This is a genomic window from Deinococcus humi (assembly GCF_014201875.1).
In the GTDB taxonomy this organism is placed as follows: Bacteria; Deinococcota; Deinococci; order Deinococcales; family Deinococcaceae; genus Deinococcus; species Deinococcus humi.
In genome coordinates this window covers 115,343-230,685 of record NZ_JACHFL010000004.1, presented here as the reverse complement: position 1 = coordinate 230,685, position 115,343 = coordinate 115,343, and the positions used below count along the sequence as shown (strand labels likewise).

Annotated in this window: 95 protein-coding genes (2 of these 95 running past the window's edge); 46 read left to right on the top strand and 49 right to left on the bottom strand. The window is 65.8% G+C overall.

Annotated features, from left to right (window positions below; all coding sequences use genetic code 11):
• The 4 genes from HNQ08_RS10060 to HNQ08_RS10045 form a co-directional block, all read right to left on the bottom strand.
• A protein-coding gene (locus tag HNQ08_RS10060; RefSeq protein WP_184130959.1) for a sugar phosphate isomerase/epimerase family protein crosses the window boundary here: on the bottom strand, nucleotides 1-660 show its 5' portion. It extends 348 nt beyond the left edge of the window; the window shows 660 of its 1,008 coding nt (coding positions 1-660); its start codon is at nucleotides 658-660; its stop codon lies beyond the left edge, outside the window.
• A 161-nt stretch (nucleotides 661-821) separates the two neighbouring features.
• Nucleotides 822-1,775, bottom strand: coding sequence for an ABC transporter substrate-binding protein (locus tag HNQ08_RS10055; protein WP_184130956.1), 954 nt, complete (start codon nucleotides 1,773-1,775; stop codon nucleotides 822-824).
• Nucleotides 1,776-1,981: 206 nt separating this feature from the next.
• A complete protein-coding gene (locus HNQ08_RS10050) occupies nucleotides 1,982-2,983 on the bottom strand; it encodes an ABC transporter permease (RefSeq protein ID WP_184130953.1) in 1,002 nt (333 codons plus the stop codon).
• Entirely contained in the window at nucleotides 2,980-4,491 is a 1,512-nt protein-coding gene (locus HNQ08_RS10045; protein ID WP_184131515.1) for an ATP-binding cassette domain-containing protein, read from the bottom strand. The genes HNQ08_RS10050 and HNQ08_RS10045 overlap by 4 nt, the downstream gene beginning before the upstream one ends.
• A gap of 320 nt (nucleotides 4,492-4,811) precedes the next feature.
• Between HNQ08_RS10045 and HNQ08_RS10040 the strand changes: the two genes are divergently transcribed.
• Both HNQ08_RS10040 and HNQ08_RS10035 read left to right on the top strand, forming a co-directional pair.
• On the top strand, nucleotides 4,812-6,938 hold the full coding sequence (locus HNQ08_RS10040; protein WP_184130950.1) for a molybdopterin-dependent oxidoreductase: 2,127 nt from the start codon (nucleotides 4,812-4,814) through the stop codon (nucleotides 6,936-6,938).
• A gap of 40 nt (nucleotides 6,939-6,978) precedes the next feature.
• Nucleotides 6,979-7,602 (top strand): uracil-DNA glycosylase, encoded by a 624-nt coding sequence (locus HNQ08_RS10035; protein ID WP_184130947.1) that lies wholly within the window; start codon nucleotides 6,979-6,981, stop codon nucleotides 7,600-7,602.
• Here HNQ08_RS10035 and HNQ08_RS10030 read toward each other — a convergent pair.
• The 3 genes from HNQ08_RS10030 to HNQ08_RS10020 form a co-directional block, all read right to left on the bottom strand.
• Nucleotides 7,599-9,107, bottom strand: coding sequence for a CoA-acylating methylmalonate-semialdehyde dehydrogenase (locus HNQ08_RS10030; RefSeq protein ID WP_184130945.1), 1,509 nt, complete (start codon nucleotides 9,105-9,107; stop codon nucleotides 7,599-7,601). The two genes, HNQ08_RS10035 and HNQ08_RS10030, sit on opposite strands and share 4 nt — an antisense overlap.
• Nucleotides 9,108-9,286: 179 nt before the next feature.
• Nucleotides 9,287-10,663, bottom strand: a complete 1,377-nt coding sequence (locus HNQ08_RS10025; RefSeq protein ID WP_184130940.1) for an aminotransferase class III-fold pyridoxal phosphate-dependent enzyme — start codon at nucleotides 10,661-10,663, stop codon at nucleotides 9,287-9,289.
• Between the two features lie 105 nt (nucleotides 10,664-10,768).
• Nucleotides 10,769-11,464, bottom strand: a complete 696-nt coding sequence (locus HNQ08_RS10020; protein ID WP_184130937.1) for a PucR family transcriptional regulator — start codon at nucleotides 11,462-11,464, stop codon at nucleotides 10,769-10,771.
• A gap of 95 nt (nucleotides 11,465-11,559) precedes the next feature.
• Between HNQ08_RS10020 and HNQ08_RS10015 the strand changes: the two genes are divergently transcribed.
• The 5 genes from HNQ08_RS10015 to HNQ08_RS09995 are packed head-to-tail and all read left to right on the top strand — an operon-like array spanning nucleotide 11,560 to nucleotide 17,112.
• Entirely contained in the window at nucleotides 11,560-12,756 is a 1,197-nt protein-coding gene (locus tag HNQ08_RS10015) for a trans-sulfuration enzyme family protein (protein WP_184130935.1), read from the top strand.
• 50 nt (nucleotides 12,757-12,806) lie between these two features.
• Nucleotides 12,807-13,580 carry a LamB/YcsF family protein gene (locus HNQ08_RS10010; protein WP_184130932.1) on the top strand — a complete coding sequence of 258 codons (774 nt, stop codon included), beginning with the start codon at nucleotides 12,807-12,809 and terminating at the stop codon, nucleotides 13,578-13,580.
• Entirely contained in the window at nucleotides 13,581-15,167 is a 1,587-nt protein-coding gene (gene pxpB / locus HNQ08_RS10005) for a 5-oxoprolinase subunit PxpB (protein ID WP_184130928.1), read from the top strand.
• A complete protein-coding gene (locus HNQ08_RS10000) occupies nucleotides 15,164-15,979 on the top strand; it encodes an SDR family NAD(P)-dependent oxidoreductase (RefSeq protein WP_184130917.1) in 816 nt (271 codons plus the stop codon). Before pxpB ends, HNQ08_RS10000 begins: the two co-directional genes overlap by 4 nt.
• Complete coding sequence (locus tag HNQ08_RS09995; protein ID WP_229789835.1) at nucleotides 15,976-17,112, top strand: NAD(P)/FAD-dependent oxidoreductase; 1,137 nt, start codon at nucleotides 15,976-15,978, stop codon at nucleotides 17,110-17,112. Before HNQ08_RS10000 ends, HNQ08_RS09995 begins: the two co-directional genes overlap by 4 nt.
• Nucleotides 17,113-17,117: 5 nt before the next feature.
• Here HNQ08_RS09995 and HNQ08_RS09990 read toward each other — a convergent pair whose 3' ends face one another.
• The 4 genes from HNQ08_RS09990 to glpK all read right to left on the bottom strand — a co-directional run bounded on the left by HNQ08_RS09990 (nucleotide 17,118) and on the right by glpK (nucleotide 22,471).
• Nucleotides 17,118-17,759: a GNAT family N-acetyltransferase gene (locus tag HNQ08_RS09990; RefSeq protein ID WP_184130915.1), complete on the bottom strand. Its 642-nt coding sequence runs from the start codon at nucleotides 17,757-17,759 to the stop codon at nucleotides 17,118-17,120.
• Between the two features lie 19 nt (nucleotides 17,760-17,778).
• Entirely contained in the window at nucleotides 17,779-19,059 is a 1,281-nt protein-coding gene (gene paaK, locus HNQ08_RS09985) for a phenylacetate--CoA ligase PaaK (RefSeq protein ID WP_184130913.1), read from the bottom strand.
• Between the two features lie 190 nt (nucleotides 19,060-19,249).
• Nucleotides 19,250-20,845, bottom strand: a complete 1,596-nt coding sequence (locus tag HNQ08_RS09980; protein ID WP_184130911.1) for a glycerol-3-phosphate dehydrogenase/oxidase — start codon at nucleotides 20,843-20,845, stop codon at nucleotides 19,250-19,252.
• A 120-nt stretch (nucleotides 20,846-20,965) separates the two neighbouring features.
• Nucleotides 20,966-22,471, bottom strand: coding sequence for a glycerol kinase GlpK (glpK, locus tag HNQ08_RS09975; protein ID WP_184130909.1), 1,506 nt, complete (start codon nucleotides 22,469-22,471; stop codon nucleotides 20,966-20,968).
• A gap of 237 nt (nucleotides 22,472-22,708) precedes the next feature.
• Between glpK and HNQ08_RS09970 the strand changes: the two genes are divergently transcribed.
• The 9 genes from HNQ08_RS09970 (at nucleotide 22,709) to HNQ08_RS09930 (ending at nucleotide 36,735) form a co-directional block, all read left to right on the top strand.
• Nucleotides 22,709-23,713 carry a sugar-binding transcriptional regulator gene (locus HNQ08_RS09970; RefSeq protein WP_184130907.1) on the top strand — a complete coding sequence of 335 codons (1,005 nt, stop codon included), beginning with the start codon at nucleotides 22,709-22,711 and terminating at the stop codon, nucleotides 23,711-23,713.
• Between the two features lie 165 nt (nucleotides 23,714-23,878).
• Nucleotides 23,879-28,324, top strand: a complete 4,446-nt coding sequence (locus tag HNQ08_RS09965; protein WP_184130905.1) for an alpha-2-macroglobulin family protein — start codon at nucleotides 23,879-23,881, stop codon at nucleotides 28,322-28,324.
• A gap of 10 nt (nucleotides 28,325-28,334) precedes the next feature.
• Nucleotides 28,335-28,961: a hypothetical protein gene (locus HNQ08_RS09960; protein ID WP_184130901.1), complete on the top strand. Its 627-nt coding sequence runs from the start codon at nucleotides 28,335-28,337 to the stop codon at nucleotides 28,959-28,961.
• 192 nt (nucleotides 28,962-29,153) lie between these two features.
• Nucleotides 29,154-30,794 (top strand): thiol reductant ABC exporter subunit CydD, encoded by a 1,641-nt coding sequence (cydD, locus tag HNQ08_RS09955; RefSeq protein ID WP_184130897.1) that lies wholly within the window; start codon nucleotides 29,154-29,156, stop codon nucleotides 30,792-30,794.
• Nucleotides 30,791-32,413: a thiol reductant ABC exporter subunit CydC gene (cydC, locus tag HNQ08_RS09950; RefSeq protein WP_184130893.1), complete on the top strand. Its 1,623-nt coding sequence runs from the start codon at nucleotides 30,791-30,793 to the stop codon at nucleotides 32,411-32,413. Before cydD ends, cydC begins: the two co-directional genes overlap by 4 nt.
• On the top strand, nucleotides 32,410-33,825 hold the full coding sequence (locus tag HNQ08_RS09945) for a cytochrome ubiquinol oxidase subunit I (protein WP_184130890.1): 1,416 nt from the start codon (nucleotides 32,410-32,412) through the stop codon (nucleotides 33,823-33,825). The genes cydC and HNQ08_RS09945 overlap by 4 nt, the downstream gene beginning before the upstream one ends.
• Nucleotides 33,822-34,889, top strand: coding sequence for a cytochrome d ubiquinol oxidase subunit II (gene cydB / locus HNQ08_RS09940; protein WP_229789843.1), 1,068 nt, complete (start codon nucleotides 33,822-33,824; stop codon nucleotides 34,887-34,889). Before HNQ08_RS09945 ends, cydB begins: the two co-directional genes overlap by 4 nt.
• 52 nt (nucleotides 34,890-34,941) lie before the next feature.
• A complete protein-coding gene (locus tag HNQ08_RS09935) occupies nucleotides 34,942-35,982 on the top strand; it encodes a zinc-dependent alcohol dehydrogenase family protein (protein WP_184130887.1) in 1,041 nt (346 codons plus the stop codon).
• A 108-nt stretch (nucleotides 35,983-36,090) separates the two neighbouring features.
• Entirely contained in the window at nucleotides 36,091-36,735 is a 645-nt protein-coding gene (locus HNQ08_RS09930) for a methyltransferase domain-containing protein (protein WP_184130884.1), read from the top strand.
• 18 nt (nucleotides 36,736-36,753) lie between these two features.
• Here HNQ08_RS09930 and HNQ08_RS09925 read toward each other — a convergent pair whose 3' ends face one another.
• A complete protein-coding gene (locus tag HNQ08_RS09925; RefSeq protein WP_184130881.1) occupies nucleotides 36,754-37,191 on the bottom strand; it encodes an Ohr family peroxiredoxin in 438 nt (145 codons plus the stop codon).
• Nucleotides 37,192-37,454: 263 nt separating this feature from the next.
• On the opposite strand from HNQ08_RS09925, the gene HNQ08_RS09920 reads away from it, so the two are divergent.
• Nucleotides 37,455-38,351, top strand: a complete 897-nt coding sequence (locus tag HNQ08_RS09920; RefSeq protein ID WP_229789845.1) for a lysophospholipid acyltransferase family protein — start codon at nucleotides 37,455-37,457, stop codon at nucleotides 38,349-38,351.
• Nucleotides 38,352-38,520: 169 nt separating this feature from the next.
• Nucleotides 38,521-39,681: an acyl-CoA dehydrogenase family protein gene (locus HNQ08_RS09915; protein ID WP_184130877.1), complete on the top strand. Its 1,161-nt coding sequence runs from the start codon at nucleotides 38,521-38,523 to the stop codon at nucleotides 39,679-39,681.
• An 8-nt stretch (nucleotides 39,682-39,689) separates the two neighbouring features.
• Here the strand turns inward: HNQ08_RS09915 and HNQ08_RS09910 are convergent, their stop codons facing one another.
• Nucleotides 39,690-40,424: a sugar phosphate isomerase/epimerase family protein gene (locus HNQ08_RS09910; RefSeq protein WP_184130873.1), complete on the bottom strand. Its 735-nt coding sequence runs from the start codon at nucleotides 40,422-40,424 to the stop codon at nucleotides 39,690-39,692.
• A 158-nt stretch (nucleotides 40,425-40,582) separates the two neighbouring features.
• Here HNQ08_RS09910 and HNQ08_RS09905 point away from each other — a divergent pair, with 158 nt between their 5' ends.
• Together HNQ08_RS09905 and HNQ08_RS09900 are read left to right on the top strand one after the other, a co-directional pair.
• A complete protein-coding gene (locus tag HNQ08_RS09905; protein WP_184130870.1) occupies nucleotides 40,583-41,707 on the top strand; it encodes a Gfo/Idh/MocA family protein in 1,125 nt (374 codons plus the stop codon).
• A gap of 117 nt (nucleotides 41,708-41,824) precedes the next feature.
• Nucleotides 41,825-42,757 carry a DNA repair protein gene (locus tag HNQ08_RS09900; RefSeq protein ID WP_184130866.1) on the top strand — a complete coding sequence of 311 codons (933 nt, stop codon included), beginning with the start codon at nucleotides 41,825-41,827 and terminating at the stop codon, nucleotides 42,755-42,757.
• A gap of 87 nt (nucleotides 42,758-42,844) precedes the next feature.
• Here the strand turns inward: HNQ08_RS09900 and glf are convergent, their stop codons facing one another.
• Nucleotides 42,845-44,014 (bottom strand): UDP-galactopyranose mutase, encoded by a 1,170-nt coding sequence (gene glf / locus HNQ08_RS09895; protein ID WP_184130864.1) that lies wholly within the window; start codon nucleotides 44,012-44,014, stop codon nucleotides 42,845-42,847.
• On the bottom strand, nucleotides 44,007-45,167 hold the full coding sequence (locus HNQ08_RS09890; RefSeq protein ID WP_184130861.1) for a glycosyltransferase family 1 protein: 1,161 nt from the start codon (nucleotides 45,165-45,167) through the stop codon (nucleotides 44,007-44,009). The genes glf and HNQ08_RS09890 overlap by 8 nt, the downstream gene beginning before the upstream one ends.
• 418 nt (nucleotides 45,168-45,585) lie before the next feature.
• On the opposite strand from HNQ08_RS09890, the gene HNQ08_RS09885 reads away from it, so the two are divergent.
• A complete protein-coding gene (locus HNQ08_RS09885) occupies nucleotides 45,586-46,284 on the top strand; it encodes a gamma-glutamyl-gamma-aminobutyrate hydrolase family protein (protein ID WP_184130858.1) in 699 nt (232 codons plus the stop codon).
• Between the two features lie 4 nt (nucleotides 46,285-46,288).
• Here HNQ08_RS09885 and HNQ08_RS09880 read toward each other — a convergent pair whose 3' ends face one another.
• Genes HNQ08_RS09880 through HNQ08_RS09845 form a run of 8 tightly spaced genes read right to left on the bottom strand, consistent with a single transcriptional unit; the run spans nucleotide 46,289 to nucleotide 52,247 of the window.
• Nucleotides 46,289-47,014, bottom strand: a complete 726-nt coding sequence (locus tag HNQ08_RS09880) for a histidine phosphatase family protein (protein WP_184130855.1) — start codon at nucleotides 47,012-47,014, stop codon at nucleotides 46,289-46,291.
• Nucleotides 47,007-48,131: a phosphotransferase family protein gene (locus tag HNQ08_RS09875; protein WP_184130852.1), complete on the bottom strand. Its 1,125-nt coding sequence runs from the start codon at nucleotides 48,129-48,131 to the stop codon at nucleotides 47,007-47,009. The genes HNQ08_RS09880 and HNQ08_RS09875 overlap by 8 nt, the downstream gene beginning before the upstream one ends.
• Nucleotides 48,128-48,940: an SDR family oxidoreductase gene (locus HNQ08_RS09870; protein ID WP_184130849.1), complete on the bottom strand. Its 813-nt coding sequence runs from the start codon at nucleotides 48,938-48,940 to the stop codon at nucleotides 48,128-48,130. Before HNQ08_RS09870 ends, HNQ08_RS09875 begins: the two co-directional genes overlap by 4 nt.
• A gap of 26 nt (nucleotides 48,941-48,966) precedes the next feature.
• Entirely contained in the window at nucleotides 48,967-50,229 is a 1,263-nt protein-coding gene (locus HNQ08_RS09865; protein WP_184130846.1) for an acyl-CoA dehydrogenase family protein, read from the bottom strand.
• Nucleotides 50,226-50,588 (bottom strand): hypothetical protein, encoded by a 363-nt coding sequence (locus tag HNQ08_RS09860; protein ID WP_229789847.1) that lies wholly within the window; start codon nucleotides 50,586-50,588, stop codon nucleotides 50,226-50,228. Before HNQ08_RS09860 ends, HNQ08_RS09865 begins: the two co-directional genes overlap by 4 nt.
• The gene (locus tag HNQ08_RS09855) at nucleotides 50,585-51,034 is read right to left on the bottom strand and encodes a MaoC family dehydratase (protein WP_184130843.1); all 450 of its coding nucleotides are present in this window, start codon (nucleotides 51,032-51,034) and stop codon (nucleotides 50,585-50,587) included. Before HNQ08_RS09855 ends, HNQ08_RS09860 begins: the two co-directional genes overlap by 4 nt.
• A complete protein-coding gene (locus tag HNQ08_RS09850) occupies nucleotides 51,034-51,474 on the bottom strand; it encodes a PaaI family thioesterase (protein WP_229789849.1) in 441 nt (146 codons plus the stop codon). The genes HNQ08_RS09855 and HNQ08_RS09850 overlap by 1 nt, the downstream gene beginning before the upstream one ends.
• Nucleotides 51,471-52,247: an SDR family oxidoreductase gene (locus HNQ08_RS09845; RefSeq protein WP_184130840.1), complete on the bottom strand. Its 777-nt coding sequence runs from the start codon at nucleotides 52,245-52,247 to the stop codon at nucleotides 51,471-51,473. Before HNQ08_RS09845 ends, HNQ08_RS09850 begins: the two co-directional genes overlap by 4 nt.
• Before the next feature lie 395 nt (nucleotides 52,248-52,642).
• Between HNQ08_RS09845 and HNQ08_RS09840 the strand changes: the two genes are divergently transcribed.
• The 8 genes from HNQ08_RS09840 (at nucleotide 52,643) to HNQ08_RS09805 (ending at nucleotide 63,789) form a co-directional block, all read left to right on the top strand.
• Nucleotides 52,643-53,002: a response regulator gene (locus HNQ08_RS09840; RefSeq protein ID WP_184130837.1), complete on the top strand. Its 360-nt coding sequence runs from the start codon at nucleotides 52,643-52,645 to the stop codon at nucleotides 53,000-53,002.
• 23 nt (nucleotides 53,003-53,025) lie between these two features.
• Nucleotides 53,026-53,436, top strand: a complete 411-nt coding sequence (locus HNQ08_RS09835; protein ID WP_229789851.1) for a chemotaxis protein CheW — start codon at nucleotides 53,026-53,028, stop codon at nucleotides 53,434-53,436.
• Between the two features lie 90 nt (nucleotides 53,437-53,526).
• Complete coding sequence (locus tag HNQ08_RS09830; RefSeq protein WP_184130831.1) at nucleotides 53,527-55,785, top strand: methyl-accepting chemotaxis protein; 2,259 nt, start codon at nucleotides 53,527-53,529, stop codon at nucleotides 55,783-55,785.
• Between the two features lie 76 nt (nucleotides 55,786-55,861).
• Nucleotides 55,862-58,123: a methyl-accepting chemotaxis protein gene (locus HNQ08_RS09825; RefSeq protein ID WP_184130827.1), complete on the top strand. Its 2,262-nt coding sequence runs from the start codon at nucleotides 55,862-55,864 to the stop codon at nucleotides 58,121-58,123.
• A gap of 31 nt (nucleotides 58,124-58,154) precedes the next feature.
• Nucleotides 58,155-61,070, top strand: coding sequence for a hybrid sensor histidine kinase/response regulator (locus HNQ08_RS09820; protein ID WP_184130824.1), 2,916 nt, complete (start codon nucleotides 58,155-58,157; stop codon nucleotides 61,068-61,070).
• Nucleotides 61,067-61,813 (top strand): DUF4388 domain-containing protein, encoded by a 747-nt coding sequence (locus HNQ08_RS09815; protein WP_184130821.1) that lies wholly within the window; start codon nucleotides 61,067-61,069, stop codon nucleotides 61,811-61,813. Before HNQ08_RS09820 ends, HNQ08_RS09815 begins: the two co-directional genes overlap by 4 nt.
• A gap of 76 nt (nucleotides 61,814-61,889) precedes the next feature.
• Entirely contained in the window at nucleotides 61,890-62,618 is a 729-nt protein-coding gene (locus HNQ08_RS09810; RefSeq protein WP_184130818.1) for a response regulator, read from the top strand.
• Between the two features lie 127 nt (nucleotides 62,619-62,745).
• The gene (locus tag HNQ08_RS09805) at nucleotides 62,746-63,789 is read left to right on the top strand and encodes an SIS domain-containing protein (protein WP_184130815.1); all 1,044 of its coding nucleotides are present in this window, start codon (nucleotides 62,746-62,748) and stop codon (nucleotides 63,787-63,789) included.
• Between the two features lie 141 nt (nucleotides 63,790-63,930).
• Here the strand turns inward: HNQ08_RS09805 and HNQ08_RS09800 are convergent, their stop codons facing one another.
• The 3 genes from HNQ08_RS09800 to HNQ08_RS09790 are packed head-to-tail and all read right to left on the bottom strand — an operon-like array spanning nucleotide 63,931 to nucleotide 66,619.
• Nucleotides 63,931-64,926, bottom strand: a complete 996-nt coding sequence (locus HNQ08_RS09800) for a serine hydrolase domain-containing protein (protein ID WP_184130812.1) — start codon at nucleotides 64,924-64,926, stop codon at nucleotides 63,931-63,933.
• The gene (gene murQ / locus HNQ08_RS09795; protein WP_184130809.1) at nucleotides 64,923-65,849 is read right to left on the bottom strand and encodes an N-acetylmuramic acid 6-phosphate etherase; all 927 of its coding nucleotides are present in this window, start codon (nucleotides 65,847-65,849) and stop codon (nucleotides 64,923-64,925) included. The genes HNQ08_RS09800 and murQ overlap by 4 nt, the downstream gene beginning before the upstream one ends.
• Nucleotides 65,846-66,619 carry a GntR family transcriptional regulator gene (locus HNQ08_RS09790; RefSeq protein ID WP_184130806.1) on the bottom strand — a complete coding sequence of 258 codons (774 nt, stop codon included), beginning with the start codon at nucleotides 66,617-66,619 and terminating at the stop codon, nucleotides 65,846-65,848. The genes murQ and HNQ08_RS09790 overlap by 4 nt, the downstream gene beginning before the upstream one ends.
• Nucleotides 66,620-66,826: 207 nt before the next feature.
• On the opposite strand from HNQ08_RS09790, the gene HNQ08_RS09785 reads away from it, so the two are divergent.
• From HNQ08_RS09785 to HNQ08_RS09760, 6 genes are all read left to right on the top strand, one after another.
• On the top strand, nucleotides 66,827-68,587 hold the full coding sequence (locus HNQ08_RS09785; protein WP_184130803.1) for an ABC transporter substrate-binding protein: 1,761 nt from the start codon (nucleotides 66,827-66,829) through the stop codon (nucleotides 68,585-68,587).
• 194 nt (nucleotides 68,588-68,781) lie between these two features.
• Nucleotides 68,782-69,753: an ABC transporter permease gene (locus HNQ08_RS09780; protein WP_184130800.1), complete on the top strand. Its 972-nt coding sequence runs from the start codon at nucleotides 68,782-68,784 to the stop codon at nucleotides 69,751-69,753.
• Complete coding sequence (locus tag HNQ08_RS09775; RefSeq protein ID WP_184130797.1) at nucleotides 69,750-70,871, top strand: ABC transporter permease; 1,122 nt, start codon at nucleotides 69,750-69,752, stop codon at nucleotides 70,869-70,871. Before HNQ08_RS09780 ends, HNQ08_RS09775 begins: the two co-directional genes overlap by 4 nt.
• 124 nt (nucleotides 70,872-70,995) lie before the next feature.
• A complete protein-coding gene (locus HNQ08_RS09770) occupies nucleotides 70,996-71,643 on the top strand; it encodes a class I SAM-dependent methyltransferase (protein ID WP_184130794.1) in 648 nt (215 codons plus the stop codon).
• A 234-nt stretch (nucleotides 71,644-71,877) separates the two neighbouring features.
• Nucleotides 71,878-73,044 carry an anhydro-N-acetylmuramic acid kinase gene (locus HNQ08_RS09765; protein WP_184130791.1) on the top strand — a complete coding sequence of 389 codons (1,167 nt, stop codon included), beginning with the start codon at nucleotides 71,878-71,880 and terminating at the stop codon, nucleotides 73,042-73,044.
• A 127-nt stretch (nucleotides 73,045-73,171) separates the two neighbouring features.
• Nucleotides 73,172-73,918, top strand: a complete 747-nt coding sequence (locus HNQ08_RS09760) for a DUF1175 family protein (protein ID WP_184130788.1) — start codon at nucleotides 73,172-73,174, stop codon at nucleotides 73,916-73,918.
• A 20-nt stretch (nucleotides 73,919-73,938) separates the two neighbouring features.
• Here the strand turns inward: HNQ08_RS09760 and HNQ08_RS09755 are convergent, their stop codons facing one another.
• Nucleotides 73,939-74,421, bottom strand: a complete 483-nt coding sequence (locus HNQ08_RS09755; protein WP_184130785.1) for a RidA family protein — start codon at nucleotides 74,419-74,421, stop codon at nucleotides 73,939-73,941.
• Nucleotides 74,422-74,514: 93 nt separating this feature from the next.
• Nucleotides 74,515-75,348, bottom strand: coding sequence for a dienelactone hydrolase family protein (locus HNQ08_RS09750; protein ID WP_184130782.1), 834 nt, complete (start codon nucleotides 75,346-75,348; stop codon nucleotides 74,515-74,517).
• Between the two features lie 231 nt (nucleotides 75,349-75,579).
• On the opposite strand from HNQ08_RS09750, the gene HNQ08_RS09745 reads away from it, so the two are divergent.
• Together HNQ08_RS09745 and HNQ08_RS09740 are read left to right on the top strand one after the other, a co-directional pair.
• Nucleotides 75,580-75,900, top strand: coding sequence for a hypothetical protein (locus HNQ08_RS09745; protein ID WP_184130779.1), 321 nt, complete (start codon nucleotides 75,580-75,582; stop codon nucleotides 75,898-75,900).
• A 120-nt stretch (nucleotides 75,901-76,020) separates the two neighbouring features.
• Complete coding sequence (locus HNQ08_RS09740) at nucleotides 76,021-76,392, top strand: ATP-binding protein (RefSeq protein WP_184130776.1); 372 nt, start codon at nucleotides 76,021-76,023, stop codon at nucleotides 76,390-76,392.
• A gap of 34 nt (nucleotides 76,393-76,426) precedes the next feature.
• Here HNQ08_RS09740 and HNQ08_RS09735 read toward each other — a convergent pair whose 3' ends face one another.
• From HNQ08_RS09735 to HNQ08_RS09715, 5 genes are all read right to left on the bottom strand, one after another.
• Nucleotides 76,427-78,313, bottom strand: coding sequence for an amylo-alpha-1,6-glucosidase (locus tag HNQ08_RS09735; protein ID WP_184130773.1), 1,887 nt, complete (start codon nucleotides 78,311-78,313; stop codon nucleotides 76,427-76,429).
• A gap of 121 nt (nucleotides 78,314-78,434) precedes the next feature.
• Nucleotides 78,435-79,970 carry a carbohydrate ABC transporter permease gene (locus tag HNQ08_RS09730; protein ID WP_184130770.1) on the bottom strand — a complete coding sequence of 512 codons (1,536 nt, stop codon included), beginning with the start codon at nucleotides 79,968-79,970 and terminating at the stop codon, nucleotides 78,435-78,437.
• A 1-nt stretch (nucleotide 79,971) separates the two neighbouring features.
• Nucleotides 79,972-81,066 (bottom strand): carbohydrate ABC transporter permease, encoded by a 1,095-nt coding sequence (locus HNQ08_RS09725; protein WP_184130767.1) that lies wholly within the window; start codon nucleotides 81,064-81,066, stop codon nucleotides 79,972-79,974.
• 93 nt (nucleotides 81,067-81,159) lie between these two features.
• Entirely contained in the window at nucleotides 81,160-82,392 is a 1,233-nt protein-coding gene (locus tag HNQ08_RS09720) for an extracellular solute-binding protein (protein WP_184130764.1), read from the bottom strand.
• Complete coding sequence (locus HNQ08_RS09715) at nucleotides 82,389-83,363, bottom strand: LacI family DNA-binding transcriptional regulator (RefSeq protein ID WP_184130761.1); 975 nt, start codon at nucleotides 83,361-83,363, stop codon at nucleotides 82,389-82,391. Before HNQ08_RS09715 ends, HNQ08_RS09720 begins: the two co-directional genes overlap by 4 nt.
• A 766-nt stretch (nucleotides 83,364-84,129) precedes the next feature.
• On the opposite strand from HNQ08_RS09715, the gene HNQ08_RS09710 reads away from it, so the two are divergent.
• The gene (locus HNQ08_RS09710; RefSeq protein ID WP_184130758.1) at nucleotides 84,130-85,806 is read left to right on the top strand and encodes an ABC transporter ATP-binding protein; all 1,677 of its coding nucleotides are present in this window, start codon (nucleotides 84,130-84,132) and stop codon (nucleotides 85,804-85,806) included.
• A 147-nt stretch (nucleotides 85,807-85,953) separates the two neighbouring features.
• Here the strand turns inward: HNQ08_RS09710 and rsgA are convergent, their stop codons facing one another.
• The gene (rsgA, locus tag HNQ08_RS09705) at nucleotides 85,954-86,955 is read right to left on the bottom strand and encodes a ribosome small subunit-dependent GTPase A (RefSeq protein ID WP_184130755.1); all 1,002 of its coding nucleotides are present in this window, start codon (nucleotides 86,953-86,955) and stop codon (nucleotides 85,954-85,956) included.
• A gap of 170 nt (nucleotides 86,956-87,125) precedes the next feature.
• On the opposite strand from rsgA, the gene HNQ08_RS09700 reads away from it, so the two are divergent.
• The gene (locus tag HNQ08_RS09700) at nucleotides 87,126-87,833 is read left to right on the top strand and encodes an AzlC family ABC transporter permease (RefSeq protein ID WP_184130751.1); all 708 of its coding nucleotides are present in this window, start codon (nucleotides 87,126-87,128) and stop codon (nucleotides 87,831-87,833) included.
• Nucleotides 87,830-88,150: an AzlD domain-containing protein gene (locus HNQ08_RS09695; protein ID WP_184130748.1), complete on the top strand. Its 321-nt coding sequence runs from the start codon at nucleotides 87,830-87,832 to the stop codon at nucleotides 88,148-88,150. Before HNQ08_RS09700 ends, HNQ08_RS09695 begins: the two co-directional genes overlap by 4 nt.
• A gap of 205 nt (nucleotides 88,151-88,355) precedes the next feature.
• On the opposite strand, the gene HNQ08_RS09690 is transcribed toward HNQ08_RS09695, so the two are convergent.
• Nucleotides 88,356-90,398, bottom strand: a complete 2,043-nt coding sequence (locus HNQ08_RS09690; protein ID WP_184130745.1) for a prolyl oligopeptidase family serine peptidase — start codon at nucleotides 90,396-90,398, stop codon at nucleotides 88,356-88,358.
• A 184-nt stretch (nucleotides 90,399-90,582) separates the two neighbouring features.
• Here HNQ08_RS09690 and HNQ08_RS09685 point away from each other — a divergent pair, with 184 nt between their 5' ends.
• The 6 genes from HNQ08_RS09685 to HNQ08_RS09660 are packed head-to-tail and all read left to right on the top strand — an operon-like array spanning nucleotide 90,583 to nucleotide 96,280.
• Nucleotides 90,583-91,530, top strand: a complete 948-nt coding sequence (locus tag HNQ08_RS09685) for an iron-siderophore ABC transporter substrate-binding protein (protein WP_229789853.1) — start codon at nucleotides 90,583-90,585, stop codon at nucleotides 91,528-91,530.
• Nucleotides 91,527-92,483 carry a sucrase ferredoxin gene (locus HNQ08_RS09680; protein WP_184130742.1) on the top strand — a complete coding sequence of 319 codons (957 nt, stop codon included), beginning with the start codon at nucleotides 91,527-91,529 and terminating at the stop codon, nucleotides 92,481-92,483. The genes HNQ08_RS09685 and HNQ08_RS09680 overlap by 4 nt, the downstream gene beginning before the upstream one ends.
• A 47-nt stretch (nucleotides 92,484-92,530) precedes the next feature.
• On the top strand, nucleotides 92,531-93,499 hold the full coding sequence (locus HNQ08_RS09675; protein WP_184131492.1) for a FecCD family ABC transporter permease: 969 nt from the start codon (nucleotides 92,531-92,533) through the stop codon (nucleotides 93,497-93,499).
• A gap of 24 nt (nucleotides 93,500-93,523) precedes the next feature.
• Nucleotides 93,524-94,450: an ABC transporter substrate-binding protein gene (locus HNQ08_RS09670; protein WP_184130739.1), complete on the top strand. Its 927-nt coding sequence runs from the start codon at nucleotides 93,524-93,526 to the stop codon at nucleotides 94,448-94,450.
• Between the two features lie 49 nt (nucleotides 94,451-94,499).
• On the top strand, nucleotides 94,500-95,474 hold the full coding sequence (locus tag HNQ08_RS09665) for a FecCD family ABC transporter permease (RefSeq protein WP_244977112.1): 975 nt from the start codon (nucleotides 94,500-94,502) through the stop codon (nucleotides 95,472-95,474).
• Nucleotides 95,471-96,280, top strand: a complete 810-nt coding sequence (locus HNQ08_RS09660; RefSeq protein ID WP_184130736.1) for an ABC transporter ATP-binding protein — start codon at nucleotides 95,471-95,473, stop codon at nucleotides 96,278-96,280. The genes HNQ08_RS09665 and HNQ08_RS09660 overlap by 4 nt, the downstream gene beginning before the upstream one ends.
• A 52-nt stretch (nucleotides 96,281-96,332) precedes the next feature.
• On the opposite strand, the gene cobT is transcribed toward HNQ08_RS09660, so the two are convergent.
• The 14 genes from cobT to HNQ08_RS09590 all read right to left on the bottom strand — a co-directional run.
• Nucleotides 96,333-97,400: a nicotinate-nucleotide--dimethylbenzimidazole phosphoribosyltransferase gene (cobT, locus tag HNQ08_RS09655; protein ID WP_184130733.1), complete on the bottom strand. Its 1,068-nt coding sequence runs from the start codon at nucleotides 97,398-97,400 to the stop codon at nucleotides 96,333-96,335.
• On the bottom strand, nucleotides 97,390-97,953 hold the full coding sequence (gene cobU, locus HNQ08_RS09650; protein WP_221284115.1) for a bifunctional adenosylcobinamide kinase/adenosylcobinamide-phosphate guanylyltransferase: 564 nt from the start codon (nucleotides 97,951-97,953) through the stop codon (nucleotides 97,390-97,392). The genes cobT and cobU overlap by 11 nt, the downstream gene beginning before the upstream one ends.
• 348 nt (nucleotides 97,954-98,301) lie before the next feature.
• Nucleotides 98,302-98,877, bottom strand: a complete 576-nt coding sequence (locus HNQ08_RS09645) for a histidine phosphatase family protein (RefSeq protein WP_184130730.1) — start codon at nucleotides 98,875-98,877, stop codon at nucleotides 98,302-98,304.
• The gene (locus HNQ08_RS09640) at nucleotides 98,874-99,632 is read right to left on the bottom strand and encodes an adenosylcobinamide-GDP ribazoletransferase (protein ID WP_229789857.1); all 759 of its coding nucleotides are present in this window, start codon (nucleotides 99,630-99,632) and stop codon (nucleotides 98,874-98,876) included. The genes HNQ08_RS09645 and HNQ08_RS09640 overlap by 4 nt, the downstream gene beginning before the upstream one ends.
• 169 nt (nucleotides 99,633-99,801) lie before the next feature.
• Nucleotides 99,802-100,725 (bottom strand): hypothetical protein, encoded by a 924-nt coding sequence (locus HNQ08_RS09635; protein ID WP_184130727.1) that lies wholly within the window; start codon nucleotides 100,723-100,725, stop codon nucleotides 99,802-99,804.
• A 103-nt stretch (nucleotides 100,726-100,828) separates the two neighbouring features.
• Nucleotides 100,829-102,763, bottom strand: coding sequence for a putative bifunctional diguanylate cyclase/phosphodiesterase (locus HNQ08_RS09630; protein ID WP_184130724.1), 1,935 nt, complete (start codon nucleotides 102,761-102,763; stop codon nucleotides 100,829-100,831).
• Nucleotides 102,764-103,070: 307 nt separating this feature from the next.
• Nucleotides 103,071-103,529 carry an META domain-containing protein gene (locus HNQ08_RS09625; RefSeq protein ID WP_184130721.1) on the bottom strand — a complete coding sequence of 153 codons (459 nt, stop codon included), beginning with the start codon at nucleotides 103,527-103,529 and terminating at the stop codon, nucleotides 103,071-103,073.
• A 216-nt stretch (nucleotides 103,530-103,745) separates the two neighbouring features.
• Nucleotides 103,746-106,010, bottom strand: coding sequence for a hypothetical protein (locus tag HNQ08_RS09620; protein WP_184130718.1), 2,265 nt, complete (start codon nucleotides 106,008-106,010; stop codon nucleotides 103,746-103,748).
• Between the two features lie 464 nt (nucleotides 106,011-106,474).
• The gene (locus HNQ08_RS09615; protein WP_184130715.1) at nucleotides 106,475-109,534 is read right to left on the bottom strand and encodes an SdrD B-like domain-containing protein; all 3,060 of its coding nucleotides are present in this window, start codon (nucleotides 109,532-109,534) and stop codon (nucleotides 106,475-106,477) included.
• A 126-nt stretch (nucleotides 109,535-109,660) separates the two neighbouring features.
• Nucleotides 109,661-110,230, bottom strand: a complete 570-nt coding sequence (locus tag HNQ08_RS09610; RefSeq protein WP_184130712.1) for a hypothetical protein — start codon at nucleotides 110,228-110,230, stop codon at nucleotides 109,661-109,663.
• The gene (locus HNQ08_RS09605; protein WP_184130709.1) at nucleotides 110,227-111,120 is read right to left on the bottom strand and encodes a hypothetical protein; all 894 of its coding nucleotides are present in this window, start codon (nucleotides 111,118-111,120) and stop codon (nucleotides 110,227-110,229) included. Before HNQ08_RS09605 ends, HNQ08_RS09610 begins: the two co-directional genes overlap by 4 nt.
• A 104-nt stretch (nucleotides 111,121-111,224) precedes the next feature.
• A complete protein-coding gene (locus tag HNQ08_RS09600) occupies nucleotides 111,225-112,100 on the bottom strand; it encodes a hypothetical protein (RefSeq protein ID WP_184130706.1) in 876 nt (291 codons plus the stop codon).
• Nucleotides 112,101-113,109: 1,009 nt separating this feature from the next.
• Complete coding sequence (locus HNQ08_RS27315) at nucleotides 113,110-113,841, bottom strand: GGDEF domain-containing protein (protein ID WP_184130703.1); 732 nt, start codon at nucleotides 113,839-113,841, stop codon at nucleotides 113,110-113,112.
• On the bottom strand, nucleotides 113,826-115,343 hold the 3' portion of the coding sequence (locus HNQ08_RS09590; RefSeq protein ID WP_184130700.1) for a PAS domain S-box protein. 183 nt of this gene lie beyond the right edge of the window; only the last 1,518 of its 1,701 coding nucleotides appear in the window; its start codon lies beyond the right edge, outside the window — the gene reads right to left on this strand; the stop codon is at nucleotides 113,826-113,828. The genes HNQ08_RS27315 and HNQ08_RS09590 overlap by 16 nt, the downstream gene beginning before the upstream one ends.

Genomic DNA, 115,343 nt, shown 5'->3' with positions numbered 1-115,343 from the left:
GTAGTCCACGCCCTGGTACGCCAGGTGGCTGGGATCGTAGTTGAAGCCGAAGCGCGGATGCTGGCCCACCGCCTCCAGCGCCCGTGCGGCGCTGGCCGTGTCGAAGGCGATCTCGGTGGGGTGAACCTCCAACGCAAAGTTCACGTCCACCTCGGCGAAGGCATCCAGAATGGGAGTGAAACGGCGGGCAAAGTCCTGGAATCCCCGTTCCCAGTACGCCTGATCGGTGGGCGGAAAAGCGTAGAGACTGTGCCAGATGCTGGAGCCGGTAAAGCCGGTCACAACGTTCACGCCCAGCTTGCGTGCTGCCCTGGCGGTGTCGATCATTTCCTGCGCGGCTCGCACCCGCACGCCCTCGGGGTCACCGTCACCCCAGACGTGGGCGGGAACGATGGCCCGATGCCGCTCGTCGATGGGATCGCATACCGCCTGTCCGACTAGGTGATTACCGATGGCGTGGATCTGAAGGTCGGATCTGGCCAGCAGTTCGCGAACGCTGTCCACGTACTGGTCCTCGTTCAGCGCACGCTGCACGTCGAAGTGATCGCCCCAGCAGGCTAGCTCCAGGCCATCGAAGCCCATTTTCCTGGCGAGCGGCGCGAGTTCGGCCAGGGGCAAGTCGGCCCACTGGCCGGTAAACAGGGTGACAGGTCTGGGCATGGATCTAGGGTGCCTCCGGGGTGTGGATGGGGTCAAATGGGGTGGAGTCGGCGCGCTGCGGTGGGACGGTCTGAGGGCATGAGGTCTAAACGCCGCCTCCGCGGACGGTCACCGTACCCCGGCGTTCAGACCTTCAGACTGCGCGCCTACGGCGCCAGTGCTCAGAAAGGCGATTTGGGGAAGTAGAACTTGGCCGCGTTGTCCTTGGTGACCAGCACGCTGGGAATGATGGTGGTCTTGGGCATGGCCGTCTTCGTCATGCGGGATTTGGCCGTGAGCAGCATGGCGTCGCGGATCATGTTCGGCGGGTAGGTCACGTCGGCGGTGATCAGCGGATCGCCGTCCTGCACCTTCTTGATCATTTCCTTCATGCCAGCGCCGCCCAGCACGAATTTGATGTCCTTGCGCCCGGCCTGTTCGATGGCCTTGAGGACGCCCACGGCGATGTCGTCATCCTGCGCCCAGACGGCGTCAATCTTGGGAAAACGGGTCAGGTAATCCTGCATGACCTTAAAGCCGTCGTCGCGGTTCCAGTTGGCGTACTGCCGGTCCAGAATCTTGATGCCCGGGTATTTCTCCTTCATCACCTTGTCAAAAGCGTCCACGCGCTGGTTGTCGATCACGGTGGCGATGCCGCGCAGCACCACCACGTTGCCCTTGCCACCCAGCGTCTTGCCCACGTACTCGCCGCTGACCCGGCCCAGCCCTGGATTGTCTCCGGCCACGTAGGCGTCCTGCGCCTTGGGATCGGTCAGCGCCCGGTCCACCACCACCGTGAACACGCCCTTGTCCTTGAGGTTGGCGACGGGACGAGTCAGCGGGGCACTCTCCTGCGGCAAGATCACCAGAGCATTGATCTTGTTGACGGTGTACATGTCCTGAATCTGGTTGGCCTGCTCGTTGGCGTCCTTGGCTGTCTTCACGATCACGGTCAGGTTCGGGTACATCTTTTCCAGCTCTTTTTTCGTCTCGTTGGCCCAGTACACCACGCCGCCCGTCCAGCCGTGGTCTGCCGAGGGAATGGACACGCCCATCACCTGCTTGGTCTGCGCCAGCGCGGCGGAGGCGAGGAGCGAGATGGAAAGAACCGCGAATTTTTTCAGGGTTTGCGACATGATGAACTCCTTCGTGCTGTGGCGTTCTGCGGACAGGGCGGGTGGAGGGACGCGGCGCGGTCAGAAGGCACTCAGCTGTGGCGGTCCGGTGGAGCTCACAGAGCTGAGCTCAGACAGGTTGCAGGTCATCGGCCTGCGCCCTGCCCTTGAAAGGAGAGGCGGGCATGGCCTCCTGAAGTTCCCTGGACGGAGCTGCGTTCTCCGGATCATGACCGCTTTCCGCGTTGCAGGAAGGCCACCACGATGATCACCACGCCCTGCACGGCGGCGTTCAGGTACACGCTGATGATCGAGGTCAAGTTCAACACGTTCTCGATGCTGAGCAGCAACATGGCCCCCACCACCGTGCCCCAGATGCGTCCGGAGCCGCCCTTGAGGGCCGTGCCGCCGATGATCACGGCGGCAATCGCCTCCAGCTCCCACAGGATGCCGGTGCTGGGGCTGGCGCTCCCCAGTCTCGGCACGTACAGCAATGTCGCCAGAGCCACGCAGATGCCCTGGATCATGTAGGTGATGACTTTGACGCGGTTCACGTCCACCGCCGCGTACCGCGCCACCTGCTCGTTGCTGCCAATGGCCTGCACGTAGCGGCCGTAGCGGGTGCGGTTCAGGATCAGTCCGCCGAGCAGCGCCACCACCGCGAACACCACGATCGGAATCGGTACGCCCAGCAGCTTGCCGTAATACACCGGGCTGTAGGCGTCGCTGAGGGTGTTGTTCAGCGAGATGCTGCCCCCCTCCGACAGGTAGGTGAGGACCGCGCGGTAGATGCCGAGGGTTCCCAGGGTGACGATGAACGGCTCAATGCGGCCCCGCGCGATAAAGGTGCCATGTAGGAGTCCCGCCCCTGCGCCGATGGCGAGGGCGCACAGCATGCCTATCGCGATGACGCCGCCGCCACCACCGTCTCCGCCCAGCGCGTTCATGATCAGAATCATGGAACCGGCGATCAGCGCGGCCATCGAACCCACCGACAGGTCAATGCCGCCCGAGATGATCACGAACGTCGCGCCTACCGCAATAATTCCGATAAACGAGGCGCGCGTCAGCACGTTGGACAGGTTGGACACGGTCAGAAAGTCGCTGTTGAGTGCGGTGGCCACGATCATCAGGGCCAGCAGCCCCAGCAGCGGCCCCAGACTGCCCAGGCGTGAAAGCAGCGGCGGGCGGGTGGATCGGGCGGGAATCTCGGCGCGGGATTCGGTCATCGTGGGGCTGCCTCCAGAGTGGGAGCGTTGACTTTCAAGCCGGTGGCGTACTGAATCACTTCCTGCTCGGTCAGTTCCTGGCCGCTCAGATTGCCGACGATGCGGCCTTCCCGCACCACCAGCAGGCGCTGGCACAGGCCCAGCAGTTCGGTCAGCTCGCTGGAAATCACAATGACGCCCTTGCCGGAGGCCGCCAGCGCCTGAACCAGCAGGTAGATCTCGCGTTTGGCCCCCACGTCCACGCCGCGTGTCGGTTCATCGAGCACGATCACGTCGGGGTTGACTTCCAGAATGCGGGCGAGGGCGAGCTTCTGCTGGTTGCCGCCCGAGAGCGCGCTGGCGGCCACATCCAGCCGCCCCGTGCGGATGCCGTAGGTCTTGACCGCCCCTTCCAGCGTCCGCTGCTCCGCGCCGATGTTCAGCAGGGGCCGTGCGTACTCCTCCAGCGTCATGAGGGTAAGGTTGGGCCGAAGCTGAAAGTCCACCAGCAGCCCTTTGCCCTTGCGGTCCTCACTGAGGTACACGACGCCCGCCTTTGCGGCCTTGCCGGGACTGTCAATGCGGGTTGGACGGCCTGCCACGCGCACCTGCCGAACCGTGTGCCGGCGCAGGCCCAGCAAGCCCTCGAACAGTTCGGTTCGCCCGGAACCCACCAGCCCGGCGAATCCTAGAACCTCGCCTGCACGCAAGGTGAAGGTGATGTCGTGCGCCCAGCCGGGAACCTCCAGTCCCTCGACGTGCAACGCCTCGTTCTGGGTGGGCTGCCCCACGTCCGGAAACATCTCCTCCAGCTCGCGGCCCACCATCAGGTTGGCCAGATCGTGCGGCGTTTTCCCCGCTGCCGGGCCGCTGAAGACCACCTCGCCATCACGCAGCACCGTCACCGAGTCGGCCAGCTCCACCACCTCGCCGAGCTTGTGACTGATGTACAGCACCGTCACGCCGTCGTCCCGCAGGCGCCGGATCAGGGCAAACAGCACCTCCGTCTCGCGGACGGTCAGTGTGGCCGTGGGCTCGTCCATGACCAGCACGCGGGCGTCGCGGGCCAGCGCCTTGGCAATTTCCACCAGCTGCTTTTGCGGCACACTCAGGTCACGCACACGCGTTCTGGGGTCAAGCTGCACGTCCAGCCGCGTCAGGGCGGCGGCGGCCTGCTGGTTCATCGCGGCGTCGTTCAGGAATGCGCCGCCCAGTTCGCGGCCCAGGAAGATGTTCTGCGCCACGCTCAGGTCATCTGCCAGATTGAATTCCTGGTGAATGAGCACCACGCCGCGGGCCTCAGCGTCCCGGCTGCTGCGCCAGCTGACGGGCTGCCCGGTCAGCACGATCTCGCCGGAGGTCTGAGGTTGGTAGCCGCCCAGAATCTTCATCAGCGTGCTCTTGCCCGCTCCGTTCTCGCCGATGAGTGCGTGGATCTCGGCGGTCCCAATGTCGAAGGTCACACCGTGCAGGACTTCCACCGGGCCAAAGGTTTTGGTGACTTTGCGGAAAGCGATGGCGGCAGGCACGGCGGTCAAATGCGCGCCTCCTGTGCCCACAGGCAGCGCTGAAGATCGAGAGGATGGTCAACGTTCCAGATCGGCACAGCAGTCTCCAGAAATAGGGGAGAGGTGGAGGTCACGACAACGTGGACAGCAGCGAACAGCAGTTTTGAATGTGTCAAATGTAGCACGTTGGCGTGATCTGTCGAAATCGTTTTCCCCCTGTCACTGCTTTGAGCGGGGGCGTCGCTGGACGTGCCGCAGAGGCCAGCGCTGTGACCGCTCCTGCGGACGGGTCACGGCGGTATGCCAGACTGTCGACGTCCCACTTCCCTGGAGGTTCGCCCATGATCCACGCCACACCTGCCCCTGCCGTCGCCCCCCTGCCCACCGACGGTGTGTATTTCCGTGCCTGCAACCTGTGCGAGGCCATCTGTGGCCTGCAGATCACCGTCCAAGGCGGCAGGGTCACGGATCTGCGCGGTGATCCGCTCGACCCGCTCAGCAAGGGCCACATCTGCCCCAAAGGAACGGCCTTGCCTGACCTGCACGCGGACCCGGACCGACTGAAGCGGCCCATGCGGCGCGACGGCGACACCTGGGTCGAGATGGGCTGGGACGAGGCGCTCGATTACGTGGCGGCGCGCCTTAGAGAAGTGCGCGAGCAGCACGGGGCGGACGCGGTGGCCACCTTTCAGGGCAATCCCAGCGTGCACAACAGCGGCACGCTGCTCACGGCGGGAGGGCTGGTGCGGGCCATCGGCAGCCGCAACCGCTTCACGGCCACCAGCATCGACCAGTTGCCCCACCACTTCGCGGGCGCGGAGATGTTCGGCCATCCCTTCCTGCTGCCCATTCCCGACATCGACCGCACCGACTTCATGCTGATGATGGGTGCCAACCCCCTGGCCAGCAACGGCAGCATCATGACGGCGCCGGATGTCCGGGGGCGCCTGAAGGCCATCCGCGAGCGCGGTGGGCGGGTGGTGCTGCTGGACCCACGCCGCACCGAGAGCGCGGCACACGCCACCGAGTTTCATTTCATCCGGCCCGGAACGGACGCTTACCTGCTGCTGGCGCTGCTGAATGTCATTTTTGCCGAGGGGCTAGCGCGGCTGGGCCACCTGAGTAACCTGACTGATGGGCTGGACGCCGTGCAGGACGCGGCCCGGATCTTCACTCCCGAACGTGTGGAAGGGCTGACCGGGGTTGCCGCCGAAACCATCCGCGCGCTGGCGCGCGACTTTGCCGTCGCCGAACGCGCCGTGGCCTACGGGCGCATCGGCCTGAGCATTCAGGAGTTCGGTGGGCTGTCGCAGTGGCTGATCAATGTTCTGAATGCCGTGACCGGCCACCTGGACCGCGAGGGCGGTGCCATGTTTACCCGGCCTGCCTACGACCTGCTGGCGCGTGCTAAAAAGGGCGCGATCTACCACGGACGGTACACCTCGCGCGTGCGCGGCCTGCCCGAATTCGACGGCGAGCTGCCCAACGTGACCATGGCCGAGGAGATGACCACCCCCGGCGACGGTCAGATCCGGGCGCTTGTTACCGTGGCGGGCAATCCGGTCCTGTCCACGGCGGATGGCGCGGCGCTGGACGATGCGCTGGCCGGCTTGGAGTTCATGGTCAGCATAGACCCGTACCTGAACGAGACCACTCGCCACGCCCACGTCATCCTGCCCCCGGCCTTCGGGCTGGAGGTGGCCCACTACGACATCACCTTCCACCTGCTGGCGGTGCAGAACACAGCTCGCTACTCGCTGCCCGTCTTTCCTATCGCGGAAGACCAACGCTTCGACTTCCAGATCTTCATGGGCCTGACCGAACGCCTGACCGGCAAGGCGGGCAGCACGCCGGAGCAGAAGCTGAATCTGGGGTTGCGCCACGGCCCGTACGCGACCAGTGTGGACGAGCTGAAGGCCAACCCGCACGGAATTGATTACGGCCCGCTGCAACCCTGTTTCCCCGAACGCCTGCTGACCGCCTCGGGTCGTGTTAACCTCGCGCCCACACCCATGCTGGCGGATCTGCCGCGCCTGGAAGCGGCGTTGGAGGTCACGCCCCCACCCCTCGTCCTGATCGGGCGGCGGCAGCTTCGCAGCAACAATTCCTGGATGCACAACACCCCCCGGCTGATGCGTGGGCCGGGCCGCTGCACCCTGCAACTCAACCCCGCCGACGCTGCCGGGTTTGCGGACGGGGAGGACATTGTGGTTCGCTCTCGTGTGGGCGCGGTGACCGTGCCGCTGGAACTGACCGACACGCTGATGCCAGGAGTCGCCAGTCTGCCGCACGGCTTCGGCCACTCACGCGCGGGCGTACGCCTGGGGGTGGCCGCCGAACATGCGGGTGTCAGCCTGAACGACCTGACCGATTCGCAGCGGGTGGACGCCCTGACCGGCAACGCGGCCGTCAACGGCACGCCGATCACGCTGCACGCGGCGGAAAGCGGGCAGAGCGCGGCGGACTGACCGACGTTTTACCCCTGCCCTCTCCCGATAGACTTGGGGGGTGCAGACCCGGACGCTGGCGGATCCCGAGACCCTTGCGGCCCGCCGCGCCCAGCTTCAGGACCCCCATGTCGCGCCGCTGACGGCCTTCGCGGAGCGATTGCGAGCAGGTGAGATGCTAGGCGAGCGGCTGGACCTTCCCCACTTCGATCCCAGAAGCGGCGGCATTCACAGTGAGATCCTGCTGCTGCTGGAATCGCCGGGGCCGAAAGTCGCGCAGACGGGTTTCGCCTCCCCCGACAACCCGGACCGCACCGCCGAGAACCTGAGCTGCCTGCTGAAGCTGGCTGGTATCAGCCGCGAGCGCTGCCTGATGTGGAACATCGTGCCGTGGCAACTCAGTGCGGGCGGAGTGGTCACGCCCACGGCAATGCAGGTCAGGGCGGCGACACCGGCCACCCTGGAACTGCTGACGCTGCTGCCTGAACTCCGGGTGGTGGTGCTGGTGGGCGGCAAGGCGCAGAGCGGCTGGCGGTTCGTTCAGCCTGAACTGCCCCGCCCCCTGCCCGCCATGAACTGCCCGCATCCCAGCCCACGCTTTTTCGCCACGGATCCGCAGGCCCCGGTACGGGCGCTTTCGGCGCTGGTGGAGGCGCGGCTACTGGCGAAAAACGCAGCTTCTTAGCGGGTCTGTGGGAACCCCAGATCCACCTTGCTGCTCGCCGGATCCGGCCAGCGCGAGGTGATCACCTTGCTGCGCGTGAAGAACTTGATGCCTTCGGGGCCGTACATGTGGGTGTCGCCGAACAGGCTGGCCTTCCAGCCGCCGAAGCTGTAGTACGCGACAGGCACCGGGATAGGGACGTTCACGCCCACCATGCCGACTTCCACGTCAAACTGGAATTGCCGCGCCGCGCCGCCGTCGCGGGTGAAGATGGCCGTGCCATTGCCGTACTCGTTGTCGTTGATCAGCTTGAGGCCCTCGGCGTAGCTGTCCGCCCGCACTACACACAGCACCGGGCCGAAGATTTCGTCGTCGTAGGCGTTCATTCCGGGTTTTACGTCGTCCAGCAGCGACACGCCCAGGAAGAATCCGTCGCCGTCAAATCGGGTCTCACGTCCGTCCACCACGACTTTTGCGCCCTGCTCCTGTGCGGAGGCGATATAGCCGGCCACCCGGTCCCGATGTTCGCGGGTGATCAGCGGCCCCATCTCGCTCTCCGGTTCGTCGCCGGGGCCGATCTTGAGGGCAGGCAAGCGCTCCCGAATGGCGTCGATCAATTTGTCGCCCGCGTCGCCCACCGCCACCAGCACGCTGATGGCCATGCAGCGCTCGCCCGCCGACCCGTAAGCGGCAGAGACGGCGGCGTCGGCGGCCATCCCGATATCCGCGTCGGGCAGCACCAGCATGTGGTTTTTCGCTCCGCCCAGCGCCTGCACGCGCTTGCCATGGGCGGTGCCTTTCTCGTAGATGTACCTGGCGATCGGTGTGCTGCCGACGAAGCTCACGGCGGCGATGCCAGGATGCTCCAGGAGAGCGTCCACGGCCTCCTTGTCTCCATGAACGACGCTCAGCACGCCGTCCGGCAGACCGGCCTCCTTGAGCAGTTCGGCCATGAAGTTGGCGGCAGACGGATCTTTCTCGCTGGGTTTGAGGATAAAGGCATTGCCGCATGCCAGCGCGTTTGCCAGCATCCACAGCGGCACCATCGCGGGGAAATTGAATGGCGTGATGCCGGCCACCACGCCCAGCGGTTGCTGGATGCTGTACACGTCCACGCCGGTGCTGACCTGTTCGGAATAGCCGCCGCGCAGCAGGTTGGGAATGCCGCAGGCGTATTCCACGTTCTCCAGCCCGCGCGCGATCTCGCCCAGCGCGTCACTGTGCACCTTGCCATGTTCGCGCGTGATGATGCGGGCCAGCTCCTCGCGCCGCGCCGCGAGCAGTTCGCGGAACTTGAACATCACGCCCGAGCGCATGCTGAGGGAACTGGACCGCCATTGCTGAGCGGCGGCAGTAGCAATCTCTACCACGGCGTCTATCTCGTCTCTACTCGCCAGCGGAACCAGTGCCTGAACCTGCCCGGTGGCCGGGTTGTAGACGGGGGCGGTGCGGCCCGACTTCCCCTCAGCGGGCGCATTGTTGAGCCAGTGGGTCAGGGTGATGGTTTTTTCTGTGGTGGCGGTCATGGGGTTACCTCTCCTTCGTCCAGGGAGCTGGCCGGACAAATGCCGTTTGTCCCCTCCTCAACCCTCCCCCGTATTGACGGAGCGAAAAGATCGGGGCTTTGATCCGTTCTGGCCCCTCTTGATGCGGGGCTGCCACGTGGCGGCTGGGGACGGTGGGTGACGTGAACCTTCCTGGTCCCCTAGTCCGCAGCCACCCCGCCCGCGATCAGCGTATCGACCAGCGCCAGCGCCTCCTCGTACACGGCCAGTCCGGCGTCCAGCTCCGCTTTGGTGATGATTAGCGGTGGACAGACCCACAGGAAATTGAAGCGGCTGTACGCGTAGACGTGCTTGTTCCGCAGGTGTGCGGCCAGCTGACCCATCTCCGGCGAGGTGCCGCCGAACGGGGCCAGCGGTTCTTTCGTTCCCTTGTCGCGCACCAGTTCCAGCACGGAGAACAGCCCCTTGTAACGTACGTCTCCCACGCAGGCGTATCTGGCCTTCATGGCTTCCAGCCGCTGACCCAGGTAGGCGCCCAGCTCAAGCGCGTTCTCGAACAGCCCCTCGTCCTCGTAGATCGCCAGATTCTCCACGGCGGCGGCGCAGCAGACCGGGTGGCCGCTGTACGTCAGGCCGCCCCACAGCATGTGTGTGTCGAAGTAGTCGGCAATGGGCTGGCTGACAATGCACGCGCCCAGTGGCATATACCCGCTCGTCAGGCCCTTGGCGCAGGTCACGATGTCGGGCTTGATGCCGTAGTGCTGGGTCGCCAGCCACTTGCCGGTGCGTCCGAAGCCGCTCATCACCTCGTCGGTGATCAGAAGGATGCCGTACCGGTCACACAGCGCCCGCAGTTTGGGGTAATAGTCGTCGGGCGGCACCAGCAGGCCGTTGCTACCGGTGATGCCTTCCACCAGAATCGCCGCGATGGAGTCCGGCCCCTCCATCTGAATAACTTCCTCGATGTGCGAGACGCATTCACGGCCACACGAATCCGGCGTCTTGCCGAAGGGACAGCGGTAGCAGTACGGATCAAAGACGCGCACCACTCCTGGCACCCCCGGCTCCACCGGCCAGCGGCGTGGGTCCCCCGAGGCAGTCATGCTGCCCATCGTCGCCCCGTGGTAGCTGCGGTAGCGGGTGATGATCTTGTCGCGGCCTGTGACCAGGCGGGCAATTTTGATGGCGTTCTCGTTGGCCTCGCTGCCGCCCAGGGTGAAGAAGGTCTTGGCCAGCCCGGTGACCTCGGCCAGCTTCTGCCCCAGCTTGCCGCGCGGCTCGGTGGCGAAGGACGGCCCGGCAAAGCACATGGTGTCCACCTGTTTCTTGATGGCCTCCAGCATGCGCGGGTGCTGGTGGCCGATGTTCAGGTTGATCAGCTGGCTGGAAAAGTCGAGCCAGGAGTGGCCGTCACCGTCGAAAAAGTGACTGCCCCTGCCGCCGGTCATTACGGGTGGCAGGGCGCCACCCTGCACAGACCACGAGAACATGGTGTACTCGCGGTTCTGCTGCGCGATGTCGTAGGCCGATGCGACAGGCTCGGGAAGGACCGCTGGGCGCTCTTCGGTGCTGGTCATGGACAAACCTCCGGGCGAAAGGATTGGAACAGGTGGGCTGCCGTCCATTGTCCTCCTCCCCGGGTGCTTGACTCAAGAGACAGGGTGTCCAAAAAAGCCTTGAGGCTAGCGGTCCCTAGACAGGTCCAGCGCCAGCAGCAGGCCCAGTTGCCGCCGGGGATCGTTCAGATCGCCCAGCATGGCCCGCAGTTGCTCCAGGCGGTAGTACACCGTCTGACGGCGCACGCCCAGGCTGCGGGCGGCCTCGGCCACGTTGAAGTTGCAGCCCAGGAGCGCCCCCAGCGTGTCCAGCAGAATCAGGCGCGGGCGCGGCGGCAGGGCCAGCACCGCCCCCAGGTGCGCGGCCACGAAGTCGGCGGCGCGGCCTGTCTCGTTCAGGGCGTCAGTCACCGGAGACAGCGAGGGCGGCGCGGCGACAGGCGGCCTGAGAATGCGGGCGTGGGCGGCGCGGGTCAGCTCCGCGAAGCTCACCTCCTGCCGGAAGACGATCAGCGGGAAACCGGTCTCGCGGGCCGCCTCCAGGGCTTCGGGTGGCACTTCCCGTACCTCGCGCACCAGTTCCAGCGCTAGCCCGTGCGCGCCGCCCCCGGCCAGCGAGCGGATGTACGCCCCGCCGTCGCCCCCGGCCAGCGGCGTTCCGGTGCTGAGCAGCAGCTCTCCGCCGCTGAGGAAGCGGGCGGCGTCGCTGATCTCGGAAACGTGGACCCAGGTGACTGGCGCCCCCAACCGCGCCTGGCCGCTCCTGACCTCCGCCCCCGTGAAGGCCGGAAGGAGCAGCAACTCGGCCAGGGTGGGCAGCATGCGAACAGCTTAGCGGCCACCCTGCCCCATGGCCCCGTCCAGGCCCGTCCGTTCCAAACGAACGCCCGTTAGGCGCTCTGACCTAAGATGGCAGCATGTCCAATTCACAGTCACGCGGCTTTCGCACGCGCGCCGTTCACGCGGGGCAGGGAATCGACCCGGCCACCGGCGCGCACGCCACGCCCATCTACGCCACCAGCACCTTCGCCTACGGCAGCGCCGAACGCGGTCAGCGCCTGTTCGCGGGCGAGGAGAGCGGGTACTTCTACTCGCGCGTGACCAACCCCACCGTCCGCGCCTTTGAAGAAAAGCTCGCCGATCTGGAAGGGGCGCAGGACGCGGTGGCCTTTGCCAGCGGCATGGGGGCGGTGTCGGCCATCGCCATGACGCTGCTCAAACCCGGCGACGAGGTCGTGTTCCTGGCGCCCCTGTACGGCGGCACCGAAGGCTTCCTGCTGGAGGTGGCCAGCAAGTTCGGCGTGACCGTCCACGAGGCCCACGACGAGGCCGATCTGGAAGGCAAGCTGACCCCGAACACCCGGCTGGTGTGGCTGGAAACGCCCACCAATCCACGCCTGGGGATCTTCGATCTGGCGCGGGTGACGCGGGCCGCAAAAACGGTGGGCGCGCTGACGGTGGCCGACAACACCTTCAGCACGCCGTACCTGACGCGGCCCATCGAACACGGCGTCGATCTGGTCATGCACAGCGCCACCAAATACCTGGGCGGACATGGCGACGCCATCGGTGGCGTGGTGGCCGGCCCATCAGACGTGATGATGGAACTGCGCGGTGTGGGACTCCGGCACGTCGGCGCGTCGTTGGGGCCGTTCGAGGGCTACCTGTTCCTGCGGGGCATGAAAACTCTGCCACTGCGGATGGAAGCGCACTGCGCCGGGGCGATGGCGCTGGCCACCGCGTTGCGGGGCCACCCGGCCATCGAGGCGCTGTACTACCCCGGTCTGACGGACCACCCCGGCCACAGTGTCGCCGAGAAGCAGATGCGGGCCTTTGGTGGTCTGGTCAGTGTGGAGCTGGGCAGCGCGGAGGCCGCCATGACGTTCCTGGACAGCCTGAAGCTGTTCACGCAGGCCGTCAGCCTGGGCGACGTGGAAAGCCTGACCTGTCACCCGGCCAGCACCACCCACGCTTTGCTGGGAGAGGAAACCCTGCGGCGTCACGGCGTCACGCCGGGCCTGGTCCGCCTGAGCGTAGGCATCGAGGACCCGGACGATCTGGTCAGGGACGTGTTGGCTGCGCTGGAGAAGGTGCGGGTGGGTGAGCTGGCGTAGCCAGGCCGCTCTTGCGCACTTCCGGACCCCACTTCCGCTAGCCTGATCGCATGACCCGCACCACCATTGACCTCAACGCCGACGCAGGCGAATCCTACGGGGCCTGGACGCTGGGCGACGACGCCAACCTGTTTCCCCTGCTGAGCAGCGTGAATGTCGCCTGTGGGTTCCATGCAGGCGATCCGCTGACCATGCAGGCCACGGTGGCGCGGGCCAAGCAGCATGGCCTGGGCCTCGGGGCACATCCCAGTTACCCCGATCTGCCCGGTTTTGGACGGCGCATCATGGAGGTGTCACCGGATCAGGTCTATACCGACACGCTGTATCAGATCTCGGCGCTGGCGGGGATGGCGCGGGCTGCCGGAGTCCCCCTCCAGCACGTCAAGGCCCACGGCGCACTGTCCACCCGTGCCTGGACGCATGCGCCCACGGCGGCGGCGATTGCCCAGGCCACCCGCGATTTTGATCCGGCGCTGCCGCTGATGGTGTTGCCCGCAACGCTGCTGGAGACCGAGGCCCGCAGGCTGGGCGTTCCGGTGGTCCTTGAGACCTTTCCCGAGCGCGCCTACCTGCAGGACGGGCGGCTGGCCCCGCGCTCCATGCCCGGTTCCAGCATCCATGACCCTGCCGAGGCCGCCCGGCGCGCCGTGATGATGGCCACACAGGGGCGCATTGAGGCGATTGACGGCGGTCACTTCGTCTGTGACGTGGATTCGCTGTGCATCCACGGTGACAACCCCAACGCCGTGCAGATCGCCCGCGCGATTCGTGAGGCGCTGGAGAAGGAGGGCGTGGCGGTGCGCTCCTTTGCCGGAATCTCCTGAATGCGGCGTTCCGCCCACGCCACCGGCTTCTACGTTCAGTTCTCGGAGGAACTGGACCTGCGCCAGAACGCCCGTCTGCACGCATTCCACCGGGCGCTACGGGCTGATCTGCTGCCCGGCGTCACGGATCTGGGTCCCGGTTACGTCAACCTGTTCGTGGAGTACGACGAGGCGGTGGTGTCTGGCGTGGCGGTGCGCGGGTGGGTGGCGCGGCATCTGCGGAGTTTCGACGACGTGGCTGGGGTGGCGGGCCGTCTGATTGAACTTCCCGTCCGCTACGACGGTCCTGACCTGCCCGATGTTGCCGCCCGCACCGGCCTGAGCGAAGCCGAGGTCATCCGGCTGCATGCGGGGACCGGGTATCACGTCTATGCGGTGGGATTCACCCCCGGATTTCCCTTTCTGGGGGAAGTTCCGGCAGACCTGCGGCTGCCCCGCCGCTCCACACCCCGCGCCAGTGTGCCCCAGGGCGCGGTCGCCGTCGCCAATGCCCAGACCTGCGTGTATCCGCTGCCCTCGCCGGGGGGCTGGAACCTGCTGGGCACGGCGCTGGCGACGATCTATGACCCCAACCGCGCCGAACCGTTCCTGATCGCGCCGGGGGACCGCGTGCACTTCCGGCCCTCGGTGGGGGAAACGCCGCCCCTGCCCGAAGTGCGCGAAACCTGGCCCGCCGAGCCCAGCTTTCCAGCCTTCCGGGTGGAAAGATCGGGCCTGCTGGACCTGCTGATGGACAGCGGGCGTCTGGGACAGGCACAGGTGGGCCTGGCCCGGAGTGGCCCGCTGGATTCCCTCTCGGCTGCTTTCGCCAACGGCTTGGTGGGCAACGCGCCAGACGCGCCACTGCTGGAGCTGACCCTGAAGGGGCCGGTTCTCACGGCTCTGCGTGACATGGTGGTGGGCGTCGCTGGCTTCGGGATGCGCCCGGAAGGCCGGCCTATGCAGCAGGGCTTCCGGCTCCGGCAGGGCGAGACGTTGCGTTTTGCCTCTACCCAGACGGGTGCAAGGGCCTATCTTGCAGTGGCCGGAGGTTTTGAAGGTGCGCCGTTTCTGGGCAGTTGCAGCACGGACCTGATCGGCCGGGTGGGGCGGCCCCTGCGGGGGGGTGACGTGCTGGGCCTCGCGACTGTGCAAGACGCCCTCCCCGGTTTTGCCAGCCTGCCGCTGAGCCTGCCGCAACACGTCACCCTGCGCCTGCTGCCCGGTCCACAGGCCTCGCCGGAGGCCCTGAATGCTCTGGGGAGCGCCCCCTTCCGCGTGGCCGGCTCAGACCGCATGGGCCTGCGGCTGGGCGGCACCCACAGCCGACAGCAGGTGCCGGGCGGTCAGGTCACCAGCGAGGCCACCCCACCCGGCGCGGTGCAGGTTACGCCTGCCGGGGAGCCGATCATCCTGCTCTCGGACCGGGGGCGGATCGGCGGTTACCACAAGCCTGCCGTCGTTCATCCCGAGGACCTGCCGCTGGCGGCCCAGTTGCGGCCCGGTCAACTGGTGTCTTTAAACCCCGACCTTTCCGGCACGTCCAGGGACTGGGCACAGCGCTGGTACGTGGACGCCCGAAACTTTCCTACAGGAGAAAAAACATGACCCACCCACAACGTTTCAGCAACAGGACCGTCCTCGTCACGGGCGCAGGGGGAGGCATCGGGCGGGCAGTGGCCCTGCGCTTTGCCTCCGAGGGCGCAAAAGTCGCCGTCAACGATATCAAGCCGGACATGGTGGAAGCGGTGGTGGATGAGATCACGTCGGCGGGCGGCGTGGCCCTGGCCGTCCCCGCCGACGTGTCCGACGCCGCAGCCGTGAACGCCATGTTCGTGGAAATCGAAAAGTCGTTCGGATACGTGGACGTGCTGTACAACAATGCCGGGCTGATCGACACCACCCGTCACTTTCTGGAGGCCGATGAGGCCTGGTGGGACCGCATCATTCAGGTCAACCTCAAGAGCGTCTTCCTGTGCTCGCACCGGGCTGCCACTGTCATGGCGCGGCGACGCAAAGGGGTCATTATCAGCACGTCTTCTGGCGGGGCCACTCGTGCACACCGTGGCAACGTGGCCTACGACGCCACCAAGGGCGGCATCGAGGCCATGACGCGCTCGATGGCGCTGGATCTCGCCCCCTACGGCGTGCGCGTGTGCGGTGTGGTGCCCGGATTCATCAACACCTACGGCCTGACCGAGGAAGACCTGCGCGTGCGCGAGAAGACCGTGCCGCTGGGGCGCTACGGTGTGGCCGAGGACATGACCGGGGCGGCGCTGTTCCTGGCCTCGGATGACGCCTCGTACATCACCGGGCAGTTCATCAGCGTGGACGGCGGCGTGCTCGCGCAGCAGCGCAGCGCCAATGTGGACACGTACCCGGTGGAGGGGTTTCCCGTCATCGAGGCGGACCTGACGTGACCGCCCCCCTTTCCAGGCCGTACAGCGCCGACATCATGGTCATCGGCGCCGGAATTATCGGCGCGGCCAGTGCTTACCGACTGGCGCAGCGCGGGTTGCGAGTCATCGTGCTGGACCGGGACCGCCCCGCCAGCGGCTCTACTGGACGCAGCGTGGCCGGGGTGAGGGCGCAGTTCAACAGCGTCACCAACATCCTGCTGTCGCGCGAGAGCATCGCCGAGTACGCGGCCATGCCGGAATCGGGCTACCGCGCCGAGGGCTACCTGATGCTGATTCCGGAAGCGGGATGGCCGGAACACCAGGAGGCCGTGGCCCTGCAACAGAGCCTGGGCATTCCCTCCGAGGCCCTGACCCCCGCCGAGGCGCAGCAGTATGCGGCCTTCGACACGGCGGGCCTGGGTGGCTGCAGTTTCTGCCCCACGGACGGCAAGGTGGATGCCCACAGCCTCAACCACGAGTACGTGCGGCTGGCGCGCGAGGCCGGGGCAAGGGTGGTGCTGGACACGCCCGTTACGGCCATTGCGCGGCTGGGCGAGGTCTGGCAGGTGCAGACGCCGGCCGGAACCTTCGAGGCCCCACAAGTGCTGAACGCGGCGGGCGCGTGGTCCGGGGAGGTGGGACGGCTGGCGGGCCTCGACATTCCGGTGCAGCCTGCGCGCCGGATGGTCTTCAGCACCGGCCCACTCACGCTGGACCGCCCCGTTCCAATGACCTTTGACCTCACGAGCGGCGTTTACCTGCGTTCGGAGGGCGAACGCCTGATCTTTGGGCGGGCGGACCCTGGCGACACCGGCTGGCGCGAGGGCCTGAACTGGGACTGGCTGGAACCCACCCTGAGCCTGGCGCTGGAGCGCTGGCCGTGGCTGGAAACGGCCTCGCTGGACCGCAACGCCAGCTGGTGGGGCTATTACGAACTCACTCCGGACGGCTTTCCGGTGGTGGGCCGCATGCCTGGCGTGGACGACTGGCTCAATGCCTGCGGCTTTTCCGGACACGGCGTGATGCAGGCCGCCGCCACCGGCCGCGTGATGGCGCAAATTGCCGTGGGTGAGGCGCCCTTCATTGACGTCTCGCCGCTGGGGATCGAGCGTTTTGAAGGCGCAGAGGTCAGGCGGCTGGACCTGCAACTGTAACCGGCTCAGCCGCCAGTGCGCCGCACCAGGCACAACTGCCGCGCCGGACGGCCCAGCCATGGCGTCCACAGCTGGGTTTGCTCCGCCGCCGCAACGCTGAACCCTGCCTTCCGGTACAGGCCAAGCGCCGCCACATTCTCGTCGGTGGTGGACAGTTGCACGCCAGGAACCCCCCGTTCTCGCAGCCGCTGCAGGAAGCCCTGAAGGAGATTGTCCCCTAGTCCCAGCCCCCTGGACGTGGGCAACAGATTCAGGTGAAGGTGCGCGGGAAACTCGCCCACGGAAACGTGCGGCGAGGGATAGCGCAGGCTGCGGAGCAGGTAGGGGAGCGCCGCGAGGGGACGGCGGTAACGCCGTGACAGCAGGCCAGGCAGCACGGTGTCCACCACCACGCGGACCAGTGCCCGCCGGTAAGCCCTCTCGTCCACCGAGCCGATGATGTAACCGATCACGTCTCCGGACACCTGAGCCACAAAGCCCACCGAATCCGGCAGCCGGAAATAGGCCCGCATCCACAGGTCTGCAAACAGCTGGGGGTCCGGAAAATACCGCTCGGCGCTGCCCCCGAAAAAGCCGGTCAGATACGCGATCTCGCCCAGCCGGGCCTCGTCGGCGGGCCGCACGGGCCGGATCAGCGGACGGGTCAAGGGTGGCCCATGGGCCGCGTTAGCGCTCGCCCCGCAGGTCCGTCACGCGCCGGAGCTTGCCACCCTCGCTGCGGGCCAGGCTGCCCGGCGCGCACAGTTCGCAGCGCACGGTCACGCCCACCTGGGTCTTGATCAGCCGCACGATCTCGTCGCGCAGCGTGACGGCCTCCGTTTCAGCCTCCACCTGCAGGGTCAGTTCGTCCATGGGTCCGGTGCGGGTCAGGGTAACGTGGTAGTGCGGGCTGACCTGACCCAGGCTCACCAGCACGGCCTCAAGCTGGGTGGGGTAGACGTTGACACCGCGCAGGATGATCAGGTCGTCGCTGCGCCCCCGGATGATGTCCATGCGCCGCATGGTGCGCCCGGTCTCGTTGTCGCCGGGCAGCAGGCGGGTGATATCTCCGGTCCAGTACCGCAGGATCGGCATGGCGCTGCGGCTGATGCTACTCAGGACCAGCACGCCCCATTCGCCGTCCGGCAGGGCTTCCCCGGTGGCGGGGTCCACGATCTCCGGGTAGAAATGATCCTCCCAGATGTAACTGCCCCGCTGCTCGGCGGCGTCCTCATTGCTGACGCCGGGGCCGATGATCTCGGACAGGCCATAGATGTTGGTGGCGGTCACGCCCAGGCGTCGCTGGACCTCCGCGCGGGTCTTCTCGGCCCAGGGTTCCGCGCCCAGCACGGCGTATCTCAGCGAGTGATCGTCCGGCCCCAGCCCCTGACGTTCCAACGCCTCGGCCAGCACGAGGGCGTAGCTGGGCGTGCAGGCGATGACTTCTGGGCCAAGGTCCTGGATCAAGCCCACCTGCCGCTCTGTACCGCCGCCCGAGACGGGCACGGTACACAGACCCAGCCGCCGCGCGCCACCGTCCAGACCCAGTCCGCCGGTGAACAGGCCGTAGCCGTAGGCGTTGTGGAAGACCATCCCGGGCCGCGCCCCCGCCGCGTGCAGGCTGCGGGCCACCACCTCGGCGAAGATTTCCAGATCGCGCTCGTCGTAGCCCACCACCGTCGGTTTGCCCCCGGTCCCGCTGCTGGCGTGCAGCCGGCGCAGGTTCTCCTGGGGTACGGCGCACAGCCCCAGCGGGTAGTTGTCGCGCAGATCCACCTTGCGGGTAAAGGGAAAACGGGTCAGATCGTCCAGCGACGTCAGGTCGTCCGGCCCTACACCCACCGCGGCAAACTTCTCGCGGTAGGCGGGTACGTGTTCGTATTGTCGCGCCACCATGTCCTGAAAGCGGCGCAGTTGCAGGGCGCGCAATTCGGGCACGGGCAGGTTCTCAAGTTGGGGCTGAAACAAGGGGCAAACCTCCTGGGATGGGGTCAGTCTAACGGCCCGCCGCCACCGTGGGGAGGGGGAGGGTGGGCCAGGAAAGCGACTGAACGGGCACAGCAGCAGACCAGCCGCCCGGACGCGAATCTGGGCGGCTGGTCTGAAAGACGGGTCATGAGGTTGTGCTCTCCGCAACCGCGAGGCTGGGGTGTCTGGCTCAGGCTGGACGGGTTTCCATCTGCTCCCTTTCCGTGGCATTTGCCGGAAGCACTCCATCAGGCAGCATGTAGCCCTTCGCCAACTGTCGATAGGCGTCCACCTGTGTCGCCTGCCACGCCTCGTCTCGGCCCAGTTCCTCGGCCAGGATCGCGGCCACGCGTGGCGCGGTGGCGGCGCTGGCACGGGCGTTCAGAAGCAGGGCGCGGGTGCGGCGGGACAGCACGTCCTCCACGGTGCGGGCCTGCTCCTGCCGGGCGGCCCAGCGTACCTCGGCCTCCGAATACGGCAGGTCGGGATGCAGCATGACCGACGCGCCGGGCAGCGCCCTGATCCGCTCGGCGTCGGTGCCGTAGACCTTCCAGGGCTCGGCCAGTGCCTCGGTGGTGGCGCCGTGGAGTTTGAGCCCCTCGGTCAGACTCATGCGCCTGGGCAGGCCCGCTAGGTCGGCGGCACGGTTCACGGCGTCCGCGCCCATGCGGCGGTAGGTGGTCCATTTGCCGCCAGTCAGCGTGAGCATGCCCCCTGCCGAGATGCGGATGACGTGATCGCGCGACAGAGCCTTGGTATCGGTGCCCTCGGCTGCCCTGACCAGCGGGCGCAGTCCGGCGTAGACGCTGCGCACGTCCGCACCGGTGGGGGCAGGGTCGAGATACTGCGCCGCTGTCTTCAGGATGAAGTCCACCTCCTCGGGCAGGGCACGCGGCTCCCAGGACACGTCGGGGACCGGGGTATCCGTGGTGCCGATCACCACGTGGTCGTGCCACGGGACGGCGAACAGCACCCGTCCGTCATCGGTGCGCGGCACCATCAACGCGCTGTCACCGGGCAGGAAACGGCGGTCCACCACCACATGGACGCCCTGGCTGGGCGAGAGCATGGGCTTGACCTGCGGGTCTTCCATCCGCCGCAGATCGTCCACAAAGACGCCGGTGGCGTTCACGACCACCTTGGCGCGGGCCTCGTGGGTCTGGCCGGTTTCCGCGTCGCGCCAGTGGGCTCCCACGACCTTGCCGCCTTCGATGATCAGGCCCGTTACCGGCGCGTGGTTGACCGCCACACCGCCGTGGTCCTCCAGCGTCCGCAGCAGCGTGATCGCCAGGCGGCTGTCATCGAACTGGCCGTCGAAATACAGGATGCCACCACCCAGGCCAGCCTTCTTCAGGGTGGGAATGTTGTTCAGGGCTTGGCCCTTGTTGATGTAGCGGCTGGCCTTGAGGTTCAGCTTTCCGGCCAGCAGGTCGTACATTTTCAGGCCGATTCCGTAAAACGGCGCAGACCACCACTTGTAGGCGGCAATCAAAAAGCCCTGATCGCGCACCAGATGCGGCGCGTTCTTCTTGAGCAGGCCGCGCTCGTGCAGCGCCTCGCGCACCAGTGAGATGTTGCCCTGCGCCAAGTACCGCACGCCGCCGTGGACCAGTTTGGTGCTGCGGCTGGAGGTGCCCTTGGCGTAGTCGTGAGATTCGAGCAGCAGGGTGCGGTAGCCGCGTGTGGCTGCCTCCACCGCTGTGCCCAGACCGGACGCCCCGCCTCCGATCACCAGCATGTCCCAGGGGGTGGGCTTGGTGGCGGCTTCAATAGTCTTGTCACGCATGGTTGGGTTTCCTTGTTGAAGTGATGCGGGTTAGGGTTGTGGGAGGCATGTTCTCCAGTCCCGGACATGGGGTGCACCGCCCACGGTGAAGACAGCGGAAGTGAAGGTGGAACAGCGGGGTCACTGCGGCCGATCCCAGTCGCGACTGCGCTCCACTGCACGTTTCCAGGTCTGCAGACGCTCTGCGCGTTCCCCTGCCTCGATGGTGGGTTCGAAAGTCTGCCCGGTCTGCCACAACGCCTTGAGTTCGGCCTGGTCCTGCCAGTAGTCCACGGCCAGTCCGGCCAGGTACGCCGCGCCCAGCGCGGTGGTTTCGGTCACCTTGGGGCGAATCACCGGCACGCCCAGGATGTCGGCCTGAAATTGCATCATGGCGTCGTTGACGCTGCCGCCGCCGTCCACCCGCAACTCCGAGACCTGGGCGCCGTGGAGGGTGGTGTCCTGCTGCATGGCTTCCAGCAGCTCGGCACTCTGGAAGGCCACGCTTTCCAGCGCCGCACGGGCGATGTGTGCGGCAGTGGTTCCGCGCGTCATGCCCACGATGGTGCCGCGTGCGTAGGGGTCCCAGTACGGCGCGCCCAGCCCAACGAAGGCGGGCACCAGCACCACCCCGCCGCTGTCCGGCACGCGCGAGGCCAGTTCCTCGACCTCCGCCGCCGAGCGGATGATGCCCAGACCGTCGCGCAACCACTGGACGACCGCGCCTGCGACGAACACGCCGCCCTCCAGGGCGTAGGTCCGCTTCCCACCCAGTTGCCAGGCCACCGTGGTCAGCAGCCGGTGCCTGGACGCCACTGCCTGTTCACCCGTGTTCAGCAGCATGAAACAGCCGGTGCCATAAGTGTTCTTCGCCATGCCCACGTCCAGGCACGCCTGCCCGAAGGAGGCCGCCTGCTGGTCCCCCGCGATACCCGCAATCGGCACCTGTGCGCCCAGCAGGCCCGCCGCGGTGTGCCCATACACTTCCGAGCTGGGACGCACGCTGGGCAGCATGGAACGGGGAATGTCGAGCAACGCCAGCAGCTCGTCGTCCCAGTCGCCCGTATGAATGTTGTACAGCAGGGTTCGGCTGGCGTTGCTGGCGTCGGTGATGTGCAGCTCGCCGCCGGTTAACCTGTAGACCAGCCAGGAATCCACTGTGCCGAAGGCCAGTTCGCCGCGCTCGGCCTTCTCACGTGCGCCGTCCACATGGTCCAGAATCCAACGGATCTTGGTGCCCGAGAAATAGGCGTCCAGCAGCAAGCCGGTCTTCTCCTGGAACGTCGTCTCCTTGCCTGCCTCGCGGAGCTGGTCGCACAGGCCGGCGGTGCGGCGGTCCTGCCAGACGATGGCGTGGTAGACGGGTTGACCGCTCCGGCGGTCCCAGACCACCACCGTCTCGCGCTGGTTGGTGATTCCGATGGCCGCCAGGTCCGAGGCGCGGATTCCGGCGCTGCTCAGGGCCTCCTGCATCACGCCGCTCTGGGTGCTCCAGATCTCGTCCGCGTCGTGTTCCACCCAGCCGGGCCGGGGGAAGATTTGCCGGAATTCCTTCTGTGCCCGCGCCCGGATCTGGCCGGCGTGATCAAAGACGATGGCGCGGCTGCTGGTGGTGCCCTGGTCGAGAGACAGAATGTACTGGGTCATCGATTCGCGCTTCTCCTGTGGCCTGCCAGGACGGGCTGCCTGGGCAGTGATGGGCTGTCGTCTGGAACCTCTCGTACTCCCCGGCCATCCAGACGGATCATTGCGCTGCGGAGAGCGCGTCACGATTGAACAGATGATATGGCCTGCTGAACAGATGTGCAACCTGCTGTTGGCTGCTCCCTGTCGCGGTCCATGCCGGTCACCTGATCCGGAAGAGCGGCGTATGCTGGCCCCTGCATGTCCCGCGACCGTACTATTTCTGTCAGCCAGGACGTCCAGGCCGTTCAGGTGGCCCGCCTGTATTACGTCCAGGGACTGACCACCAATGCGATTGCCGCTGAACTGGGGCTGTCGCGGCCCAAGGTCTCACGCCTGCTGTCCCACGCCCGCCGCCGCGGTCTGGTCGAAATTCGCATTCACGACCCCGAAGGCCAAGCGCAGGAGCTTGAGGCCCGCTTGAAGTCCCGCTACCCGTTCCTGAACGTCCAAGTGGTCGGCGTGCCGCAGGGCAGTGCCGAGGACGTGTGGCTCGACCGCACGGCTGCGGCCGCTGCCGCCGCGCTGGGCGAACTGCTGCGCCCCGGCATGACGGTGGGGCTGGCGTGGGGCACCACCATGAGCGCTGTGAGCCACGCCCTGCTTCCCCGGCCCGTCCCAGAACTGACCTTCGTGCAACTCAACGGCTCGGCCAATGCGGCAGATTTCATGAGCGGCTTCGTAACCGACACGATCCTGCGCTTTGCCCGCAACTTCACGGCGGGGGCGCAGCTGTTTCCGGTGCCGACCTTCTTCGACGATCCAGACACCAAGCGGGCCATGTGGCGCGAGCGCAGTGTCCGGCACGTGCTCGAGTTGCAGGAAAACGCCGACCTGCTGATCTACTCGGTGGGCAGCCACACGGCGTCCATTCCCAGTCACGTCTACAGCGCCGGTTATCTGGACAGTGGTGACATGGCCGTCCTGGCAGCCGAGGGGGCGGTGGGGGATATCGGCACCGTCTTCTACCGGGCGGACGGCAGCGACGCGGGCCTTTCCCTGAACGCCCGTGCCAGCGGCCCGCCCTTGGAGCTGATCCGGGACGCCAGCGACTCGCTGTGCGTGGTCAGCGGGCTGGGCAAGGCCGCCGCCCTTCAGGCCGCGCTGGAGGGCCGCCTGATGCGCCGCCTGATCGTGGACGAGATGACGGCGCGGGCGGTCCTGGACCGTGGCGATGCCAGGGGCGAAGGTCCGGTCCCCGGCTAATTCGTCCTGGGTGAGTGAGCCCACACACTCCCTGCCGCTTCGGCGCATGCTGGGCGAACCGGCGGTCCACTGCGCGGTCAGGACTTCCCCGATCAAGGCAGGAAATGACACAATCTGTCCAGGCAAATCTCCATTCACGCACGGCAGAGGCAGGAAGGGGCGAACATGAAGCGACGGTGGACGCGGGGCGTGGTGTTGTCAGGATTGTTGCTGGTGGGGCTGGCCTCGGCCCAGCGCGAGGTCTCGATCTATGGTGGGGTGTACAGGAGCGGTCAGCCGGTCAGGGTAGAGGTTTACGCGCCTCCCGGGACGGTGTTTACGCTCCGCAAGGTGTCCGATCCGGCAGCCCTGTTCGCCGCCTCGCCCGACCCGCATGAACCCAGGCTGGCTGCTGTGGGCCGCAGCGCACCGATCCGCACCGTCACCCTGAGGAAGCGGGACCAGCCCCTGGACTTCGGCAGGCTGCCCAGCGGCGTGTATGTGGTGGGGACGGGCAGCCTGGGCGCGGTGGTGCTGGTCAGCAATCTGGGGCTGGTGGTCAAGCGCGATGCCGGACAGGCCCTGACCTACACGGCCGACCGTGAGAATGGCCGGACGCGGGCGGCGCGGGTGTGGACGCTGGGAGGCCCATCCCAAGGAGTGGCCCCGGTGCTGGCGAGTGCCGACGGCGTGGCCCGCTTTAAGACGAAGGCCAGCGCCACGGCCACCCAGGAAACCTTTCTGGCGCGCTACGGCAACGACTGGGCCATCAGCGGGGCGTACTGGAACAGCTACGCGGCCCCCCTGGTGCGCGGTTACGTGTACACGGACCGCCCGATCTACCGGCCCGGCCAGCATGTGGACTTCAAGGCGGTGCTGCGGCAGGCCGGCCAGCTGACGCCGCTGGCGAACACGCCCGTGCGCGTCACCATCCAGTCCCCGGACGGCGATGAGGTGTACCGCAAGACGCTGACCACCAATGCGCTGGGTTCGCTGGACGCCGGGCTGGACCTGCCGGCTGGGGCGAAGCTCGGCGAGTATTCTTTCTCGCTGGCGCCGCGGAATGCCGCTGGGGACGGCCAGAGCGATATTGGCGGCAGTTTTCAGGTGGAGGCCTACCAGAAGCCCGAATACGCGGTCACGCTCTCGCCGGACCGCAAACGCGCCGTGCAGGGCGAGAAGGTCAATGTTCGCATCTCGGCCCGTTACCTGTTCGGCGGCAACCTGGGGGGGGCCAGGGTCAACTACAACGTGACCCGCGCGCCGTACTACCCGCCCGGTTTCGACAGCGATTCCCTGCCGCCCGAGAGCGAGGGCCGCGATTACGGCTCAGACCTCGTGATTCAGGAGGAAACTCGCCTGAACGCAAACGGTGATCTGGACCTGAGCTTGCCGCTGGCGCGTGACCCGGAGGGCCAGCCGGTCAGCTACCGCATTGAGGCCGAGGTGGAGGACGAATCGCGCCGCACGGTCAGCGCAGCGACGCAGGTGATCGCCTTTCCCGCCAGCCTGAAGGTGGAGGCCACCACCGACGGCTACGTCTACGACGCGGGCAAACCAATCCGGGTGTCGCTGGACACCCGTGACCTGAAGGACGTGGGTCGCGCCGCGCCCGTGACCCTGGACCTGATCCGCCAGAATTACGATTACGACAGGAAGAAGGGGATCTGGGTGCTGAGCGAGACGCGGCTGGCTCACTCCCAGGTGCGGACGGGCGCGGCGGGCACGGCCAGCACCACCCTATCCACCCCACGCGGGGGCGGGTACCTGGTGCGAGCCACAGTTAAGGACGCGCAGGGCCGCACGAGTACCTTCGAGAATTTCGTCTGGGTGCTCAAGCCCGGCGAGGACTACGGCTGGAACTACCGCGACCTGACCGTGCAACTGGACCGCAAGAGCTACGCTCCCGGCGACACCGCCACTGTGCTGGTGGGCAATCCCAGGCCCGGGGCACCGGTGCTGGTGACGCTGGAGGGTGACAGACTACGCAACTCTGTGGTGCTGCGCGGCACGGGTGCGGTGCTGACATACCGCTTCCCGGTGACGGCGGACATGTCTCCCAACATTTATGTCGCGGCGGCCACCCTCAGTGACGGCCAGTTCTATAGCAACGACGCCCGCGTGAAGGTTCCCCGTGTGGGCGCGGCCCTGACGGTCAGGGTCACGCCGGAAAAGGCCCGCTACGCGCCGGGCGACACCGGCAAACTCAGCGTGGACCTGCAGACCGCCGATGGCCAGGGCGTGGCGGGGGAAGTGGCGCTGGCCGTGGTGGACCAGGCCATCTATCTGGTGCAGCGTGACACTTCCACCCCATTGTCCCAGGTCTTCGACTCGCCGCGCAGCAACGCGGTGGGGACCGATTCCAGCCTCAACTTCTCCTTCTCGCAGGTGGGCGATGTGGCCTCCGCCCCCAGACCGATGGAATCCAGGCCCGCCTTCGCGCAGGACAAGCAATCGAAGGCCGCTGACGCCGCCAGCGCCGACCCGATCACGCCACGTCAGGACTTCAAGGACACCATTCTGTGGCTGCCCAGGCTTCTGACCGACGCGCAGGGCCACGCCGAGGTCTCAGTCAGGTTCCCCGACAACCTCACCACCTGGGTGGCCACCGCCCGTGCCCAGACGGGGTTGCCGCGCTTTGGACAGGCCGTTGCCACCACCATGACCACCAGGGACGTGATCGCCCGCCTGAGCCTGCCCACCTTCCTGGTCCGCGGCGATACGGTGACGCTCTCGGGCATCGTGAACAACACGCTGAACCGCCCGGTGACCGGGACGGCCAGCGCGGTCCTCAATGGGCTGAGCCCGCTGGGCGGGGCGGCCCTGAAAGCGGGCGGCACGCCGCTGAACGTGGCCGCAAATGGGCGTGTCCGCACCGACTTGCAGGTTCGGGCGGGCCAGGTCGGCACGGCGAACGTGACCTTCACCGCCCGCACCGGCTCGGGCAATGACGCCCTCAAGCTTCCGCTCCCGGTCAAAGCCAGGGGTTACGAGGTCACGCAGACCGCCGTGGGCAGCGCGTCCAGCCCCAGCGTCAGGTTCAACGTTCCCAGCGACGCCAATCTGGGAACGCTGGACCTGAGCGTGAGTCTCACGCCGTCGCTGCTGTCCGCCGTTGCCCCCGCGCTGGAGTATCTGGTGGGCTATCCCTACGGCTGCACCGAGCAGACCATGAGCCGCTTTCTGCCCGCTCTGCTGGCGCAGGAAAATCTGGGCAGCGCCGCCCTGCCGCAGGGTGTGGCGGGGGACCTGCCCGACATTGTCAGCGCGGGGCTGGCCAGATTGGAGCTGTTCCAGCACGAGGACGGCGGCTGGAACTTCTGGCAGTACGACGACAGCACGCTGGAGATGAGCGCCTACGTGGTGGAGGGCCTGCTGCGCGCCAAGCGGCTGGGCGTCAAGGTCAACAACAACATGCTGTACAGCGGCCTGCAGTACCTCGCCAGGAACGTGCCCAATCCGAAGGGCAGGCAGGCCGAGCGCGCCAGCGCCTACCGTGCCCTGGCTGACGCCGGGAAAGTGGATCAGGGACAGCTGGCCTCCTTCGCGCGCCGCAAGGATCTGGAACCCTACGCGCTGGCCGAAACGGCGCTGGCTCTGAATCGGACCGGGCAGCGCCAGGCCGCCCGCGACGTGCTGGACCGCCTGAAAGCCCGGCGAATGGGCACGCAGGGTGGCGCTCTGCTGCACTGGGAAACACCCAGACGGGATGGCGGCGACTCGTGGTCCAACTTCTGGGATGACAACAGCATTCAGGTCACGGCCAGGGCGCTCGAAGCCGTCGCCACCCTGGAACCGAACAGCGCCCTGATCTCTGGCGTCTCGCAGTGGCTGCTGTCCAACCGGCGCGGCCCGAAATGGCTGTCCACCCAGGACACCACCAACGTAATCATCGCGGCGCTGGCCCTCAAACCCGCGAAAGGGGTGGGCGGCGACGTGAGCGCCCTGCTGGACGGGAAGGCTGCCGGGCAGGCCACCCTGGGCGGCCAGGAAGCGGCCACCCTCAAGATTGATGCTCGCACCCTGAAGCCCGGCCCGCACACCGTGACGTTGCGGGGCGCCCCTGCGGGGCTGACCTTCAGCACCCAGCTCCACTACAGCCGCGAACCCGCCGAACTCAGGGGTGACGCCAGCCGGGGCGTTCGCCTGAGCCGCCAGTACCAGCGCCTGGAGCCGGTCTGGGACGCCAGGAACAAGCGTTACACCTACCGCCGCGTGCCACTTCTGAAGGGCGGGCAGATGCAGCCCGTCACGGTGGGCGACCTGATCCTGGTGACCCTCAGCGTGCAGCCGGTGGGCCAGGCGGCCCGTTACCTGATCGTCAGCGATCCCATTCCGGCGGGCATGAAGGCGCTGGACGAACGCAGCCTGAGCATCGCGGGCCTGCAAGATCCCGACGAATACGGCTGGGAAAGCTGGAACTATTGGTACGCGGGCCGTGACCTTCTCGATGACCGTGTGGACTTGTACGCCGACTACCTGAAGGGCGAGCGGAAGATGACCTACCTGCTGCGCGCCCAGACCCCCGGTACCTTCACGGCCCTGCCCACCCACGCCTTCTTGATGTATGACCCGGAAGTGGAGGGCTACGCCCCGGCGACGACGTTCACGGTGCGGGACCGGGGGCAGTGAGGGGAAAGGGGTGAAGAAACTGTCGAGGAGGGCGCTTCTCCAGCATGCTGGCGGGGCGTTCTTATGGCTGATGCTCCTACCCCCCGGCGCCCACGCCTTTGAGGTCCAACACGGCAGGCTGAGCGTGATCTTCGCGGACCCGCGTGATCGCCAGCAACTCGGAGCGGTCTACGAAGCCTGGGACGCGGCGGCGCGTGACCTGAAGGGGCTGGGCCTGGAGCTGCCGGCAAATGTACGGATCGAGGCGGCGGGCAACGCGGCGGACTTCGCCGCCCGTACCGGGGAGCCTGCCAATATCGCGGCCAGCACACGGGGGGCCGTGATTCGTACGCAGCGGCTCTCAGCCCTGGCCGAGCGTGGCCTGTTGCCCACCACCGTCCGACACGAGGCGTTCCACACGGCGCAGCCCCCCGGCATCCCACGCTGGCTGGCCGAGGGACTGGCCCGCACCTTCAGCGGCGAGGGCAGAGCGGACCCACGCACGCCGACGGGACTGGAAGGCATGCCGGATGCCCGCCTGGACGCCGAACTTCTGAGCCGCGATCCGGGCCGCCTGAGTACCGCTTACCGCGAGGCCACCGTCCGGGCCGCGAAGCTGGTCCGGGCACGGGGCTGGCAGGGCGCCTTGAAACGGTGAGGGCCGGCTCAGCTGTGTTTCCCAGAGACTGCTCGGCACAGGATTCAGAACAACCATCAGAACTGGACCTTCAGCCTTCCTTCGCCAGGCCGCCGCATGGCTCTGCTGGGCCAGACAACGCTGAAGGAAGCGTGACCCCAAGAGGGGACGCCCGCACTTGAGACTTTACGCCGTCGGCGGCAGGATTGGCATATGGCCTCCTCCCCCCCCTCCCCCCTGCGGCTTCTGTCGGCAGCCCCAGCAGTGAGGCGGCGGCTCGGTTTCAGCGCAGGCTTCAGTTTGCTGGGGCTGGGCGCGACGGTGGCGGCCTTTCTCCTAATCGCGCGGGTGGTGGCGGAAGCGTTGCTGGAGGGAACCTTGCATGGAGCGGGAACGCTCGTCTGCATTGGTGCGCTGCTGGTGCTGCGGGCGCTGGGCCGGGCCGGACGTGAATGGGCGGGGCAGCAGCTGGCCGCCCACAGTGTCCGCTACTGGCGCGAACGGCTGACCCGTCAGGCCCTGGCGCTGGGGCCAGTCGCCGTGGCACAGCGGCGTGGGGCCGATCTGGCGGCGCTTGACGCCGAACTCGCCCCGCGCCTGACGCCGTACTACGCCCGCTACCTGCCTGGAGCGGTTCACGCGGCGCTGGCCTTCGTGCTGGTGCTGGCGGCCACCTTCTGGCTCGATCCTGCCACAGCGGGACTGCTGCTCCTGACCGGGCCTTTGACTGTGCTGTTTCTGGCGCTGGTGGGGCTGGCCACCCGCGCGGCCACCCAGAGTCAGTGGACAGCGCACACCCGCCTCTCGGCGCGGTTGCTGACCCTGACGCGGAATCTCCCGACGCTTCATGCCTTCGGCGCCGTGGCCACGTACCGGGGGGTGCTGGGGCAGTCCGCCGCGCAGCACCGCGAAACCACCTTGAAGGTCCTGAAGGTGGCCTTTCTCAGCGGTTTCGTGATGGACTTCGCGGCCACGCTGTCCACAGCCCTCATCGCCGTGTGGATTGGCGTCCGTCTGTTCGGCGGCGAGGCGACGTTGGCCCCCACCCTGGCGGCCCTGATGCTGGTGCCGGAATTTTTCGGCCCGCTCCGGCAACTTGGCGCGGACCGTCACGCCGCGCTGGACGCCGAACCGCTGGCGGAGCAACTGGCGGAAACGCTGGCCGTTCAGGTTGCGCCGTCGGGCGTGGTGGAGGCTGGCCCGCGCGTCCCACACCTGCTTTTTGCCGAGGCCCGCGCTGATGTGGGCACCGAAACCGTGCCGCTGAGTCTGGAACTGCCACCGGGCTCCTTGGCCGCCCTGCGTGGTCCCAGCGGGAGCGGCAAGACCACCCTGCTGCACGCCGTGCGAAAGCATATGCCGCACGCAGGGAACATCCGGGTGGATGGCCTTGAGCTGGACCAGCTGGACGCCGCCGGGTGGCAGGCGCGCGTGGCCTTCGTGCCGCAACATCCGCGCCTGATCGCCGCCAGCGTCACCGAGAACCTGCGGCTGTGGCGACCAGAGGCGACGACGGCAGAATTGCGCGCTGCGGCGGCCGCCGTCGGCCTGATTCCGGTTCTGGACGCCCTGCCGCAAGGCTGGCAGACCCCGCTGGGCGAAGGCGGCGTTCAGCTGTCGGGCGGCGAGACCGCACGGCTGGCGCTGGCGCGTGCGTTGCTGTCAGGTGCGGGACTGGTCCTGCTGGACGAGGTCACCGCGCATCTGGACTCAGAGAGCGAGTCCGGGGTAATGCGTGCCGTCGAGCAGGCCTTCAGGGGCCGCACAGTGATTCTGGCGACCCATCGCGCCGCGCCCCAGGGCTGGCTGGACGTCTGCCTCACGCCCGCCCAAGAACCGGAAGTGGCTGCGTGAGCGCTGCCCGTCAGACCCCGCTACGCCTGCCGGTCGTGCTGGGCATCCTGGCCGCCTGCGCTGGGGTGGGACTGGCGGCGACTTCCGGCGTCCTGATCTCGCGCGCGGCCTTGCGGCCCCCCGACTTCCTGAGCCTCACCTTGCTGGTGACGGCGGTGCGCGGCCTGGGCCTGGGGCGCGCCGGACTGAGATACGCCGAGCGCCTGACCGGACACGCGGCTGCTTTGCAGGCGGGTGAGGGGTTGCGGCTGCGCCTTTTCGATACCGTGTCCCGCTTCGGACGCGATCTGCTGGCCCGCGAACGCGGCGGCGATCTGCTGTCGCGGGGCGGAACGGATGTAGACGCCGCCCAGTTCCGGACCCTACGCGTCAGCCTGCCGCTGGCCGCGCTGCTGGGCGTGCTGGCCTTGTTGGTGGGGGGACTGGTGTGGCTGGACGTGGGCCTGGCCCTGCTGGCCGTGGTGCCCCTGTTACTCAGCGTGTGGGCCGTGTGGGCGGTGCGGGGCCGGGTCTCGGCACTGTCCCGCCAGGACGTGGCCGTGTCGCGCGAACACGCCGCCCGCCTGCTGGACGCCCTTGCAGGGGGAGGGGACAATGCAGCCGCCCACCACGCCCCGGAACTGGCGAGACTCGCGTGGGGATCAGAAGACGTTGCCCGCGAACTGGGCCGCCTGAGCGCCGGGCTGGCGTTGGCGCAGGAACTGGCCTTTGCCGTTGCGGTGACCGGCGTGCTGTGGCGTGGAGCCTGGCTGGTGGGTACGGGCGAGCTAAGCGGTATTCTGCTGGCCGGCATCGTGCTGGCCGCCGCCGCTGCGTTTGATGCCGCCGCGCCGCTTTCTGCTGTGCCGGGGGCAGACGCGGTGGCCGGGGCGGCCGGGGAACGCCGCCGCGTGCTGGAGGCGCTGACGCCCGCCGTGACCGCGCCCCAACAGCCCGCATCCATTCCAGCCGGACCGTTCAGGATCAATCTTGAACAGGTCTCGGTGAGTCGTACGGGCCGCACGATGCTGGACGGTGTAAACCTTGAACTGCAGGCTGGCGAGACGCTGGCCATCTCCGGCCCCAGCGGCGGCGGCAAGACCACCCTGGCGCGGCTGCTGTCGCGTGACCTCGATCCGGACAGCGGACGGGTGACGATGAACGGCGCCGATCTGCGAAGCCTCGCGCCCGCCGAGCTGCGGGCCCGGCTCAGCATCCATGAGCAAGAGGCCCCACTGTTGGACGGCACGTTGCGTGAGAACCTGTTGCTGGGCGATCATCACGCCCCGGACGAGCGGCTGAGGACTCTCCTCCATGATCTCGGTCTGGAGCACCTGGACCTGAACGCCTGGGTGGGGGAGGGCGGACAGCTGCTCAGCGGGGGCGAGCGCGCCCGCGTCAGCCTGGCCCGCGCTCTGCTCAAGGACGCCGACCTGCTGATCCTGGACGAGCCCACCGCGCATCTTGACCCCACGCTGGAAGCGCAGGTCCTGGCTGTCATCGCCCGCGAATGGGCCGGACGCGCCCTGCTCCTCGTAACGCACCGCGCCGCACCGCTGGCCCTGGCCGAACGCCACCTGATCCTGCGCGGCGGCCACCTCGTCCCCACTGTCCCCGTTTCCCAAAGGAAGGCCGTATGAACGAGATTTTTGGACTGTCCACCCTGGACCTGTCGCGTTTCCAGTTCGCCACCACCAGCATCTTTCACTACTTCTTCGTGCCGTTCACGGTGGGCTTTGCCCTGATCATCGCCATTCTGCAAACGATGGCCTACCGCAGCAAGAATCCCAGACTGGAGAACCTGACGCGCTTTTTCGGGCATCTGTTCTTCATCAACTTCGCGGTGGGCGTGGTCACGGGCATCGTGCAGGAATTTCAGTTCGGCATGAACTGGCAGGGGTTCTCCACCTTCGTGGGCAACATCTTCGGCGTGCCGCTCGCGCTGGAGGTCCTGATGGCCTTTTTTCTGGAAAGCACCTTCCTGGGGCTGTGGTGGTTCGGCAAGGACCGCATTCCAGCGTGGGCTTCGCTCGCCAGCATCTGGATCGTGGCGATTGGCACGGCGATCAGCGCGTACTGGATTATCATCGCCAATGCCTGGATGCAAAACCCGGTGGGTTTTGAACTGCGCGGTGGCCGCGCCGTGCTGACCGACTTCTCGGCCGTGGTCTTCAATCCCAAGGGGCTGCAGTGGTTCTCGCACATCTTTACCGGCGGTCTGACGGTGGCCGCCTTCTTCGTGCTGGCGGTCAGCGCCTATCACCTGCGGCGCAGGCACAACCCTGAGGCCTTTCGCAGCAGCTTCAAGGTGGCGTTGACGGTGGCCGCCCTCGGCTCGGTGGGGGTCCTGGCCTCCGGGCACTATCAGGGCCAGACGGCGATTGTCGATCAACCCATGAAGTACGCCGCCTTCAGCGCGCTGTGGGAGACCCCCGAGGGCGTTGGGATGCCCGAAAGCCTAGTGGCCCTCCCCAGCAACAGCCTGCGGGAAAACAGGTTTGAGATCAGCCTGCCGTATCTGGGTTCCTTCCTGGCGTTTAACAACTTCACCGAAAAGGCCAAGGGCATCAAGGAGTTGCAGGCCGAATACGAGGCCAGGTACGGTCCCGGCAACTACATCCCCTGGGTCTGGCCGGTGTACTGGGCTTTTCGCGTGATGATCGGGATGGGGGCCATCATGCTGCTCGTCAGCCTGATCTACGTCTGGCGCTGGCGCACCGGCAAGATTGATGATCCCGGCGTGCTGTACCCCGTGCTGCTGGTGATGCCCCTGGTCCCACACCTCGCCAACTTCAGTGGGTTCATCACCACCGAGATGGGCCGTCAACCGTGGATCGTGCAGGGCCTGCTGCGAACGCAGGACGCCGTGAGCGACCTCAACCCACTGTGGGTGTTCGTGTCGCTGGCGTCCTTCTGGGTGGTGTACCTGACCTTGATCAGTCTGGACGTTTTCCTGCTGACGCGCACAGCGCGCGCAGGCATGCACGAGCCGGAAGTGGAAGCGCCCTCGCTGCCGGCGCCCAAATACGTGTCGGAAGGAGGCCGCGCGTGAGCGAAGCCCCGAGCATTCTCGCCACAGTCTGGTTCTTCCTCGTGGGCCTGACATTCATCATCTACTTCTTTCTGGACGGTTTTACTTTCGGCGAGGGGATGCTGCAACCGTTCCTGGCCAGGAATGAGCGTGATCGTCGCACGATGCTGGGCACCGTGGGGCCATTCTGGGCGGCCAATGAGGTGTGGATCATTCTGGGAGCCGGGGTCATCTTCTCGGCCTTTCCGCTGTGGTACGGCACCCTCATGACCGCGCTGTACCCAATGTTCGCGTTGATCCTGCTGTCATTGATCGGGCGCGGCGTGGCCTTCGAGTACCGGGCCGAGATCGACAACCGCCGCTGGCGCATTTTCTGGGATGTGACCGCCTTTCTGTGTAATGCCCTGCCAGCCTTCCTGTGGGGGATGATCATGGCAAACATGGTGCGCGGCCTGCCGATCGGCGCGGACGGGCGCTATGCGGGCAGCGTCAGCGATGCCATTGATCTGTTCAGCGTGCTGGGCGGCCTGACCACCCTGAGCCTGTTCGTGCTGCACGGGGCGACGTTCCTGCTGCTGCGCCTGCAACCGGGCAGTGCGCTTCATGGGCAGGCCCGGCGCGCCGCGCTCACCTTTGGGGCCATCGCCACCGTGCTGGTTCTGGGTTTTGTGCTGCTGGGCTTCGTGGGCCGCGAACTGTTCAGCACCTTCGGTCTGAGTCAGTGGCTGTTTCCTGCACTGGCTGCCGTAAATCTGGGGCTGATCTGGCTGGCCCTGACCCTCAAACGCGACGGTCTGGCCTTCTTCGCCACGGGCCTGACCATCGTGTTTTCCACGGCCACCATTTTCCTCAGCCTGTTTCCCAACGTGATGCCCAGCACGCTGGGCGCCGCCCTCAACCTTACTGTGGCCAACAGCGCCTCTGAGCCCTACACGCTGCGGCTGCTCAGCTGGGCCTGTGGAATTTTCCTGCCGCTGATCATCGCGTACCAGGGCTGGAACTTCTGGGTGTTCCGGCGGCGCGTCCAGGGCCGCGACGAGGCGGAAGAGGGCAAGCTGGTCTACGGTCAGGATGGACCGGTCTGACCGTCCGCTGAACGAAGGCAGGAGGCCAGCGGGCCATGCAAAACTCTCCTCCATGAAAGCCGTCGTCTATGAGCAATTTGGAATACGCCCCGAAGTGCGGACTGTGCCGGACCCCGCTCCAGAGGCGGACGGCGTGGTGCTGCGGGTGGAGGCTTCCGGCGTGTGCCGTAGCGACTGGCACGGCTGGATGGGACATGACCCCGATATCGCCCTGCCACACGTCCCCGGTCATGAGATTGCCGGTACCGTGGTGGCCGTCGGCAGGGACGTCACCCGCTGGCGCGAGGGCGACCGGGTGACGTTGCCTTTCGTGTCGGGCTGTGGGCGCTGCCCGCAGTGTCAGGCCGGGCACCAACAGGTGTGCCGGGACCAGTTCCAGCCGGGCTTCACGGCCTGGGGATCGTTCGCCCAATATGTTGCCCTGCGTTACGCCGAGGGCAATCTGGTGCGTCTGCCAGATGGTCTGGATTTCGTGACGGCAGCCAGCCTGGGCTGCCGCTTCGCCACGTCCTTCCGCGCGGTGGTTCAGCAGGGCCGGGTGCGGGGCGGTGAATGGTTGGCCGTCCACGGCTGCGGCGGAGTGGGCCTGTCGGCGGTGATGATTGCCCGCGCACTGGGCGCACGGGTGATCGCGGTAGACATCGGAGCGGACAAGCTGCGGCGGGCAGCAGAACTGGGGGCAGAGGTCAGCCTCAACAGCCGGGAGGTGGACGTGGTGGCTGCCATTCGCGAGGTCACGGGTGGCGGCGCACACGTCTCGCTGGATGCGCTGGGGCATGCCCAGACCTGTGCTGACTCCATCCTGTGCCTGCGGACCCAGGGGCGGCATGTGCAGGTGGGCCTGCTCCTGGCTGATCAGGGGCGTCCGCGTCTGCCGATGGACGCGGTGATCGCCAGGGAACTGACGATCTACGGCAGCCATGGGATGGCCGCACACGCCTACCCGGAGATGCTGGGCATGATCGAGAGCAGACTGCTGCGTCCGGATCGCCTGATTGGCGCACGGCTGACGCTGGAGGAATCAGTGGCCGCGCTGACCCAGATGGACTCGTTCAGCGGCACTGGGGTCCAGGTCATCGACCGCTTTCATTAAGGCCGTTCTCTGGCGGCCGAGTGCTGTGGGGCTTAGGCGCAACCTGCGCTTCCGGCAACGCAGCCCATCCCACAGCGCTGCCGCGCCACCTGACGGAGACTGCCCGCCATGAACCGTGATACACCGCTGCCCAGTGCCGCCTTCCGCCGTGCCGACGAGACGCCGGACGAGCAGTTCTACCGCCAGCCACGTTTTGTGACGCACATTGATGCCGGGGCCATCGCGGCGGTCACCGGGCTATACCGCGAATACTTCCCTGCAGGCGGACGTATCCTTGACCTGATGTCCAGCTGGGTCAGCCACCTGCCGCCCGAAGTGGAGTACCGGGAGGTAGTAGGTCTAGGTCTGAACCGCGCCGAGCTGGAGCACAACCCGCGCCTGACCTCGTACGTCGTACAGAACTTGAACACGGCGCCCCAACTCCCGTTCGCCAACCACAGCTACGAGGCAGCGGGCATCACGGTGTCCATTGACTACTTGACCGATCCGGTGACGGTCCTGCGCGATCTGGGGCGGGTGTTGGCGCCCGGCGGCCCGGTGGTAATCAGTTTCTCCAACCGCTGCTTTCCCACCAAGGCGGTGGCGGTCTGGCATACGCTGGACGACGCAGGTCACCTGCAACTGGTCCAGCATTACCTGGAGCAGGCAGGGAACTGGACCGATATCGTCGCCCTGGACCGCAGTCCTCGCTCAGCGCGGGGCAGCCTGACCGGAGACCCCCTTTACGCCGTGGTGGGCCGGGCGCGTGGTTGAGAGTCCATGGGGCTGTGGTCAGGCGTCGTGCAGGCGGTAATCGATCTTTCCCTTCAGGGCCCGGCTGAAAGCACAGATATGCTGCCCCTGGTCTACCAGATGCTCCGCACGGTCCCGCGTCAATCCTGGCAGGGTGATGTCCAGCACCGCCGTCAGGTCATGCGCGTCGCCATTTTTCAGCAGGGCTGTGGTGGCGCGCACCCCCATCACTCCAAATTCGGGATAGTTCTCGGCGCGGGCGACAGCGCCCATCGCGCTCTCGAAACTGGCGGCCAGCGCGGCGGCGAACAGTTGCTCGGGGGTGCTGCCTGCACCGCCGTCACCGCCCAGTTCGGTCGGTACAGCCAGGCGGACGTTCAACTGGCCGTCCTCGCTGTCGACATGTCCGGCGCGTCCCCCGTGGGCGGAAGCGCTGGTGGTGTATAGGGCGGCATCGGCGGAGGATTGCTGGGTCATGTGGTGCAATCTGAACAAAGTGACGCGCAAGGTCGGTACGCTGCCCCACTGTCTGGGAGAAGTCTTCAGGAACGCTCTTCTTTCCTCCAGACATTGGCCAACGTTGAGGCCCGGCGCTTTGCCAGATGGAGAAGGGAGCGAAGCACAATGAATCGTCTGGCTGCCCCGCCCCGTTTCTCGTCAATCCGTCGTTTAGAACAGGGCAGGGATTGGGTTGGCCCTGATCTCACCATATCGACTGACCCCCACATCCCGAGGAGCCCTTGATTCCGCCGCCCACGCCACCTCCCGACGAACCGGTTCAGTTGCACTTCGCTCCTCAGGGCCACGCTGCGCAGCTGAAATTTGGTGTGCTGGGTCGCCCATTGATCTGGAGTGCGCTGCGGCGGGCCGGGCGCCTGCCCGAGGCTCTGGACGCTCAGGCGCGCTCTGCATTCCAGCGGCGCTTCAGCAGTCAGGTGCTGGGTCATCTGGGCGTGCAGTTGGAAGTGCGTGGTCTGCGGCATATCGGCGCTGGCCCCTATCTGATCGCGCCATTGCACGAGGGCATCGCCGACGTGTTGTGCCTGCTGCAACTGCCGTTGCCGATGCGTTTCGTGGCCCGGCGAGAGATCTTCGGCTGGCCAGCGGTGGGACCGGCAATCACCCGCCTGGGGCACCTCCCGATTAACCCCGAACACCCGTTGGGCGGCTTCCGCGATCTGTGGCGGGGGGCCGAGGCCATCCTGGGCGGCGGTGAGAGCCTGGTGGTGTTCCCCCAGGGCACCGTGGTGGGCATTCAGGCCGATTTCCAGCGCGGCGTGTTCGAGGTGGCGCGGCGTGTGGGCGCTGCGATCCTGCCCGTCGCGCTCAGCGGCACGCACCGCATCTGGGAACATCCCTTCACGCCCAAGCTGCGCTACGGGCAGCCGGTGGCCCTGACTGTTCTGCCGCCCATTGCCGCCCAGGAGTTGCAGGAGGGCGATCTGGAAACCCTTCGCGTGCGCACCCGCCGCGCCGTGAAAACGGCGGCCCTGGCCCCGTCCTCGCCGTCCCCCCGGTTCTTCGATCCGGACCGGGACGGCTACTGGGACGGCTTTCGCCTCGAGATTGACCCTGATTTTTCCACGCTGGCGCGCAAGATGGAACGTTACCGCGCCGCCGTGCGGGGGAGCGCGTGAAGCGGCCAAGGGCCTGCAGGATCAGCCTGCCACCCTCCGGCCCTGTGGCCAGCTCAGGGAGCGCAACCAGACCATGACATGATCGGCTGGCGTACGCTCGTGCTGGCCCCCCTGTGACAGAATGCGCGGATCCCACGTCCGATTCCGCGTTCTGCCACTGAGGTTTTTCATGATTGACGAATTTGCTGTCCACGAACTTCTGACCCCCGACGAGCGGCTGGTGCGCGAGAGTGTGCGGGCGTACTGCGACGCCGAACTCCTGCCGCAGATCGCCGCGTGGTGGGATGAGGGCAACCTGCCGGTACGGGACGTCATGCGCGGCTTTGGCGGGATGGGCCTGCTGGGGCCGACCACGCCGGAGGAGTACGGCGGTGCGGGCGTGACCTACAGCGCCTACGGCGCGATGATGTACGAGCTGGAGCGGGTGGACAGCGGTCTGCGCAGCGCGGCCAGCGTCCAGGGCAGCCTGGTGATGTACCCGATCCTGACCTTCGGCAGCGACGAACAGAAGCGCCGATGGCTGCCGGGTCTGGCTTCCGGGGAGCTGATCGGCTGCTTCGGCCTGACCGAACCCGACGGCGGCTCGGACCCCGGCGCGATGCGGACGCGTGCCCGCAAGGACGGAGACGAGTACGTCCTGAACGGCAACAAGATGTGGATTACCAACAGTCCTGAAGCCGACGTGGCCGTGGTCTGGGCCAAGGATGAGGAAGGAGTGATCCGGGGCTTCATCGTGCCCACCGACAGCCCTGGCTTCAAGGCCCCGGCGATCAAGCGCAAGATGAGTCTGCGCGCCAGCGTGACGGGCGAGATCGTGCTGGAGGACTGCCGTATTCCTGCCGACAATCTGCTGCCTGGCAGCCAAGGCCTTAAAAGCCCACTGTCATGCCTGACCAGTGCCCGTTTCGGCATTGCCTGGGGTGCGATGGGGGCGCTGGAAGCGGTGTTGCAGACGGCGCTGGACTACACGGTAGACCGCACCACCTTCGGCAAGCCCATCGCCTCACGGCAACTGGTGCAGGACAAGCTGGTCCGCATGGCGACGGACCACAGCACCGGGCTGTTGCTGGCTTGGCGACTGGGCACCCTCAAGGATGCGGGGCGCATGAACTTCGCGCAGGTCAGCTACGCCAAGCGCAACAATGTGCGGGTGGCCCTGTCCGGGGCGCGCCTGGCCCGCGAGATGCTGGGCGGCAATGGCATTACCACCGAGTACCCGGTGATCCGTCACATGTTGAATCTGGAAACCGTGGATACCTACGAGGGCACCCACGACATCCACACCCTGATCGTGGGCCGCCACCTGACCGGACAGGGCGCGCTGGAGTAGGGGTTCGTTTAACTCAGCGTGGCCAGATAGGTCAGGCTGGTCCGGAGACTGTCCAGGCCGTTGGCCTGATCCTGCTCGTAGAACACCGACGCGCCAGCTGGAACGGCGTTCAGGATGGCCGTGAGCGGCACCTCGCCCGCGCCCAGTTCCACGGTTCGCCAGCCTCCAGCCTCCCGGCGCAGGTCCTTCAGGTGGACCAGCGGCGTACGGTCCGCGTAACGGCGTAGATAGTCGACCGGATCTTTCCCGCCCGCATAGACCCAGGCGGTGTCCAGTTCCAGGCCCAGGCTGGGGGCGCGCTCCAGCAGCAGGTCGAGGATGGTCTGGCCGTCCACGCTGCCGCTCAGCTCATGGTCATGGTTGTGGTAGCTGAGGCTGATTCCCTCGGCGGCCAGCCTCTGCGCCAGCCCCTCAAGCTGATCGGCCAGCGCCGTCCACTGCGCCCCCTCGCCCTTGAACCAGGGATACACCGCGCGCGTCACTTGGGCACCTTGCAGGAAGGCGATCTGCTCTTCAGTGTTGCCGGTCCACGCGTCCCCGCCGATGTGGGCTGCGGTGGCCCGCAGCCCTCGTTCGCCCAGGGCCGCGCGCAGGCTGGGGCCGTCCATACCGCCGTATTCGCCGGCCAGCTCGACTTCGGTGATCCCGCTGGCCGCCACTGCGTCCAAGGTTCCGAGAAAATCCTGGGCCAGTTGCTCGCGCAGGGTATACAGTTGCAGGCCGACGGAAACAGGCTGGGTCATGGCAAACCTCTCTGATGGGAGTGCAGGCGTTGTCGTTAGAATCGGGCAGCGGGAGCGGGGAGAGCCAGGGGACACTCTGCCGTCCTCCCGCCCACACTCTACGGTCCAGCATGCCTCGATGCTCCATTCCCCGCTTTTCTCCCCAGAGGTTTCCACACATGACCCACAGCATCGGCATTATCGGCAGCGGCAACATCAGCAGCGCTTACCTGAAGATCGCCCATGAACTGGGGCTGTTCCGGGTGGCCGGCATCACCGATCTGGACCCAGCCCGTGCCCAGGCCCAGGCCAGCGTCCACGGCAGCCGAGCTCTTGGTCTCGATGAACTGCTCTCAGACCCCGAGATTGGGGCCGTGGTCAACCTGACACCCCCTGGCGCACACGCGGCCATGTCGCTGGCGGCCCTGAACGCCGGCAAGCACGTTTACAGTGAGAAACCACTGGCGATCACGCGCGAGGATGGACAGGCCATTCTGGAGGCGGCGCGGACGCAGGGCCTGCGGGTGGGCTGTGCCCCCGATACTTTTCTGGGCGCGGGCCTGCAAACCGCCCGCGAGCTGCTGGACGCAGGCCGCATTGGCCGTCCGGTGGCCGCCACCGCCTTCATGCTGGGGAGCGGACCGGAGAGCTGGCATCCGGACCCCGAATTTTTCTACCAGCCTGGCGCGGGGCCGCTGTTCGACATGGGCCCGTACTACCTAACGGCGCTGGTCAACCTGCTGGGTAGCGTGACGCAGGTGGGGGGAAGCGCTGTCAGTGCCCAGACCGAGCGCATGATCGGCAGCGGGGTCAGGCAGGGCCATCGTGTGCCCGTACAGACTCCCACCCACGTGACCGCCCAGCTGACCTTTGAAGGACAGGAGACCAACGCGCCAGCGAACGGACCGGTGGCTACCTTTATCGCCAGCTTCGACGTGCAGGCCAGCGAGCTGCCGCGCATCGAGATTTACGGCACGGCGGGCACGCTCAGCCTGCCCGATCCCAACACCTTCGGGGGACCATTGCGGGTGCGCGGGGCAGGCGAGGATCACTGGGAGACCATCGAGCTGAGCCGTCCCTTTCAGGACAATGCGCGCGGCATCGGCCTGGCTGACATGCTGGAGGCGGTGGCTCTCGGGGTTCCCCACCGCGCCAGTGGCGAGCTGGCCTACCATGTGCTGGACGTGATGCAAACAGTGCTGGACGCCGCTGCAGCGGAACGCACCCTGCCAGTGCACAGCCGCGTGGATCGGCCCTCCCCCCTGAGCGCCCGCCCGGAGTGGCTGCCTGCGAAGATGGCCTGATGAGGTCACGACGAGGTGGCAGTCAGGCTCCTGACGCCCAGCCAGACGGAGTCCAGAGCATGAGCTGCCAGCGATCAAGGCACAGACAGCACAGCCAAAATGCACTATCATTATGATATGAGCGAAACATCTAGCCGCCAATCCGTCAATCGCCAATCTGGGGGCCGCCGCAAGGAGGGGGCTTCCCCAGCGCCCGATGTGGCCATGCCTGAGGGAAAAACCAGCCAGACGGCATCCGGCGACGTTACTGGATTTCAGCGGCTGCTGACCACAGCCCAGATTGACGCCGATGTCGCCGGGATCGTCGCGGACCCGGCCACCGCCGACGCCCGGCTGACCGCCCTGTTGCGGGAAGCGCTGGACCGCTGGGGCTATGGCCTGCACCATTTGGATCACCGTGCTGTCCTGACGGACGCGGGTGAGCTTCAATTCTTTGCGGGCAAGACCCTGGTGGGGCGTGCAGGTGAGGACGCTGAACATCTTGCCCGCAGTTACGCCAGCCTCAGCGCCCCGAATGCCGACGGTCTGAGTGACTGGAGCGTGCTGGGTGAAGGATACCGGACGCCGATCAAGAGCGCGGCACAACTGCGCGTGCTGATTGAGGACGCGCGTGACTTCGAGACCCTCTGGACCTCCGAGCGCGGCCTGTTCCTGCGCCTCTGGCGGCGCACCGAGAACGGGCAGGAGGTCACGGCCGCCGAGTACGCGCAGCCGGTCAACGCCGCGCAACTGCTGGGCGACGCTGCCTGGGACGCCATTCAGGGCATCAAGGACCGTGCTCTGCAACGCGAACTGATGGAACGCAGCGCAAAGGGCGGTCTGCTGCAGGCCTTCCTGAGCGCGCGACACAAGGACGCCGAGCGCCATCTGGGCAGCCTGCCCGAGACGCACTTCACGGTCCAGAGCAATGTGGTGCGCCTGACCGGGCCAGAGGCGCGTGACTATACCGCTGTCCGCGCCGCGCAGAAAGAATCTGCTGACGGTCTGAGAGCCATGCAGGAGCGCGCCGTCAAGGCGATGGTCGACCTGTTGAGAAGTGACTTGCGCTGATCTGAGCGTTGCTCGCTTATTTCAGGGGCGAGGGTGCGAAGACATTTACAGTCTTCGCACCCCTCGTCCTTTAATCGTACCCAGGCCCTAGACCTGTAGCGGTTCCCCTTCCTTTACGGGCTGATCCTGCAACTTTTTGAAGGTGGTCAGAGCCTGAGCAACCACTTGGTCCATGTTGTAATATCGGTAGGTGGCCAGGCGGCCCACAAAGGTTACGTCGGGCTGTGCCTGCGCAAGCGCTTCATATTTCTTGTACAACTCGGCGTTCTCGGGGCGCGGTACCGGGTAGTACGGATCGCCCTCCGCCTGAGGGTACTCGTATACCACGCTGGTGCGCTCATGGCGCTGGCCGGTGATGTGTTTGAACTCGCTGATACGGGTGTAGGCGTAGTCGTTGGGAAAGTTGACGGTGCCCACAGGCTGGAACTGCGGCATATCGTGCGTCTCGTGTCGGAATTCCAGGCTACGGTAGGGCAGCCTGCCATACTGATATTCGAAAAAGGCATCTACCGGACCGGTGTAAATCAGGTGGTCATGAGGGATCAGATGCAGAATCTCGCGGTAATCGGTGTTGAGCATGACCTTGATGTTGGGGTGGGCCAGCATCGCTTCAAACATGCGGGTATATCCGTGGAGGGGCATGGCCTGATAGGTATCGGCGAAGTAGCGATCATCCCGATTGGTGCGGGTGGGCACGCGTGCGGTGACGCTGGCGTCCAGTTCACTGGGGTCCAGTCCCCACTGCTTACGGGTATACCCCCGGAAGAACTTGTTATATAGATCGCGCCCCACCTTGCCCACCACGACGTCTTCGCTGGTGCGCACCTTCTCGACGGGCTCGGCCACCGAGGCAAAGAACTCCTCGACCTGAAATGCCGTCAGGTTCAACCCATACAGCCGGTTGACGGTGTCAAGATTGATGGGAATCGGCAGTTCTTGGCCGTCCACACTCGCCAGAACACGGTGTTGGTACGGGCGCCACTCGGTAAAGCGCGAGAGATAGGCAAAGACCTCGGCACTATTGGTGTGGAAGATGTGGGGGCCATAGGGGTGAATCAGAATGCCGGCATCGTCGTAGCGGTCATAGGCGTTACCGCCGATATGTGGGCGGCGATCCACGATGAGCACTCGCCGCCCTACGCTCGCCAGCCGCTCGGCCAGCACACTGCCGGCAAAGCCTGCTCCCACGATCAGATAGTCGAACTTGGAGGCTGACCCGCCTGTACGTTCATTCTTTCGGATTGAAGACTCAGTCATCTGAACCTGTCAACAGGGCCGCATGGCTGGAGGTGCGCGTGTGCAGGGTAGCTGGAGCCGCCGCTTCTTCGATCAATTGGGCCATCTCCGACCATGTCAGGTCCCAGGACAGCCCGTTCAGGTATTGGTCAGCTCTGGTCTGGCGATGCTGGCCTGCTTCCGTGCCACGCTCGTCCAGCGCTGCTTGGCAGGCCGCCTCAAACTCTTCAGGAGTGTCCGCAATCCGGGCCAGTTCCAACTGTCCATAAGGGCGGACCACGTCGCAGATGCCTGTTGAGACGACCGGAACACCTGCTGCCAGATACTCGGGAGTCTTGGTGGGACTGATGAACTCGGTGGCATCATTGCGTGCAAAAGGCAAGAGCGCTACATCCCAGTGGGCCAGATAGGCGGGCAGGTCCGCGTAGCCTTTCATACCCAGGTAGTGGAGATTGGCTGCTTGGGGCAGATCAACAGGATCGATTTTGACTACTGGGCCGATCAGAACGAACTGCCATTCAGGACGGCGGCGGGCCACCTCAGCGATCAGCTCGGTGTCAAACCGTTCATCGATGACGCCGTAAAACCCCAGGCGGGGCCGCGCCATTCCTGCCTGATCCGCAGGATCTGCCAGACCGTTGCGTGCCTGTGCGAAATGGCAGACCTCCACGCTGGATGGGAAAGGATGCACGTTGGGATGACGTTCGGACTTGGCCTCGTATAGGCGTTGACCACCAGTGAAGACCACTCCCGCACGGTCAAACAGCTGTGCCTCACGCTGCCGCAATTCAGGGGGGGCACCCTTGAAATTAGCCAGTTCATCCATGCAGTCGTAAACCGTGACGCGCGGACTGAGGCCTACCGTCACAGGCAGCTCCATGGGGGTGTAGACCCAGAGATCGTATTCGATCAGACCCTCGGCTCTCACCAGCTCAGTTAACATCTGCGCAGTTTTTCCCTGAGACTCGTCCGGCGACAGTCCCGCCCGGATTCGGGGCGTGCAAACAATGACGTTGCCCTCACGCCGACGCTCTAAGTGACTGTCGTGCTCACCGAAAATGGGTTCTTCGATGTAATAAACGGTGCGGTCACGGGCTGCTCGGGTTAGCAGATGCTGAGGACGTTGAAAAACAAAGTCCCAGCGCAGATGCGCCAGCACCAGAAGTGCAGGCATGGTGTCCCATAAGGGGCGATTAGGTTGAAGAGATGGTGGCACGGTATGGTTCCCCCCCAGGGTGTGAGCTGCGATGAGTGAGCGGTGCGGACCGTTCAGGTGCCGGTGGCCTATGCGCCGCCAGCGGAAAAGTCCACCCTTAGCGCGCACCCACCTACCACGGTTGCCGGACTATAAGAGGGGGCGTCAGATTTCAATGGTGATGCAGGTCAAAATTGCGTTCCAGATGGACTTTAGCTAAAGAATTCAGGGGTAAATTCTAAATCCAGTGTGAGGTGAGTCCGTCGCCGCTCTCTGCTCTGCAGGGCCTCAGCTTTTCACCGGTACAGGATGTGTGTCTGCAAAGAGGAGAAATGCTCCAGGAAGTTACAGCCCGATCTGCATTCCAGTCTCCAAGCCCAGGCTCTATCCTTGGGCCATGCCTGCACGTCCGCTGATCGGTCTAACCTCCTCACACCTTGCCGACACCGCGCCTCGCACCCATCACGGTTTGTCGCGGCGTTATTCCGAAGCAGTGGAGCAGGTGGGGGGGCTTCCCACCCTACTGCCCAACCTGCCTGATCTGGCCGCCGACTACGCTGCGCAGGTGGACGCGGTCGTGCTCACCGGTGGCGTGGACGTGCATCCACGCCACTTCGGCCAGCACCCCCGGCGTGGCCTGGGCGAGGTGGACGAGGCCCGCGATGCCTTCGAAACCGAGCTGTACCGCGCCGCCCGTGCATTGGGCAAACCCGTGCTGGGCATCTGCCGGGGCGTTCAGATGATCAACGTGCTGGAGGGGGGCACGCTGCATCAGCACTTGCCTGACGTGCAGTGGGCCTGGGCCGACCATGCCCAGCGTGTTCATGCCAGTACGCTGGGCCACGAGGTGACGTTCACGCCGGGCAGTTTGCTGGGAGGGACCCACGGCGACCGCGCGTTGGTCAACTCCTCACATCATCAGGCCATTGATGAAGTGGCGCCGACGTTGCAGGTCACCGCTCTAGCCCCCGATGGCGTCGTTGAGGCGCTGGAGGGAGACGGTGTAATCGGGGTTCAGTGGCATCCTGAAGTGCTTTTTCAGGCGCACCCGCACGCGCTGGGCACCTTTACTGCCTTTATGCGACTGCTCAACTAGAGCGCTACCGCCAGCTTCGCAGTTCGGGTGGCAGGTGGGCCACCTCGTTGAAGGAGTCCAGGCTCAGGCGTCCACCCCCGAACGTGAAGCGGGTCAGGCTTCCGTTGCGGACCCGCCAGTTGAGTCGCAGGGCCGCCGCGTCCGGGGCGTCCAGCGTCAGCGCCACCATCAGGCCGATCACGCCGCCGCTGGTAAAGACAACCACAGAGGAGCCGGAGGGCAGGCGCAGCACATCTCCCAGTGCCGCGTGGACCCGCTGGCGGAAGGTGGCCCAGGCCTCGACTTCCGCGTGGCCCACCCGGCCCTCCTGCCACGCTCCCGCCAGCTGCTCCAGCAGGGGTTGAAAGGAGCGGTTGCGATCCGGCGCATGCCGACGCTCGTGAAACTGCCGGGCAGTGGCGGCAAAGGCGTCGTCCTGAGCGGCCAGCCGCGGCGCGAGTTCGCGGAGCAGCCCATCGCCGTCGTACTCGGCCAGCCGAGTGTCTTCAACGGCATCGGGCCAGGGCGGGGGAGCGTCCGCGTCCACAAAATGAGCCGCATCGGCAGCGATCTGTGCCGTACGGTGTTGCCGGACAAGCGGACCGTGCATGACGTGCGTCGGGGTGAACCCCTCAGTGCTCAGCGCCAGCCCCACCGCCCGCGCCTGCTGCTCGCCCAGTTCAGAGAGGCGGTCCGTATCCTGTTCAAACGGCGTGGCCTGACCGTGGCGGACCAGGATCAACTCACTCATCGGTGGGGTGCACCTCGCCACCATCGCCCATCGCCTCTGCAGAGATTCTCCGCCATGCCTCTAGAATTAGCCACTCGGCCTGCGCGGCCAGAGGCGCGAAACGCGGGTCGCTGGTCTGTCCCGCGCGGTAGCGAGCGAAAATCTGAATCACGATCACCGCCAGCTTGAAATGGCCCAGCACCTCGTACCAGCGTACTGAGTCGCTCGTCACATGACGAGCAGACCGCTGGGCGTAGCGGGCGATGAACTCCTCGCGGTTCAGGAAGCCTGGGAAGTTTGCCCCGATCTCATTTATCCCACGTCCCGGCTGTTCGGGCATGGTCCAGTACGTCAGCGTGAGGCCCAGGTCCACCAGTGGATCACCCACGGTGGTCATTTCCCAGTCCAGCAAGGCCACCACATGCGATGGATCGGCGGGGTCCAGCATCAGATTGTCCAATTTCAGATCGTTGTGAACCAGGGTGTGGGCGGATTCTTCAGGTGTGTGGGCTTCGAGCCACGCGATCACCAGCTCATCACGCAGTTCAGCAGGCGGCGGAAGATCGCCGCTGTCCTTCAAGAGGTCCCGCGCGCGCCGCCAGCGTCCAGCCCAACCGCCTACCTGCCGGGCATTGAAACCCTCGGGCCTGCCGATGGACCGTAGACCAGCTGCATCGATGTCCACGGCGTGCAGGGCGGCCAGCGTGTCGGCCACCGCTTCGGACATCTGGCGGGGTGCGTCCGGCAGGGAGCGGTACTCGGCTGGAATCGTCGTGCGTACCACCAGACCGCGCCGCCGTTCCATCAGATAAAAGGGGGAACCCAGGATCTGTGGGTCCTCTACCAGAAACAGCGGCTGCGGGGCGACGCTCAGCACCGGATGAATCTTTTCCAGCAGGTGATACTCGCGGGCCATGTCATGCGCTCCCTTCGCCACTGGGCCCAGGGGGGCCCTGCGCAGCACGTACTCGCTCTCGCCCATCTGAAGCAGGTAGGTGAGGTTTGAGAAGCCGCCGGGAAACTGTGTCACCTCCAGCGCGTTCAGGTCCCCCTCCACCCGGCCACGCAGGACCTCACGCAAGGTCTCCAGTGGCAACTCCTCGCCGGAACGCACCGCTGAGGTCTCCGGGCGACTCAAGGATGACCCTCGGTGCGCGGCGCTTCTCCGTCCTTGAACGTGTTCCCCCCCTCCAGCAGCGCCATCGCCTTCTTGCGCAGGTGGCGCATCTTGCTGATCCACTCGCCGTAGTTGCCCGCCTTGTTCTGGAAGGACTTCAAGGTGGTGTCGTGGGTGGTGATCAGGAAACCATCGGCGTGAAGCACCTTCAGGGTTTCTTCCACCAGCACGTCGGTGGTGACCGCCGTCTGCTGCAGGATGGGCGCGTTCTGGATCATGGGCGTCCACACGCCCTCCGGGCACAGACACGCCACCTTGATGCCCCGGTCCCCGTAGGTGACGGCCAGCCACTCCGCAAAGGCCAGTGCGGCGTGTTTGGTCACGGCGTAGGGCGCAGAATGCAGCTCAGTCAACAGGCCCGCTGCTGACGCGGTGTTGAGCAAGTAGCCCTCGCCACGCTCAAGCATGTGTGGCAGCAGGTGACGGGCGGCCCAGACATGGGACATCACGTTAACGCGGTGAATCAGGTCCCATACCCTGTCCGGTGTTTCCGGTCCCTCACCAACGGCGATACCGGCGTTGGAACAGAACAGGTCAATCTGGCCTTCCTTGCCCAGCACGTCGTCAATCAATGCCTTGACATCAGCTTCCTGGCCCACATCGGCGGCCACGAACCGTGCGCCGATCTCCTGGGCCTTCTGCGCTCCAACCTCCGCATTGCGGTCCGAGGCGATGACAGTTGCCCCCTCGTGCACGAAGCGGGTGGCGAGGGCCAGCCCGATCCCCGAGGCGGCGCCCGTAATAACGACAGTCTTGTTCTTCAGTTCCATTGACGTTGACTCCTTGATCAGCCCGCTCAGCTGGAAGGCGAGAACACGTTGTCGCGCCCGCGGGCTGCCTCGCCCTGACGGCGCAATTCTTCCTTGGCCACGGTGCCGATGTGCACGATGTCCGGGCCGTCGGCCAGGCGCAGGGTGCGGGCCTGGGCGTACATCATCGCCAGCGGGGTGTCCTGACTGACGCCCGCGCCGCCGAAAACCTGAATGGCGCGGTCAATCACGGCCAGTGCCATGTTCGGGGCCACCACCTTGATGGCCGCGATCTGTCCACGCGCCTCCTTGTTGCCCACGGTGTCCATCATGTGCGCCGCGTTCATGGTCAGCAGGCGCGCTTGATCAATTTCCATGCGACTCTGCGCGATCAGTTCGCGCACATGCTGGTGCGCCGACAACGGTTTGCCAAAGGCGACGCGAGACGAGGCCCGGGCCACCATCAGTTCCAGCGCCCGCTCGGCCTGTCCGATCAGCCGCATGCAGTGGTGGATGCGGCCCGGACCCAGGCGCCCCTGCGCGATCTCGAAGCCCCGTCCCTCGCCCAGCAGCAACGCGGAGGCAGGCACGCGCACGTCCTTGAAGGTCATCTGCGCGTGACCGTGCGGCGCGTCGTCGTAGCCGAAGACGGTCAGCATGCGCTCCCTGGTCACACCCGGCGCGTCCATGGGAATGAGGATCATGCTCTGCTGCAGGTGGCGCTCGGCATTCGGATCGGTCTTTCCCATGAAGATGCTGACCGCGCAGCGGGGATCGCCCGCCCCCGAGGTCCACCACTTCTCACCGTTGATGACGTAGTCCTCGCCGTCTCGCCTGATACTGGACTCGATGTTGGTGGCGTCGCTGGAGGCCACGTCCGGCTCGGTCATCGAAAAGGCGCTGCGGATCTCGCCATTCAGCAGCGGAAAGAGCCACTGTTCCTGCTGCTCGGGCGTGCCGTAGCGGGCCAGAACCTCCATGTTTCCGGTGTCGGGGGCGGCGCAGTTGAACACTTCCGGGGCCCACCACACCTGGCCCATGATCTCGCACAGCGGGGCGTATTCCAAATTGCTCAGGCCAGGTCCAAAGGTGCCGTCCGGGTCGCTGGCCGGGGGCAGGAACAGATTCCACAGCCCGGCCTCGCGCGCTTTGGGCTTCAGCTCGTCGATCAGCGGGAGGTGTTGCCAGCGGTCACCCTCGTTCACCTGTCGGGCAGCCTCGGCGTCGTTGGGGTAGATGTGCTCGTCCATGAAGGCCAGCAGGCGCTGACGCAGGTCACGGGAGCGGTCGGTCACGTCAAATACGGTCATTGGGGTTCCTCCTCGATGTGCAGTGGGCGAAAGCTGGCCCGGTCGCCCTCCACGCTGATCATGGCCTCACGGTGAACACCGCCGCCCTCACGCCGGATCAGCAGATTGAGCGCCAGAATGCGGTCCAGGGTGGCCTCCGCCTGCTCCAGCAGTTCAGGCGAGTCATCGTCGGCCAAACGGGTGGCCAGGGCCGCGTCCTCGTCGAACAGGGCGCGGTACGGTTCGAAGGCGGGCGTCGGCTCGAAGTCGCAGTGAACGGCGAACATCTCAACTTCCCGCAGTGGCATCCGCCCCAACAGGACACCATCGCGTTCCAGCAGGTAGACGGTGGTCCCGCGGGTCGGAGGCGGCTGGTTCACAAATAAACCCGGAAGACACTCTCCGCTGTCGCCGCTGGCCGCTGCTCGCCCTCAATTTCAATCGTGTTCAACACCGTGATCTGTATGAAGCCCGCACCGTGATCGGCGGACTGCAGCACGGCGCGGTTGCGCAGACGGCTACCAGCTTTCACGGGTGAGACGAAGCGCACGCGGTTCAGGCCGTAGTTGACCGTCATCTGCACGCCCTCAATGTCGACAGCGCCGCCGCGGCTCATGAACTCCCCGGCCAGCAGCGACAGCGTCAGGAAGCCGTGGGCAATGGTGGTGCCAAATGGCCCGGCGGCGGCCTGCTGCGGGTCGACGTGGATGAACTGGTGGTCCCCGGTGGCGTCTGCAAAGGCGTCGATGCGTGCCTGATCTACCACCACCCATTCCGAGAGGGCCACCTCCTGCCCGATTCTTGAACTGAGTTCTTCGGGGCGCATCAAGCCTCCCGGCCCACGGGCGCGACGGTGGCAAGGGCGGTGGCGACGTGGGTCTCCATGCCCTGCGAATGGGCATAGACGTCGGCCCGCACGATCACCTGCCGCTTGCCCGCCTTCAGAACCTCGCCCCTGGCCCACAGGACGTCGCCGCGCGCCGCCGCCAAAAAGTTGATCTTGTACTCCGCCGTCACCACGTCGCCGGCCACACTGGCCGCTGCCCAGGCGCTGACGGTGTCGGCCAGATAGCCCAGCACCGCGCCGTGCGCCTGACCGTGGTGCTGGGTCAGTTCGGGGCGCAGATCGATTTCGATCTCCACCCGGCCCGCCTCGAAGTGCCTCAGGCGCGTGCCCATCTGGCGGGTGTAGGCGCTGCCCTCCAGCCCGCGTGCAATGAGCATCCTGGCCTCGGGGCTGTCCAGGCCGCGTTCTGCCTCCGTCATACGATACAGGCCCCACCGTCCACCGCGATGTTCTGGCCGGTCATGAAGGCGCTGGCATCGCTGGAGAGCAGCAGGGCGAGGCCCTTGAGATCCTGATCGCCGCCCAGCCGGTGCATGGGGGTGGACTCCAGGATGGCCTGTTCGCCGTAGGCCAGCGTACCCCGGGTCATCTTGGTGGGAAAGTAGCCGGGGCAGATGCTGTTGACGGTTACGCCCTTGTCGGCCATCTCGGCGGCCAGCGCGCGGGTGAAGTTCACCAGCCCGCCTTTGGAGGTGTTGTACGCCAGCGTGGCGGCCATGCGCGGATCATTGCCCTGCAGCCCGGCGACGCTGGCCACGTTGACAATGCGCCCGCCCCCGTTCGGCAGCATGCAGCGGTTCAGGACACTCTGGGTGATCAGGAAGGTGCCGTTGAGGTTGACGTTCATCACCTTCAGCCACGCGTCCAGCGGGTGTTCGGCGGTGGGCGCACCCCAGGTGGCCCCGGCATTGTTCACCAGGATGTCAATCTTGCCCACCTCGGCCACGATTTTCTCGACGGTGGGGTCGATACTGGCGAAATCGCCCAGATCATTGGCGTAAACGTGGGCCGTGATGCCCATGCTTTTTAGATGGGCGCTGGCCTCGTCAAGCTCGTGTTGCTTGCGGGCGGTCAGCACCACCGTGGCCCCGTACTCGCCCAATGCTTCGGCGATCTGCAGGCCCAGGCCGCGCGAGCCTCCGGTAATCAGGGCAGTCTTGCCACTCAGGTCGAACAGGTCTTTCAGGGCCACTTTTAACCTCCGGGGATGGGGGATTGCGACAGGTTGGACGGAGCGGACAGATCCCAGCATAGGCCGGAATTTACGTGTGCGTCAATTGTGAACGTCTGGGGAGATTTAAACCTGACACGGCATCTTCCAGTGCATAACCGCCCCACAAAACTGAATATCGGCAACGAACGCCCATCTGATGTGAGCTAAGTCATCTCGTCATCGGCGGCGTTTCCAAACTCATCTCGCTGTAAGAATTCTGTGTCGGGCCCCTGCATATCGTTGCCAGCAATGGGCAAAACGTGCAGTGGGAACACAAATGGTTTGGTCCTCTCTGATCGTTCACTCTTCATCGACCCCTTATCGGGATCACCCACGCAGACCGCACAAACCAGCACCCAGAGGAAGGTAACCACATGGCAAAAATTCTGATCGTCGACGACTCCCCCTCCGATATCCGCTTCATGACCGACGCCCTGAAGGGCACCATCCACAGCTGCGTGACCCTAACCGATTCCAAGGCGGCCGAGGCTGCGGTCGAGGCCGAGCGGCCCCAGCTGGCGCTGCTGGACGTGGTGATGCCCGAGCGTAACGGCTACGAGACCCTGCGCGCCCTGAAGCGTCTGCCTGCCGCCGAGGGCATGAAGGTGATCTTCGTGAGCAGCAAGGGTGCGGAGACCGACGTGAAATGGGGCCTGCGACAGGGAGCGGTGGACTACCTGATCAAGCCTTACACCCCCGATCAGCTCCTGAGCCTGATCGCCCGGCACGTCTGACCCTTATGTCGCAGCCTCTGTCCTTGCAACCCTATCTGCTGTTCCGCAGCGGCCCGCGAACGCTGGCCCTGCCCACCCGCCTGGTGAGTCAGGTGGTGCCAATCGGCACCATTGCGCCGCTTCCTGCCACTGGCGGCAGTCTGCTGGGCCTGGCCCCGGCCCAGGGCCGCGCCATTCCGGTGGTCAACCTGTCCGCGCTGCTGGGGGTGGAGGCACCCACGCCCCAGGCAGACGGCAGTCAGCTGGGGCTGCTGTGCGAGGCGGCAGGGGAGACCCTGCTGCTGCCCATTGACGACGTGATCGGCAACGTGAATGCGGAGGTCCAGGAGGGACAGGCGCTGCTGCAAGACGGGCAGTTTGGAGACCACCCGGCGTCGCTGCTGGGGCTGGCGGCCCTGAGTCTGGCGGTTGGCGGACGCCTTCAGTCGGTCTAAATCCAAGAATCACTTCCGCGCCCGTGACGTGTCTGTTGCGCGTCGCCCACGCGAAAAGTCCAGCCCCATCCCCGCTCAAGGAGTTCTCTCATGTCGCAAAACGCCCGCCTGGACCCCAGCCTGATCACCAAGGGCCTCCGCAGTCCATCCAAACCGCAACGCGCCTCCAAGACTGCCCGCAGCACCCTGCTGGGCCAGATCGGCGTGGGTCAGAAACTGGCCCTCACGGCGGGTCTGTTCGCGCTGCCGATCACCGTGTTGCTGTACCTGACCGCCAGCGGCAGGCAGCAGGACATTAATTTCGTGCAGCGCGAGCTGAGCGGCACACAGCAGATCGAGGCCTACGGCAAGCTGCAGACCTCGGTGGCCGACTTTATCGGGGCCAAGATAGCCGGCGATCAGCTCAAGATGGCGGCGGCAGGCACGGCGGCCGACCAGGCGCTGGAGACCCTGCAGAGCGGCATGGCCGCGCGTGGCCTAGAGATCAGTTCAACCACATTTGAAGGTGTGATCCAGCAATGGAAGCTGCTGGAAGAAGCCGGGGCTGGACCGCAGGGTACCTTTGCGGTCTCGATGTTCAACACCTTCAACAGTGAATCCATGCTGCCTGGGCTGGAAACGCTGCTCACGGAATCGAACCTGCTCCTCGACCCCACGGCCTCGTCATATTTCGCGATTCAGGGTGCGCTGGTGCACTTGCCGGAAGTGCAGGCACGGCTGTTCACCCTTGCCCTGCTGGCCCAGTCCATCAACGAGATCCAGAACATGCCCGCGCTGTTCAACCTGTTGCTTCCCCAGTACCGTGACGAGGCGATCCGCGCTGGCGTGGCCCTGGACGCGGCATTCAGCGCTGTGGCCCGTGCCGAGGCACAGGACCCCAGCCTGAAGGAAAGCCTCGGCAAGGCGATGGCCGGCCTTGACGAGGTGCGCCAGACGCTGAGCAACGGGGCCGGGCGCGACAACATCACTCTCGCCTCAGAACGGCTGGACTCCAGCACCCTCCGGAGCGCGGCCCTCAAAATTTCAGCCGCCGTCGGCGTGGGCAACACCGAGGTCAAGCGGCTGCTGGCGGCGCGCTTGAGCGCAGAGCGTCGCGGCATGTTCGTGGAACTGCTGTCGGTGGCGCTGCTCACGGTGCTGGCCGGACTGCTGCTGCTGGCGGTGGCCCGCGCCATTACGCGCCCGCTGACCCGCCTGGCCCAGTCGGCCCGCGCGCTGGAACAGGGCGACCTGAGCGTGTCGGTGCCGGTCACGACCCGCGACGAGCTGGGCGTGGTGGGTCTGGCCTTCAACGCGGCGACGGCCAAACTGAGGGTCAACCAGGAACAGACCGAGGCCGAGCGTCAGGCTGCCCAGCACCTCCAGGCCAACGTCGGCGAGTTCCTGGACGTGACCATGCAGATTGCCGAAGGTGATCTGACGGCGCGCGGCCGGGTGAGTGAGGACGTGCTGGGGAACGTGGTCGACTCGATCAACTTGATGACCGAGGAACTGGCCGCCGTGTTGAGCGACGTGCAGCGCGCGTCTACGTCGGTGACGGGCAGCTCGAAGTCCATGCTGGAGTCCACCGAGCAGATCCGGCAGGGAACCCTGGTGACCACCCTGGAAACCGGACGCGTGACCCGGCAGGCGCAGGAGATGACGGCGGCCATCCGGCAGATGTCGGCCATTGCGCAAGCCTCCGCCGATTCGGCGCAGCGTGCCCTGAGCGCTTCCGAAACGGGGCAGCAGGCCGTGAGCAGCACCCTGAAAGGCATGGAAGCTATCCGTGAGTCCTCCCAGGACGTCGCCGAACGGGTGCAGTCGCTGACCCAGCGCTCGGAGCAGATCGGGGAAATCGTGGACTCGATCGGCCACATCGCGTCACAGGTCAACCTGCTGTCCTTGCACGCCTCTATCGAGGCGGCGGGCGCGGGCGAGGCCGGCAAACGGTTCGCCGTGGTGGCCGAAGAAATTCGTGAACTGGCGGATCTGTCTACCGACGCCACCGCGCGTATCGCGGACCTGATCGCCAAGGTCCAGGGCGACGTGCAGGGCGTGGCGCAGAACATGCGGGTCAACAGCGCGCAGGTTGAGCAGGGCTACGCCGTGGCCGGACAGGCCGGTGAGGCCCTGCGTGAGATTGCCGAACTGGCCGGAGTCACCGCACACTTCGCCAGCAACATCTCGGACGCCGCGCGTGAGCAGATGCGGGAAGTGCAAGGCATGAGCGGCGCGGTGACCCAAATCGCCGAAGTGGCCAAGGAATCGCAGCGATCTGCCGAAACGGGCCGCGAGGTGGCCGAGCAACTGCAGCAACTCGCCCAGCGCCTGAGCGGCAGCCTGGCGCGGTTCCGTCTGCCCGGCTGAGCCTACTTTCCAGTTCCGTCCCGAATCCTCCAGCACCGATCCGCCTTTCAACTCGTCCAGGCAAAGGAGCCACCCCATGTCCCAGAATGCCCGTCTCGATCCCTTCCTGAACACCGTCCAGTCAAAGCCGACGCGCCGCAAATCGGCTGCTGCCCCCCGCCCGAATTCCAGCAGCCTGCTGGGCCGCATCGGCGTGGGCCAGAAGCTGGCCCTCACCGCCGGCATCTTCGCTCTGCCCATTACGGCGCTGCTGTTCCTGGCGGTCAGCGGCCGGGAACAGGACATCAACTTCATTCAGCGGGAACAGGCGGGCACGAGCCAGATCGCCGAATATCAGCGTTTTCAGACGGGGCTGGCCAGCCTTGTCGACGCCCGGATCAAGGGTGACACTGCCGCTGCAGCGAGCGCGCAGAAGGCAGCCACGAAGGCGCTGGCGGCCCTGGCGCAGGGCACGGGCGCCGCGAAGCTGAACACGACTCAGGCCTCCGTGGCCGAGATGACCAAGCAGTGGAAGCAACTGCAGGCCAGCGATCTCGGGCCCGCTGGGCTGCTGCTGGCGTCCAACTACAAGCAGTTCTACGATGACCAGGTGCTCCCCAGCCTGAGCAACTTGCTTCAGGAGTCCAATCTGCGCCTCGACTCCACAGCCACCTCGTCATACGCCATTCAGGCAGCCCTGATCCGCTTGCCCGAGGTGCGCGCGCGGCTGGCCGCACTGACCGCACTGGCCACCTCGCTGGAACAGGTCAAGGATCAGCCCGATCTGGTGGACATCATCGCGCCCCAGTACCGCGACCTGGCCGTGCGCGCCGGAGTGGCCCTCGACGAGGCGTTCAGCTCGATCAAGCGCGCCGAGGCCCAGGACGAGAGCCTGACCCCCACGCTGGGCGCGGCCATCCGCAACCTGGAGCCGATGCGCCAGGCCATCGCCACCGCAGCCAACGCGGATCTGCTGCGTAACGTCGGGCAGCGCGCCAGCCTCAAGAGCCTGCAGAGCGCCACCGAACAGACTGCCGCTGCCATTACCCTAGGCAGCCAGGAAATCAACCGACTGCTGGGCGACCGGCTCGCGGCTCAGCGCAATGCCCAGCTGCTGGAGCTGCTGGGGGTGGCCCTGCTGACCGTGCTGGCCGCGCTGCTGCTGCTTGCGGTGAGCCGCGCCATCATCACGCCGCTGACCCAACTGGCACGCTCGGCGCGTTCGCTGGCGCAGGGGGAATTTGGCCAGACCGTCCAGGTCAATACCCAGGACGAGCTGGGGCTGGTGGCCGGGGCGTTCAACGAAGCGTCGGCGCAGCTGCAGAGCAACCAGGAAAAAACCGAGCTTGAACGCCTGGAGGCCTCGCGTCTGCAGAGCAACATCGGTGAATTCTTGGACGTGACCATGGACATCGCCGACGGTGACCTGACCCGGCGCGGCACGGTGACCGAGGACGTGCTGGGGAACGTGGTGGACTCGATCAACCTGATGACCGCCGAGCTGGCGGACGTGCTGGGAGGCGTGCAGCGCGCCTCCACATCGGTCACGGGCGGATCGCAGGCCCTGCTGGCGACCACCGAACAGATCGGTCAGGGTACGCAGCTCACCGCCGCCGAGGCCGCCCGTGTGGCCGCGCAGGTGCAGAGCGTCACGGCAGCCATCCGCGAGGTGGCGCAGCAGGCTCAGAACTCCGCCGAGACCGCGCGCGCAGCACTGCTGGCCTCGCAGCAGGGTCAGGAGGCCGTGACCGGCACGCTGGACGGCATGCAGAACATCCGCCGCGAGGTGCAGGGCGTCGCCAAGCGCATCAAGGGCCTGGGCGACCGCTCGCTGGAAATTCAGGAAATCGTCGACACCATCTCGCAGATCGCCCGGCAGACCAACCTGCTGGCACTGAACGCCAGCATCGAGGCGGCAGGCGCCGGGGAAGCCGGCGGACGCTTCAGCATCGTGGCAGACGAGGTGCGCAAGCTGGCCGACACCTCCGGACAAGCCACGGCGCGCATCGCCACGCTGATTAAGAACGTGCAGGCCGAGATTCAGGACGTGATCGTGAGCGTGGAAGACGGAACCCGCGAAGTGGAACAGGGCTACCGCGTGGCCGGAACCGCCGGGGAACGCCTGCGCGAGATCGGTTCGCTGACGCAGCAGTCCGCGCAGCTCGCCGAGACTATTGCCGCGTCGCAGCAGGCACAGGTGCAGGGCATTGAGGACATGGGCAGCGCGGTGGAGCAGATCGCGGCCGTGGCCCGTGAATCACAGGACTCGGTGAACCAGGGCCGCGCCGCTGCCGAACAGCTTCAGACGCTGGCCCAGAACCTCAACGCCAGCCTGACCCGCTTCCGGCTGCCGTCGTAAGGATTGCTGGAAGGTCAAGGGGGAGTTGAAGATGCCAGAGAACACTGCAGCCGGGAACGCGGCCATGAACACCAGTGAACAGCGCAACGAGAACAGCGATCTGCTGAGCGGTTTCTTGCAGGAGGCCGGAGAAGTGCTGGGCAGCATGCAGGCCGGGCTGACCGAACTGGGCCTGGCCACGGCGGGACCAGAGGACGGCGCACGGCTGGCCGGCCTGGGCATCCTGGCCCACCGGTTGCGGGGCAGTGCGGGCCTGTACGGCTTCTCGCAGCTGTCCAAGATGGCGGCCCTGCTGGAGCGGATGCTGGATTCCAGGCCGCTGCTGTCCGGCGAGGCCCGCGTGGCTTACCTGGACCTGCTGGGCCACTCTCACGCGACCCTGCACTCGGGGCTCGAGCGCATCCTGCGCGGCGAACGCGAGAGTGACCTGGGACTGGCCTTCGCACGGGGCGGCGGAGCGGCGGAGTTGCAGGCGCTGCTGCGCAGCCACCCGCAGGCCTTCAAGCCCCGGCCCCCTGAGGACCACCGCCGTCTGCCTGTCGAGGACGAGGCTGCCCCGGTGGACGGCGACGCGGACCAGCCATCCGAGTTGGAAGCTGAACTGCGTCAGTTCCACCGTGAAAACGCCGAGGTCTGGTCCTACTTCGCCCCGGAAGTGCGCGAACACCTGGGCAGCCTGCGCGCGCAGCTCGAAGGTGCGTCCGCTGACGGCGGCCCCGACCTGGACGTGATGTTCCGCGCCGCTCACACCGTCAAGGGCAGCTCGTACATGGTGGGCCTGCCAGGGCTGGGCGATTTCGCGCACGGCCTGGAAGACCTGCTCGGTGGTGTGCGCGACGGCGTTCTGCGCCTGGACGCCGGCACGCGTGATGTGCTGGAGGCGGCCCTGGGCGGCATGGACCACATCTTGGACGTGGCGGAAGGGAGCAGCGGCGGCGCAGGTGGCCTGGGCCAGCAGCTGGGCGTCCTCAGCGCCCGGATGGCGGCGCTGGCCGGAGGCCACGAGTTCGTCAGTCCTGCGGTTCCCGTTCCCGTCCCGGCCACCCCCATACCCGCGCCACAGGTCACGCCGGTGACCACCCAGGAAGCGGCCTCGATTCGCGTCCCGGCCCGGCAGATCGAATCGCTGCTGGAGCAGATGGGTGAGCTGGTGACGGTGCGCTCGAGACAGGGACAGACGCTGGCGCGTCTCGACGACCTGCAGAGCGCCATGCAGGACTCGCAGGCCCGCTTCCAGCGAACCGTGCGCGATTTCGAGGAACGTCACCTGAACCCCGACATGGTGCGCGCCGCGCCGGACCGCGCTTCCCCCACGGGCGAGAGCGGCATGGACGGGGCCAACCTGACCCAGCAGTTTGACGAGCTGGAATTCGACACCTACAACGACCTGAACATCCTGGCCCGCTCGATTACCGAGCTGAGCGCCGACTTCGCCGAGGTCCGCCGCCGCCTGTCGGACAACGTGACCGGCCTGCAGGGCGATAACGAACTGCTGGGCAAGCTCCTGCGCCGCCTGCGACTGGACCTGACCCAGACCAGCCGGGTGCCCTTCTCACAGGCCGCCTTCCGGCTGCGGCGCTGGGCACGCGATCACGAGGACCGCTTCGAATTCATCGGCGAGGGCGAGGACGTGCGCGTGGACAGCGCGGTGCTGCAACGCCTGATCGATCCCCTGATGCATCTGATGACCAATGCCCTGCACCACGGCATCGGCAGCACCTCAGACCGTGTCGCCGCCGGCAAATCGGCACGCGGCCGGGTCTGGCTGCGCGCCGCCGAGCGTCAGAACTTCCTGGAAGTCAGCGTGGAGGACGACGGTGGCGGGCTGGACCTGGAGACCATCGGCAACCGCGCGCTGGAAAAGGGCCTGCGCTCGGTGCAGGAGTTGGACCGGATGTCGGATGAGGACCGGGCGCGGCTGATTCTGCTGCCGGGGCTCTCCACCGCCGCCGCCGTCAGCACGGTGGCCGGGCGTGGCGTGGGGATGGACGTGGTGGCCACCGTTGCCCGTCAGCTGGGCGGGGAACTGCTGATTCACACCCGCCGCGGCGTGGGCACCACCTTCACGCTGCGCCTGCCTGTGACCCGCCGGGTGATCGACGTACTGCCGGTACAGGTAGCCGGGTACGAGCTAGGCTTCGCGGTGGGCACGGTGCGGGCGCTGCGTGAAGTGCGGGCTGGCGAAATCCTGCACGGTGAAGCCGGCCCGGAACTGACCTTCGAGGGGCGCCAGGTGCCGATCATCGATCTGCGTGACATCTGGGGCCAGCCGCAAGGCGGCGAGCAGGATTCGACGTTCCGGCTGGTGGTGCTTGCCATGCCCACTGGGGAACTGGCCGCCCGCGTCGACGACTTCGGGCAGATCGAGGAGGTCAGCGTGACGCCGCTGGGCGGGCTGCTCAGCGGGCTGGAATACCTGTCCGGCACGGCACTGTCGGCTGCGGGCAATGCCTTCCCGCTGCTCGATCCTTCAGGCCTGGCCCGCCTGGCCCGTCGCCCGCAGGAGTACCTGAAGCCGGTCAACGCGTCGGGCGCAGCAGCGCGCCGCACCCGCATCCTGCTGGTGGACGACTCGCTGAGCGTGCGCCGTCTGGTGGGCCGGATGCTGGAGAGCGGCGGCTACACGGTGGTCACAGCCAACGACGGTCAGGAAGCACTGGACCTGCTGCAGCTCGACGCCGACTTCGGCGCGGTGGTCAGTGACCTGGAAATGCCCCGCCTGAACGGTTACGAGCTGTTGTCCGCCGTGCGCGCCCGGCCCTCCACGGCCCGGATCCCGTTGATGATCATGACCACCCGCGCCGGAGAAAAGCACCAGCGGCTGGCGCTGCAGCTGGGCGCAAACGACTACTTCACCAAGCCGGTCAACGAGGCCCTGCTACTGCGCCGGATCGGCAGTGTGCTGGCCCAGGCTGCGGACATGGTGTCTGCCGGGGCGGGCGCATGACCGCCTTCCAGACAGGCCTGTCGGTCCTGACCGTTCTCAACGACCCTTCGCGCGCCGCGATGTACAGCCACCTGGCCGAGCTCGCCGGGGTAACGGTGATTCAGGCCGACGGCGCGCTGCATGCCCTGACCCAGCTGGAGCGCACCCAGGTGAACGCGATCATCTGTGACGCGCAGATGACCGACATGAGCGGCGCAGAGTTCCGGAGCATTCTGGAGGATGATGCCCAGACCGGGGCGGTCCCCATCTACCTGATTGGCGACGATGAACAGGACGCCCCAGGGCAGCCCACCAACTCCGCCGGGCCGCAGGTCCTGGCTGAAGCGCTCGAGGCGCTGGGCGTGGACGACTCGGCCTATCCGTTGCCGCTGCGGACCACCGCCCGGCCCCAGCTCTCAGGACAGCTCGAACCGTTCAGCCTGAGCGAGTTCCTGAACTGGGCCGCCGAACTGTCCTGCAGCGGCCACTGGCTGATCACAGTCAGCTCGGCCGGTCGCCTGCCCCGTGGCGGACACCTGACCATGAGTGCGGGCCGCTTGACCTACGCCGAGTTCGCGGGCCGCGCGGGCCGTGGCGCAGTGCTGGAACTGCTGCGCCATAGCGAGCAGGGAGGTGGCCAGTTCCGCTTCTACGACTGCTCCAGCCTGCCGCCGGGCTGCCAGCCTGATTTGTCGGCCCCGACCAACCGGCTGCTGATGGAACTCGCTGTCGACCTCGACGAAACCTCTGCCCATCTGCACTGATCTCGAGCAGCTGTTCACCATCTTTGACTCGCCCTGACCCTCTCACTTCCCGTTTCAGACCTCCAAAGGAAACCCCATGCCCCAGATCTTTATCGTCGACGACAGCATCAGTGTCCGCAAGGCACTGGAGATCACCTTCAAACGCCATTCGCTGGATTCGTTCAGCGCCATCAGTGCCGAGCAGGCCCTGGAAACCCTGGCGGAAGGGCCCCATTTCGACCTGATGATGGCCGATGTGATCATGCCCGGCATGAGCGGCCTGGAGCTGTGTTCCGAACTGCGGCGCGATGGCCGCTTCGATCACCTGCCCATCGTGCTGATGAGCGGCAACGTCGACGAGGACATCAAGCGGCAGGCCCGTGAGGCCGGCGCAAACGGTGTGCTGCGTAAGCCCTTCAGCCCCGACGAACTGATCCCGATGGTGGAGGAACTGCTGCGCGCCGCAGAGACCGCCGCAGTAGAGATCCCCCAGCCCGAGCCCGCAGCGGTGAGTGCCCCCAGCCAGCTCGAGCGTCTGGTGGCCGAGTACCGCCGCCGGGGCGACGTCGAGGACCTGATCGTTCTGGATGGGCAGGGACAGGTCGTGCTGCCCTCTGGCGAGTCGGGTACGCCCGGCGCGGCGGACCGCCTGCCGATGTACGCCCGGCACTTCGTCGCCACCGCCAATGTGATCGGTCAGCACCTGCTGGGCGATGAGCTGCAGGCCGTGACCCTGCGTTACGCGGGACGCGAAGCGATCTTCCATCCTCAGGACGGATTTCTGGTCATCGCCCTGACCCGCGCGGACCTCAAAACCCTGAACTGATAGTCTGGCCGCCCTCCCTCCCCGACCGCCCGGCACACCGGAGCAGTCGGGGAGAATTTTGCCTGTATGCTGCTCGCTGGCGTAGCCGTCGGACGATCAGGGGCAGAAAATTGACTACAGTAGCCCCATGACGCCCAGTTCCCTTCAGGCCGATCCTCTGATGCTCCAAGAAGCCCGCCAGACGCCGGGGGTGATCGCCCGGCAGCTCTCGGAGAACGCGCAGGCCGCTGGCGCGTTGGCAGAGGTGCTGCGGGAACGCCGCCCATCCTACGCTGTCACCATCGCGCGGGGCAGCAGCGACCACGCCTGCACGGTGCTCAAATACGCGCTGGAAACCGAGCTGTCGCTGCCCGTGGCCTCGCTGGGGCCCAGTGTCCACACGCTGTACGGCACGCGGCTGGATCTGCGCGGCGCGCTGGTGATCGCTGTGTCACAGAGTGGAGCCAGCCCGGACGTGGTGGAAAATGTCCGCATGGCGCGGGAAAGCGGCGCGCTGACGGTGGCGCTGGTCAACGTGGAAGACAGCGAACTGGCGCAGACGGCCGAGTTCGTGCTGCCGCTGCGCTGCGGCGAGGAGCGGGCGGTGGCGGCCACCAAGAGTTATCTGGCCAGCCTGACGGCCTTTCTGCCAGTGATTGCAGACCTGGGTCCGGACGGCAGGCTCAGGGAAGCCCTGGTCCGCCTTCCCGACGTCTTGCAGCGTACGCTGGAGCTGGAGGACGCGGCCAACGCCCTGGCGGCACGCTACAGTTTTGCCCAGAACCTGCTGATCCTGGCGCGCGGCCTGCACTACGGCGTGGCCCAGGAGGCAGCCTTGAAACTCAAGGAGACGTCGGGGATTCACGCCGAGGCGTACAGCGCCGCCGAATTCAGCCACGGTCCCAAGCGCCTATTGGCCGAGGGCCTACCGCTGCTGGGTTTCGCCTCCGACGATGCGGCGTGGCCCGCCACCCGCGAGGCCTACGCCGATCTACGCGAGGGCGGAGCGGACCTGCGGACGCTGGGTCCGGTCGCAGGCAGCACCCTGCAGACGCCTGGAACCGGACACGGCCTGACCGACACCGTACCGAGCGCCCTGGCCTTTTACCTCTTCGCCGCGCATCTGGCGTTGGGCCGGGGCCTGGACCCCGATGCGCCCCCATTGCTCAGCAAGGTGACGAAGACGCGCTGAGCTGCTGTAGAGATCCTCTTTGTTCCGTGTGCAAATCGGGTCAGCTCCGATTTGCACATTTCAGGTCCAGATTTCAATATTTCCCTTCTCGCCCTGCTCGGGTTCCCAGGTATTTCCGACGCCTTCGGATCGGAAGCCCGATCACCCCGTCAGCAGCGTGTTCCCCACCGCCCGACGCAACCCCTGAATATCGAAAGGGCTGTGACGGGTGGGATGGACGCGATTGGTCAGCAGGGCCCAGGCCAGACCACGCGCCGGATCGACCCACAGTCCGGTTCCGGTAAAACCGGTGTGTCCAAAGGCTGCGGGGCTGCACAGGCTTCCGCCGCTCCAGCCGGGCTGGGCCGCCACAAAGGCCAGCGTACGCCCTGGCGTCTGTATGCGCGTCGCCTCGGCCAGACCCGCAGTGGACAACCAGCCGCCGCGCAGCAGCAGTTCAGCCTGATTCAAAACGCCTCTCAGGGTGCCAAATAGCCCGGCGTGGCCGGCCACGCCGCCCTGGGCCGCCGCATTCTCATCGTGGGTCTCCCCGCGCAGCATTCGCTCCCTCCAGGCACAGCGCTCGGTGGCGACACTGCGCGCCGGGTCCGGGGTGAAGGTCAGGCCGTTATCCAGGGGAAAGTCACGCAGTGGTTGGCCGTATACCCGCTCCAGCACACGCCCCAGCAGAACGTAACCCAGGTCGGAATAGACCACCTCGCCTGCCTCCTGCATGGCCCACGGCTCCTGCATGAAACGGGCGCGGATGGTGTCGGCGCTGCCCCAGGTATACAGCGGCACCCAGGCCGGCAACCCTGCTGTGTGCGTCAGCAGCTGCCGCAGAGTGCGGGTTTTCAGCGGTGTGTCCTGCATCCAGCCCAGCTCGGGCAGACGTGCCGCCACCGGATCGTCCAGATCGAGCCGCCCCTGTTCGGCGGCGCGGATGACATGGCGGGCCGTGAACAGCGGCTTGGTCAGGCTGGCGAGATCGAAGTAGGCATTCTCTTCCAGTGCAATTTGTTCCGGCTGAAGCTGCGCGTGGCCGAGAATCAGGGTGGTTCTTTCTCCCGTCGCCGTGATCACGCCCAGCGCGGCGCCGGGCAGGCCGCCCGACGCCACCGCCGTTTCCAGAATCTGGCGGGTGCGTTCCGGAATCATCCTTCCTCCAGTGCGGCGCGGGCGTGTCCGTTCTGCGCCTCCAGACGGGCGGCCGCCTCGTCGGCGCTGACGCCCAGCAGCAGTTTCACGATGGCAATCTTGACGCTCCCGGCACTTTCGATGAGCGCGTCACGCGCGGCGGTCTCGTCCGCTCCGGTGGCGTGGCGGACCAGCCGGACGGCACGTCCCTCCAGCTTCGCGTTGGTGGCGCGCACGTCCACCATCAGGTTGCCGTAGACCTTGCCCAGGCGCACCATCACGGCACTCGACAGGGTGTTCAGCGCGATTTTCTGCGCGGTGCCGGCCTTCAGTCGGGTGCTGCCGCTGATCACCTCCGGCCCTGTGTCGAGCAGCACCGGACAGTCCACCGCCGACAGCAGCGGCGTGCCGGGATTATTTGAGAGGCCCACCGTCAAGGCCCCGGCCCGCCGCGCCGCCTGCACCGCTCCCAGCACGTAGGGGGTGGTGCCGCTGGCCGCAACGGCGATCAGCACGTCGTCTGGCCCCACTGCTGCTGTGGCCACGTCGGCCACGCCTGCCTCTGGGTCATCCTCCGCACCCTCGACGGCCTCGCGGATGGCCTTCTCCCCTCCGGCGATCAACGGGACAGCCCGCGACACTGGCCAGGAGAAGGTCGGCGTCAGTTCGGTGGCGTCCAGCACACCCAGGCGGCCGCTGGTCCCTGCACCCACGTACACCAGGCGACCGCCGCGTTCCAGGCGGGGCAACGCCGCTGCAACGGCCCGGGCGATGGCCGGAGCTGCCGCGCGCACGGCCTCCACAGCGCCAGTCTGGTCGTCGGCCAGCGCCCACACCAGCTCGGGAATCTCCAGGCGATCCAGATCGGGATGGTCCGGGTGAACGCCCTCGGTGCGCCGGGGATCGGGGGGCAGGGCGGCCTGGGGACGTGGGTCAGAGATCATGCGCCGTCACCATGCAATTCCATCACGAAGTCGTAGCGGTCTCCCCGGTAGTGGGCGTGCGCGTATTCCACCGGGCGCCCGCCCCCGGTCCACGACACCCGCTCGGTGGCGAGCAGCGCCGCGCCGGGGGCGATGCCCAGCAGTTCGGCCAGGGTCAGATCAGCATTGACCGCCCGCAGGTGCCGGATCGCCCGCACCGGATTGAGGCCCCGCGTGGCCAGGAGCGCGTACAGGCTGGCGTCGCTCACGTCCTCCTCCTGCAGGTCCCCCACCAGCGCGGCGGGCAGCGTACTTTCCTCCACGGCCAGCGGTGCGCCGTTCGAGGTGCGCAGCCGGCGCACGCGGTAGACCTTTTCCCCCGGCGACAGCGCCAAACTCATCGCCTCCTGCGGGCTGGGGCGGACGTGCTCAAAACGTAGGACCCGCGCCCCCGGCGTCTGTCCGCGCGAACGCACGTCGTCCGAAAACGAGCTGAGCAGCCCCAGCGTGCGGCTGGGCCGCTCCTCCGGAGTGGGCGGGGTGACGAAGGTGCCGCTGCCGTGTTTGCGGGTCAGCAGGCCCTGCTGCGCCAGCAGCGCCAGCGCCTGGCGCACCGTAACGCGCGAGACCTGAAGCTGCGAGGCCAGTTCCCGCTCGGCAGGTAGCGCACTGCCCCGCCGCAGATCGCCGCTGTGAATGCGTTGCTCCAATCCCTGCGCGACTTGCATGTACACGGGCAGGGCGCTGGCCGCGTCCAGCGGGATGGCCCAGGGTGGTGAGGAGACGGACATGTCCAAAGAACATACCACTCCAGAACCTCCTGACAAGGGGCTTGCCATTGGACCCAAAGTGGTACTAAGCTAACCGGTGAGAATCACAGTTCACGTTCGAGCTTTGGCCCACATCCGGGCCGAGACCACAACCGTAGAATTCAGGACCGCCCCACAACTCACTTTCCCGCCCCGACTGGGGCATCCGCCCCTACCTGGAGGTCTCCGATGTTCAACTATTCCCGTTCTACACTAGCCCTGATTTCCCTCGCCCTGATCGGCGGCGCGCTGGCCGCACCCAAGAAAGTGGACGGCTACAATTCGCTGGGCGTCGTCAAGGGCAAGGCGGGTGGCAACATGACCCTGGCGCTGGGTGACAGCCCGCAAAGCCTCTTCTATTACGGCGTGATCGACAACAACCTGGGCCTGATCTCGCAGCAACTGTTCGATGGTCTGGTGGAGTTTAATTTTTCCACCTATAAGATCGAGCCCGCGCTGGCCGAGAGCTGGACGATCAGCCCCGACGGCAAAACCTACACCTTCAAGCTGCGGCAGGGCGTCAAGTGGAGCGACGGTCAGGCCTTCAATGCCGACGACGTGATCTTCTCGTACAAGAACATCATCATGAACCCGGAGGCCCGCGCAGGCGACGCCGGGAACTTCAAACTGGACGGCAAGGACATCACCATCAAGAAGGTGGACGCCAACACCGTGCAGTTCAACCTGCCGCGCGCCGCGCCCGCCTTCCTGTTGCAGCAGCGCTATTTCATCATGCCGCAGCACAAGCTGGCGAAGTTCTCGCAGGACGGTGGGGCCAAGGCCGCTGACATCAACAATGCGTGGCCCACCAACGTTGCGCCCTCAGAAGTCGTCGGGACCGGTCCCTTCAAGCTCGCGAGCTACACGGCAGGCCAGAAGGTCAGCCTGGTCAAGAACCCCAACTACTGGAAGGTGGACGCCAGTGGCACCCAGCTGCCTTACCTCAACTCGCTGGATTTCCTGATCATCCGCGATCCGCAGGCACAGGTGGCGCAGTTCCTGGCGGGCAACCTGGATCAGCTGAACATCAGCGGCGCGCAGTTCCCGGACCTGAAGTCCAAGGAAGTCGCGGGCGCGCCCTTCAAGGTGGTTCGCAGCACTGCGCTGTTCGGCAGCCCGCCCTTCCTGGCCTACAATTTCGATGCCAAGGACGCCGGGCTGTCCAAGTTGTTCGGCGACGCCCGTTTCCGCCGTGCGATGCAGAATGCCGTCGACCGTGACCGCATCATCGACACCGTCTACAACGGCCTTGCCAGCCTGCCTGGCCACGGCGTCGCGCCGGTCAATACCCAGTGGTACACCAACACCAAGGCGCAACTCGGTAAATTTGACCTCGCCGCAGCGGGCAAGGCGCTGGATGCGCTGGGCGTCAAGGACACCAACGGCGACGGCATCCGCAATGTTCCCGGCGGCAAGAATCTGGAATTCGATCTGACCTACGGCACCGACAGCTCGGTGTACCCGGCGATCGCCACCATCCTGCAAAGCGACTTCAAAAAGCTGGGCGTGCAGGTCAACCTCAAGGGCGTGCTGAGCAGCAAGCTGCTGTCCACCGGCCTGGCGGGCGATTACGAGGCGATTCTGGCGGCTTTCGGTGATCAACCCGATCCCGAACTGCGCAAGCCCATCTGGCAGCCGGGCGGCGCGCTGTACTACTGGCACCGCAGCACCCAGCCGGCCACCGACGGCGGCACCCCCAATCTGGCGAAGATGGCCCCGTGGGAAAAGGAGATCTACAACATCTTCAACTCCGCCGCCACCACCACCAGCGCCAGCCAGCGCAAGGCGCTCTACACCCGCTGGCAGCTGCTGTTTGCCCAGAACCTGCCGGTCACTCCGATCGCCAAGCCCGAGAACATCGGCGCGATCAGCAACAAGTACGGCAACTACATCTACAACCTGGGCGTCATTCCGGGCTACAACCCCGTCCCGCTGATCTACCAGAAGTAAGGCGAGCAAGTTGCGGGAGGCAGGACGCGGGGCGCGGTCAGGTGCCCCTGCCTTCTGGCTCCCGCTCCTCTTGCGCGTGACCGACCCCATTCGCGTCAACAAAGCGAGGCAGAGCAAACTATGCAGGCTCTCAAACCATCACCGAAGGCCGGATCTCCCGTGCCCCGCGTAGCGCGCCGCGCACCCTCTAGGCCATGCTGAGTTACGCCCTGCGCCGCATTCTGGGCATGATTCCTACCCTGCTGCTGATCAGCGTGGTGTGCTTCATCGTCATTCAGCTGCAGCCCGGCAGCTTTCTGGACCAGTACCTGGAAGACCCGCGTGTCACCAAAGAGACCGTTGCCACCATCACCAGACAGCTGGGGCTGGATCAGCCGCTATGGGTGCAGTACCTGACCTGGATCAAGGGCATCGTCACCGAGGGCAATTTCGGCTACTCCTTTGCCAACGGGCGTCCGGTGGCCGAGCTGATCTGGGAAAGATTGGGCTGGACAGTGTTTCTTGCCGTATTGACCCTGATGGTCTCGTGGCTGATTGCCATTCCTCTGGGCATCTACACGGCACTCAACCGCTACGGTATTGGTGCGACGATCACTAATTTTCTGGGCTACATCAGCCTCGCCGTGCCTGATTTCCTGGTGGCGCTGCTCCTGATCGCCCTGGTGTTGAGCGCGGGCGGTACCAATGTGGGCGGGTTGTTCAGCCCGCAGTACATCGGTGAGCCGTGGAGCTGGGCCAAGGTTCTGGATCTTCTGAACCACCTCTGGATTCCCATGATCGCCATCGGTCTGGAGGGCGTCGCAGGCCTGATGCGGCAGATGCGCGCCTCCATGTTGGACGTAATCAACCAGGATTATGTGCGGACGGCGCGGGCCAAGGGGCTGGCCGGACGCGCGGTGCTGTGGCGGCACGCGGTCAGAAACGCAGTCAATCCCCTGATCAGCCTGGCTGGTCTGAGCCTGCCCACGCTGATCAGCGGCACCATCATCGCGTCCATCGTGCTGAACCTGCCCACCATCGGGCCGTACCTGTACGACAGCTTGCTGAACAAGGACCAGTACGTCGCCATGACGTTGCTTCTTTTCAGCGCCCTGTTGCTGCTGATCGGCAACCTGCTCTCGGATCTGGCACTGGCCTGGGCCGATCCGCGGATCCGGTTCGAATGACGGCCGTTCCTGCCACCACTGTGGTGAAGGGGCCGGAGCGGCAGACCCCGCTGGCGCTGGCGCTGCGGCGCTTCCGGCGCAACCGGGTGGGTGTGTGGAGCGCGTGGATTCTGGCCGCGCTGTACCTGATTGCGCTTCTGGCCGGGTTCCTGGCGCCGTACTCGATCACCGCTCAGCACGCCGACTTTCCCTTTCAGCGTCCGCAGGCCGTCCACATCGTTCATGACGGCCAGTTGATGAGGCCCTTCGTCTACGGCGTCAAGAAGACCCGTGATCCGGTGACCTTCCGCTCCACCTTCGCGCCGGACACCTCGACTCCCAAGCCGATCCTCTTTTTCGTGCGCGGCGACAACCCGCTGGAATCCCGCTACAACCTCCTGGGCGTCTTTCAGAGTCAGTGGCATCTGTTCGGTGTGAAGGACGGCTTTTATTTTCCACTTGGAACCGACAAGTTTGGGCGGGACCTGTTCTCACGGATGCTCGTTGGTTCGCAGGTCAGCCTGACGGTGGGCCTGATCGGTATTCTGATCAGCTTTACCATCGGTATCGTGCTGGGCGGGGTCAGTGGGTATTTCGGCGGTTGGGTCGATAACCTGATCCAGCGGGTGATCGAGGTGCTGCTGTCGTTCCCACGTCTGCCGATTCTGCTGGCGCTGTCCACCATCATTCCCGCAAGCTGGCCGAGTACCTGGGTGTACCTGGGCATCATCGCCGTGCTGGCTCTGATCGGCTGGGCAGGGCTGGCGCGAGTGGTGCGAGGACAGGTCATCAGTGCGCGCAATGTGGATTACGTGCAGGCGGCGCGGGCCATTGGCGGCAGTGACCTGCGGGTGATCCTGCGCCACATCATGCCCAACCTGAGTTCGTTCCTGATCGTGACCGCCACGCTGGCGCTGCCCGGCTACATCCTGGGCGAGAGCGCGCTGAGTTTCCTGGGCCTAGGCATCAAGGAACCGATGACCAGCTGGGGCCTGCTGCTCAAAGACGCGCAGAACTTCGAGACCCTCAACCTGTACCCCTGGCTGCTGCTGCCCGGCCTGATGATCGTGCTGTCGGTGCTGGCGTTTAATTTCATGGGAGACGCGCTGCGTGACGCGGCGGATACCCAGAGCCGCTGAATAGGGTTGACCGTCCGTGAATAGTGCGCTATCTTTTGCCCATCACCGCCTGAAAGGGCGGTTTTTTCGTCTCCGGCCCAGCGTTCCGCACCGTCGGTGTTCTCTCATCTCAGGAGGCGATTCGATGCTGCACTTTGCTGACGCTCGGAAGCTGGCCCGCAAAGCATGCCGCTGGGCCGCATACGGTCTGGCCGGTCTCGTCCTGACCCAGTTCGCATTGCGCCTGTGGATCAGAAACCGGCCGCGCCCCATTCCATACGGCTGGGGGTGGCTGCTGGAAAACCCATGGCGGCGGCGCTACCGCGATCCCCAGCAACTGGCCGAGGCCTGTGGCCTGCTCCCGGATGATCAGGTGCTGGAAGGGGGTTGTGGCTCTGGTCTGTTCACCGAAGCGCTTGCCGAACGCTGCGCCTATCTGACCGCGCTGGATATTGACGCCCGTTACCTGGCCCAGACAGCGGCCAGAACGGCGACTCTCAGTAATCTAAGCCTGCTGCGCGCCGATCTGGCGGCCCTTCCCTGTGAGGCTGAGAGCCTGGACGCCGTGGTGCTGATCTCGGTGTTGACTGAAACCCCGGCGCCTGTGGCAGCCCTGCGCGAATGCCTGCGGGTGCTCCGGGCTGGAGGACGGATCATCGTCGGTGAGGAGTTTTTCGCGCCGGAGTACGTGGGCCCCCGGAACATGGACGGCTGGGCACAGGCCGCAGGGCTCAGACGCGTCGGCGCGCAGGGGAATGGCTGGGCATACTTGCACACTTACGTGGCACGCTGAGCCAGTCTGGCTCAGAACAGTCATTCCTGTTTATCCTCTGCTCGTATTGGGGTGTCGACGGGGGACTCGGGGACGGCTGGGGATAGGGTAGACCACCGCGCCGATTTTGGTCACTCTTTGGTATTTAAGTGGTTTATATTGGAAGCATGTTGAAAGTTGGCGTTGGAGAGCGGGCGCGGCGATGCTGAGGCGAGTCTTGGAAGCGCTCTTGATGTGCCCGCTCGGCGGTCAACCATGACCCGCGCCCCGCGCTTGCTGGGCTTGATGAACGGCACCAGCGTGGACGGCATCGACGCCGTCTTGATTGAGCTTTCGGGCTGGCCGGCTGTGGGTGGGGGAGGCCTCGCGCCCGAACTGACTGGCCTTGCCCCACGCGCCACCGTGCTGGAGCACCGTTACACCCCCTTTGCCGATGACCTGCGTGCCGCGTTGCTGGCCGCCACCCGCGATGAGGCCAGGACCAGCGAAATCACCCAGCTGAACTTCTGGCTGGGCGAGGTGCTGGCTGAGGCCGCTGCCGAACTCTCGGCCGACGCTGACCTGATCGCCAGCCACGGGCAGACCGTCCATCATATCCCCGCGCCCGACGGCACGCGCGGCTGGCACACCCGCTCTACCCTTCAGATCGGCGAGGCGTCGGTGATCGTGGAGCGCACTGGAAAACCGGTGGTTTCCGATTTCCGTGCCCCCGACATGGTGGCTGGGGGGCAGGGGGCCCCACTGGTGCCCTTTGCAGACCGGTTGATGTATGCCGAGGCCGGGGTACGCCGTGCCATCCACAACCTGGGGGGCATCAGCAACCTGACCTATCTGCCGGGCCTGAGTGAAGCGGGCGTGATCGCCTTCGACACCGGCCCCGCCAACGCCCTCATTGACGAGGCCGCCGAGCTGTTCGGGGGCCGCTTCGACGAGGGTGGACGAATGGGGGCCAGCGGTCACGTGGCTGAGACCCTTGTGCACACCTGGCGCAGGGACGAGTACCTGGCCGCCCCGCCCCCCAAATCCACCGGGCGTGAGCGCTGGAACCTGCAACGGTTGCCCGGCGTGTTTGAATTAAACGCAGCCGATATCGCCGCCACGGTAACCGCCTTCAGCGCGCAATCTGTGGCGGACGCTTACCAGCGTTTCATCGTGCCGCATGGTCTGGACGAGGTCGTGGTGGCGGGTGGCGGCGCGTACAATCCTACCTTCATGGCCCAGCTCCGAACAGCCCTTGCCCCCATTCCCGTGCTGACTTTCGAGGAACGCGGCTGGAACTCCAGCGCGCGGGAGGCCGCGGCCTTCGCCATTCTGGGCTATTACGCGTTTCAGGGCTGGCGCAATACGCTGCCGCATACGACGGGGGCGCGGCATTCGGTGATTGCCGGAAAGCTGTCGCGTCCGGCGGGGAGCGGGGATTGATTCCGAGCTGGCCGTACACTGGGACTGAATAACGGCGTGATGAAGAGGTTTCCGTGAACGAGACTACTGCCCTGAAGTCGACTCTTCCCCTCACGCACTACGAGGATTTTGAGATAATACTCGGATGATGACGCGGCGCCGCTTCGCTTCCCGGCTGGCTCTGCTGGTCTGTCTCGCGTTGGGCGGCGGTGTGGCCCAGCGCGCCACCCAACCCCCCATCCCCAGTGCCGCAGACCGGGACCGCGACGGCTATCCAGACGCCGCCGAGCTGGTGGGACAGGACCGCGCGAATTTCGCCGACTGGTTCGCCAGTATCGCCGAGAGCCAGTATTACGGCATGAATGCCGACTGGCAGCCCGAGGACCGTGACTGCGGCGGCCTGCTGCGCTACGCCTTTGTCAACGCCCTGATGCCGCACGACGCAGCGTGGTTTGCCAAGTTCAGATTTCTCCCGCGCCCCCGTCTGGGGCCGGTGCAGGCGTTCAGCTATCCGCTGCCCGTCATCAGCCGCTCGGTGTTTCGGGTGGCGGGCGGAACTTACCGGGCGGGCGACATTGAGGCGGGCAAACTGGTGGGGCGAACCACGGTGCAGTACCTCTCGACCCATTCGATGGTGCGGGTGTCGCGCAACATGGCGCGGGCCAAACGCGGTGATCTGCTGATCTTCATCCGGCCCGGCCTACGCTCGTACCACAGCATGGTCTATCTGGGGGACGGCAAGGTGGTGTACCACACCGGGGCCAGCCCGCAGGAAGGCGGCGAGGTGCGGCTGCTGACCGTGCAGAGCCTGCTGCGCTACGCAGAACGCGCCTTCCACCCGGCGGACAGTAATCCCAACTTTCTGGGCGTCTATCGCTGGAAGATCGTGGACTGAGGGGCGTCTGACCCGGCGCCTCAGACCCGGATCAGCACTTCGGCCTCCACCTCCACTGGAATATTCCAGGGCAGTTCGGCCAGACCCACGGCTGAACGGGCGTGCTGGCCGATGACTGGTCCGAAAACGTCCAAGATGGTGGCGGAGAAGCCGTTGATGACCTGCGGCAGTTCCGTGAAGCCGGGCGCGGCATTGACCATGCCGTGAACCCGTACCCAGGCGGTGATCCGGTCCAGATCGCCCAGTTCGCGGCGCAGGCTGCCCAGCATCGACAGGGCCACCAGCCGTGCGGCGTGGTGGGCCTCCACTGGCGAGACCTCGCGGCCTACCTTGCCCAGCGGCCCGGCCAGCGTGCCGTCCTGGGCCTGCGGGCCATGACCGGAAACGATGGCCCGCTCCCCAACCACCCGGACTGTCGTGAATGGCAACATCACTCCGGCGGGCAGCCGGGCTGCTGGCGGCAGGATCACGCCGAGTTCCGCCAGTCGGGCCTCAGCGCCCACGGACACCGCCGGTGGGTGGCAGAGCAACGCTCAGAGGGTCAATCATTCCATCTCCTCGCAGGGTGCCTTCGCGGCGGTGTGTCGGAAGGTGCCTCACTCTGCGAACGCCTGTTCAAAAAACCGGACCAGTTCCAGACGGGCGGCCTCCCTGGCCGCGGGATGGGGCGCCGAAAGTCCCTCGCCACCTCGCCCCCGGTGCAGAAACGGGTCATGGTAAGTATACGGAGCCTCAAACATATTGAAACCATGTTCCGCGCCAGGGTAGACGATGGTGCGCAGGTGAGCTCGGTCTGCCGGTGCCAGGTTGGCGATCAGCTCGTGCCCCGCCTCGCCAGGGTCATCGTAACGGTCCTGCGCGCCCACCAGCACCAGCACCCCAGCCCCGGTCAGGTCACGCAGCTCGTAACCAGGGACGGTGTTGTAAATCCAGCACGCCGGATAGAAGGCCGCGTGCGCCGCGAATTGCTGCCCCGTAGGCAAATACAGATCCCGGGCGTGCCGGGTGGCGCTGAGCAGCGTGACGACACCGCCCCACGAGAAACCCAACAGCCCGATGCGGCGGGGATCCACCCGTGAGTGTGCGGCCAGCACGGCGAAGGCCCCGAAGACATCGGGCAGATTTTCCTGCGCCGCCCTCGGACGGCCATCGGAACCGCCCGCCAGACCGCGCGCGCCCCACATGTCGATCTCCAGCGTAGCGATGCCCGCGCGGTTCAGGTCGAGCGCGTGGGCCTGCCCCCGCGAATCGATGCCGTTGGAGCCGTGCGCGATCACCACAGCTGGCGCTGGTTCGGCGGCACCGGCCGGGATCTGCAGCCGCCCGCCGATCTGCAGCGTCGTTCCGTCCAGCGCCTGAACCGGATAACACAGGTGCTGAATGTGAAGCGCCGGAAAGACCGCGCCATCTGCCAGAGAGGCTGCGGTCACAAAGAGTCCATGTTTACAAGCGGACCAAACCCACATGGAGAACGGAGATGAACCAGTAACAGGGAACGGACGGGAACCATAGGGCATCGTAGGAGCGTGCTCCGACACTGTCAACAGCCCCAGTGGGTCGGTTTGCGGGAGCGGAGGGTAACCGCTCACCAGCCATGGACCGTCATCTGAAGAGCCCCAATCCGTCACGGCAGATTCTTCGGCTTCAAACCATCTTGAAGGATGGTTCATCTGGCCCCGGCGGCCAGCACGTCATTTCTTTTCCTGACTAAATTTCTGCAGACCATGACCGAACAGCTCGCCGTCGCCTGCGCCGAGACGGTGTTCAGCAGTGTCCTCGCATCGTTGCCTGGTGCTCTGGGCGTGGTGAGCAGGACCGTTCTGCTGCTTGGCCCGGAGGGAAATCGGCTCGACGTGGCCGCTAGAAGGGGAGAGGGGCAGGGGCCCAGGCATGGTGACACGGGCACGGCGCCGATCGACGCGCCTCGCCTGCTGGAATGCCCTGACGCGCCTGGAAGCGCTGTATTTCAGCAGTATTGCTGAACTAACGCAGCGTATCCTCAGTTCGCGGCGGAGCTGACCGCGCCTTGGCCTGCGCCGTGTTGCCGATGGTGCTGTACGAGCGGGGTATCGGTGTTCCGGGCGTAGAGTTCCAGGAGCCACATGTTTTTGCGCCGGAACATATGCGTTTCCGGCGGACCCTGGCGGCGCGGTGGCGCACTGCGCCAAACCGCCACACTCATCGGCGTGAGCGCCGCTCAGGACGGGGCATTCGTCTGCTTCTCAGCATCGGACAACGGCATCGGTCTGTCGATCACCCGTAAGATTGCCCAGCGGCACGGCGGAGAGGTCTGGCTGGAGAGCATCCCTGGCGAGGGAACCACCTTCCTCGTGACCCTCCATGGCCGACTGAGGCAAGGTGAGCCTGCCACCACAGCGTCAGGCCCAGCTTGCCGGGTGAAGTCGCTGCTCTCGCTTGCCCTACACCTTCCCGGACACGCAGCAAAACCAATTGCTATGGCAGCTGAGATCTGAGGAGGCCGCGAGGCCCCTGAACGGGTGAGCGCTCCTAAACCAGCGTCCTGTCGGACTGGGGCACCGGCAATTCCAGCAAGTGCGCGAGCGCCAGCACCGCCGCTGCGTCCCAGCCCTGTGGGTGGCAGGCCGCGGGATACGGGATGGGCGGGGTTCCGTCCTGGCGGGGGAAGCCTGCGAACAGCTCGCTCAGGCGGGCGTCGGGCGCAGCGCGGGCAGCGTCGAACAGGGCGCGGGCCACCTGCGCCGCCTCCGCATTCAGGCCGTAACGGTGCATGCCCAGCGCGGCGGCAGCAGTGTCGTGCGGCCACACGCTGCCGTTGTGGTAGCTCACCGGGTTGTAACGGATTTCCCGCATGCCCAGCGTACGGATTCCCCAGCCGCTCCACAGCTCCTCGCCCAGCGCGGTTTTTGCTACCTGCGCCGCGAATTCGGGCGGAATGATGCCCGTCCAGAGCGCATGCGCCGGGTTGCTGACCAGCACGCGTAGCGGCTGTTTGTCACCGTTCAGGCCGTGAACGTAATACCCACGCTCGGGCCACCAGAAGGCTGCCTGAAAACGTTCGCGCAGCGTCTGAGCAAGGGTCTCCCATTCGGACGCCAGCGCGTCCTCGCCCAGCAGACGGTACATGCGGGCCGCCGCACCGTACGCGGCGTAAGCGTAGCCCTGAACCTCGATCACTGCGACGTGCCCACTGACGTCCACATCCTGCGCCGTGAAGGTGCTGTCGCCGCTGTCCTTCCAGACCGCGTTGGTGATGCCGCCGGGTTCGGTATCGGGCGTGTACTCGATCAATCCGTCCTGATCGGGGTCGCCGTCGGTCAGGCACCAGTTCAGCGCCGCCTCCCAGTTGGGGCGCAGCTCGGCGGCCAGATCGGGGTGTGCGGCACTGAGCTCGCCCACCAGCCACACGAACAGCGGCGTGGCGTCGGCGGTGGCGTAGTACGGACGGTGAGGGGTGCGGCCCGTGCGGGTCAGCTCACCCACGCGCAGCTCGTGCAGGATCTTGCCGGGTTGCTCGAGCGTGACGGGGTCGTACCGTGTGCCCTGGTGCGCGGCCAGAAAGCGGGCCACCGTCAGCGCCAGAGCGGGCAGGTGCTCCTTGACCATCAGGGCGATGATCATGCTGTCGCGGCCAAAAGGGGCCACGAACCACGGCAGGCCCGCCGCCGGGAACGCCCCCTGTGCCGTCTGGAACGACAGGCTGCGGAGGTCTTTGATGCTCTGGGTCAACACGCGGGTGTCGCGCGGATCGGACAGTTGCAGGTCACGCCCGATTCCGGCCTGAAGCGCGGCGTATTCGTCGGCCAGCGCGGCTGGATCGCCGGGCACCGTGGTCTCGTCCGAGAGCAGCGGATAGACGCTGACCACGATCTCGGTCTCGGTCTCCGTCAGGGTCCAGCTCAGGTGTTCGCCGTCCCACTGCGCGGCGGGCGAGGTCTGCACCACGGCACGGTGCTCGAGGCCGTCTTTCGCGGTGTACGCGAAGGTGACGCCGTCTGCGGTGGCCTCCGTGCGGATCTCGCGGTCATCAGCGGTGACCGGCCAGCCGCGCACCTCAAACATATCCAGGAAATCGGCGGCCAGGGCGAGCGTCAGCGTATGCGCCTCAGCCCCGGCGTAACGCGTGACGCGCAGGGTGTCGCGCAGCTCGGTTGCCATCATCTGTAGATCGCGGCTCAGGCCCACGCGCATGGTGTAGCCCACATCGGCGTTCGCGCTCTGGGTCTGCAACCAGAATGGAAAGCGCTCGTGCTGCATCAGTGTCTGCGGGATCTGGCCGTCCAGTCGCCATTCGTAGCGGCACAGAAAACGGGTGTCGCGGCGGTACAGCCCGCTCTCGCCCTGGGCGACGGCGTAATGCGCGTCTCCGACGAGATACAGGTCATTTTCCTTGAGGACGGTGCGGGTGCTCAGCATGACAGCTCCTTGCTTCCTTGCTCGGGGAAGTGAATCAAGCCGCAAAAACCATGCTTGACGTTGGTGAATGGAATGTCGGCGGGGTAACGGTTTGACAGCGGGACTGCTCCCAAGCGGAGTCTTACCCCTTGACCGCGCTGTCTGCCCCCGTATCCACGAAGTAACGCTGGAAGACGACGAAGATGATGATGACCGGAATCGCGCTGAGGACCGCGCCCGCCAGGATCAGACCGTAGTCGCCCTGGCCGCCGTAGAGCTGGCGGAAGTTGACCAGGCCCACGGTGAGCAGGTAGTCCGTGTTCTGGCGCAGGATCACCAGCGGCCAGAAGAAGTCGTTCCAGGCGCCCTGAAACTGGGTAATCGCCAGCGCAATCAGGGCGGGCCCCGCCTGCGGCAGCATCACCCGGAAGAAGGTGACCAGCGGCCCGGCACCGTCGATGGCAGCGGATTCCTCGAGTTCCTTGGGCATGCCCTCAAAGAACTGCTTCATCAGAAAGACACCGCCTGCCGCCACCAGGCCGTTGAACCACAGGCCCCAGATGTTCAGCAGTCCCAGGTCCTGCAGCAGGACATAATTGCTGACCAGGTTGACCTGATCGGGCACCATCTGCACGAACAGCACCCCACCAACGAAGATCAGGTTCTTGCCGGGAAAGTCCATGCGGGCCAGGGCGTACCCGGCCAGCGAGCAGAAGACGATGGCGGCGCTGACCCGCAGGAAGGCATAGAAAAAGGTGTTCAGCACCCAGGAGAAGAACAGGCTACGCCCGGTCTGGGGGTTGGTGGTCTCGGTAAAGGCGCGGCGGTAGTTGTTGAAGGTGTAACCCAGCACGCCGGGCGTGATGTTGCGGTAGGCAAAAGACCGCCCGAAGTTCTGTCTGTCGCTGGGCGGCAGGGTGCTGGAGACAATGCTCTGGCCGCGCTGGACATCCACCTGGAGAGGGGTCCGCTCAAAGACAGGGCCGCGCAAGTAATACTGGTCATTTGCCCTGACCAGTTCCACCGCTTGCGTGGCATTCAGCGAATACTGCTTGTCCTGCGCTGCGGGAGTGTCCAGCGTGATTGGCACCGTCTGACCGCTGGGCAGTTTGGCGTTCAGATTGGCGTCGGGCGTCGCCAGTGTGGCCTCGATCACCTGGCCCTGCTGCGAGGTCAGGGCAGGGTAGTCGACAGTAATCCGGTAGCTGCGAACCTCGCCCAACTGGCCGGTTTGCACCGTTTTCACTGTGGCGTAATCGGTGGCCTGAGCTTGCCGGGCAATTGCCACCAGGCTGGTGGGCTGGTAGGGGAACAGCGCGACCGTGGGCGGGACCTGCGGGGCGTCGGCGGGTGAGCGGACGCTGACGTCGAAGGTAACGGTGTGGCCCGGTGTCAGGCCACCGTTCCAGCCGCTGCCTGCCCCCTGCACGCCCAGGCTATATGCCTTGGAAATCGACTGGGGGGTCAGTTGGGGAATGACCAGGCGGGGCGGGTACTCGTTGGGGTTGTCCTTCATGCTGCTCAGCAATCCCATCAGAAACGGCCCCAGAAAGAAAATGCTCATGACCAGCATGAAGACATACAGCCAGCCCGCGCGTGCCCAGCGGCGGCGGGCCAGCCACCGGTCCAGATCAGCGGCGTCGCGGTGGGTCTCGGAAAGGGTGGGGGTGGTGGTCATCTCAGATCGCCTCGGAACTGATGAAGCGGCGTTGCAGGAACACCATCAACAGAATGATGGCGGCCAGCACGATGGCGGCGGCGGCGGCCATGTTGACCGGCGCTGCCCCGGCTTTAAAGGTGTTGGTGTACACGTAATACGCCAGGGTGATCAGCGTGTCCCGCGGCGCGGCGCTGCCGATCACGGCCACCTGATCGAACATCTTCATGGTGCCGATCAGCCCCACGGTAATCACGTAAAAGCTCACGGGTCGTAGCATCGGTACAGTCACATTCAGCAGTTTCTGGGCGGGCGTTGCGCCGTCGATGTCAGCGGCTTCATACAGCGCGCCGGGAATGTTCTGCAAACCTGCCAGGAAGAACAGCATCAGGGTGGGAATGGTGGTGAAGGTGTTCTGGATGATGATCACCAGCATCGGGATGCTCAGAATCTGCACGCCGCCGATGCTGATCCAGCGGTCCGAGAAGTACTGAAAATCGTAGGGAGCCACGTCCCGCGCCGACAGCACGCCCGTCCAGCTCAAGGCGGCGGTCACCGCCACGGCAATCAGCAGGCTGACCGCCGCCAGCGCGGGATCGAACCATCCGGCGGGCAGGCGGCGCGAGCGCTCCCACAGCACCTGCGCCACCTGCGCGGCGATCAGCACGCCCAGCAAGGTCAGCGTGTAGGGCAAGAAGGTCTGCCACTGGGTGATCGCGTAATTGGCGACGCCCCGACGCTGGAACAGCCACAGGAAGATCAAGGTGATCACCACGCTGGACGTGATGCTGGGCATGTACCACGCCGCGCGGAAAAAGGCCATGCCCCGGATCTTGTTGTTCAGCGCCACGGCCATCAATAACGCGCCGACAGTCTGCAGCGTGGTGGTGATGACCGCAAAGACCAGGCTGTTGGCCAGGGCCCGCCGGAACGAGGGATCAGACAGCACGTCGACATAGGGCTTGACGCCGATCAGTGTGGGATCGTTGAACAGGTTGAAATCGGTGAACGAGTAGTAGATGGCCCGCGCAAAGGCGTAAAAGAAGAAGATCCCGATGGTGATCAGAAATGGTGCGAGAAACAGATAGGCGGCAGGGGTCTGTCCCTTCTTGAGCATGGCGGCCCTCCGGTGGAAACACACTGGGGCCAGCAGGTGAGTGGGGAGCGGTGACCACTCCCCAACTCACCCACTTTCTGGCCCCTGGTCAGCTCAGCGGTTCTGGAACGTGTTCATTTCCTGCTGCGCCTGCTTCAGCGCGTCGGCGCTGGACTTCTGCCCGCTCAGGACGGCGGCCAGGGCCGTGTTGATGGGCTTGGTCCAGTCCGAACCCTGGGTGCCGAAGTAGTAGGGCCGCACCGTACCCGACGAGGCGCCCTGGAAGACGGCCTTGCTGTTCTGCGCACCGGGAGTGGTCTTCTTGAAAAAGGCGTTGTTTTGCAGCGACGAGCGGCTGGGAATCGCCAGACCCTGCTCCAGCACGTACTGCTGCACGTTCGGGCTGGTCAGGATGTTCAGCACCTTGGCGGCGGCCGCCTTGTTCTTGGTGTTGGCATTGATGGCCCAGCCCACGGTGAATACGAAGTTGCCGCGCTTGCCTGTCTTGTCGTTCTTGGGAATCAGGGCCGTGCCGTACTTCAGGTTGGGGGCATTGTCCTTCAGGAAGCCCACGATCCAGTTGCCCTCGATGGCCACCGCTACCTTGCCCGAGGCTAGGCAGCCGCCCGACCAGTCCTGCGACAGTTCGGAGGGCTGCACAGCTACCTTGTTCTTGGTCAGGCCGGTGAAGTAGTTGAAGGCTGAGACGAAGGCCGGATCGAGCAGGTTGGTCTTGCCCTTGGCGTCAAAGGGCTGCCATCCCGCCGCGAAGGCGAATTCGCCCATGCGGGCGTAGTCCGGTGCCAGACACGCGCCGTAATAGTCATTCCCCAGCGCCTTCTTGACGGCCGCCAGCTTGTTCTGGAAGCTGGTCCAGGTGTCATTGTCGTTGGGATAGGCCACCTTGGCTTCGTCGAAGATGTCCTTGTTGTACACCAGGGTTAGGGTGTTGAAGTCCTTGGCGACAGCGTACGTCTTGCCATTACGGGTGAAGGCATCGTTCAGGCTCTTGATAAACGGCGTGGTGTTTACGACGCCTTTCAGTGGCAGCAGCCTGCCGGTAGCGACGTAGCCGTCGAAGGTTTCACCGGGCACGTAGAACACGTCGCCTGCGTTCCCTGCCGCCAGCAGAGTGGTGAGCTGCTGGTTGTAATCGCCCTGAAGCGGCTGGTAAACCACCGAAATGTTGTCCTTCGCCAGCGCAGGCTTGACGAAGCGGTTGATCAGGTCACCTACGATGGCCGGGTCCTGCCCACCGTAGCCGTTGATCTTGATGGTGGTCTGGGCATGCGCCGAACCAGCAGCGGCAACGAGGACAGCGAGGCTGACAAACAATGTTTTTTTCATGACTTCCCTCCAGGGAAAGGCGCAACGGTTGCGCCACGAATGAGTTCGACTTCAATAAATTCACCGCGTGGTGGCAGGCCCGCAATGGCTTCCTGCACCAGCGTGAGCGCGGTAGACGCGATGCGGGGGATGTCCTGGGCCACAGTGGTCAGCCGCACATTGATAGGCAGTTCGGGCAGGCCGTCGAAACCCACCACGCTGACCTGCCCCGGCACGTCCAGGCCCAGGTCCTGCAGGGCCGCGACCGCGCCGGCAGCGCTCTCGTCGCTCTGGGCGAACAACCCGGTGAACCGCACTCCTGATTCCCAGGCCTGGCGCAGCGCGCGGTAGCCGCCCAGCACCGTAAAATCGCTGCTGATCGTGGTGATCTGCGCCCCGGCCTCCTGAGCCGCCGCCACCGCTCCGCGCTCACGGTCCTGCGCCACCTGGCTTGACCCCGCCCCCAGAAAGGCGAGCTGGCGGTGTCCGGCGTCAGTAAGTTGTCGGGTCGCTGTTTCCGCGCCGCCCACGTCGTCCGGAGCCACCCAGAAGAAGTCCGGCTGGTGACCGATCAACACGGCAGGTACGCCCGCATCCCGCAGGAAACTCAGGCGCGGATCGCCATCCATGGCGTGCATGACCAACACCGCGCTGGGCAATCTGGTCAGGCGTGACAGGTCTGCGCGCAGATCCACGAGTTGCACGCCCTGCGGCGCGGTATGGGCCTCCAGCGCGCGGCGAAACAGCACGCTGTAGGGGTGGAGCACCGGATCGTCCCGGTCAAACGAAATGCCCAGCGTCTGCCCGGTACGCCAGCTCAGGTGCCGTGCAGCAGGATCGGGAACATAGCCAAGGCGGGCGATCACGTCCTGCACCCGGTCACGGGTCCGTGACGCCACCGTGCTGTGGCCGTTCAGCACCCGGCTAACGGTGCCGGTGCTGACGCCGGATTCGCGGGCGATGTCGTCGATGGTGGGCCGGGGGGATTTCATGCGTTCAGCTTGTCTCCTTTTCCTCACCGCACGGGTGACGGACCACAGGACAGAGATGATGAGGCGTTGTAACCGCTTACAAAAACGGCGTGCGGAAAACCATGGAAACAAGATAACGAGCAGACGGATCTAGCCGGAGGAGTCTCCAGTCTGCACAATGTTCTGTAAGCGGTTACAGCGGTATTGTTGTGCCAGACATGTCCGTTTGTCAAGGGGGCAGGATTCTCTATGTAAGCTTGGTGCGCTGACTAGACCCATAGGCACAGGGTATGGTGAAGCCCCCACCCTTCACCTGTTCTGCCTACCTCTGCTGGTAGATGTCTCAGTGTCCCCAAGCGCGCTTCTTGCCTTCGACAGCTTCTGCGGATAGATTCTGGGTCCACCGCGATAAGCGCCGAGCAGGGCAGAGGAGTGCACAGAAGTTGCAAGTGTGTTAGCGGGCTCTGCAACCGCTACGTTGACCTGGATGCTCTAGCTCAGGTGCCATCACACTGTGTCAGCTCGAGCATGACCGGCAGCGGAAGCTATTTATAAGGTGTCTGCCATCAGTGGCATTTTCTGCGGCCCACTCCCGAGGCACAGTCTGTGTGCCGGCTCCCACGGGTAAGGTGGCCTTTAACGCGTATGCTTTCCCCGCGTGGTCAGACGCTGTAGAGCCCCCGCTGACCCGTAGAGGTGCCCTATCGTTACCCCGCCGCCTTCCCCCTCCACGATCCGCCGTCTCTACGCCCTGCTGTGTCCGTACCGCGTCACCATCGGCCTGGGCATGCTGCTGCTTGTCGGCAGCGTCGCGGCCGAGCTGTACCCGCCCCTGGTGTGGGGCCGGGTGGTGGATATCGGTCTGGTGCGGCGCGACTGGACATTTGTCGGGTGGCAACTGGCATTGCTGGTGGGAGTGTACGCCCTGCAGCAACTGCTCTCGGCATTTCAGGGGCTGCTGCTGGAACGCACCGGGCAGCAACTCACCCTGGACCTGCGCCTGAAGCTGTACGAGAAACTGGCGGGCCAGTCAGCGGCGTACTTTGAGGGCCAGCGCACCGGCGATCTGCTTTCCCGCGTGACGGCAGATGTAGACGGGATTCAGGACGTGCTGCTGCGCGGCATCAACACAGTGCTGGGCAACGCGCTGCGCCTGACTGGCGTTATCGCCATCTTTATCGCGCTGCAACCCCTGCTGGGCGCGGTGGTGGTTCTGCCGATGATCGCCGTGGCGCTGATGCTGACCCGTTACAACCAGACGGTGCGTCCGGCGTACCGTGCAGCCCGCAATCGCCTGGGAGATCTCTCCGCGACGGTGGCAGACCGGCTTTCCGGCATTAGGGTGGTGCAGGGTTTCGCCCGGGAGGAGGCCGAGGCACGCAAGGTTGGCGCCGTTGGACGGGAACTGTACGACGAGGGCATGAAGGCGGTGGTCATTCGCAACCGCGCCTTTCCACTGGTGCGCTTTATCGCCAACTTCGGCAACATCCTGATGCTGGGCGGCGGGGTGCTCCTGATTGCGCGCGGTCAATTCACGCTGGGCGGTCTGCTGGCGTACCGGGGCTACGGGCGCTATTTTTACGGCCCGATTGACGATCTGGTCGGGCTCAACGATCTGCTTCAGCGTGCCGAGGCCAGTGGGCGGCGCATCTTCGAGGTGCTGGACGCCCCGGTGACCGTGTTGGAACGCCCGGACGCCCGGCCCCTGCCACAGCCGGTGCGGGGTGAGATTGTCTTCCAGGACGTCACCTTCGGCTATAACCCTGACCTGCCGGTGCTGCGCGGTCTGAATCTTCGGGTGGCCGCCGGGGAGCGGGTGGCTCTGCTGGGTGAATCGGGAGCGGGCAAGAGCACCCTGATCGGGCTTTTAACACGCGTCTACGACCCGCAAGCGGGCGGCGTCACTCTGGACGGCCACGACGTGCGCGACCTGACCCTGCCCTCGCTGCGCCGCGCCGCCGCCGTGATGCCGCAGGATACGTTCCTGTTCTACGATACTGTGCTGGACAACGTGCGCTATGCCCGCCCCGACGCTACGCCGGACGAGGTGGCGCTGGCTCTGGACCGCGCCGGGGCAACCCCCTTCGTCACCGCGTTGCCCCAGGGGTTGGATACGCTGGTGGGCGAGCGTGGTGTCAAGCTCTCGGGCGGGCAGCGCCAGCGTCTGGCCATCGCCCGCGTGCTGCTGGCCAATCCCGCCGTCCTGCTGCTCGACGAGCCGACCAGCGCCGTGGACGCCGAGTCCGAGACGCTGATCGTGCGCGCGCTAGAGGAAGCGATGCAGGGTCGCAGCGCCCTGATCGTGACGCACCGCCTGTCGCTGGCCCGCAGCGCCGACCGGGTGGTGGTCCTGGAGGATGGAGTCATCGTGGAGGACGGCCCACCCACCGTCCTGCGCGCCAGGAACGGACGTTACGCAGCCCTGGAACGCGCTCAGACGCCAGGTCAGACCGATCGGGTCTAACGCCCCATGCCTGCGCCTCAGTTTGCGATGCTCGTGCCTGCAGACGGCCACCTTGGGAGCCGTCCGAACCCGGAGGAGTGCTAGAAGCGCAACAGACTTAGCCCTTGCTGCGATTGGATTCACCGGTATCCGGGCCATACCCTGGCGCTAGCGTCGGGCGCGTCGTGACTGCTGAGCCTGGAACGCGGCCAGCCGCGTGGCTGAGACCTTTCCCGCCTGGACCGCCGCCTGCACCGCGCAGCCGGGTTCCGTCGTGTGCGTGCATTTGCGGAAGCGGCACTGCGCGGCCAGCGCCTCCAATTCGCCGAAGTCGGCGGCGTCCGCGTCCCACACCGCGATGTCGCGCAGCCCTGGATTGTCGATCAGCAGGCCTCCGCCGGGCACGGTGTATAACGTGCGGCTGGTCGTCGTGTGTCTGCCCTGCTGGTCACTGGCCCGTACCTCCCCGGTGGGCGCGGCGGGGCGGCCCAGCAGGGCGTTGGTCAGGGTAGATTTGCCCACGCCCGAAGAACCGATCAGGGCCAGCGTGACCCCCCCAGTCAGAAGAGACCGTACGCCTTCCAGGCCCTGGCCGCTCTCGGCGAAGGTGACGTGTATCTCCAACTCTGGTCCCAGGGTGCGGAGCTGCTGCACCCACCAGTCCGTGTTCGCATGCAGATCAGCCTTGTTGAGAACCAGCACGGGTCGCGCCCCACTCTGCTGCACGGCCAGCACGTAGCGCTCCAGCCGTTCCAGGTCGAAATCGGCGTCGGGGGTCGTAACGATCAGGACGAGATCAACGTTGGCCGCGATCACCTGCTGACGGACCGCCTGGGGCCGCCGAGTTTCCTCCGATGCGCCCAAGGCGCGGGCAAAAGTGGTGCGTCGGGGCAGCACGGCCAGCAGTCGCCCGCCCCCTTCGGGAGCCATTTCCAGAACACACCAGTCCCCGATGGCGGGTGTGAGCGCTCCGGCATGGCGCGACGCACCGGCCAGCCGGGCTTCCTCCTCGCCGTGCAGGCCGCGTACCTGGAACGTCTGGCGCTGCACCCCGACGATCCGCACGGGAGTCATGCGGGCACACTCATCGGGGGACAGCGGAGCGCAGAACGCCTGATACGTTTCCTCGAAGTCCGCTCCCCACCCCAGGGCCTCCAGCTCAGATGTCATGGTGGCCCCCGGCCCGGCATGGGCGCAACCTGGGGACGCTGCTGTGTAGTTCAGAGAAGTTCATACCCCCATTGTGTCGTGTCAAATACGGACATGATTGTTCCCGAGCTGAAGCGGTGCCGGAAGACCGGGTGCGAGGTGGTCAGGCGTAATCCGTCGACCCGGACACCATGACGGCCCTGAGCGCACTATCGTCCCGCTTGCCCCCGGCCTTCTGGCGCGGCGTGCGCGCTTTTGTGCCCCTGATTCCAGGCGTGCTGCCATTCGGCATGGTGGCAGGCATTGCCGCGGTTCAGGCCGGATTCACCCCCCTGCAGTCCATCGCCTTCTCCTTGATCGGCTACGCCGGATCAGCCCAGCTGATCGCCTCTCAGCTGTTTGCCAGCCACACGCCCACCCTCCTGATTGTCCTAGCCACCCTGATCGTCAACCTGCGTTTTGCCATGTACTCGGCCTCAATCCAGCCGCTGTTCGGCGGCGTGCCGCCCGCCCGGCGCTGGCCACTCGCGTATGGCCTCACCGATCAGTCGTATGCGGTGGTGTTGGGGCGGCCCGCAACAGAGACGAATGCGGTGGCGTATTACGCTGGGGCGGCCATGCCGATGTGGCTCACCTGGCAAATGGGTACGGCTGTCGGTGCGCTGCTGGGTGCACGGATTCCTGCGAGCTGGCCGCTGGACTTCGCTGTTCCCCTCAGTTTCATCGCGCTGCTTGCGCCGGTCCTCAGAAGCAGGCCGCAGATGTTCGCCGCCGTGGTCTCTGCGCTGGTGGCGGTGGCGGCCCATGACCTGCCGTTCCGCCTGAACCTGATCCTGGGGGCGCTGTGCGGCATCGCCGCTGGCCTGTTCGCGCAGCGTCGGCTGAGCAGGAAGCTGTGAATGTCTGGCTGCTGATCCTGGGCGTCGGTGTCGGCAGCCTGCTGCTGCGCGCGTCGGTGCTTGTGTTGCTGCGTGACCGGAACTGGCCACAAAGCGTGACCGCGTCGCTGGGGCTGGTGCCTGCTGCCGTGCTGGCCGCACTGATTGCACCCGAACTGCTGTACGCGCCGTCGACCGGCGCTTTCGATCCGGTTGGGCCTCGGCTGGCGGCGGGTCTGCTCGCGGCGATGGTGGCGTGGAAAACACGCGACGTGTTGTGGACCCTGGTCACTGGCCTGGGGCTGCTGGTGGCGTTCCAAGCCCTCGGCTGGCGCTGAGGTGCACTTCAGGAAATACTATTTTCTCTGGTTAAGCGGCACTGCCAGGGCGTCGTGGTTGAGTCAGACAGCTCGCAGGTCCTGAGATCTGGCCTTCGTAAACGGGCTGTAAAGCGGAAAAGTTGCGCGCCGCTGACACAAATTCATAGCCCAGTCCTACCGGTGTTACAGCCGAACTTCCAGCTCGAATTGTCCGCTCCGCCGCTCAGCTCAGCGCCGAGAGCAGGAACGCGTAGACATCGGCTTTCTCTTCCAGAACCAACCGGGTGGGCTTGCCCGCGCCGTGCCCCGCCTGGGTCTGAACGCGCAGCAGGATGGGGGCCTCGCCCTGCTGAACCCGCTGCAATTCGGCGGCAAATTTGTAGCTGTGGGCCGGGACCACCCGGTCGTCGTGGTCGCCGGTGGTCAGCAGCGTGGGCGGATAGGCCAGTGGAGTCAGGTTGTGCAGGGGACTGTAGGCGCGAAGAACGGCGAAGTCCTGCGCGTCGTCGCTGCTGCCGTAATCACTGACCCAGGCCCAGCCGATGGTAAAACGCTGGAAGCGCAGCAGGTCCATCACGCCGACGTGCGCCACGGCCGCGCCGATCAGCTCGGGGTGCTGTGTCAACGTGGCGCCCACCAGCAGGCCGCCGTTGCTGCCGCCCTCGATGCCGAGGTGCGGCGGCGAGGTATAACCGCGCGTCACCAGAAAGCGGGCGCAGGCGGCAAAATCGTCAAAGACGTTCTGTTTCCTCTCCCGGGTTCCCGCCCGGTGCCAGCGCTCGCCGTATTCGCCGCCACCGCGCAGATTGGCGACCGCCAGCACCCCGCCGGCCTCCAGCCACGCCAGCCGCGAGACGTCGAAAGCCGGGGTCAGGCTGACGTCGAAACCGCCGTAGCCGTAGAGCAGCGTGGGGTGCGAGCCGTCCAGAGTCAGATTTCGCCGCGCCACGATGAACAGGGGCACCCGCGTGCCGTCCGCGCTGGCCGCGAACTCCTGGCGGACCTCGTAGCCGCCCAGGTCCGCCGCCAGCTCCGGCGCCCACACGGGCGTCAGGCTGCCGTCCGCTGCGTCGAGCCGGTATCCGGTGGCCGGAAAGAGAAAACTGGTGAAGCTGAGGAAGATCTCGTGGCTGTCGGAGTGACCGTTCAGGGCGTCCACGGTGCCCAGCCCGGGCAAGGGGACTGACCGGGCGTTCTGGCCGTGCCGGTCCACCAGCGTCAGGCGGCTGGACGCATCTTCAAGGGTATGCAGCACGAACCCGCCCGAGATCAGCTCAGCTCCCAGCAGGCGGTGCTGTCCCTCGGGAACGATGTCCTGTCGCTCGCCAGTCTGCAGATCATGTGAGATCAGGCGGCCCAGTGGAGCGTGGTCATCGGTCAGGAAGTACAGCCGCGATCCCTCATTGCCGACGAACTGGAAGCTGGCGCCGAATTCGGCCACGACCTCCTGAAAGGCGCCGTTTTCTCCAATAGGCCGCACCCAGATCAGGTTCTGGCGGGCGGTGCCCTTCCAGACGTTGATGATCAGCCACTGCCCGTCCTCGGTCACGGTGGAGCCAAAGCCCCACTCGGGCTGATCGGGCCGCTCCAGGATCAGTTCGTCGGCGTCCTGGCCGGTGTCCAGGCGGTGCAGCCACAGGCGCTGATTCAGGTTCGCCCCGCTCAGGCGTTGCCCGTCCTCGGGACGGTCATAGCGGGCGTAGAAAAAGCCGCTTCCATCCGGCAGCCAGCTTGCCCCGCTGAATTTGCTGTCGGGCAGCACGTCGGGCAGGTCCTGGCCGCTGGAGACGTCGCGCACCCGCCACTCCTGCCAGTCGCTGCCGCCCTGCGAGACGGCGTAAGCCAGTCGGGACGCGTCGCGGCTGACCGCCAGACCGCTCAGCGCCACTGTGCCGTCCTGCGACAGCGCGTTGGGGTCCAGCAACACCCAGCCCTCGTCGGTGGGCGAATCCATTGTGTACAGCACAAACTGATTCTGCAGGCCGCTGTTGCGTAGTTGAAAGAACGCCCCACCCTCCTGCCAGACCGCGCTGCGGCGGGGAAAATCCCACAGCTCGCCCAGCCGCTCCAGCAGCTTCGCCCGCTCCGGCAGGGCGCCAAGCACACGGCGGGTCCGGGTGTTCTGGGCCTCGACGAAGGCCCGCGTCTCCGGGCTGTCGGCGTCCTCCAGCCAGCGGTAGGGATCGGTGACCACCTGACCGTGGTAGGTGTCGGTGTGATCACTGCGGCGAACGGTGGGGGCGGGTGGGGCTGGGGGCAGGGCCATGCGTCAGCCTAGAGTCATTCCCCCGCTCTATGAAAGGGCGAGCGCTTCATGCGAATGCTAAGACGTGCCGGCCTTCGGGCCGCGCCCCCCTATAGACCGACAAGCCCTGACCCCCGCATGGATTCACTCTGGCAGGGACATTTTTAAACTTGACTAATTGACTCGGATTAATTAGCTTGGGCCAGTGAAACGATCTGTTCTGCTGCTGACCCTGGCGCTGACGCCTACTGCCGTCGCCCAGACCCTGACCCTCAAGCACGACGAGGGGACCACCACCGTCAAGAAGAATCCTCAACGCGTCGTTGTTATGGACGAGGAGGCCCTGGGCTGGATGTTCGCGCTGGGGGTGGGTGAACGGGTGGTGGGCCTGGCCAGCAGCTACCTGTCTCCCACCGACGTCAGCGGCGGGAAGCTCAAGCCCGCAGTGCTGAAAGAGGGATTCTACACCCGTGGCAAGCTGAACAACCCCAGCTTCGTGGGCAGCTGGACAGCCCCCAACCTGGAAACCATCCTGGCCCTGAAGCCTGATCTGATTGTCCGCCTGACCTGGGACGGCAACCAGAATTACGACAAGCTCAGCAAGATCGCCCCCACCGTGGGCTATGAAGAGGGCAGTCAGGGCTTCTGGCAGAAGGGCCTGCGTGATCTGGCGCGCGTGTTTGGCAAGCAGGTACAGGCCGAGCAGATCATCAAGGAGGCGGCGGACGTGAACCGCAGCAACGCCCGCAAACTCCAGGCGGCAGGCGTCTTCAGGAAATACGACAAGGTGGTGGTGCTGGCCCCCTTCAGCGGTGGTAACACCTGGGCCTACAGCCGGGTGCGCCTGATCGATGACCTGCTGGCGCTGGGCTTCAAGAACGGCCTGAAGATCGGCAACGCCACGCTGGGTATCGGGGCGCAGATCAACGACGAGGCCCTGCTGGGCATCGACAAGAAGACCCTAGTGGTGCTGTTTCCCCCCGGCGGCCAGTACAACGGCGCGGACGCTTTTCTGAAAACCCCGGTGGGCCAGCGCCTGAAGGATCAGAGTGTGGTGTACACCCCCGAAGCTTTCAGCCCGTACTCCGGCCCGCTGACCTCCATCCGCAACAGCAACGAGGTCACGCGCCTGATTCTGGACAAATTGAAATGACCGTGACCGCGCGGCCCCGCCTGCCCCTGTGCGCCGATGCCTCGCTGGCCGCCGGGGAGGACCCGATTGGTACCGCCCCGCACTGGCAGGAGGTCACGGTGCTGGAACTGGACGTTCCCGTCTGGGCGCGGTTGCGGGACGTGGCGAACTGGACGGCCCAGCAAAGCGGCGTCTTCGAGCGGCTGCGCGGCAAGGTGGAGGCCTCGGGAGCGGGCTTCGGTCTGCTGATGAGCGCCCCGGCGCAGGCGGATCAGCCGCTGCGGGTGCGTCACTATGTTCGCCGGCACGCGGGCTATGTGCGCCGGGACTATGCCAGTGATCTGCCCCAGTCCGAGTGGGCACGCGGATTGATCGACACGCTGCTGGAACCGGAGAATCTGAGTGGGTGGCGGCCCGTGGAGACGCCACCCTCCGGCCCGGACCTTCACGTCTGTACCCACGGGACGGTGGACGCCGCCTGTGGCCGCTACGGCGTACCGGTCTACGCCGCCCTTCAGGCGGCGGGCCTGCGCTGCTGGCGCACCGGGCATTTCGGCGGTCACCGATTTGCGGCCACCGCCGTGGACCTCCCTGGTGGCTACCTGTGGGCGCACCTGACGCCCGAACTGGCCGTGCAGGTGGCCCGGCGTGAGGTCAGTCCCGCCGAAGTCGCCGGGCACCTGCGCGGCTTTGCCGGCCTGCCCCCGCTGGCCCAGGTGCTGGACCGCGAACTGCTGATCCGTTACGGCTGGGACTGGCTACGCGCCGCGCGCTGGGCCGAGCTGGACGGCCCGGACGTCAGCCTGCATTTTGAACTGGACGGCCTCAAGGGCACGGCCCACGCCGAGATCGCTGCCGCCCCTTCCCTGAAACTTCCCGGCTCCAGCCACAAACCCGATCTGAGTGACGTGAGGCAGTGGCAGATGCGTGAGCTTCGCGTGGAATTGCAGGCGACGGCACAGGCCATCCCTTGATCACCAATGTCGTCCATACGTCCCGCCCCCGCCCCCTCGGGCGTGTCCTGGTGTTTGTGGGGGCGGCGCTGCTGCTCGTGCTGGCCCTGCTGGCCTCGCTGGCGTTGGGGGCCAGTGAGATCTCCCTGGCCCACGTGGCCCGTCTGCTGTTTGCCCCTGACGACAGCACCGACAGCCTGGTGGTGCACGCCCTGCGGCTGCCGCGCACGCTGGTGGCAGGGCTGGCTGGAGCGGCGCTGGCGGTGTCGGGTCTGCTGCTTCAGGGCGTGACCCGCAATCCCCTGGCCGATCCGGGCATCCTAGGCGTGGAGGCGGGCGGGGCGTTCGCCATTCTGATCATGGTGGTCTTCTTTCCCAGCGCCCCTGCCGCGCTGTTCGTGCCCGCTGCCTTCGTGGGCGGGGCGCTGGCGGCGGCGGCGGCGTACGGCGCGGCCAGGAGTGTGGGCCTGACTCCCCTGCGGCTGGCGTTGGCCGGGGTGGCGGTGGCGTATCTGCTGGGGGCGGCCACCCGCGCCGTGCAGATCCTGTTCGAAACCCGTGCCCAGGGCGCGCTCTTTGCGCTGTCCGGCTCGGTGGCGGGGCGAACCTGGGAGCAGCTGTGGCAGGTGGCCCCGTGGCTGGGGCTGGGACTGGTGGTGGCGCTGCTGCTGGCCACCCGCGTCAACGTGCTGGCACTGGGCGAGGACATCGCCAGCAGCCTGGGCACCCGCACCGCCCGCGACAGCGCCGTGATCACGGCGCTGGGCGTGCTGTTGGCCGCCGCTTCAGTGAGCGTGGTGGGGCCTATTGGCTTTGTCGGGCTGATCGTGCCCCACGCGGCCCGCGCCCTGATGGGAGCCGATCACCGTTTGAGCCTGCCGCTCTCGGCACTGCTGGGCGCGGCGCTGTTGATCCTGGCGGACATCGCCGCCCGTCTGATCGACAAACCCGCCGAAACCCCGGTGGGCATTCTGGTGGCCGCTGCCGGAGCGCCCTTCTTCGTGCTGCTGGCCCGGCGAATCGGGCGGTCCAACTAAAACTTTTCTCTTTCGAGGTTCACCATGAAAACAAAACTCCTGTCCTTATCGGCTCTCGTCCTGCTGTCCTCCGCTCTGGCCCTGACGGTCAAACACGAGCGCGGTACGGTGGAACTGGCGGCCCCGGCCAAGCGCGTGGTCGCGCTGGAATACTCGTTCGTGGACACCTTGCTGGCGCTGGGCGTGACCCCGGTTGGTGGGGCGCTCGGCACGCAGGGCGGAGACCGCGGCGCGCCGCCCTATCTGCGCGCCCTGACCGCCAAGATTCCCGCGACGGGCAGCCGCGCCCAGCCCAGTCTGGAGAGCATCGCCGCCCTGCGCCCGCAACTGATCGTCGCTGACGCCTTCGTGCAGGGCGAGATCTACCCGCAACTGGCCAAACTGGCCCCCACCGCTGCCTTCCAGAGTCGGCGCGGCAGCCTGGATGACCTGAATGCGCAGACGCTGGCCATCGGGCAACTCGTGGGCCGCGAGGCCGCGGCAAAACAATTGCTGGCCGATCAGCAGGGACTGATCCGCAAGGCGCGGGCCTTTGCGAAAAAGAACGCGCCCCCCTTCGTCGCGGCGGTGGTGACGCCCAAGTCGTTCACTGTGCACAGCAACCAGAGTTTCGTGGGCAGCTTTCTGGAGGCGCTGGGCCGCAAGAATGCCCTGAGTCCCAAAGGCGATCAAACCCAGTATGAACTCTCGCTGGAGGGGCTGGTGGCCCTGAACCCGCAGACGCTGGTGCTGTTCACCGCGCCGGACGAGACGCCCATCACGCAGGAATGGAAGAAAAATCCGCTGTGGCAGAAACTGAGCGCCGTGCAGCGCGGCCGCGTGTACGTGTTTGACCGCGACAACTGGACGCGCGGACGCGGCCCGATGGCCCTGAAGTTGATGGTGGCCCAGGCGATCGAAAGCCGCCTGCTGCCCGACACCGCGCCGTCCGCCGCCTTCCGAGACCAGTGATGCTGTGACTGTTCAACTTCGCCCCCCGCGTTACACCGACGCGCGCGCCCTGACCGTCGCGGTGGTCCTGGCCGTGCTGACCGGCCTGCTGGCGGTGCTGGCCCTGGGCCTGGGCGCGGTGGCCACTCCGGCCGCGGAAGTCTGGGCCACACTGTGGGGTGGGGGCGATGACCTGACCCGGCAACTGGTGCTGGAACTGCGTCTGCCACGCGTGGGCATCTCGCTGCTGTGCGGGGCGATGTTCGCCGCGTCCGGCGCGATGATGCAGGGCGTGATCCGCAATCCCCTGGCCTCGCCGGACATCATCGGCGTGGGGGCCGGGGCCGGACTCGCCGCCACGGTGTTTCTGCTGGCCTGGCCCACTGCGCCCCCCGGCGGCCTGCCCTGGGCCGCGCTTGCCGGCGCATGGGGCGGCTTCGGGCTGGTCCTGTTGCTGTCCGGCGAGCGGCGCGGCGCGGGCGGCCTGCATCCGGTGCGGCTGGCCCTGGTGGGCGTGGCCGTGGCAGCGGCGCTGGGCGCGGCGCAGCAACTGGTGCTGGTGCGCGCTCCCGATGGTCTGGGCGCGGCGCTGACCTTTCTGGCCGGCACGGTTTACGGGGCGGATTCGGCGCGGCTGCTGCGCGTGCTGCCGTGGGCCATGGTCCTGTTGCCCGCCGCGCTGCTGCTGTCGCGCACGTTGGACGTGCTGAATCTGGGGGAAGATCTGGCCACCGGACTGGGCACGCGGGTCAATCCCGCCCGATTGGCGTCGCTGGGCGTGGGCGTGGCGTTGGCGGGGGCCGCCGTGACTGGGGCCGGTATCCTGGGCTTCGTGGGCCTGCTGGCTCCCCACCTGGCCCGGTTGCTGGTGGGGGCCAGGCACGGGCGGATGCTGCCCGTCAGTATGCTGCTGGGGGCCCTGCTGGTGCTGGCCGCCGATACCCTGGGCCGCGCCCTGCTGCCACCGCTGGAAGTTCCGGCGGGCATTTTCACCACGCTGGTGGGCGCGCCGTATTTTCTCTATCTGCTTAAAAGGAGTGCATGAACCGCCCCCCCGCCCCTTCCGCCGCGCCGCTGTCCACCCAGGACCTGAAACTGGCCTACGGCACGTCCGTCATCGTGCCGGGGCTGAACCTGAGCCTGAAAGGCGGACAGGTCACCAGCATCATCGGCCCCAACGGCTGCGGCAAAAGTACGCTGCTGCGGGCGCTGGCCCGGCTGCGCCCCGTGACCGGCGGCAATGTGGAACTGTACGGTCAGGCGCTGCACGCCCTGCCCAGCAAGGAGGTGGCCCGGCGGCTGGCCATCCTGCCGCAGGGGCCAACTGCGCCCGAAGGGTTGTCGGTGGAGGAACTGGTCTGGTTTGGCCGTCACCCCCACCAGGGCCGTTTCCCGGTGCGCCGCCCCGAGGACCGTGAGGCGGTGGCCTGGGCGCTGAGTCAGACCGGCATGACCATTTTCGCCAGTCGTCCGCTGGAGGCGCTCTCCGGCGGGCAGCGGCAACGGGCCTGGATTGCCATGAGCCTGGCCCAGCAGACCGAGATCCTGCTGCTGGACGAACCCACCACCTACCTGGATCTGTCGCACCAGCTGGAGGTGCTGCAACTGGCCCAGCGCCTGAACCGCGAGGGGGGCAAGACGGTGGTCATGGTGCTGCACGAGCTGAACCAGGCCGTGCGCTACAGCGACGAGATCATCGCCATGCGTGAGGGCGAAGTCTACGCCCAGGGCCGTCCGGAGGATGTGCTGACGCCGGAGCTGCTGGCGGACGTGTTTAACCTGAAGGCGCATATCCTGAGCGATCCGGACACCGGCAGACCGTACATCATTCCCTATGCGCTAACCCGCTGAGAGCCACCGAACCACGCAGAGGTTGGTTTGCACTGAGCCGTCCACTTCCAGTTTACCCTGCGGGCACACCCGCCTCTTCAAAGGTTCGCATCTCGCGCAGGGTGGCCGCTGCCGCCAGCAGCAGGGGCGCGGCCAGCACGCCGCCCGTGCCCTCGCCCAGCCTCAAGCCCAGTTTGAACATGGGCCTTAAGCCCAGGGCCGCGAGTTGCGCCCCGTGGCCGATCTCGGCGCACTCGCCGGCCGGGAACAGAAAGTCGCGCAGGGCCGGGGCCAGCGCCACCCCCACCAGCGCGGCGCTTCCCTCCACGAAGCCGTCCAGCACCACCGCCCGCCGCAACGCCGCCGCCTGGAGCATGATGCCCAGCATGGCGGCAATCTCATAGCCACCGAGCTCGGCCAGCACGTTCAGCGGAGCGGTCACTGGGGTGCGGGCCAGCGCCTCCCGCACCGCCGCGAGTTTGCGGGCCAGCGTCTCGTCGTCCACCCCGGTGCCGCGTCCGGTGACCTGCGCCGCGTCCACCTCCAGCAACCGGGCGCTCAGCGCTGCGGCGGGCGTGGTGTTGCCGATGCCCATCTCGCCGGGAATGATCAGGTCCGCGCCGTCATGGATAGCCCGGCGGGCCAGCCCCGCACCGGCCAGGATCAGCGCCTCGGTTTCCTCACAGGTCATGGCCGGTTCGAGACGCAGGTCCCTCGTCCCGCGCCGCAGGGCCGCACGAATCAGCGCGGGGTGAGCGGGCAGTTCTGCGTTCACCCCCGCATCCATCACGTACACCCGCGCGCCTACCATGCGGGCCATGGCGTTGACCGCGGCCCCGCCCGGCCCGGCAGGGGTTTCGGCCAGGAAATTGGCGACCATCGCAGGCGTGACCTCAGGTGGGTACGCACTGACTCCACCCGCCGCCACGCCATGATCGCCCACCGCCACCAGCACCGCCACGCCACGCGGGTGGGGCCTCTCGCAGCCGAACACGCCCGCGAGCCGTACGCCGAGGTCTTCCAGATCGCCCAGCGCTCCGGCGGGTTTGGTCAATTGCGCCTGGCGGGCGCGGGCGCGGGACATGGCGCCGGCATCGGCGGGCTGGACCGACTGGATCAGGGCGTGCAGATCAGGGTGCATGGAATTCCTCGGAGGATTTGAGTTGAAGGGGCAGGCCACTGACCAGCAGATACGCCTCGTGACTGGCGGCAGCGCAACGCTGGTTGACCCAGCCCAGCACATCGCGGTAACGGCGGGTCAGGGCGTTATCGGGCACGATGCCCAGGCCCACCTCGTTGGACACCAGCACACTCAGGCCGGAACGGGCGTGCGCGACGCTCAGCAGGTCGTCCGCCGCCGCCAGCATCGCCCCATCCGTCCATCCTATGAGCAGCATGTTGCTGACCCACAGGCTCAGACAATCGAGCACGACGGTGGGGGTAGCTGCGTATTGAAGGGCCCGCGGCACCTCCAGCGATTCTTCCACCGTCGTCCAATGTGCCGGACGGTCCGCCCGGTGACGTGCGATCCGTTCTTCCATCTCGGTGTCGAAAGCCTGGGCGGTGGCCAGGTACGTCACGGCTTCCCCACGTGCGGCCGCGCGGGTCTCGGCAAATCGGCTCTTGCCGCTGCGTGCGCCCCCGGTCACGTACACGATCACGGCAACGACCGTGCCAGATCGGTGGAGGCACAAGGCCACAGGGCAGGAGCGGATAGCAGGGGCAAAGGGTGCATGAAAAACTCCGGTTTGCGTGGGGGCGGCAGCGAAAGCGGGCGACGCAGCAAAAGAAAAAGCCCACTCCAGCCGGGGCCAGAGCGGGAACAGGCGTGGCGGGGCCACGGGGAAATTCAACACTCGGTTTGCGGCCCTCTGATGGCGAGAGGTGCTGAGCCGTAGTGGCCAGCGTCCCTGAGAGGCATTCGGGCTTCACCACCTGCTTGTGGCATACCGTTGCGCGGCAGCGCCGGAATCTCACCGGACTTCCCCTTTCCCAGGTGCGCGCAGCCTAGCAGAGCACAGCGGTGGGAGGTGGCGCCAGCTTCAGAACAAGCTGGCTCGGCGCAACTCGCTCAGCCACCAGTGGTCCTCTGCCCGCCTGATCACCGCCACCCCGCCGGGGGCAATCTCGGCGGCACGCAGGCCCACGCACAGGCGCAGCGCTGCCAGCAGCGGTCCGGCGTGGGTGAAGGCGATGACCTGGCCCTCGTGTGGAAGGCCACTTAGCCACCCTTGGATGCGCGCGTGAAAGCCGTGACCCGTCTCGCCCCCTGGTGGGCCTGCGTCGGCTGCAGGCTCAGCCAGCGCCTCGATCCAGTGGCGTGGCCTGCTCCCGTACCTTGCTTCCAGCTCGGTCCAGGTCTGTCCGGCCATCACGCCGAAATTCGCCTCCGCAAGGCCAGGCACCGTGACAGCGTGAGGGAAGCCGGCCAGCGCCGCGGTTTCCCTGGTTCTCAAGCTGGGTGAGACGAAGGCGGCAGCGTCACGCGGCAGGTTCAGGCTGGCGGCCAGAAGGCGCCCCTGGGGCGAGATGGGGGCATCCTCATCTGGGCGGGGGTAGCGGCGCTGGGCATTCGGTACGGTGGGCGCGTGGCGCACCAGAAACAGCGTGAGGGTCACCCCCGGCCCCAGGCATACGCGCACAGCCCCGCCAGTTCCGCCGTGACCACGATCATCCCGTAGATGTCGCCGCTCAGGCCCCCGCCCAGTCGCCGCGCGCTGAAAGCCGCCACCACCAGACAGGCCGCCAGCGCCGCAAGCCACGCGAGCCAGGCTCCCGGCAGCAGCAGCGTGGGGGCCGCAAGCAGCAACGCCAGCCCGACGCGCCCTTCACGCGAGCGTGCGCCCAGGGATTCTTCGCGGGCCGCTGGGAAGTGGTTCATGGGCAGCAGGAGCAACGTGCGCGCTGACACGGCGGCCACCAGCGGCGCGTACCAGGGAAGGGGCGCGGCCAGCAGGCTCCACAGCGTCAGCAAGGCCAGCACGCCTACCGCCAGCCCGAAGGCCCCCACATGCACGTCGCGCAGGATCTCCAGGCGCTGGGCCGGACTTTTCATGGCGAACAGGGCGTCGGCGCTGTCCACCAGTCCGTCGAAGTGCAGCATGCCGGTGACCCCCAGCCACGCCCCCACCGCCAGCGCGGCCACCACGCCGCCGGGCAGGGGCAGTCCCAGCCATAGCAGGCCAGAGACCAGTCCGCCGACGGCATAGCCTGCCAGCGGGTAGTACGCCGAGGCCCGCGCGAAATCACCGTCTCGGACCTCGTGGATGTGGGGCAGCGGCAGGGTGGTCAGGAAGGTCAGGGCCAGATGGGCGGCGCGCAGTTGGGACGATGGCGTCCACCGCCTCATCCCGCGTGAGGAACCGGGGCGCATAGCGTCCAGGCTAGCGCTTTTGCCCCTGGAGATAGAACAGGGCGCCCGTGGCGGCACCGCCTGTCTGGTCACATCAATGGACGCCAGGCTGTCCTTACAGAGGAGGGCCGACGCGAGACCTCCCGCAATCTGGAATCACACAGAGAGCAAGCGTGTCGGCGTCGACTTATTAGTCGGTTCCGGTAAGGAAAGTCCCGTCGATGTCTTGCTGCGCGGGCTTTTCGGTGGGGCGCTGCAGGGTCAATTGCATCTGACCCACCGTCCGCTCTGAGGCCACAGCCTGGCACGCGAAGTGGTTCAGGTCTCCCTCGCGGGTGGTAGCCCTCGCACTGAAGGTCACCGGCTCGCCGGCCCAGCAGAAGTCATGGGCTTCGACGCTGGCCTGTGGAATCCAGAACGGCTGATCCTGGCCCAGACTCAGGCCGGCGAGCTGGGAGAGCTGACCCATCAGGATGGCCACGGGCATGGCCGGGTAACGCTCGAAATGACCGGCACAGGCGGCGACGGGAACCTCGGCAATGTGGCGGGTCCACAGGTCACCCTCTCGCGAGAGCCTGCCTGCAGGCAGCGGCGGCATCCGGTCCAGCGGCTGCCCCACAATGTCGGCGCGCTCGCGTGAGCGAAACAACCGGGCGAAGGCATTGTCCGTCAGGATCGTGTATTGCACCTCGACCTCGGCCAGCGGTTGTCCCCCGGCAGACGCGTGGATGCGGGCCGTGGCCTCCCGCCGGGTCAGGTCCAGCAGGCTGGCCCGCAGGGTGATCCGGGAACCGTAAGGCGCGCGGTTGGCAAAGCCCCAGTAGGTGGCGCGCTGGGCCAGGTAATAGCGGCGTTGATCGTCCGGCTGCGCCATTGCCGCTACACACAGGCCCGCGATGGCGGCGTGCCGGCTCAGTTCTGCGCCCTGGATGGGGCCGAGTTCAGCGCTGCGGGGCAGTTCGGCCTGAACCTCGGCCAGCAGGTCTTGATCATCGCAGCGGAGCGCTTCCAGCGCGAAGTACGGTGGGCGAACGCAGATGCGGTCCAGCAGTTCACGGGAATCGAGCTTGGTGGTGGGGGGGCAATAGAGTACTGGACTGGCGCTGGGGACCATGGGACCTCCGAAAATATCGAATGAGAGTGGATTCCCCAAGGTAGCGTGTCTGCTGGACACGCCGGGCCGCACATCTGTTCTCTGGCATGCCCCATCCTCTGCTTCAGTTCAGGCGCTTGTGCCAGCCGACGTTCAGCTCGGGCTGGCCCGGGTCCAGCAGTTCGTCCATTCGACCGGCGTCCAGGGGGCGGGCAAAGAAATAGCCCTGCGCGAAGTCGCAGCCCAGGCCGCGGACGGCCTCCACCTGCTCGTGTGTCTCGACGCCCTCGGCCACCACCTGCAGGTCAAGCGTCCGGGCAATGCCCACGATGGCCGTGATAAGCGCTACGGCGTACTGCGGCGCGCGGCGGGGCGAGGCGAGATCTTCGGTAAACGAGCGGTCAATCTTGATGCAGCCGATCGGTAGATCGCGCAGATAGGCCAGGGAGGAGTACCCGGTGCCGAAGTCGTCAATGGCGATTTCCACCCCAAGCCGTTGCAGCCCCCTTAAAGCGGTCTGCACCAGGGTGGGACTATGAATGACCGCGCCCTCGGTCAGTTCGAGTTCCAGTTTGTGGGCAGGCAGACCGCTCAGCAGCAGGGCCTGTTTGACCTCGTCGACGAATCCAGGCTGCGCGAACTGAACCGGCGAAACATTGACCGTGACTGTTCCAGCCCAGCCGTGGTGTTCACGCCAGCGACAGGCTTGCAAGCAGGCCTGCTCCAGTACCCAGCGGCCCACCGACATGATCTGCCCACTGGTCTCGGCGATGGGAATAAAGACACTGGGCGAGATCACGCCGAATTCGGGGTGGGTCCAGCGCACCAGGGCTTCAATCTTGCTCAACTCGCCCGTTTTAAGGTTGTAGATCGGCTGGTAGACCAACGTCAACTGGTCTCTGGTCAGTGCGGACTGAAATTCACGGGTCAGCAAAACGGTGCGCTCCAGCTCGGCGTCAAGCGCCGCATCGAAGCGCCGGACTCCATTACGCCCGGAGCGCTTGACCTGATACATCGCGGCGTCCGCATGCCTGAGCAGGGTTTCGGCGTCCTGACTGTCGTCGGGGTAGACGCTGATCCCGATGCTGGCGCTGAGCTGGATCTGCTGTCCGCGGACCGTGAAGGGGAGAATCAGTCCGGCCAGCAGTTGCTGGGCTAGAGCGGCGGACCACGCGGGCGGTGTATCACGGACGATCACCACAAATTCGTCGCCGCCGATGCGGGCTGCCAGGTCCCTCTGCTGGAGGACCGACTGCAGGCGTCCGGCCAGATTCCGGAGCACCTCGTCGCCCGCGCTGTGGCCCAGGGTATCGTTGACCATCTTGAAACCGTCCACGTCGATAAACAGCAGGGTGAAGGCCTCGCCGCGTTCCACCGCGTGGCCCAGTTCCCTCTCCAGGCGCAGGCGGCTGGGCAGCCCGGTCAGCAGGTCCGTGTGAACGAGGCGCTGCAAGGTCTGGGCCTGCGCCTGAACACTGGAGAGACGGTCCTTGTATCCGATGAACGCCTGCGTCAGCGTCAGCAGCGTCAGATTGGCGAGCAACATCTCGATCAGCGCGAACAGCACGCCGCCCGACTGCGTGGTCCAGCCGTTCAGGGCCGCATAGCCGACGCTGCACAGCACCATGGCCGCGAAGAAGACAAAGGTGATGTTGCGCGCGGCCTTCAGACTGGGAATGAATAGGGAGAGCACGTAGACCGCTGGAATCCAGAAAAACGATTCGGTCATTTCCACCTGGACGGAAGGCCCCGGTGGAAGGAAGTACAGCAGATAGATCAATTTGCTGAGGAAGAAGGCGCAGGACAGTAGGACCAGGGCGGTGACCACCCGGTCGGTGGAGCGCGGTTTGCGCCACAGCGCCAGCTCCAGAACCAGCAGCCCGATGGTGAGGGCAGGATAGGCCAGCATATCGAAGGGGGTGGCCTGCCCACTCAGCGGATCGAGAATAGCGCCCAGGAAGAAAGCAACTGCTGCAACGGGCATGGCCAGCAGCAGGATCAGTCGCCAACCGTCCGAGTGCGCTGAGCGCGCTGAGAGGTAGCGGGCAAGACGGGTCATGTTCTCACAATGATAAGCATGAGCGCCACACTCAACTCTTACTGTGGCAGGAAGCCGAATGTGTGGACGCTACTGCCTTTCAACCCAAGTTGGGTCTCGGCGGGAGCCTCTCCAGTGTGCGTGAACCAGACTCTCCCAGACCGACAGCCTCGCCCAGGCGGGCGGACGGCGGTCAGAAGGTGTCGCCTTGCCTGCACTGACGGGATGGCTGTATGGACGCAACTGGCCTGGAGTCTTCTGTAAAAGCGACACCATCTATCCGGAAGCCCCGCATTGGACCGGCCTTGGCCGCGTCATTTGTTGCCCCTTACTTGCGGCTGGGTGTTACGAAGCCGATGCGCTCAAAGACCAACCGCGTCTTTCCTGAAAAAACCACCAGCTGACGCTGCCCGATGGCGTAGCGCGTCGCACTGTTGAGCGCATTGACCAGTGGGTTGTCGCCGGCGTACACGCACCGTTCGGTTGGCGAGGGCGGCAGGGTCCGCACGGAAAACCTTACTTTCAAATCGCTGGCCGTCAAATCACCCTGAAACCGTCCGCACCCGAATTGCCCCCTTACATGGGTGTTAGAAATAAACACTTCAGCTGCGGGCTGAGCGTCACCCAGCACAGCGCTGCCCTCAGGAAGAGCCGTCCGAAGTGCCCAGATGCCGCTTAGGGGTGGGAGTTGGACGGCCCAGGCGCTGGAAGTCAGCAATAGGGCGGGAAGGATATGCAGGGTAGAAAGGCGCATGGCCGAACGGTGGCAGAAGGTGATGATGGTCACCTGACGCAACATAGGTTAGGAGGGCGCTTTCCCTCGTCAGGGTGGCGAAGAACCGCACCGCTGGGCTAGGTCCAGCGCTCATCCTGCTCAGGATGCCGACTGACGCCAGTCAAAGGCGTTCAATGATGGTAGCCGTAGGCATGCCCCGGGCAATGCACCTGGTGTGTAGTCCCACGGTGCCCTCTAGGCCGCTGGGCGCCTATGCCATCAACCCTGCTATGGCGTAGGCGCCCAGCTTCTTGCGACGCGCGCCTCCTGAAGGAACGCAGTCCGGCACAGGTCACGCAGGGTCTGGTTGCCCCAGCACAGTGCGCCCACGGTCAGGGCGACGTCCCTGGCCCGGACACTCAGTTCCAGCAGACCGGCCTCCCCCTGACCCGTCAGGGAAAACCAGTGACCCAACGGCAGTACTCCTCCGAAACGCTGCTCCATGCCGTCTACGGTCTGGTCCGGAATGGTTCCTGTGGCATAGACCATGCGTGGGCCGGCTCCCGTCTGTACCCCCAGGAGAAAGGGAGAAATAGGCATACCGGGCTGAGGGGGGCTGACCACATCGACTCTTGCACTCAGCGTCCAGTGGCCTCTGCCCTGGCCGGGCAACAGCAGGGTCAACAGCGGGGGCGGACCGGGTGGTCCCCGCCGCAGCACCTCCAGATAACCGCTGTCCAGCCCCACCCGGTAGCCGCCAGGGGTGCGGACCTCGTGGCGGGCATGCGGCAACGTCTCCGGCGCCACGACCAGTTGTGTGCGAGCCTGTCGTTCACAGGGGATGAGCGGCGGGGCTGGCAGGGCGTCGTCCGCTGCCTCAGATAACTCCTGCAGCCCGGCGCGGGCTGCGTAGATCAGACTCAGATGTGGCTCGCAGGGCAGCAGCAGGTTCGCCAGTGTGGCGCGGACGGTCTGGCGCTCTTGGGGCGGGAGTGAGGAGGCCAGTGCGCTACGCAGCACCTCGCTGGCGAAGGTCAGGTGGTTCTCGGTGTCGCTGATACGGTGGGTCAGTTGCGGCAGTGTCAGCCGCTCGGCCGCTCCAGCGGGAACCAGCACGCCGCTCAGGAGGCCGATTCGCAAGACCTCCGTGGCGGATTCGCCCAGCAGTGTGCTGGCCAGCGCAGGGTCAAAGCGTCCGTAGATCTGCGCCAGTTTCGCAAACTGCTCTTGCAGTAACGTGGGAAAGCTGGACAGGTGGGCCAACAGCCGGTCACGGACCTGCACAGGCAACCGGGCGTCCCCCTGGAGCACCCGGTCATTGTCGTCCAGCAATGCCCGGATATACATGGGGATGCCCTCCGAGCGCTGAACCAGCCGGGTGGCGTGCGCACGGAGCAGATCGTCCGGTGCCGAGAGGTGTTGAGAATCAGTCGATGGTAGCCTGTCCAGGAGGCGCATCACCTCTTGGACGCTGATGGGCGGCAAGGTGACGGCATGCAGACGGGGGCGGGCAAATTGCCCGAGCGCAGGCCTCAGACTGCTGGCCACACCCGGCGCAGTGGTGCTGACAACCAGGACCAGCGGCAGCGGTAAATCCACAAGGAATCCCAGCATGGGTCCCAGCCAGTCGGGCCACTGCGCCGGGTGTGGCATGTCGTGCAGGGCGACCAGCAGTGGCTGACCCACCGTGGACATCAACTGACCCAGTTCGATCAGTGCCAATTCAGGATCGCTGCTGTGTGTAGAAGGCAGTTGCGCGCGCTGATCGGCGGTCATGATCTGCCGCAGATGTTGTATCAGCGCCGCCAGTAACAGGGATTGCCGGACCGTGACCTGAACTTGTACGGCAGTCCAGGGGGTGTCTTCAACCAGGCGGCGCAGCAGGTCACGCCGGGTTTCGCTGTGGCCCTGCAACAGCACCAGCTGGGAGGATTCTCTGGCCTGAATCAGCACCTGCCGGAGCAGTTCTTCCTGGGCCGGCCACCTGAAGGCTGGGACTGTGTGATCGATCGGCAGATGCGGCGTGCCGAGTTCCAGCCCCAGCAGATCCGCGCGGGCACATACCAGGGCAGCGCACGCGTCCTGTCCGTGCTGTTCATAGCGTGAATAGGCCAGGCGTAGACGCTCCTCAATGCGGTCGTGGATCATCTGGCGCTGTTGATCCACCCACGCCTGAAACTCCGGGGTTCCCAGATCCTCCAGGCCGCTCAGGGCCGGTCCGTGCAGGTGCGAGAGCCAGCCGATCAGGTCTCGTTCCTGTGCAGGGTGGGGGGCTGAGAGCCATCCGTCCAGATCGGTGGGGCAACTGAGCGTCAGCATCGGCTGGCGCGCCGGAAAGGGGTCAACCCCCCGTCCCTTGAGCCGGACCAGCTCGACCCGCAAGTTTCGCAGGGCGTCCGGAGTGTCCCACAGAAGCCCGGCCAAATGCTCACGGTGGTGGGGCCGGCCCTCCAGCGTTAAGTAGCTTAGCAAGGCCACCGACTTGCTGGACAGTTGCAAGGGCTGCCTTCCGCGACTGGCATGGACATGACCTAGCAGATGCATGGTAAGCATGGCTCCCCCGTATCTCCTGAGACTGGCAGCGGCTGTGACCAGGCGCGCCGTTCCATTCACTTTTCGACTATTTCGCTTGGCGGCCTGCTCACGGTCGTCACTCGATATGGTTGCGTTCTATGTTTTGAAGGGGCGGTGAAGGTCGGCTTCCTACAGAAACTCCGCGCTACAGCACCAGCCATAGCGTTAATCGCTCTTGTGAGGTTATTAACATAGCATACCGCCCCGTTGTTCTTATAACGCAATTAAGGCGACTGAGAAGGCAAGTACGCAATCAGTTATACGGCAGAGTCAACGAGCGTGCGGCGTTAATGCCAGCAGCTGATGTCCATCGGTCATTAACGCTCTGCCCCACGGGTTGTGATCCGGCGCTGCCGGATTCGGTTGGACTCGGGGTGCCGCCCCTCGACGCAAAACATCGGCGTCGCTCTAGGCGACGCCGACGAGAGATTTTGTTAATCAGATCATTTCCCCGCCATTACCAGCAGCTTGAGGATGAGCACCTTGCTTTCGCCGTCACCGACAGCTGTGACCTTGACGTCGTAACTGCCTGGGACGGTGCCGGCAGGAACCGTGAATTCCAGTGAGGCACGGTTGCCCTCCAGCTTGGGGGTCAGAGTCTGGCCTAGTACCTCGACATTGACTGTGCGGGCCCCCTGTGTCTGGACGGTCAGCTCGACTTTGGCCCCTGGCGTGCTTGGACCGGACGACAGACGGCCCAGTACGGCCAGCGTACCACCGGTGTAGGTGGTCACAGATTGCCGAGGGGGCATTGCCGCGCCCAGCGCCAAGGCGGGCAGACGCTCACCAATTTTCAGTTCGGCGCGCTTCGCTTCGGTGGTTGCGGTGTAATCCTCAGGCAAACTGACAGGATTCAGGGCCACGGTGTACGTGCCCGGCGGCAGGGTGCCCAGACGGGCGTATCCGCGGCTGTCAGCCTGCACAGCGCGTACCGCTGGACCCGAAAGGGATATACCTGCGTACGGAATGGGCTGCTCGCCGGGATCGGGGCTGCCATTGCGGTTGGTGTCCTCAAAGACCAGAACTTCCAAATTGCCCACCGGTGCGAAGGCGACGTTCTGCTCGGAGCGGCCGTTCTCGGTCACCGTCACGTTCGGAGTGTCGAGCGCTTCCACGGTGGCGGGCAGCCCTGAGGGGAAGGCCAGCGGAAAGCTTCCTACTGGCGCGCGGACACTGTACCGCCCCTGCGCGTCGGACACAGCGCTGGCGTTGCCCACCCGGACAGTTACGCCGGGCAGCCCCGCCTCACCGTCGTCCTGCTTGCCGTTCAAGTTGGTGTCCCGGTACAGCACTCCACGGACCTCACCGCCCCTGCGCCCCCCAAAGGTGTTGACCAGGAAGTCCGGGGTAGCGATCACCCTGGTCAGGTCGTACGACACGCCCACCCGCACGCCCTGAGTTAGGGAACCGGCCAGCAGGCCGCTAGGGGCAATCACCCGGTAGCCGGTACTCACGTTGACGCCCGGCAGGCCCACATCCCGGATCCCAATGGTCAGTGCGGCCTGATCTGGCCTGCGCCGCTCGCTTCCGGTCCAGATCTCGGCATGGTTGAAATCCAGACGGGTGTTGATGCGGTCGGTCCAGGACCGTTCCCAGCTCAGTCCCAGGGTCTGGGTGGTGCTGGGATCCTGCGGGCTGCCTGCGGGGGTGCCCGGCACCGTGCCGCTGCGGCGCTCGAAGCTGTATAGCGCCGCAAAGGTGTTGCTCTTCCACGCGTACGCACCGGTCAGGCCCAGGTAGACCTTGTCCTGGCTGCCGCCAGCTGGGACTGGATTGCGAGACCAGCTGGCCAGGGCGTTGGCATCCAGGGCGGCGGTACTGAGCGAGGCATTGACCTGAACCGTATGGGCCAGCTCGCCGGGTGTGTCGTCGTCGCTGGCTATCAGGTACTGCGCCGAGCCTGATATCGCTGCCCCTAGAAGCCGCAGTGAGGGGGACGTGATTCCCGCCGTGGCCTGCCACTGCGCGCGGGCGGTGGGCACTGTTCCTCCCTGCACGCGGCCCGACACGCTGGCCCCGAAGCCTGCTGGACCGCTGTACAGCCCCAGTCCGGAAGCCGACCACGTCAGCCCACCCGGTTGCCGTTGCAAGGAAGCCGCCGCCCGGACCCCGAACGGCTGGATGCCACTCAATCCCCCCGAGACGCCAAGGGTATGGAGGCCGGACAGGCTGCCGCTGTAAGTTTGCGTCACGTCGAAAATATTGGTGACGTAACTCAGTTCCTCAGTCACAAACAGATCACCCTGGTAACGCCCAGCCGCGCTGAAGCCTACCCCCGCCAATCCCACACTCAGATCCAGGTTGGGACTCAGGCGGCGGCCGTAGCGGACCCCCAGCGTGTCGGTGCGCTGCGTCTCCCCATCCTGGCGGACCACGGTGGTTGTAACTTCCACATCCAGCGGGCCGCCCGCCACCTGGGTACTGGCCCCCACCCCGGCGTTGTAGACCTGCCCGGCCACCAGCCGGCTGTAGCGGGCCCGTGACCGAAGCTTCCAGGGCCCCGTGTCCAGCGTTCCGCGCACTCCGAAGCCGTCTCTTCCTCCCTCCAGTTCAGCGGTCCAGCGCCCACCGTCGAGTTGCACTCCAAACGTGGGATTGTCCGGCAGCGGTCGGGTCAGGCTGCCGTCCAGTCCGGAAATCCCCAGACTGCCTTTCACGTAATCAGAGAGCTGGCCGCCGACAGTGGGCTGCAGGCTGTAACGGATCGACGTGCTGCGGCCTCCCGGAGACCAGTCCACGCCGGCTTCCACGGCGGCCCGGACGCTGAAGGTCAGGCGCGGACCCTGGACGGCGGTTCCGCTGCGTCCGGCCACCGTGGTGAACACACTGTTGGTGCGTGCGCGGGCGCTGATCTCTGGATTGTTGGCCGACGTCGCCTCAAAAAACAGGATGTACAGGTAACCCTCTGAAACCCGGTCGAGCTTCAGGGTGGCGTTGACGGTCCGGGACTCGCCAGGCTTCAGCGTCACCTCGCTGGTGTCCAATTGTGGCTGGCGGTCGGCGTTGGTGATCGTCAGCCGGATGGTATCTGGCTGGTTGCCCAGGTTGGTGACCTCCAGCGGCACGCTCAGGGTCTGCCCCGGGGTGCCGCTTAGGTTCGCCGGGCTCCGAAGAGCCACGCGCGCGCGTGGCAGCACACGCACCTGGGTCTGGGCGCGGGCGACTTCCGTGCCACCTTGTAAGACCCGTAACACCAACGGGGGGGACTCACCTGCGGGGGCTAGCGCCGGAACCTGGAAAGTCACGGGGATCAGGGTCTGGCCATTTAATTTCACGTTCCGTGTACGCGTGACTGGAGCCCATTCAGGCGGGCTGTCTACTGTGAACTCGTAGTCGCCCTGGCCCTGGGCTTGAAAGGTGAGCGTCACGTAGCCGCCCGGTGTCCCCTCGCGGGGCGCAGGGGCCGTCACGCTTGGTCCACTGCCCTGTGCCGCAGCGCTCAGCGATGGCAGGGCAGGCGGCATGAGCAGCAACAGGGCAAGCAGAGTGAGGCGGCGGGACATGCAGGGCACTCCTTCTGAAGTGAAAGTGGGGCTGAATCAGTCTTAAGATGTGCCACGGCCGCTGTTGCATGTCAAATGCCAAGGTTGATTGCACTCGCCACTTGATCATTCAGCGGACGATGATTGTCAGGGCAGCACCAGCGCCGTGAAGGCTACGTCGAATAGGTAGTTGCCTCCAGCCTCCGCGCCAGTCAGGTCCAGCGCGAACTCAATATTCAGCGGTAGCCAGCCGCCGGACGGCCCGATATGACTGAACACCACCTGGGGTGCGCCAGTCACGTCTAGCCATGGCCCGCCGTTAATGCGGTAGTGCATCTGCTTGTTGGGTAGCGCCCGCCCCTGGATGTCAGGCTGAGCATGGACCTCCATCTGCACGGTCCACGGTTTAGCGGCATTGCTGAAGACGCTGAAAGCCTGGGCCGGGGACAAGTAACGGGCTGGAAACGTCGCGGGCGGGTAGTTGCCCGCATTGATGTCAAAGACCACAGCCGTATTGGGACGGCGAAGCGAGATCACATCAGGAATCAAGGGACGCACGGTGGCGTCGGTCTGTATCGGCGCCTCTGGCGTGCCCGTGCCCGGTAGAGGTGCACCGGGCACGGGCACGCCGGGCAGCGGAGGCAGGGTCTGCGCTCCAGCGTGGCCGCTGCAAAGGGTGCCCAGCAACAACGTGCTGAGCAGCAACCTGCGTCTCATGGTTTGCCCGCCGGGTTTGATGGAGGCGTGGTGGCCGGAGCGGTGCCGCTGGGCGTGGCCCCTGCGGTAGCGGCTGGAAGTTTGAGGTCAAAGGGGAGGTTGACCACATGCTCACCTAGGATGTCCTTGCCCTTGTCGCCATTGTTCAAGACCACCAGCGCGCTGTACTGGCCCTTGGGCACCGGCCCAACCCAGGAACTCTTGAGCAGGACGCTGCGGTTGGGCAGCGCCACGATCAGGTCGAGCGGCAGGGTAGCGGCCAGGTTGCCACTTGCGTCGCGTAATTCCACGCGGCCCTGCACCCCGGTGACGACATTGCCGGAATTGGAGTACTGCACTGCAATTTGGTAAGGACCTGTCTCAGTTTGTGGAAGAGCGTCAAAAATACCCGTGATGCTGCCCTCAGCCTTGGTCGGCTGAACGTTGACGTATATGGTATGGGCCACCCGTAGCCGGAAGGAGGCCAGGGTCTTGCCAGGGATCGCGGCCGGTTCCTGGCCCTCGAACATCAGCATTGCCCAGTGCGTACCCGGCGTGGCGTCGGCCGGAACCTGAATGGTGTAACGGACCTGTTTGGATTCCTCACCGCCTAGCTCGATCTCGGCTGGCGTAAATGTGATCCATGAAGCGCTGCTCTCTTTGACGGTGCCCGCTGGGGGAAACTCGGTTTCGCCGGTCTCGCTGATATTCATATCGGTCAAGTAAGCGACCACCCGCAGCTTCTGCTTGTTGGGATTCGGGTTGTAGATACTTAGCACCTGCGTGATGGTTTGGCCCGGCGCGGCGGTGTACAGCCGGGCCACTGGGTCAACGCCAACCGTGGCCTGTGCGGCAGCCGTGACGGAGAAAAGAGTAAACAGCAGGGCAAGCAATCGAGCAAAGGGACGCATGGAGCCTCCGGTCAGGTGAGAGTTTGGAAGGGGCTCGGCCCCGAGGCCAGCCGCACCGGAAAAGTGGAGCAGCGCCAGGGCGAACTGGCGCTGCTCCTCGTCACTCAGTTCTTGGCGTCAGAGTCGGCGATCACGAAGGGCGTGGCGCTGGATTCCAGTGTATAGGTCAGCGTGGCGTTGTTGTCGCCCGCCTTGTCGCCGTCCACCACCACGGCAATCACGACGAGGTCATCGAGCCAGCTGGTGTACTTGCGGCAGACGTTGGTGCCGCCGCCCAGGTCTGCCTGCGTTTTGCCCGTGGTGCCTGCTGCGCGCGCGCCCGTGGTGCCACTGGTCATGCGCTGAGGAATCAGTTCGCGGGCGGCGCCGGGATCGAGTTTGTAAAGCCCGGTTGCCCCGCCAAATGTGCTGCAGGGGTTGTCCTGGATGTACATCATCTGCCGACCCATGCCATTGGTGGGGTTATCGCGGCTCACGCTAAGCTTGAAGTTACCCACGTTGGAGAACTTCTGAATGATAAAGGCCCGGTAACACACGAAGTAGGCCTTGCTGGCATTGTCGACTTCGCCGTTGGCCGGAACGACGATGGGCGGATATTGCGTGACCTTTTGACCGGCATTGACGGTGATTTTGCCCCATTCGTTCCCAAGGCTGTAATTGGTTCCCAGAGGATAAACCTGGGTCTGGTTCCAGAAGTCGGCTCCCAGCTGCGACGACTGATCCTGACCGTTGCCGACACCATAAGCGCAGTACCAGGTGCCGTCCTGGTTGCCAATCTGGCTGATGTCGAAGGTCAGTGTCGTGGCGTCCAGATGGAGCGCCGTGGCTTCGGGTAGCTTGAGGTTGACCGTTTGGGTAACACTTGCAGTCTTCGCACCCTTAGAGACTGCGTCTGGACCGGAGTCCGTGGTTACACCAATTGTCTGGGCTCCGGCGGCGGCAACGGTCATCATCACGGCGGTCATCCAAAATTTACGCATGGTGAACTCTCCTTTTTCTCCCCAACTTTCTCTTGTGGTCTTTACCCAACCGGCTGAATGCTTCTCGTCTTCCCTTGTCTGCATCGCCCCCTTGCGAGAAACCGCTGCACCTCCCCATTGTGTGTGCCGCGTGTGATGTGAAGGTAATGAAAGGTGCGTTACCCCTCGGTTAATGGATTTTCAATGCAATAGGCGCGTCGCTGAGACTCTGTCCCTAGTGAGCTGCTTGAATCTCCAAAATGTTTTCACAAAATACACATAATGAATGGGCCGATAAGTGGCGCCAGGACAGTTTAATCTGGGGGACACACCTAAATAAATAGGGTCAAGGGGAATATGGTAGGAATTAATTAGAGCTCAGTTAATGTCTGCCGTAGGACAGTAACGTAGGTGTGGCGGATTCAATGGGATATAACCCCAAATCCTGCCTACAGCCGTATTTTTAGAGTCAGCTGCGGTCGTTACACATGCTGAAACGAGATTTAGGCTGTCCACATCTATAAAGCGGAAAGCAGGAACTTGAGGCTCGGGTGTCTTCACTGCCTGGGGTCCGCCTGACTAGTTGGCAGCTTAGATGCGCTGCACATCCAAGCTTGTCGATGCAGATGTAGACGTACGGGTAATTGAGAGAACAAGCCCATCTGGAGAGCCGTAAGTAACCCCGTATAGGTTGCCCACTGGTGGCGCAGACAGACTGCCCCGCTTCAAAGATGCCTCAACGCAGGAGCTCCTACTGCTGCATCATTGAATCCGATCTCGAACAGATGTGGCCAAGGGCTCCATATCCGTTAGCACACGGCTGCGTTGGACCCCTGCTTAGGCTGGGGTACGGTCGACGACTGTCGGTCATGCTGGGGGTCAAGCTTACAGGCTTGATGTCGCTCGCACTGCGCCCCTTGGTTTAGCGCTTTCCATTGCTCGGGTATGGCTTTTGCTGACAAAGCCGTGTTTGCTTGCTCGAACGGCAGGTGCAGCACGTAAGGATGAAGCCCTGCGACTGATGATGGCCTTAAGCCCATCCGTACGCAGGCTTGCTCTTGCGGTGTCTCTTGTGCTCGTACATTCTTTGGTCTGCGCAGGCGACAAGCTGTGCGAGGAAATGCCCGTCGTCTGGACGGAAGGCGGCACCCGCACTCGCACCGCACCCCATCAGCTGCGGCAATTTACTCACCCGATCTGAGGCGGCCTGTACGCGGTCAAGCATGCTCTGGGCCTGCTCCTGTCGGCATCCAGGCAGCAGCACCAGGAATTCATCCCCGCCTAGGCGGAACACCTGATCCTGTTCTCGAAATTTCTCCTTCAATGCCCGCGCAAACTCCTGCAGGAGATGGTCTCCCACATGATGGCCAAAGGTGTCGTTCACTTCCTTGAGACCGTCCACATCCACACTGAGCAGCCCGAACGGCTCTGCGGGACGCAAACCAAGCTCGTCGAGTGCCCGGTTCATGGCTCTACGGTTGCCCAGCCCAGTCAATGCGTCGGTCAGCGCGGCGTGTTCCACTTGCCGGAACCGCCCCTGTCGCTCCCATGCCACCCGCACGGTCCGGGCGGCCGCGCTCAGGAGCGCTCGGTCGCGCTGCGACCAGGCTGTGGCCGGCTGGGTCCGGGAGCCAGCCAGCAGGAATTGCGTCTCTTGAACCATGGCCAGAGACACCCAGGCCTCGCTCGTCTGCTTCTGTGCATCCAGCCCGGAGCTGTCGATGATCGTGACCGAGTCCTCATGCCCTACCGTCCAGCGCACGCTGTCCTGGACATTCCAGATGCCTGGAGCGGGCTCATCTGGTGGCCATGCGGTGACCACCTCACCTGTTCATCCCGCACCACGAGCACGCTGGCACGGCTCATGCCAAGGGCTGGTCCCAGCAGGTTCAGCACTTCCGCAGCCGTGGCCGCCGGATCAAAGTCACTCTCCACCAGGGCAGAGATGGCCAGCAAGGTCTGTGCGAATGCAGCTGCATCCTGTGCCTTCATGTGCAACTCGGCCCGCTGCAGCGCCGTCGACACAGATTGCGCCGCTGTCTCCAGGAGTACCCGCTCCCATGGCTCCCACAGCCGCGCCTCACCCAGGCGGATCGCGCACAGCACTTGTGTGACCGTACCCTCTCCGCTAGGCAGCGGCACCAGCGCTACACTCCCCGCGCCATGGGAGGTCAAAGGTGGCTGGCAAGTCTCGCTCAGGTAAACGGTGCAGCCGCCCAGGGTGTCCCAGATTGGCCCCTCGTCCGGTCCGAGAGCCAGAGCGGAGTGCGACTCTCTGTCGGCAGGAAAGCCACCAGACGTCGCCTGAGGAACAAACTGATCTCTATCCCGCCGGTAGAGGGCGAGCCACGACAGCTCCATGGATTGCGCCAGCAAGTTCAGTGCCTGCCGCGCCACGCCCTTTGGCGTCTGTTCCTGCTCCAGGCTGTGGGAGAGGGTTGCCAGAATCCGCACGGTCTGCTCGTTGCGTTTCTGTTCCGTCAGGTCCGTCACCGAGGCAATCGACCCCATCAGAAGGCCGCCCACCACGCGGGGCGCTCCGGTAATCAACACGGGCACGGCCTCGCCGTCCATGCGCCGGAGCCGCGTCTCATAGGCGGTCGTTTCTCCCGTAGCGCGCCTCTGCAGCGCTTCTCGCACCCGGGAGTGTTCCTCGCTGACTGTCACGTCAAAGGGCGTGCACCCCAGCAGGGCGTCTGGCGCCATGCCGAGCATGCGGGCAAAGGCGGGATTGACGTACTCAAACCGGTCGTGCAGGTCAGTCACTGTAATGCCCTGCGCTGTGGTCATCACCTGCTGCGCAAAGTCTCTCTCCGCGACGAGTTCGCCCTGGACCCGCCGGATCCGGCGGTCCAGGGGGCGGAACACCCACTGTCCGAGGATAAAGAGCAGCACGATCACGCACGCGAGCCGCAGTCGTGCGGTGGCGTTCATGCTCCGGATGTGCGCCTCCCCATGGTCTTCCAGAGCAGTGATCGCCTCGTCTAGCACGCGGATGAGTGACCCAGTTGCCTGTTCCTCCAACCAGCGGACATCGGAATTTCGCCGTCTCAGCTGCTGGTCGGGCGTCAGGAGGATGCTGTTGGCGGCGGCAAGATATCCCTGAACCTCCACGTCCAGCCGTGAGTACAGCGGTGACACCGTCATCTGAGGGTCATTCAACGCCGTGGCCTTCACCCACGCCCCGTGGCCTTCACGCATCCCGGCAACACTGCCCTTCAAGCGCGTGCGGGCCTGCTTGCGGTCTTCCACGGGCAGCGCGGT

Excerpts from the sequence above, each read along its gene's own strand:
- HNQ08_RS09760 (WP_184130788.1), top strand. The coding sequence starts at position 73,172 with ATGACGCGGCGCCGCTTCGCTTCCCGGCTGGCTCTGCTGGTCTGTCTC.
- HNQ08_RS09815 (WP_184130821.1), top strand. The coding sequence starts at position 61,067 with ATGACCGCCTTCCAGACAGGCCTGTCGGTCCTGACCGTTCTCAACGAC.
- HNQ08_RS09925 (WP_184130881.1), bottom strand. The coding sequence starts at position 37,191 with ATGACCCAGCAATCCTCCGCCGATGCCGCCCTATACACCACCAGCGCT.
- HNQ08_RS09880 (WP_184130855.1), bottom strand. The coding sequence starts at position 47,014 with ATGAGTGAGTTGATCCTGGTCCGCCACGGTCAGGCCACGCCGTTTGAA.
- cydD (WP_184130897.1), top strand. The coding sequence starts at position 29,154 with ATGGCCTCCTCCCCCCCCTCCCCCCTGCGGCTTCTGTCGGCAGCCCCA.
- HNQ08_RS10015 (WP_184130935.1), top strand. The coding sequence starts at position 11,560 with ATGTCCAATTCACAGTCACGCGGCTTTCGCACGCGCGCCGTTCACGCG.
- HNQ08_RS09680 (WP_184130742.1), top strand. The coding sequence starts at position 91,527 with ATGACCGTGACCGCGCGGCCCCGCCTGCCCCTGTGCGCCGATGCCTCG.
- HNQ08_RS09900 (WP_184130866.1), top strand. The coding sequence starts at position 41,825 with ATGAGCGAAACATCTAGCCGCCAATCCGTCAATCGCCAATCTGGGGGC.
- HNQ08_RS09735 (WP_184130773.1), bottom strand. The coding sequence starts at position 78,313 with ATGCTGAGCACCCGCACCGTCCTCAAGGAAAATGACCTGTATCTCGTC.
- HNQ08_RS10025 (WP_184130940.1), bottom strand. The coding sequence starts at position 10,663 with ATGACCAGCACCGAAGAGCGCCCAGCGGTCCTTCCCGAGCCTGTCGCA.
- cobT (WP_184130733.1), bottom strand. The coding sequence starts at position 97,400 with ATGCACCCTGATCTGCACGCCCTGATCCAGTCGGTCCAGCCCGCCGAT.
- glpK (WP_184130909.1), bottom strand. The coding sequence starts at position 22,471 with ATGACCCAGTACATTCTGTCTCTCGACCAGGGCACCACCAGCAGCCGC.
- HNQ08_RS09610 (WP_184130712.1), bottom strand. The coding sequence starts at position 110,230 with ATGAGACGCAGGTTGCTGCTCAGCACGTTGTTGCTGGGCACCCTTTGC.
- HNQ08_RS09820 (WP_184130824.1), top strand. The coding sequence starts at position 58,155 with ATGCCAGAGAACACTGCAGCCGGGAACGCGGCCATGAACACCAGTGAA.
- HNQ08_RS09745 (WP_184130779.1), top strand. The coding sequence starts at position 75,580 with ATGGTTCATCTGGCCCCGGCGGCCAGCACGTCATTTCTTTTCCTGACT.
- HNQ08_RS09865 (WP_184130846.1), bottom strand. The coding sequence starts at position 50,229 with ATGACCGTATTTGACGTGACCGACCGCTCCCGTGACCTGCGTCAGCGC.
- HNQ08_RS09770 (WP_184130794.1), top strand. The coding sequence starts at position 70,996 with ATGCTGCACTTTGCTGACGCTCGGAAGCTGGCCCGCAAAGCATGCCGC.
- HNQ08_RS09640 (WP_229789857.1), bottom strand. The coding sequence starts at position 99,632 with ATGCGCCCCGGTTCCTCACGCGGGATGAGGCGGTGGACGCCATCGTCC.
- HNQ08_RS09970 (WP_184130907.1), top strand. The coding sequence starts at position 22,709 with ATGTCCCGCGACCGTACTATTTCTGTCAGCCAGGACGTCCAGGCCGTT.
- HNQ08_RS09730 (WP_184130770.1), bottom strand. The coding sequence starts at position 79,970 with ATGACCACCACCCCCACCCTTTCCGAGACCCACCGCGACGCCGCTGAT.
- HNQ08_RS09980 (WP_184130911.1), bottom strand. The coding sequence starts at position 20,845 with ATGCGTGACAAGACTATTGAAGCCGCCACCAAGCCCACCCCCTGGGAC.
- HNQ08_RS09850 (WP_229789849.1), bottom strand. The coding sequence starts at position 51,474 with ATGACGGAGGCAGAACGCGGCCTGGACAGCCCCGAGGCCAGGATGCTC.
- HNQ08_RS09825 (WP_184130827.1), top strand. The coding sequence starts at position 55,862 with ATGTCCCAGAATGCCCGTCTCGATCCCTTCCTGAACACCGTCCAGTCA.
- HNQ08_RS09725 (WP_184130767.1), bottom strand. The coding sequence starts at position 81,066 with ATGCTCAAGAAGGGACAGACCCCTGCCGCCTATCTGTTTCTCGCACCA.
- rsgA (WP_184130755.1), bottom strand. The coding sequence starts at position 86,955 with ATGACATCTGAGCTGGAGGCCCTGGGGTGGGGAGCGGACTTCGAGGAA.
- HNQ08_RS09905 (WP_184130870.1), top strand. The coding sequence starts at position 40,583 with ATGACCCACAGCATCGGCATTATCGGCAGCGGCAACATCAGCAGCGCT.
- HNQ08_RS09600 (WP_184130706.1), bottom strand. The coding sequence starts at position 112,100 with ATGCGTAAATTTTGGATGACCGCCGTGATGATGACCGTTGCCGCCGCC.
- glf (WP_184130864.1), bottom strand. The coding sequence starts at position 44,014 with ATGACTGAGTCTTCAATCCGAAAGAATGAACGTACAGGCGGGTCAGCC.
- murQ (WP_184130809.1), bottom strand. The coding sequence starts at position 65,849 with ATGATCTCTGACCCACGTCCCCAGGCCGCCCTGCCCCCCGATCCCCGG.
- HNQ08_RS10010 (WP_184130932.1), top strand. The coding sequence starts at position 12,807 with ATGACCCGCACCACCATTGACCTCAACGCCGACGCAGGCGAATCCTAC.
- HNQ08_RS09630 (WP_184130724.1), bottom strand. The coding sequence starts at position 102,763 with ATGACCCGTCTTGCCCGCTACCTCTCAGCGCGCTCAGCGCACTCGGAC.
- HNQ08_RS09830 (WP_184130831.1), top strand. The coding sequence starts at position 53,527 with ATGTCGCAAAACGCCCGCCTGGACCCCAGCCTGATCACCAAGGGCCTC.
- HNQ08_RS09810 (WP_184130818.1), top strand. The coding sequence starts at position 61,890 with ATGCCCCAGATCTTTATCGTCGACGACAGCATCAGTGTCCGCAAGGCA.
- HNQ08_RS10000 (WP_184130917.1), top strand. The coding sequence starts at position 15,164 with ATGACCCACCCACAACGTTTCAGCAACAGGACCGTCCTCGTCACGGGC.
- HNQ08_RS09605 (WP_184130709.1), bottom strand. The coding sequence starts at position 111,120 with ATGCGTCCCTTTGCTCGATTGCTTGCCCTGCTGTTTACTCTTTTCTCC.
- HNQ08_RS09915 (WP_184130877.1), top strand. The coding sequence starts at position 38,521 with ATGATTGACGAATTTGCTGTCCACGAACTTCTGACCCCCGACGAGCGG.
- HNQ08_RS09885 (WP_184130858.1), top strand. The coding sequence starts at position 45,586 with ATGCCTGCACGTCCGCTGATCGGTCTAACCTCCTCACACCTTGCCGAC.
- HNQ08_RS09890 (WP_184130861.1), bottom strand. The coding sequence starts at position 45,167 with ATGCCTGCACTTCTGGTGCTGGCGCATCTGCGCTGGGACTTTGTTTTT.
- HNQ08_RS10030 (WP_184130945.1), bottom strand. The coding sequence starts at position 9,107 with ATGACCGCCACCACAGAAAAAACCATCACCCTGACCCACTGGCTCAAC.
- HNQ08_RS10040 (WP_184130950.1), top strand. The coding sequence starts at position 4,812 with ATGATCCACGCCACACCTGCCCCTGCCGTCGCCCCCCTGCCCACCGAC.
- HNQ08_RS09930 (WP_184130884.1), top strand. The coding sequence starts at position 36,091 with ATGAACCGTGATACACCGCTGCCCAGTGCCGCCTTCCGCCGTGCCGAC.
- HNQ08_RS09840 (WP_184130837.1), top strand. The coding sequence starts at position 52,643 with ATGGCAAAAATTCTGATCGTCGACGACTCCCCCTCCGATATCCGCTTC.
- HNQ08_RS09740 (WP_184130776.1), top strand. The coding sequence starts at position 76,021 with ATGTTTTTGCGCCGGAACATATGCGTTTCCGGCGGACCCTGGCGGCGC.
- HNQ08_RS10020 (WP_184130937.1), bottom strand. The coding sequence starts at position 11,464 with ATGCTGCCCACCCTGGCCGAGTTGCTGCTCCTTCCGGCCTTCACGGGG.
- HNQ08_RS09775 (WP_184130797.1), top strand. The coding sequence starts at position 69,750 with ATGACGGCCGTTCCTGCCACCACTGTGGTGAAGGGGCCGGAGCGGCAG.
- HNQ08_RS09805 (WP_184130815.1), top strand. The coding sequence starts at position 62,746 with ATGACGCCCAGTTCCCTTCAGGCCGATCCTCTGATGCTCCAAGAAGCC.
- HNQ08_RS09660 (WP_184130736.1), top strand. The coding sequence starts at position 95,471 with ATGAACCGCCCCCCCGCCCCTTCCGCCGCGCCGCTGTCCACCCAGGAC.
- HNQ08_RS09935 (WP_184130887.1), top strand. The coding sequence starts at position 34,942 with ATGAAAGCCGTCGTCTATGAGCAATTTGGAATACGCCCCGAAGTGCGG.
- HNQ08_RS09855 (WP_184130843.1), bottom strand. The coding sequence starts at position 51,034 with ATGCGCCCCGAAGAACTCAGTTCAAGAATCGGGCAGGAGGTGGCCCTC.
- HNQ08_RS10055 (WP_184130956.1), bottom strand. The coding sequence starts at position 1,775 with ATGTCGCAAACCCTGAAAAAATTCGCGGTTCTTTCCATCTCGCTCCTC.
- HNQ08_RS09800 (WP_184130812.1), bottom strand. The coding sequence starts at position 64,926 with ATGATTCCGGAACGCACCCGCCAGATTCTGGAAACGGCGGTGGCGTCG.
- HNQ08_RS09690 (WP_184130745.1), bottom strand. The coding sequence starts at position 90,398 with ATGGCCCTGCCCCCAGCCCCACCCGCCCCCACCGTTCGCCGCAGTGAT.
- HNQ08_RS09635 (WP_184130727.1), bottom strand. The coding sequence starts at position 100,725 with ATGGTCCCCAGCGCCAGTCCAGTACTCTATTGCCCCCCCACCACCAAG.
- HNQ08_RS09710 (WP_184130758.1), top strand. The coding sequence starts at position 84,130 with ATGCTGCTGCTTGTCGGCAGCGTCGCGGCCGAGCTGTACCCGCCCCTG.
- HNQ08_RS09615 (WP_184130715.1), bottom strand. The coding sequence starts at position 109,534 with ATGTCCCGCCGCCTCACTCTGCTTGCCCTGTTGCTGCTCATGCCGCCT.
- HNQ08_RS09720 (WP_184130764.1), bottom strand. The coding sequence starts at position 82,392 with ATGAAAAAAACATTGTTTGTCAGCCTCGCTGTCCTCGTTGCCGCTGCT.
- HNQ08_RS09910 (WP_184130873.1), bottom strand. The coding sequence starts at position 40,424 with ATGACCCAGCCTGTTTCCGTCGGCCTGCAACTGTATACCCTGCGCGAG.
- HNQ08_RS09700 (WP_184130751.1), top strand. The coding sequence starts at position 87,126 with ATGACGGCCCTGAGCGCACTATCGTCCCGCTTGCCCCCGGCCTTCTGG.
- HNQ08_RS09790 (WP_184130806.1), bottom strand. The coding sequence starts at position 66,619 with ATGTCCGTCTCCTCACCACCCTGGGCCATCCCGCTGGACGCGGCCAGC.
- HNQ08_RS10050 (WP_184130953.1), bottom strand. The coding sequence starts at position 2,983 with ATGACCGAATCCCGCGCCGAGATTCCCGCCCGATCCACCCGCCCGCCG.
- HNQ08_RS09965 (WP_184130905.1), top strand. The coding sequence starts at position 23,879 with ATGAAGCGACGGTGGACGCGGGGCGTGGTGTTGTCAGGATTGTTGCTG.
- HNQ08_RS09785 (WP_184130803.1), top strand. The coding sequence starts at position 66,827 with ATGTTCAACTATTCCCGTTCTACACTAGCCCTGATTTCCCTCGCCCTG.
- HNQ08_RS09620 (WP_184130718.1), bottom strand. The coding sequence starts at position 106,010 with ATGCTTACCATGCATCTGCTAGGTCATGTCCATGCCAGTCGCGGAAGG.
- HNQ08_RS09765 (WP_184130791.1), top strand. The coding sequence starts at position 71,878 with ATGACCCGCGCCCCGCGCTTGCTGGGCTTGATGAACGGCACCAGCGTG.
- HNQ08_RS09780 (WP_184130800.1), top strand. The coding sequence starts at position 68,782 with ATGCTGAGTTACGCCCTGCGCCGCATTCTGGGCATGATTCCTACCCTG.
- HNQ08_RS09715 (WP_184130761.1), bottom strand. The coding sequence starts at position 83,363 with ATGAAATCCCCCCGGCCCACCATCGACGACATCGCCCGCGAATCCGGC.
- HNQ08_RS09670 (WP_184130739.1), top strand. The coding sequence starts at position 93,524 with ATGAAAACAAAACTCCTGTCCTTATCGGCTCTCGTCCTGCTGTCCTCC.
- HNQ08_RS09870 (WP_184130849.1), bottom strand. The coding sequence starts at position 48,940 with ATGGAACTGAAGAACAAGACTGTCGTTATTACGGGCGCCGCCTCGGGG.
- HNQ08_RS09945 (WP_184130890.1), top strand. The coding sequence starts at position 32,410 with ATGAACGAGATTTTTGGACTGTCCACCCTGGACCTGTCGCGTTTCCAG.
- pxpB (WP_184130928.1), top strand. The coding sequence starts at position 13,581 with ATGCGGCGTTCCGCCCACGCCACCGGCTTCTACGTTCAGTTCTCGGAG.